This is a genomic window from Bartonella tribocorum (assembly GCF_002778015.1).
GTDB classification, from domain to species: Bacteria; Pseudomonadota; Alphaproteobacteria; order Rhizobiales; family Rhizobiaceae; genus Bartonella; species Bartonella tribocorum_B.
In genome coordinates this window covers 57,672-151,825 of the sequence record NZ_NJPP01000003.1, presented here as the reverse complement: position 1 = coordinate 151,825, position 94,154 = coordinate 57,672, and the positions used below count along the sequence as shown (strand labels likewise).

General features: G+C 37.5%; 70 protein-coding genes and 1 other RNA gene (1 of these 71 only partly in view). 36 read left to right on the top strand and 35 right to left on the bottom strand.

Annotated features, from left to right (window positions below):
- Positions 1–375: 375 nt before the first annotated feature.
- Positions 376–1,527 (bottom strand): FMN-dependent L-lactate dehydrogenase LldD, encoded by a 1,152-nt coding sequence (gene lldD, locus CEV08_RS02445; RefSeq protein WP_100130202.1) that lies wholly within the window; start codon positions 1,525–1,527, stop codon positions 376–378.
- A 1,155-nt stretch (positions 1,528–2,682) separates the two neighbouring features.
- Positions 2,683–3,777 carry a 2'-deoxycytidine 5'-triphosphate deaminase gene (locus CEV08_RS02440; RefSeq protein ID WP_100130201.1) on the bottom strand — a complete coding sequence of 365 codons (1,095 nt, stop codon included), beginning with the start codon at positions 3,775–3,777 and terminating at the stop codon, positions 2,683–2,685.
- Positions 3,778–4,050: 273 nt separating this feature from the next.
- On the opposite strand from CEV08_RS02440, the gene mutL reads away from it, so the two are divergent.
- Positions 4,051–5,904 (top strand): DNA mismatch repair endonuclease MutL, encoded by a 1,854-nt coding sequence (gene mutL / locus CEV08_RS02435; RefSeq protein WP_100130200.1) that lies wholly within the window; start codon positions 4,051–4,053, stop codon positions 5,902–5,904.
- Positions 5,905–6,022: 118 nt separating this feature from the next.
- Positions 6,023–6,259 carry a DUF2093 domain-containing protein gene (locus CEV08_RS02430; protein ID WP_100130199.1) on the top strand — a complete coding sequence of 79 codons (237 nt, stop codon included), beginning with the start codon at positions 6,023–6,025 and terminating at the stop codon, positions 6,257–6,259.
- 19 nt (positions 6,260–6,278) lie between these two features.
- Here CEV08_RS02430 and lpxK read toward each other — a convergent pair whose 3' ends face one another.
- The 8 genes from lpxK to CEV08_RS02390 all read right to left on the bottom strand — a co-directional run bounded on the left by lpxK (position 6,279) and on the right by CEV08_RS02390 (position 16,958).
- A complete protein-coding gene (gene lpxK / locus CEV08_RS02425; protein ID WP_100130198.1) occupies positions 6,279–7,319 on the bottom strand; it encodes a tetraacyldisaccharide 4'-kinase in 1,041 nt (346 codons plus the stop codon).
- Entirely contained in the window at positions 7,309–8,631 is a 1,323-nt protein-coding gene (gene waaA, locus CEV08_RS02420) for a lipid IV(A) 3-deoxy-D-manno-octulosonic acid transferase (protein ID WP_100130197.1), read from the bottom strand. Before waaA ends, lpxK begins: the two co-directional genes overlap by 11 nt.
- 1,204 nt (positions 8,632–9,835) lie before the next feature.
- The gene (locus CEV08_RS02415) at positions 9,836–10,081 is read right to left on the bottom strand and encodes a DUF4170 domain-containing protein (protein ID WP_100130196.1); all 246 of its coding nucleotides are present in this window, start codon (positions 10,079–10,081) and stop codon (positions 9,836–9,838) included.
- 46 nt (positions 10,082–10,127) lie between these two features.
- Positions 10,128–10,931, bottom strand: a complete 804-nt coding sequence (locus CEV08_RS02410; protein ID WP_100130195.1) for a 3'(2'),5'-bisphosphate nucleotidase CysQ — start codon at positions 10,929–10,931, stop codon at positions 10,128–10,130.
- Positions 10,918–12,249 carry a TldD/PmbA family protein gene (locus CEV08_RS02405; RefSeq protein ID WP_100130194.1) on the bottom strand — a complete coding sequence of 444 codons (1,332 nt, stop codon included), beginning with the start codon at positions 12,247–12,249 and terminating at the stop codon, positions 10,918–10,920. Before CEV08_RS02405 ends, CEV08_RS02410 begins: the two co-directional genes overlap by 14 nt.
- A 1,495-nt stretch (positions 12,250–13,744) precedes the next feature.
- Positions 13,745–14,191, bottom strand: coding sequence for a hypothetical protein (locus CEV08_RS02400; RefSeq protein WP_100130193.1), 447 nt, complete (start codon positions 14,189–14,191; stop codon positions 13,745–13,747).
- 798 nt (positions 14,192–14,989) lie between these two features.
- Positions 14,990–15,556: a 16S rRNA (guanine(966)-N(2))-methyltransferase RsmD gene (rsmD, locus tag CEV08_RS02395; protein ID WP_100130192.1), complete on the bottom strand. Its 567-nt coding sequence runs from the start codon at positions 15,554–15,556 to the stop codon at positions 14,990–14,992.
- The gene (locus CEV08_RS02390) at positions 15,537–16,958 is read right to left on the bottom strand and encodes a pseudouridine synthase (RefSeq protein WP_100130191.1); all 1,422 of its coding nucleotides are present in this window, start codon (positions 16,956–16,958) and stop codon (positions 15,537–15,539) included. Before CEV08_RS02390 ends, rsmD begins: the two co-directional genes overlap by 20 nt.
- 265 nt (positions 16,959–17,223) lie before the next feature.
- Between CEV08_RS02390 and CEV08_RS02385 the strand changes: the two genes are divergently transcribed.
- Complete coding sequence (locus CEV08_RS02385; protein ID WP_100130190.1) at positions 17,224–17,670, top strand: nucleoside deaminase; 447 nt, start codon at positions 17,224–17,226, stop codon at positions 17,668–17,670.
- Positions 17,671–18,327: 657 nt separating this feature from the next.
- Here the strand turns inward: CEV08_RS02385 and CEV08_RS02380 are convergent.
- The 18 genes from CEV08_RS02380 to gshB form a co-directional block, all read right to left on the bottom strand.
- The gene (locus tag CEV08_RS02380) at positions 18,328–18,822 is read right to left on the bottom strand and encodes a hypothetical protein (protein WP_100130189.1); all 495 of its coding nucleotides are present in this window, start codon (positions 18,820–18,822) and stop codon (positions 18,328–18,330) included.
- A gap of 177 nt (positions 18,823–18,999) precedes the next feature.
- A complete protein-coding gene (ileS, locus tag CEV08_RS02375; RefSeq protein WP_100130188.1) occupies positions 19,000–21,915 on the bottom strand; it encodes an isoleucine--tRNA ligase in 2,916 nt (971 codons plus the stop codon).
- A 248-nt stretch (positions 21,916–22,163) separates the two neighbouring features.
- Positions 22,164–23,435, bottom strand: a complete 1,272-nt coding sequence (locus tag CEV08_RS02370; protein ID WP_100130187.1) for an outer membrane protein — start codon at positions 23,433–23,435, stop codon at positions 22,164–22,166.
- A 2,051-nt stretch (positions 23,436–25,486) separates the two neighbouring features.
- Complete coding sequence (locus CEV08_RS02365) at positions 25,487–26,365, bottom strand: outer membrane protein (RefSeq protein WP_100130186.1); 879 nt, start codon at positions 26,363–26,365, stop codon at positions 25,487–25,489.
- 625 nt (positions 26,366–26,990) lie between these two features.
- On the bottom strand, positions 26,991–27,827 hold the full coding sequence (locus CEV08_RS02360; protein ID WP_100130185.1) for an outer membrane protein: 837 nt from the start codon (positions 27,825–27,827) through the stop codon (positions 26,991–26,993).
- A 335-nt stretch (positions 27,828–28,162) separates the two neighbouring features.
- On the bottom strand, positions 28,163–28,996 hold the full coding sequence (locus tag CEV08_RS02355) for an outer membrane protein (protein WP_100130184.1): 834 nt from the start codon (positions 28,994–28,996) through the stop codon (positions 28,163–28,165).
- A gap of 1,546 nt (positions 28,997–30,542) precedes the next feature.
- Positions 30,543–30,872 carry a hypothetical protein gene (locus tag CEV08_RS02350; RefSeq protein ID WP_100130183.1) on the bottom strand — a complete coding sequence of 110 codons (330 nt, stop codon included), beginning with the start codon at positions 30,870–30,872 and terminating at the stop codon, positions 30,543–30,545.
- A gap of 1,422 nt (positions 30,873–32,294) precedes the next feature.
- Entirely contained in the window at positions 32,295–32,915 is a 621-nt protein-coding gene (locus tag CEV08_RS02345; protein WP_100130182.1) for a ribonuclease D, read from the bottom strand.
- Entirely contained in the window at positions 32,908–34,302 is a 1,395-nt protein-coding gene (locus CEV08_RS02340) for a M20/M25/M40 family metallo-hydrolase (RefSeq protein ID WP_100130181.1), read from the bottom strand. The genes CEV08_RS02345 and CEV08_RS02340 overlap by 8 nt, the downstream gene beginning before the upstream one ends.
- Positions 34,303–34,388: 86 nt before the next feature.
- Positions 34,389–35,264 carry a bifunctional DNA-formamidopyrimidine glycosylase/DNA-(apurinic or apyrimidinic site) lyase gene (gene mutM, locus CEV08_RS02335; protein WP_100130180.1) on the bottom strand — a complete coding sequence of 292 codons (876 nt, stop codon included), beginning with the start codon at positions 35,262–35,264 and terminating at the stop codon, positions 34,389–34,391.
- 274 nt (positions 35,265–35,538) lie between these two features.
- On the bottom strand, positions 35,539–36,786 hold the full coding sequence (locus CEV08_RS02330; RefSeq protein WP_100130179.1) for an aminopeptidase: 1,248 nt from the start codon (positions 36,784–36,786) through the stop codon (positions 35,539–35,541).
- Positions 36,787–36,969: 183 nt separating this feature from the next.
- The gene (locus tag CEV08_RS02325) at positions 36,970–37,803 is read right to left on the bottom strand and encodes a cell wall hydrolase (protein WP_100130178.1); all 834 of its coding nucleotides are present in this window, start codon (positions 37,801–37,803) and stop codon (positions 36,970–36,972) included.
- A gap of 584 nt (positions 37,804–38,387) precedes the next feature.
- Positions 38,388–39,110: a phosphate signaling complex protein PhoU gene (phoU, locus tag CEV08_RS02320; RefSeq protein ID WP_100130177.1), complete on the bottom strand. Its 723-nt coding sequence runs from the start codon at positions 39,108–39,110 to the stop codon at positions 38,388–38,390.
- Between the two features lie 21 nt (positions 39,111–39,131).
- Positions 39,132–39,890, bottom strand: a complete 759-nt coding sequence (gene pstB / locus CEV08_RS02315; RefSeq protein WP_100130176.1) for a phosphate ABC transporter ATP-binding protein PstB — start codon at positions 39,888–39,890, stop codon at positions 39,132–39,134.
- 51 nt (positions 39,891–39,941) lie between these two features.
- The gene (gene pstA / locus CEV08_RS02310; RefSeq protein WP_100130175.1) at positions 39,942–41,231 is read right to left on the bottom strand and encodes a phosphate ABC transporter permease PstA; all 1,290 of its coding nucleotides are present in this window, start codon (positions 41,229–41,231) and stop codon (positions 39,942–39,944) included.
- Positions 41,228–42,688, bottom strand: a complete 1,461-nt coding sequence (gene pstC / locus CEV08_RS02305; RefSeq protein WP_100130174.1) for a phosphate ABC transporter permease subunit PstC — start codon at positions 42,686–42,688, stop codon at positions 41,228–41,230. The genes pstA and pstC overlap by 4 nt, the downstream gene beginning before the upstream one ends.
- Before the next feature lie 62 nt (positions 42,689–42,750).
- Positions 42,751–43,797, bottom strand: a complete 1,047-nt coding sequence (locus CEV08_RS02300; RefSeq protein WP_100130173.1) for a substrate-binding domain-containing protein — start codon at positions 43,795–43,797, stop codon at positions 42,751–42,753.
- A gap of 138 nt (positions 43,798–43,935) precedes the next feature.
- Positions 43,936–44,874, bottom strand: a complete 939-nt coding sequence (gene gshB / locus CEV08_RS02295) for a glutathione synthase (protein WP_100130172.1) — start codon at positions 44,872–44,874, stop codon at positions 43,936–43,938.
- 87 nt (positions 44,875–44,961) lie between these two features.
- Here gshB and CEV08_RS02290 point away from each other — a divergent pair, with 87 nt between their 5' ends.
- A complete protein-coding gene (locus tag CEV08_RS02290; RefSeq protein WP_100130171.1) occupies positions 44,962–45,738 on the top strand; it encodes a molybdopterin-synthase adenylyltransferase MoeB in 777 nt (258 codons plus the stop codon).
- A 933-nt stretch (positions 45,739–46,671) separates the two neighbouring features.
- On the opposite strand, the gene CEV08_RS02285 is transcribed toward CEV08_RS02290, so the two are convergent.
- Positions 46,672–47,235, bottom strand: a complete 564-nt coding sequence (locus tag CEV08_RS02285; RefSeq protein ID WP_100130170.1) for a c-type cytochrome — start codon at positions 47,233–47,235, stop codon at positions 46,672–46,674.
- Between the two features lie 104 nt (positions 47,236–47,339).
- Here CEV08_RS02285 and CEV08_RS02280 point away from each other — a divergent pair, with 104 nt between their 5' ends.
- From CEV08_RS02280 to truB, 24 genes are all read left to right on the top strand, one after another.
- Positions 47,340–48,071, top strand: a complete 732-nt coding sequence (locus tag CEV08_RS02280; RefSeq protein ID WP_100130169.1) for a 3-deoxy-manno-octulosonate cytidylyltransferase — start codon at positions 47,340–47,342, stop codon at positions 48,069–48,071.
- Positions 48,068–48,931 (top strand): prephenate dehydratase, encoded by an 864-nt coding sequence (locus CEV08_RS02275; RefSeq protein ID WP_100130168.1) that lies wholly within the window; start codon positions 48,068–48,070, stop codon positions 48,929–48,931. The genes CEV08_RS02280 and CEV08_RS02275 overlap by 4 nt, the downstream gene beginning before the upstream one ends.
- 546 nt (positions 48,932–49,477) lie before the next feature.
- Positions 49,478–49,885, top strand: a complete 408-nt coding sequence (locus CEV08_RS02270; protein WP_100130167.1) for a hypothetical protein — start codon at positions 49,478–49,480, stop codon at positions 49,883–49,885.
- Between the two features lie 1,380 nt (positions 49,886–51,265).
- An RNA gene (ffs, locus tag CEV08_RS02260) (signal recognition particle sRNA small type) lies at positions 51,266–51,364 on the top strand.
- A 221-nt stretch (positions 51,365–51,585) separates the two neighbouring features.
- On the top strand, positions 51,586–53,523 hold the full coding sequence (locus tag CEV08_RS02255) for a DNA polymerase III subunit gamma/tau (RefSeq protein WP_100130165.1): 1,938 nt from the start codon (positions 51,586–51,588) through the stop codon (positions 53,521–53,523).
- Between the two features lie 8 nt (positions 53,524–53,531).
- Positions 53,532–53,855, top strand: coding sequence for a YbaB/EbfC family nucleoid-associated protein (locus CEV08_RS02250; protein ID WP_100130164.1), 324 nt, complete (start codon positions 53,532–53,534; stop codon positions 53,853–53,855).
- 32 nt (positions 53,856–53,887) lie between these two features.
- The gene (gene recR, locus CEV08_RS02245; RefSeq protein WP_100130163.1) at positions 53,888–54,493 is read left to right on the top strand and encodes a recombination mediator RecR; all 606 of its coding nucleotides are present in this window, start codon (positions 53,888–53,890) and stop codon (positions 54,491–54,493) included.
- A gap of 49 nt (positions 54,494–54,542) precedes the next feature.
- On the top strand, positions 54,543–55,571 hold the full coding sequence (locus CEV08_RS02240; protein ID WP_100130162.1) for a YeiH family protein: 1,029 nt from the start codon (positions 54,543–54,545) through the stop codon (positions 55,569–55,571).
- 821 nt (positions 55,572–56,392) lie between these two features.
- Positions 56,393–57,085: a tRNA (adenosine(37)-N6)-threonylcarbamoyltransferase complex dimerization subunit type 1 TsaB gene (gene tsaB / locus CEV08_RS02235; protein WP_100130161.1), complete on the top strand. Its 693-nt coding sequence runs from the start codon at positions 56,393–56,395 to the stop codon at positions 57,083–57,085.
- Complete coding sequence (gene rimI / locus CEV08_RS02230; protein ID WP_100130160.1) at positions 57,078–57,569, top strand: ribosomal protein S18-alanine N-acetyltransferase; 492 nt, start codon at positions 57,078–57,080, stop codon at positions 57,567–57,569. Before tsaB ends, rimI begins: the two co-directional genes overlap by 8 nt.
- 31 nt (positions 57,570–57,600) lie before the next feature.
- The gene (gene miaB, locus CEV08_RS02225) at positions 57,601–58,977 is read left to right on the top strand and encodes a tRNA (N6-isopentenyl adenosine(37)-C2)-methylthiotransferase MiaB (RefSeq protein WP_100130159.1); all 1,377 of its coding nucleotides are present in this window, start codon (positions 57,601–57,603) and stop codon (positions 58,975–58,977) included.
- Positions 58,978–59,139: 162 nt separating this feature from the next.
- Positions 59,140–60,222 (top strand): PhoH family protein, encoded by a 1,083-nt coding sequence (locus CEV08_RS02220; protein ID WP_100130208.1) that lies wholly within the window; start codon positions 59,140–59,142, stop codon positions 60,220–60,222.
- A 34-nt stretch (positions 60,223–60,256) separates the two neighbouring features.
- Positions 60,257–60,748 carry an rRNA maturation RNase YbeY gene (gene ybeY / locus CEV08_RS02215; RefSeq protein WP_100130158.1) on the top strand — a complete coding sequence of 164 codons (492 nt, stop codon included), beginning with the start codon at positions 60,257–60,259 and terminating at the stop codon, positions 60,746–60,748.
- 84 nt (positions 60,749–60,832) lie between these two features.
- The gene (locus tag CEV08_RS02210) at positions 60,833–61,858 is read left to right on the top strand and encodes a hemolysin family protein (protein WP_100130157.1); all 1,026 of its coding nucleotides are present in this window, start codon (positions 60,833–60,835) and stop codon (positions 61,856–61,858) included.
- Positions 61,821–63,455, top strand: a complete 1,635-nt coding sequence (gene lnt, locus CEV08_RS02205) for an apolipoprotein N-acyltransferase (RefSeq protein WP_100130156.1) — start codon at positions 61,821–61,823, stop codon at positions 63,453–63,455. Before CEV08_RS02210 ends, lnt begins: the two co-directional genes overlap by 38 nt.
- A 149-nt stretch (positions 63,456–63,604) precedes the next feature.
- On the top strand, positions 63,605–64,018 hold the full coding sequence (locus CEV08_RS02200; RefSeq protein WP_100130155.1) for a helix-turn-helix domain-containing protein: 414 nt from the start codon (positions 63,605–63,607) through the stop codon (positions 64,016–64,018).
- A 130-nt stretch (positions 64,019–64,148) separates the two neighbouring features.
- On the top strand, positions 64,149–65,417 hold the full coding sequence (gene metK, locus CEV08_RS02195) for a methionine adenosyltransferase (protein WP_100130154.1): 1,269 nt from the start codon (positions 64,149–64,151) through the stop codon (positions 65,415–65,417).
- Entirely contained in the window at positions 65,414–66,115 is a 702-nt protein-coding gene (locus tag CEV08_RS02190; protein WP_100130153.1) for a tRNA (guanine(46)-N(7))-methyltransferase TrmB, read from the top strand. The genes metK and CEV08_RS02190 overlap by 4 nt, the downstream gene beginning before the upstream one ends.
- Positions 66,116–66,266: 151 nt before the next feature.
- Positions 66,267–66,893, top strand: a complete 627-nt coding sequence (rimP, locus tag CEV08_RS02185; protein WP_100130152.1) for a ribosome maturation factor RimP — start codon at positions 66,267–66,269, stop codon at positions 66,891–66,893.
- Positions 66,894–66,940: 47 nt separating this feature from the next.
- A complete protein-coding gene (gene nusA, locus CEV08_RS02180) occupies positions 66,941–68,572 on the top strand; it encodes a transcription termination factor NusA (RefSeq protein WP_100130151.1) in 1,632 nt (543 codons plus the stop codon).
- Positions 68,573–69,208: an RNA-binding protein gene (locus tag CEV08_RS02175; RefSeq protein ID WP_100130150.1), complete on the top strand. Its 636-nt coding sequence runs from the start codon at positions 68,573–68,575 to the stop codon at positions 69,206–69,208.
- Positions 69,205–71,733 (top strand): translation initiation factor IF-2, encoded by a 2,529-nt coding sequence (infB, locus tag CEV08_RS02170; RefSeq protein ID WP_100130149.1) that lies wholly within the window; start codon positions 69,205–69,207, stop codon positions 71,731–71,733. The genes CEV08_RS02175 and infB overlap by 4 nt, the downstream gene beginning before the upstream one ends.
- A gap of 123 nt (positions 71,734–71,856) precedes the next feature.
- Positions 71,857–72,261, top strand: a complete 405-nt coding sequence (rbfA, locus tag CEV08_RS02165) for a 30S ribosome-binding factor RbfA (protein ID WP_100130207.1) — start codon at positions 71,857–71,859, stop codon at positions 72,259–72,261.
- 4 nt (positions 72,262–72,265) lie between these two features.
- Entirely contained in the window at positions 72,266–73,228 is a 963-nt protein-coding gene (gene truB / locus CEV08_RS02160; RefSeq protein ID WP_100130148.1) for a tRNA pseudouridine(55) synthase TruB, read from the top strand.
- A gap of 1,583 nt (positions 73,229–74,811) precedes the next feature.
- Here truB and CEV08_RS02155 read toward each other — a convergent pair.
- Entirely contained in the window at positions 74,812–76,440 is a 1,629-nt protein-coding gene (locus tag CEV08_RS02155; RefSeq protein ID WP_100130147.1) for an MFS transporter, read from the bottom strand.
- A 309-nt stretch (positions 76,441–76,749) separates the two neighbouring features.
- Here CEV08_RS02155 and rpsO point away from each other — a divergent pair, with 309 nt between their 5' ends.
- From rpsO to CEV08_RS02140, 3 genes are all read left to right on the top strand, one after another.
- Positions 76,750–77,019, top strand: a complete 270-nt coding sequence (gene rpsO, locus CEV08_RS02150) for a 30S ribosomal protein S15 (RefSeq protein ID WP_100130146.1) — start codon at positions 76,750–76,752, stop codon at positions 77,017–77,019.
- Positions 77,020–77,280: 261 nt separating this feature from the next.
- Positions 77,281–79,476 carry a polyribonucleotide nucleotidyltransferase gene (gene pnp, locus CEV08_RS02145; RefSeq protein WP_100130145.1) on the top strand — a complete coding sequence of 732 codons (2,196 nt, stop codon included), beginning with the start codon at positions 77,281–77,283 and terminating at the stop codon, positions 79,474–79,476.
- 74 nt (positions 79,477–79,550) lie between these two features.
- Positions 79,551–80,546 (top strand): class I SAM-dependent methyltransferase, encoded by a 996-nt coding sequence (locus CEV08_RS02140; protein WP_100130206.1) that lies wholly within the window; start codon positions 79,551–79,553, stop codon positions 80,544–80,546.
- Positions 80,547–80,564: 18 nt separating this feature from the next.
- Here the strand turns inward: CEV08_RS02140 and hslU are convergent, their stop codons facing one another.
- The gene (hslU, locus tag CEV08_RS02135; RefSeq protein ID WP_100130144.1) at positions 80,565–81,875 is read right to left on the bottom strand and encodes an ATP-dependent protease ATPase subunit HslU; all 1,311 of its coding nucleotides are present in this window, start codon (positions 81,873–81,875) and stop codon (positions 80,565–80,567) included.
- Positions 81,876–82,457, bottom strand: coding sequence for an ATP-dependent protease subunit HslV (gene hslV / locus CEV08_RS02130; RefSeq protein ID WP_100130143.1), 582 nt, complete (start codon positions 82,455–82,457; stop codon positions 81,876–81,878).
- A gap of 200 nt (positions 82,458–82,657) precedes the next feature.
- Between hslV and CEV08_RS02125 the strand changes: the two genes are divergently transcribed.
- The 4 genes from CEV08_RS02125 (at position 82,658) to CEV08_RS02110 (ending at position 87,171) form a co-directional block, all read left to right on the top strand.
- Positions 82,658–83,647, top strand: a complete 990-nt coding sequence (locus tag CEV08_RS02125; RefSeq protein WP_100130142.1) for an asparaginase — start codon at positions 82,658–82,660, stop codon at positions 83,645–83,647.
- Between the two features lie 174 nt (positions 83,648–83,821).
- A complete protein-coding gene (gene coaA, locus CEV08_RS02120; protein ID WP_245407014.1) occupies positions 83,822–84,766 on the top strand; it encodes a type I pantothenate kinase in 945 nt (314 codons plus the stop codon).
- 13 nt (positions 84,767–84,779) lie between these two features.
- Positions 84,780–86,147, top strand: coding sequence for a leucyl aminopeptidase family protein (locus CEV08_RS02115; RefSeq protein ID WP_100130140.1), 1,368 nt, complete (start codon positions 84,780–84,782; stop codon positions 86,145–86,147).
- Between the two features lie 157 nt (positions 86,148–86,304).
- Positions 86,305–87,171, top strand: coding sequence for an NlpC/P60 family protein (locus tag CEV08_RS02110; RefSeq protein WP_100130139.1), 867 nt, complete (start codon positions 86,305–86,307; stop codon positions 87,169–87,171).
- 1,699 nt (positions 87,172–88,870) lie between these two features.
- Here CEV08_RS02110 and mutT read toward each other — a convergent pair.
- The 3 genes from mutT to CEV08_RS02095 all read right to left on the bottom strand — a co-directional run bounded on the left by mutT (position 88,871) and on the right by CEV08_RS02095 (position 91,723).
- Positions 88,871–89,284 carry an 8-oxo-dGTP diphosphatase MutT gene (mutT, locus tag CEV08_RS02105; protein WP_100130138.1) on the bottom strand — a complete coding sequence of 138 codons (414 nt, stop codon included), beginning with the start codon at positions 89,282–89,284 and terminating at the stop codon, positions 88,871–88,873.
- A 120-nt stretch (positions 89,285–89,404) separates the two neighbouring features.
- Positions 89,405–90,637: a bifunctional glutamate N-acetyltransferase/amino-acid acetyltransferase ArgJ gene (argJ, locus tag CEV08_RS02100; protein WP_100130137.1), complete on the bottom strand. Its 1,233-nt coding sequence runs from the start codon at positions 90,635–90,637 to the stop codon at positions 89,405–89,407.
- A 132-nt stretch (positions 90,638–90,769) separates the two neighbouring features.
- Positions 90,770–91,723, bottom strand: coding sequence for a peptidylprolyl isomerase (locus tag CEV08_RS02095; RefSeq protein WP_100130136.1), 954 nt, complete (start codon positions 91,721–91,723; stop codon positions 90,770–90,772).
- 422 nt (positions 91,724–92,145) lie between these two features.
- Here CEV08_RS02095 and secA point away from each other — a divergent pair, with 422 nt between their 5' ends.
- Positions 92,146–94,154, top strand: partial view of a preprotein translocase subunit SecA gene (secA, locus tag CEV08_RS02085; protein WP_100130134.1) — the 5' portion only. The gene runs 709 nt beyond the window's last position; the window shows 2,009 of its 2,718 coding nt (coding positions 1–2,009); the start codon lies at positions 92,146–92,148; its stop codon lies off the right edge, out of view.

Sequence of the window (94,154 nt, the reverse complement as noted above, 5' to 3'; positions counted from 1 at the left end):
GTATTTAATTGTGTATTATATTTATAAAGAGGAAAAAAAATGTTTACAGCATTCGCAATATTTCTTTTCACTGTAATACAATTTGTCGTTGTTATAGAGGTATTGTATGGTTTTAGAAATATAACTTTGGGATAAAATAACTTTTTGATAACGTCAAAAAAATATATGCCGCATTATTTGTGATTTTTCTACTTTGGTTTTTATTAAGATTTTTTTTAATATTATTCTTGTGATTGGATATTTTTTATCATTTTATAGAGGAGGTGTTTAACCTTCTCTATTTGATGTTAACAGTCAAAATATTTGCAAAGTGTACAATTATGCTCCTTTATAAAAAAGATTCTCTTTTTCTAAAAGCAGTATAAAATGCAATTTTCATTGTTTAAAGACATCTGTATTTACTAAACTCTTGCGCGTAATATTTCCGATTGTCTGAGCGCCAGTTAGTATCATAGCTACGTGCATTTCATGAGCAAAAAGATCAAGGAGGTGCATAACACCTTTCTCACCCGCTGCTGCAAGCGCATAAACAAAAGCACGACCAATCATAACAGCATCAGCACCTTGTGCGATCATGCGTACAACATCAAGGCCAGAACGAACACCAGAATCCACTAAAATCGTCAAATGATCCTTTACAGCATCTGCAATTGCAGGCAACGCTCGTGTTGTTGATAGCACACCATCAAGTTGGCGTCCTCCGTGATTGGAAACAACAATACCATCAGCACCAAATTGCACTGCTTCCCGCGCATCTTCTGGATCAAGAATACCTTTAAGAATTATTTTTCCCTTCCAAAAATCGCGAATCCATTGTAGATCATGCCAACCGATTGATGAATCAAAATTTGCACCAAGCCAACCAACATAATCATCCAATGCAATCTTTTTTTTGAGATAAGTGGAAATATTTCCAAGATCATGGGGACGTCCCATAACACCAACGTTCCAAGCCCAATGGGGATGCGTAAAAGCTTGTAAAAGACGGCGTAACCCAGCATAAGGACCAGACATTCCTGAATGCGCATCACGATACCTTGCCCCAGGAACTGGCATATCAACTGTAAAAACCAACGTGCGTACACCAGCTAACCAAGCTCGCTCTAGTACATCACGCATGAAACCACGATCTTTGAGAACATAAAGTTGAAACCAAAATGCACCTCCAACCGCTTGCTCTACTTCTGCAATAGAACAAACTGAAACAGAAGATAGCGTAAAAGGGATTCCTTTTGCTGCTGCAGCACGTGCTGCTTGCACCTCACCACGACGTGCATACATACCCGTTAGCCCAACAGGTGCGAGTACAATCGGTAAATCAAGGGACTGATCAAAAAGCTTAATTGAAAGATCAACGGCACCAACTTGCCTTAGAACCCTTTGACGCAGCGCAAGCGCTTGAAGATCTGTACAATTACGTCGCATCGTTTCTTCAGCATAAGCTCCACCATCAATATAATGAAAAAGAAAGGGAGGAAGACGATGCTTTGCTGCTTTACGATAATCAAATGTTGAAGAAATAATCATTGATGGCACCATTGTTCCTGAATAAAAAGGGAAGATACCCTAAAATACATAAGGACAAATCTACGTACCCCCATTATTCAACGTCCTCCCCAAATACTCTATTGAATAAATAGAAATAACAAAGATTGCAACTTTAAAAAAAACTAATTGATAAAAACAATGTCTTTATTTCTCTTTTCCAAATATAAAACCTTACAATATGGGACAGCATCAATAACATATCCACTCATAAATTGTCATGTGCAATTAAAATTGTTATACTCTTGAAATGGCGACCTCTTCAAGCACTCTTGTATTAAAACCTCGTTATTTGTAATGTAAATTAATTTTTCCTTTCAGAGAATCCTCATATTATCGTTTATAAGAATATAGAGTCTCTTGTTATTAAGTCTAAACCATAATCTCCCCAAAAAGAGGAAAAAAGCCTTTAATTAATAATGGACATAAAGCTGTCGCGCACAACTAGAAAACTTCTTATATCAATATTCAAAACCAAGGCATGTTACTTGTTCATGAAATTTTATAAAAATATACAATACTTCATTCAGATAAAGCATAAAAAACTTTTAATATTCATAACCATAGAAGATCTTCACCTTTAGTTGAATAATTTTATGGAAATATTATATCTTGAAGCTATAAATGAATTACCAAAATTAGAACGCTCTTCATTTAAAAATTGTTACTAAAATGTAGTGAAAAACTTATTTATTTTAATGATAATTTTTGTACGATATAAAATATACTGGTCATTTACGCTCTAAAAAATAGAGTTAATAGCAATATTTAGTTTTGCATATTTTCTTTAAAAAGAAAATAGCTTGCTGTTCCATCTAATTTTAGTAAGTTTTTGATTTATTATAATAATATATATGCATGACCTGTTGAATAAAAATTGAATATCGTCAATTTCTTTCATTTTAGATCTTCTCATGATGAAACAATCAAAACTATTCTTTGCGCATTATAAAAGAAGATTTGCCTGGAAAAAAATTCTTGAAAGAAGCAATTAAAATACCTTCCATATTCTCTTAAATGCAAGGGGAGCATAACTTTTAAAACTGAAAATAGAATGCACAGTACCCAATTTTGTGAAGAATAATTTTCTTGCTTAAAATACATTTCCTGCATACATTTTATCAAAATTCGTCGTTTTCAGCCCATTATAAAATGCTTAGACAGCTTTAAACCTTGGGCTTGATAATGTGATCCAACATCATGCCCATAAAGAGTTGATGGCCGATTAAGCATATGCTCATAAACCAAACGACCAATAATTTGACCATGCTCTAAGATAAAAGGAACTTCATGGCTGCGTACTTCTAAAACTGCTCTTGCCCCTTTACCCCCGGCCTCCCTATGCCCAAATCCTGGATCAAAAAAACCTGCATAATGCACCCTAAATTCACCAACTAAGGGATCAAAAGGAGTCATTTCTGCGGCATAAAATGGAGGCACATGAACAGACTGTCGTGAAACCAAGATATAAAATTCATCAGGATCAAGAACGAGCTCTCTTTGACCTCGATCAAAAAGAGGTTCCCAAAAATCTAAAACGTGAGCAACAGCACGTTTATCAATATCAATAACACTTGTATGATGTTTACCACGATAACCTATAAGCCCGTTTTTGTCTCCTTTTAAATTAATAGAAAGTCCAATACCACCAGCACTAATATTAGGAAGATCATCCGATATCAGCGTTTCTTGTCTTTGCAAAGCATATAGCTCAATTTCATTTAAATAGCTGTGCCCTTTTCTAAACCGAAGCTGTGATAAATGCGAGCCAGTACGTACCAAAATTGGAAATGTCCGTGGACTAATTTCTAGATAAAGTGGACCACGATAACCAGCACAAATTTTATCAAACTCCTGAGCATTATCTGTAATGACACGTGTAAAAATATCTAATCGCCCTGTAGAACTTTTTGGATTAGCAATAGCAGATAAAAATTCTGGTAAAGCTAAACTTTCCAAAAGAGGAACAATATAAACACACCCCGTTTCCAAAACAGCCCCGTCTTGTAAATCAAACTCATGCAACTTTAACCGTTCAAGCTTATCCAAAACTTTTGTATCAGAACCCGGCATAAAGGAAGCACGTATACGGTAAGCTTTCTCTCCTAAACGAAGATCAAAGCTTGCTGGTTGTATTTGAGATCTATCAAATGGATACTGAGCTTTCAAAAAGTTATGATCAATCAAAGCCTGTATATCACTATCTGCTAAAATACCGCTTATACGCGTCATATATACTGCCTTCCATTTTTTGCACTATTTCTTTTTTGACCTAGATGATAAATTGGTGCAAGTTATTTAAAGGTAATAAAAATTATTTTTTCTATTTTTTCCAACTGATTTGTTAATATTTCCAATCATGAAGAACACTTTTCTTCTCTTTAAAAGTCAACAAGGGGTGTTATAAAAAATAATACCTTTCATACCTTCTCATTCTTGAATGTTGCACAAATGATGCTATCATAATTTTCTATAAACCCCTTAAGAAGCCTGTTAGAATTTATTATGATTATACGCCATCTCAGCGAAAATATTATTAATCAAATTGCCGCTGGTGAAGTTATTGAACGACCAGCAAATGTTGTCAAAGAACTTGTTGAAAATTCGATTGATGCTGGTGCAACGCGCATTGAAATTATTACAGCCAATGGTGGAAAAAATTTTATCAAAGTCAGTGATAATGGTTATGGGATTCCTGCTGATCAGTTAACTTTAGCCGTTTCTCGCCATTGTACCTCAAAGATTACCGATGACGTGCACAATATCTGCTTCCTTGGATTTAGAGGAGAAGCCCTTCCCTCTATTGGTTCTGTTGCTAAACTTAAACTCATTTCACGAACAAAAGATTCTGAAAACGCTGCTGAAATTTCCGTTACAGCTGGAAAAATTGTAGGGCCCAAACCAGCTGCTGCAAATCTTGGGACAATTGTTGAAGTTCGTGATCTTTTTTTTGTCACGCCGGCACGATTAAAGTTTATGAAAACTGATCGAGCTGAAACAAATGCTATTAGCGATATGGTTAAGCGAATTGCTATCGCATTTCCACATATCCGCTTTTCTCTTTCAGGACTAGACAGAACATCTATGGAACTGCCTGCAACAGAAAATAATACGCAAGGACAGTTACAACGTCTTACGCAAATTATGGGAAAAGAATTCGCCCCTAACAGCATTGCATTGAATGCTGAACGCGAGGCGGTACGTTTAACGGGTTTTGCTTGTTTGCCATCTTTCAACCGGAATAATAGCCTTCATCAATTTGCTTATGTTAATGGGCGCCCTGTGCGTGATAAATTTCTATGGGGTGCAATTCGAGGTGCTTATGCTGATGTCATGACACGAGATCGTTATCCTGTCGCTATTCTTTTTATTGATCTCCCACCTGCTGAGGTAGATGTTAATGTTCACCCAGCCAAAGCGGATGTACGATTCCGTGATCCAGGATTAATTCGTGGTTTAATCGTTGGAGCAATTCGTGAAGCATTACAGCAATCTGGTATTCGCCCTACTTCAACTCGTTCTGAAGCAATGCTTGCAGCTTTTCAAACACAAAAACCATTGATACAACAACCTTTGGGTAGTTTTAAAAATGCTCACCAACCCTCTTCTTACAGTCCACAGCCTCATCATTTTGCCGCTGCTTCAATGCTTCACAAACCATTGGATATTACCAGCTCTTTTGGTTTAAAAGAAGATGCCACTCCTATTATGGAGGGCTTAAATGCACCAAGTGGAGCTACCTACATTCCAAGCGCTATATCTTCATCAGAAGAATTATCTTATCCTCTGGGTGCGGCCAAAGCACAAATCCATCAAAACTATATTATAGCCCAAACTCAAGATAGTTTGATCATTGTTGATCAGCATGCAGCTCACGAACGATTGGTTTATGAAGCACTCAAAAATGCACTTTATGCCAAACCTCTTCCTTCACAATTATTGCTCATTCCTGAAATTGTAGAACTCTGTGAAGAGGATGCAACATGCCTTTTAACACACAAAGATGCTTTGCAAAGATTTGGATTAGGAATAGAACCATTTGGACCTGGTGCAATTCTTGTGCGCGAAACGCCTTCCATGTTAGGAGAGATCAACATACAAGCCCTTATTAAAGATCTCGCAGATGAGGCGGCTGAGTATGATACAACAAACAATTTAAAAGCGACGCTTGATTATGTCGCGGCAACGATGGCTTGTCACGGCTCCATACGGTCAGGACGCCTTTTACACCCAGAAGAAATGAACACACTGTTACGACAAATAGAGGCAACACCCAATACAAGTACATGTAATCATGGCCGTCCTACTTATATTGAACTTAAATTAGCAGATATAGAACGGCTTTTTGGCAGAAAATAAACGCTTAATCATTTTGATACGAAAAATCTTTTTAAATTAATTCTCGACTTTATAAGATATCTTATGGCATCTTTTGAATAATTATTGAATAATAACGTCAAATAAATAAGGAACTAAAATGTTTTCCAATGGTGAACGCGAAGCAAAAGTCCGTTATTCTAATAACGGATATGACATTGTGGAATATGGAACCTACACCATTTGTGCCGTTAGCGGTCAAAAAATCCCTATAGATGATTTAAAATATTGGAACCATCACCGCCAAGAAGCATATGCTAGTTGTGAAATTTCCTATCGCCGTGAACTTGAATGCAATCCATATCTCAAGCAATTGTTAAAAACACAAGAAAAATAAACTCTTGAAAGCTATAAATTTAGCCTTTGCCGTTCAGGCAAGAAAACTCACAGGAACGTTTTCTAAAGCGGGTTACAACCTCCTCAAGAAGCATACGACAAAAGTCTTTTTGAACAAAATCGACATCTACATCAAAGACAATAAGATTTTTCAAATCTTTTTGCGTATGAATTGTTTGTATACGGATATAATCTTTAGCCGTTGTCGCGAGCCATAAATTGTGCCTTTGAGCCTTTTGTACAAGATTTGTTAAATTTTTATCGGTGAAAAAATAGTGATCTGGATACATATAAGTTTGCACCACATGACCAGATAATTCTTTAATAGATTGAAAAAATTTATCTGGATTGCCAATACCTGCAAATGCCAAAAATGATTTTCCTGCAACCTCATCAGAGGCATTTGCCTTAAGATAAGCACGATGTAAAGGCTTTCCACTACGCGCAACAAGAACAGCAACATTATCACACGCATCTGAGTGACCAATCAATAAAACACTATCCATAAAAGAAAATTGCGTTTTTAATGGTACGCGCAAAGGTCCTGCTGGAAAGACAGCTCCATTACCAAAACCACGCATCGCATCAACAACAAGTAACGCATAGTCCATATAAAGGCGGCGGCTTTGAAAGCCATCATCCATTAAAATAAGATTACACCCCTTTTTTTTCAGCCGTTGTGCTGCTGCATAACGATTAGCAGATACAGCGACAAACGCATGCCGTGCTAGTAAAAGAGCCTCATCTCCAACATCGCATACAGTGTCATATTTCTCATTTACAAGACGCACTCCTTTAACTGTGCCACCATAACCCCGTGATACAACACCAGGGATAAACCCTAGCTCTTTAGCCGCTTTGGCAAAAGCAATAACAACCGGCGTTTTACCGGTACCACCACATGTAAAATTTCCAATACATAAAACCGGAAGATCAATCGCAGGGGGGTGTCTTGCCATAAAACGACGTGAAAAATAACCATATCCCCATGAAACTGGCGCTAATAAAAAACGCAAAAAACTTTTATTTTTCCACCAAAAACGGGGGGCACTAATATGCATATCCACCCTGACGCTGACGTAAACCTGTTTGTATGACAAGGGGTTGTAAAAATGGATCTAAAATCTTTAATGTGCGCTCAAGTGCCCCTGCCATACCTGTTGCGACTTCATGGGCTTTATCAACCATTTCTTGTCGCAGTGTTTCATTTGTTAAAAGCTCATACACCTGAATTGCAAGCTGTTTTGTATCTTGAACCATACATGCTGCATCACGCGTTAAAAATTGTTCGAACATCTCTTGAAAATTTGAAAAATGAGGCCCCGTTAAAATAGCAGAGCCAAGCAAAGCTAATTCCAATGGATTATGTCCCCCCTTTCCACATAACGACTTACCAACGAAAGAGACTTTTGATAAACGAAGAAAAAGTCCCATTTCTCCAATCGTATCTCCCCATAAAATGTCGGTATTCATATCTGGAAGAGCATTTCTACTTCTCCGAATAAAACGCAAACTCTGATTGTCACATTTTTTGATAAGATCTTCTAAACGTTCAGGATGACGAGGCACAATAATTGTCAATAAATCTGGCAAATAATTTTTAACAATCTTATGCACCTCAAAAGCTATCTCCTCTTCCCCTTCATGCGTTGAAATAGCGGCCCAAACTGGGCGATTGCCGATAGCATTACGATAACGTGCAAGCAAGGCTTGATCTTCAACTAAAAAAACATCAGCCTTGAGATTACCAGAAAACGTAACAGATTTTACACCAAGTGTATGGTAATACATGACATCTCTTTCGTTCTGGCTAATCACCAAATCAATATCCTTAAAAATATGTTTGGCAAGAACGCGCCGTTTTTGCCAAGCTTTAAAAGAACGTTCAGACATATGGGCATTAACAAAAATCTGCGGAATACGCATTTTGGCAAGCTCTTTAATACGAAGAGGCCAAATTTCCGATTCACAAATCAAAACGAGATCAGGCTTCCAACGATGAATAAAACGGCGCATTACAAAATCTAAATCCAAAGGAGCATATTGATGAATCAACCGATTCCCAAAATGTTTTTTCACAAGAGAAGAAGATGTCACAGTCCCCGTTGTCAACAACACATTGATTTTTAATGATAAAATATGATTAATAAGTGGAACAAGCGCAAGTGTTTCTCCCACACTTGCGGCATGCAACCAAACTAATGAACCTTGAGGACGTCGAAGAGAGCTTTTGCCTAAACGCTCTTTTTTTCGACGCCACTCTTCTTTTCCACGGATAGCACGAAAAAACAAATAAAAAGGGATAACAGGACATAAGCAAAAGCCAATCATCCGATAGGTTAAAAGAGCAGCACGTGCCTTTAATTCTACCATTTAAAATCACCTCATCCAGCTGTTCTGAGATATCTATAACCTTATTTTGTTTAAAAATTCATCAATACTATTTGGTTGCATCCAGATTTTTTTAATATCATCCATCTCTTGGAGAAAAAACATTTCTCTCATGAGAAAATTGAAGACAAAAAAGGAAAAGAAATACATTTTATCCCTACCTTTTTTAATTTTCCTATAAGAACAGCATATATACAAAATACAATGGAAGAGATAAATTATTGACTATACAATGTTTCTTTTCAAGCTTTCTCTACTGCTCCATATGAAATATCCACATTCATAATACTTAGATTTTTTATGAACGTGATATGCTGTACATTATTTTATTACAATCATCATAATGTTACGCTTACACTGTTTTGTAAACTCCATATTTAGCTTTGCACAACCAAGAAAAATAGAGCAACAACTTCATCACTTTGAGGACCAAGAAAATTTCAATACAATATTCCTTATGCAAAAAAGCAATAATAAATGAATGATAAGCATCTTCATGTCATTGCAATTGTCATCTAAATTTAGCTTATAAATAAAGGGATATACCCGATTGCTCTTACAATAAAAACTTGCGCAAACCACCTTGTCATCAGTAAATGCTTCATTTTACCAAAAGCGCTTTAAAATATATCGCCTCTTTTTTTAAACTCTTTTACTCACTCTGATATCAAATCTAGAAACTTAAGCGCATTATATTCGCATAATTAAGCAATATATTGATGTATTATCATTTACCATGGCGCAGCCTGCCTATGAATATCGTAAAATTCTTCTATTTCAAGCCAACTCATGTTGAAGTAATCAAAACTTTTTTCTTACGCACGACAGGTAGATAGGACGTGGATAAAAAAATACTGAAAAAAGAAGTAACTATGCCTCTTATACCCTATCTCAAGTACTAAAAGTTTATTCTAATATTTTAAGTTCGCAAAGTATACGATGGTGCGATTATCAATATTCTAAGCGTAAAGATGGCGATACAATAATGGATTTTATAACCTTGCGCGAACACCATTATGAAATAAATTTGACGCCTTGAGAAATATTTTTTTAAGATAGCATATGAATCTACGATAATAATAGTATTTTGTTCTACGACATTTTGTTTTTCTTAAAGGACAGACCCCATGAGAGAGCACGATAAACAAGCGTGAGATAGCGGATATAATGACCAAATATTCAAGCTTTACTCTGCATCATCTGTTTCAGTATCAAGCAATTGATGCAAATCGATGATGTAATAACGTTGTAATGCATTATCTACACTGCTTTGCGCTTTTGCCTGCCATGCTTCTTGAGCGGATTGATAATTTGAGAAAATACCAACCACATCTAAATCATCAGGATTCTTAAACTGATTGCTCTTAAGATTTTTTAATTCACCACCAAATACAAGATGTAAATATTGTTTTTTTTCGTTGGCTTCAGCCATATGTGCCTCCATATCACTCAGATAATTCTAGCGCGCTTTTATGTGATTAAACTAACTTTGCTTGACGAACAACATCTATCATATCTTCACAGCAATTATTTTTACCAGCAATTAAAAGTCCATATTGATAAGGTTCAATTCCGTAAGATAGTAAAGGTGTATCAAGCGATAAAAAACGCCCCCCACATTCCTGCAAAATAAGATCAGCCGCAGCAATATCCCATTCATGACAATTTGGACGAACCAATACGAGGTCGATCTCATCTTGAGCAACAAGAACAATACGATAAGCAAGAGAAGGAAGATAATGGTAAAGACTGACTCGATTTCGAAAATCATCTGGTAATTTTTGTGCGAGCGATTTATCAAGCGAAATTTTATATTTTCGATGAACCTGAAAGGCTAAACGAGGAAGTTTTATCCCATTTCGTGTTGCCCCTCCACCCGTGACCGCTGCATAAACATCTCCTCGAGCCGGACATTGTAAAACACCCACAATAGGACGCCCATTCTTAATAATGGCAACCGAAATACACCAATAAGGACTGCCAGAAAGAAAACCTCGTGTCCCATCAATAGGATCAACCACAAAGAAGCGTTCATAATCTTGTTGTTCTCGATTATCTTTTGTTTCTTCTGAAATCCATCCATAATCTGGACGCGCACTAAGAAGCTTCTCTTTCAAAAAATGGTCAACAGCAAAATCTGCCTCACTGACTGGTGAATCACCCTCTTTCATCCAAACATCCAACGTGCTTCCAAAATATTGCATTGCTAAATCTCCTGCCTCTCGACAAACGTCACACAAAAGATTTAAATCAGAAGAGTGATGCGTGTTATGTTCCTGCAAGTGTCATTCCTTCAATTAACAATGTTGGAGCCGCTGTTCCATAACGCCGATCAATATCATTGGCCGGTGTTAAATGTGCTAACATATGAAGCAAATCAGAACCTAGCGTTACTTCACTCACCGGATAAGAAATTTCACCATTTTCAATCCAAAAACCGGAAGCCCCCCGACTATATTGACCCGTAATAAAATCAATGCCATGGCCAAATAATTCTGTCACATAAAATCCACTTCGTAAATTTTTTATCATATCGCAAGGCGATATTAAACCCGGTTCAATAGCAAAATTTGTACTTGTCGGTTGCACCAATGACCCCGAACGCACACCGTGTCCATTTGTTTTAAAGCCCAATTCACGTGCTGTAGATGATGAAAGAAACCAATTTTTTAAAATACCATTTTCAATAATATTGAGTGGTTGCCCTTCTACCCCTTCTCCATCAAAAGGATGAGAAGCATTTCCACGCAAGCGCAAAGGGTGATCGGTCACATTAACATCAAGCTTCATCACTGCCTTGCCTAAAAAATCCTGTAAAAGACTCGTTTTACGTGCCACAGAAGCTCCATTGACCATAGATGCGATATGCCCTGCAATTGTGCGAGCAGTACGCGGATTAAAAATAACATCAACACCCCCTGTTGCTGCACGAACTGCCCCCAAACGTCGAACAGCACCAAGCCCTGCATTCTTTCCCACAGTTTCTGCGGCCTCTAAATCAGAAAAATGTAAGGCTGTTGTATAATCATAATCCCGCTCCATTTGTGTCCCTTCCCCCGCAAGAGCACTGCAAGAACGTGAAAAGTAACTGGAGCGATAAGCTCCACAAAAACCATCGCTGGTCACAAGAATAAACCCACTACGACCATAAACTGTTGCAGCGCCACCAGAATTGCTTACACCTTTAACTTCAAGAGCTGCTGCTTCTGTTTTTAAAGCATCCTCTGTTAAAAAATGACTGCTTGGTACAAAATCATCAAAAAGATCAAGATCTTTAGGATTCTTAACCAAACACTCTTTATCTGCCAAACCTTCAAATAAACTATCGGGAGAAGCTTTAGCCATTGCAACAGCACGTTCTGCGAGTTCTTGTGGATAAGATGCTAAATTAGCAGAGACACTTGCTACTTTCTTTCCAACAAAAACCCTTAGAGTAAAATCGTCACTCTCAGCTGCTTGTGTCGACTCGACTTTCCCAAAACGGACAGATACACTGGTGGAATGTCCATGAACAATAACAGCATCAGCAGCATCCGCCCCAGAACGCCTTGCCGCTTCAACTAATGAAACCGCTTTCTCAATCTGGTTTTTGTCAGTCATTATAGACTCCCTAAAATATTATATTATTTACATTGATAAGCACTCTGACAAATTTAAATCAGAATATAATTCTTGTTTGTTCACTCATAAATTACGCACGTCTCATGCATTCTTTTTTTAATGCATTAAATCACTTCCCTTTTAGCTTCTTTATGAAAAGGTGCAATATGTCGTAAAATCTCTTTAGTTTCAAGATTTCTCATGAGCCCTTATCATTTTAAAAGCCAAATCTGCCCTGCAATCAGATCAATAGAAACCCTCGTAAATCAATAGAAGGCTTAGCAATAACTCTTAGATTTAAACCAAAATACTCAAAAATTCAAAAAGCATAAAATGCCCTACCACACACCTTTTGTCCTCTGGTATCAAATAACGTTTCTCATTACTATAGCATTCTTTAATATCCACGCAAAAATAAAGAAACAACTTATCTTTTTGGCTACTTCTTTACTTCTGTAAGCTCTTTCATAAGAAAACATCAACAGCGTAGAAAATATTTCCTTTCATTCAATGATTTCAACAAAATGAACTGTCATAAACTTCTTTATCCCCATAATCAGTAATGTTACGGAGAACGCTTTTTTATATTTGTCAAAATAAGTTATAATCGTAGCATTTTTTCTAAAGTTTAGTGCGTCTAGACGAGAATTTCTCATCTTTTTATGCATCATTCTTAATCGGTTACTTTGCTATTAAGCTGGCATAAGTTGATGGAATTCTTCTTTCCTGAAACAAAAATCTCAAAATACGGGATAGATTTTTATTTAATATTTTCCCTCTCATCTCTCCATTAAAAGATGAAGAGACATGATATCGTCATAAAATGATAATCAATAAACTCAACATTGTATCTATTTCTCAATTCAGTTTGCAATAAACAAATTCGTCCAACTCATTTTGGCAATCTTATCACTCACAATTGTTTTAACAGATACAAAAACATTTGTAGAAGCCGACCATCTCTATACATTTTAAAAATTCAATTTTAAAAAACATTTAAACTAAATATATAGATACGAAATTCATTTTTGTGAGAATGAAGTGTATGCTTATTTTATCTTCTAGAGTCTTTTAGCGCTATACTCTCTAGAAAAGTGATCAAAAAAATTCTCTTGTAATTTTTCAATCAATACTTTGATTTATAATCACAATTTATTGTTTTGTCATTTGCATAAAAAAGCTATCGCAATATTAGAAATCAGAAAATATCTTGGTAATATCGGTCTACACCTTCATACAAGCAACATAAACTTCTGCAATTTTCTTATTTTCAGTGAAAAAAGTACCTTTTAAGTTTTCATATAAAAATAAAATTCAATAAATTTCATAAGATCTTTAGAGAAAAATTAAGCCCGTAAGATGATTGTCACGATCTCAACAACTAAAAAAATGCTCCGTAGCTCATCGACTTGTCACATACTCACAACTGATTTTGTTCTCATATGAGTTATAATTTCTGCAGCTTTTAAAAGATCAACTTCTTTATGAAGACATATCAGATAGTTTTATTTCCAGTAAGAGCACGTCTGCTCATTTCAATCATTACATCGCGAAGATGTAATTTAATTTTTGATCCAATAATCATTCCAAAGAAAGGAGAAAGTAAACCAGACATCGTTACAGTATGACGAATTTTATTCTTTGAAGAACCAGATTTTTTTGAACAAATATATTCATGATCAAAACGTATGCGTGTAAGAGGAAGTTTAGCATAATCAGAAAAACAAACGTTTTTTATCACTTTATCAAGTGTAAAAGTTACTGTTGGTCCTTTTTTAGGTTTCATGCGTCCTATAGCACCTTCTTTGAAAGCACCAGAAAGTTCTACCCATTCAAGTTCATGATCCCAGCAATGCCATGTTGCTACGTCTTCCCACATAGACAAAACCTGCTCTGCACTTGCTTCTGTGCTAATTTCTTCGCTATGTGTCCATTTAAACATGATACTCTCCCCTCTTTATATAAAATCGCGTATCTTTAGTGACAAAGAGTAATATATTAAATGCCCCTAAAAGCCGCACAACGATAAGATATTTAATATTTTCAAATGTATTTAATAGGTTATAATTTAATAAACAAGCAATATTAATAAGATAAACAAACAAATATTCAGTATAAATGAACACTATTGTCTAGCTTAAATAAAAATATCTGTTTTTTAAGTTCATACATCACAAAGATAGAATTTACGCACCATTTAAGATATAAATGTAGGCTATATAGCTTAAAGCTTTCAACTGTTGATAAAATGTTGATGATTAATATTTCTCCGAAAGAGATGAGATAAAAAGGTATCATTGTCGTAAAATATATATTCTATCGAAAAAGAAATATTCATCGATAATCAAGCTTAATAATACCCTAAAGCTTTGACAATCCGTTTCATTTTTAATGTCTCTGAAATTAACAAATCAGGCCATAACTTACAAAAACTAGCAGCAACACATACTTCTAACTTAAGGACAATACTCTTAAACCTCAAAGTAATTTGGGGCGGGACAAAAAATTAGAGAACATCTCTCGATATTATAAAGAGCATATATCGTAAAAAGTTCGCTCTTGAAGCTATAAAAAAGCTTCATAAAATAGAGAGATTGAGAGAAAAAACATAATGAAATTAAAATGCATTCAATTTCTTTAATGTGAAAAGCTTTTATTGATTGTCTGCTCAACCTTTAAAGAAACCATATATCCGTAAAGAAGTGTTTTTTCATCCTACCAAGTAAATAAAAGAATTTTCTCAAGATGTACGTGATCGTAATTTATAAAGACGTATTGCTGTCTCACCATAAAAACGCTCATCATCTAGATAAAACACGTCAGGTAAATGAATGATTGTATCTTTCTTTTCTTCAAGTATAAAGAGTGTATCAGCTTTTGCCCACCCTCCTCGCAAAGCTTCTACAAAAGCACGTTCTCCTAAACAACAGCTATAGGGAGGATCAGCACAGATAACATCAAATGGAAGCATTGTTCCAATATTGCCAAGTTTGGTTGCATCACGACGCAAAATGCGCCCAATAGACTGTAATTCAAAGGCTTCGATATTTTTTTGAAGCAACCCACGCCCCTCAACCGAGTTTTCAACAAAAACAGCTGCCTTTGCGCCACGTGAAAGTGCTTCAATGCCTAATGCCCCAGTACCAGCAAATAGATCAAGAATGCGTTTATTGATCCAAAATTGTTCTTCACGGCTAGAAAGAATATTAAAAAGGCTTTCGCGTGTACGATCACTCGTTGGCCGAATCGACTGATCAACAGGCGAAAACAAAACACGCCCAGCAAATTTACCGCCGATGATCCGCACGCCGCCCCCCAAATCGCTTCGAAGTTTTTGTACCATCACCATGTGATTTCAATTTTTTCATAGCACCACTAAATGATTTTACCTTGTTCTTTCTCTCAAAAGAACGCTCATCAGGACCACCTTTTATCATTTTCTCTTTATCCTTTAAAAAGCGATCTTTCTTACCAAAGGTACGTGCCTCATCATAAGATGTTTTTCCATGTTTTTGAACAAAACTTCCCCCCGTCCTTTTCTGCAAGTGCCCCTTTTCTTTCTGCAAGTAATTATCTTTTCGTTTTTCCTTGCCCCGATGAAAGGTTTTTTTATCAGCTAAAGCGCCCTTATGATCATGTGATTTCTCCTCACTATAAGAAGACTTCCTCCGTGCACTCTGCGGACGTGCACCAGGAGCCATCCAAACATTAGCACGGCGAGAGCGCGGTAGAAAACGCTCTGCTTTTCCTTCCTCACTGTTTCCCTTACTCACATTCTCATGAGACTTTGCTCTTAATCGTGCGCGATCATGCTCAACAGTCCCATCTTTTGATCTGCGCCGTATCACTCTTTCGCTTGAGAAAACCCAATCATCATTTGCTGTAGAAACATCCTTCTGGCTTTGATTTTCCGCAACAACTGGAGAATTTGAAAAGGGTTTTAAAATAGGAGCATCAAAATCTGCATTGGCTTGCATAATCAAACGCTCCCCTAACTGATCGCGTAACATCCGACCTTTTAATTCTTGCACAGCTCCTTCTTTTAAATCAGAAAGATGAAATGGACCATAAGATACACGTATTAACCGATTAACTGATAATCCCAATGCCCCTAAAACATTCTTTATTTCACGATTTTTTCCTTCTCGCAAAGCGACAGAAAGCCATATATTCGCCCCTTGTTCACGCTCAATTGATGCTTCAATTGAGCCATAGAAAATACCATTAATCGCAATACCATTTTTAAGGTTATCCAGTGCGCTCTGCTTTACTCTTCCATGGGCACGAACGCGATATTTGCGGACCCACCCCGTTACAGGAAGCTCTAATACGCGCGCTAAACCACCATCATTGGTTAAGAGCAAAAGACCTTCCGTATTAATGTCAAGCCTTCCAACAGAAAGAACTCGCGGCATACCTTTTGGTAAATTACTAAATACTGTAGGTCTACCTTCAGGATCACGGTTCGTGGTGACAAGCCCTGCTGGCTTGTGGTAAAGCCATAAACGCGTTCGTTCTATAGGCGATAAAGGTTTGCCATCAACTTTAATAACATCAGAGCGGATAACATTAAAAGCAGGCGTTTTCACAACCGTACCATTCACAGAAACACGACCTGCAACAATCATCATTTCTGCCTCTCGACGCGAGGCAACACCAGCACGTGCTAATCTTTTAGCAATCCGTTCACTCTTATTATTTTCATTCATTTGCGTTTCAAACCATTCTTTGCCAGTATGTTCAGAAAATTATTCACACACACCATACCGCTTATCCTGAAAGAGGAGGTAGCACAATCATTTATCATTTTCTATCTTTTAACAACAGTAATGTATTTATTGATTTGCACGTTTGTTTTAAATACTTGTAAAATAGAGATATTCCTTGCATTATAAAAGAATAATAAATCATTTATTCCATAGCATTCCTTATCAAAAAAATTTAAACTCTCTATACTCTCGTAGAAAGAACATTATGACTTTGACACCCATGGAAATAGCCCTGTTAGAAGCGCAATGGGCCGCAAAAAAAGATGAAGTTCCCGTAGGTGCTGTCATTACACGCGGAAAAGCTATCATTGCACGCGCTGGCAATTTTATAAAATCTGCCTATGACCCTACAGGACACGCAGAAATACGCGTAATCCGTATGGCCTGCGAAACATTGCAAAGTGAAAGGCTTCCTGATTGCGATCTTTATGTAACACTGGAGCCTTGTGCTATGTGTGCTGCTGCCATTTCATTTGCACGTATACGACGTCTCTATTACGCAACAAATGATCCCAAAGGGGGGGGGATAGAAAATGGCCCACGTTTTTACCAGCAACCAACCTGTCATCACAAACCTGAGATTTATTCTGGTTTTAAAGAAAAAGAAGCTGCTCAATTACTTAAAGATTTTTTTATCCAAAAGCGATCTTAAAAAATAATCCTTCATCCATAACTTTCATTCTTTAGAATCTATCTTATTTCTTAAAAAAGACTCTTAATCCTGCTGATATAGCGAAAGCTATTTTGAAGCACCTTTCCTCTAACACTCTTTTAACACTGCATATGGCTTCGTTTAGATAACATATTCGTTTATAAGAATAATTCATTGTTTTATATATAAAATATAAATTCCCAAATATCGTAGATATACTCTCATTTCAAATCTGTTTATAATGAATCAATAAAAATCTCTTTCTTGCACATCACAAGGTGGATTACCGTTTGGATAAAAAACAATTCAGAAAAGACTAAAAATATCTCTTATGCAAGCGCAAAAGCTATAGCAACATTAGAGGTGAAAAAATACAATGATGATACCAGACTCCACCTTTATAAGTATAAAGATGGTCGTGCATAATAGATCTTACGTTATACTATCCAAAAAAGCGACATTGTGAAATTGGTCCGCGAAACTTGAGAGATATTTCTTGTAAGAAGACGCAAAATAACTCTCTCAATGCTATTAGCATATTGCTATTTCACGGAAATAATGACCCTCTTACTGAAAAAGTAAAGCTTTGCGTGCACGAGAACTTGATATGATAAGTATTGTAAGAACATCTCACACACTTTAATACTTTCCTTTTTCCTAGCGAGCAGTAGGTGCGATCTTTGCTGGTTGGCGATAACTTAAAGGCGGTTCCGTGAGATAGCGACGGTATTTTGAACTTCCAACTTGTGCTCTTTGACGACGTAAATATTCTTGTCGTTGTTTTGCATTCAACTGAGAAGGATTTTGTGAACCAACACCATTAACTGAAGACCCTTTGTGAGGAAAAGAAGGTCTTTCTTGATTCTTCTTCGATGCTGCGATTTTATTGGCAGATTTCTCTTGTTGTGGCGGTGGTAAAAACCTGCGTGCGCTAGGACTTGGTATCACAAGTTCTGGGCGGGGTTTCATAACAATCTGGCTGCTATTATTTACTGGTGTTAATGAGGCAATATTAGCAACATCTTCAAAAAACTGTATCGAAACCGGTTTATTTGTCCCATAGGTAGGAGCAGATAAACTGCACCCCGTTAAAACAAAGCATATACTTAAAATTCCTATTGGAAATATTTTTTTTACTTCACGTTTTCTCACTGCTTATTCCATTCCCTAAGTATATGGCTGACTCATCTTCCCGCTATTTATGAGAGAACGGTCCATATACAAATTTCCCCCCTGCAGATAAAATAACGGAATTTACTTTGTAGCACAAAAAACTATATTCATCAATATCAGAAATCTACTTGCATTTCTTTCCTTTGAGTTAAAATTTTAAATCTTGCCAAGAATTTTTAATTCTCTTAAAGCAGCCGCATCACGAGCAGAGACATCCGGATAAGCTGGATCGCTCCCAACATCTTGCGTATAACGCCATGATCGTGCACATTTTTTTCCTAACGCCTTCTCTGGATATACACCAACACCTTCAACATCATTCAAAGTAAAAGTATCGGAAGGCATTGTATCCTGCGTAATTGTGAGAGCACTGGTGATACAGATCTCCGCCATATCCACATTTTCTAATGCCTCTCGTAAAACCGGATTGGAAATAAAAACAATAGGAGCCGCTTCTAACGAGGATCCAATACGCTTATCAGCGCGTTCAAGCTCTAAAGCACCTGTCACAACTTTACGGACTTGGCGAATTTTTTTCCAACGCTCAGCCAAAGATTGGTTTTGCCACTCTTCTGGTACAGAGCGGAATTGTTCCAAATGCACCGATTGGCTTTCTGGATAACGTTCTAACCAAGCTTCTTCCATCGTAAAAGGCAACATTGGAGCAAGCCATGTCACTATTCGCTCAAAAATCTCACGAACAACCTGCAAAGAAGCTTTACGCTTTTGTGATGAAGGCGCATCACAATAAAGAGAATCCTTACGGATATCAAAATAAAATGCCGATAACTCAATGATTGAAAAATCTAATAATGCACGCATAATTTTTTTAAAATCAAATTCATCGTAAGCGCGATTAATCAACTGATCCAGTTCAAAAAGCCGATGTAATATAAATTTTTCAAGATCTGGCAGTGCGTCATAAGATATTTCTTCTCCTTCATCATACGCTAAAGTTCCAAGCATCCAACGAATTGCATTACGCAATTTACGATATGAATCCACATTGGTTTGAAGAATTTTTTTGCCTAAACGTTGATCTTCCCAATAATCAGTTGTCATGACCCAGAGACGAAAAATATCAGCACCAGATGTTTTAATGACCTCCTGTGGAACAACCGTATTGCCTAAAGACTTAGACATTTTCTTACCATTCTCATCTAAAGTAAAACCGTGTGTGATCACTGTCTTATAGGGAGAACAAGCTCGCGTACCACAGCTTTCCAAAAGAGAAGATTGGAACCATCCACGATGTTGATCAGAACCTTCAAAATAAACATCTGCCGGCCATTTTAAATCAGCCCGATCTTCTAACACAAAACTATGACTTGCTCCAGAATCAAACCAAACATCCAGAATATCATAAACCTGCTTCCAAGGCTCATGCGCACGCTCACCTAAAAAACGCTCACGCGCTCCTTCAGCAAACCATGCATCTGCCCCATCTGCTTCAAAAGCCTGTAAAATACGCTCGTTTACGCTTTCATCTTTCAAAACAATACCATCATCATTGGCAAAAATACAAATAGGAACCCCCCAAGAACGTTGACGCGAAAGAACCCAATCAGGACGATCTTCTATCATAGAAGCAAGGCGGTTTTGTCCAGAAGATGGCACAAAACGCGTTTTTGAAACAGCTTCCAAAGCCCGACTGCGTAAAGTTGAACCATCCCCAAAATCTTTATCCATTGAAATAAACCATTGCGGTGTATTGCGAAAAATAACGGGTTTTTTCGAACGCCAACTATGGGGATAGGAATGTTTTAAACGCCCCCGTGCAAACAATCGATCTGCTTTAATTAAAGCGTTAATGACCTCTTTATTGGCATCACCCATTTTTCCATTATCATCAATAACACGGGCAGCTCCTCCTTCGCGATCTGGTCCCAAACCCGGAACATCTTTCGTATAGAAACCTGCATCATCAACAGGAAATGGTATTGATGAATCAATCCCTGCTTGCTCAAGTAAGGACTTATAATCATTCCAAATTTCAAAATCCTCACGCCCATGGCTTGGTGCTGTATGGACAAAACCTGTCCCCGCACTTTCTGTCACATGGGCGCCCTCAAGCAGCGCAATCTTATAATTATATCCTCCAGCCAAACCTTTGAGTGGATGAGAAAGAATAAGCGCTTTCAATTCGTCAGCAGAAATAACACGCAAACGCTTTAAAACAAGTTTGGCTTTTTCTGCACAACTCATCGCTAGAGCATCTGCAAAGAGAAGCCTTTCTCCCGCTTGAGGACCAAAATCATTTTCAGCACTTTCAACTTCGTAAAGACCATAAGAAATCTGCGAAGAATAACTTACTGCACGATTAGCAGGAATCGTCCATGGTGTTGTTGTCCAAATAACGACATAAGCACCATACAGATCATCAGAATTTGCTTCAAAAATAGGAAACTTAACCCAAATCACCTCTGATTCATGATCATGATATTCAATCTCTGCCTCTGCCAAAGCTGTCCGCTCCACAACAGACCACATCACCGGCTTAGAACCACGATAAATCTGATCTGACATAGCAAATTTTATCAACTCACTCGCAATGCGTGCTTCTGCACGAAAAGCCATTGTAGTGTAAGGCGTCTTAAAATCTCCCACAACACCAAGACGTTTGAATTCTTCACTTTGAACCGTTACCCAATGCTGTGCAAATTCACGACATTCTTGACGAAATTCATTAAGAGGGACTTCGTCCTTATTTTTTCCTTGTGCGCGATATTTTTCTTCAATTTTCCATTCAATTGGAAGCCCATGGCAATCCCAACCAGGCACATAATTTGCATTAAAACCGCGCATTTGAAATGAACGAACAATCACATCCTTTAAAACTTTGTTTAAAGCATGCCCGATATGAATATGACCATTTGCATAAGGTGGACCATCATGAAGCACATAAAATGGACGATCTTGTGCTTGTTGGCGCAATTGCGCATAAAGCCCCATATTTTCCCAACGCGCCATTAACTCAAGCTCTTTTTGCGGAAGCCCTGCACGCATAGGAAAATTTGTCTGTGGGAGATAAAGAGTTTTTGAATAATCTATTGTTTCATTTTTCACAGTCATTGTGAAATATCCCTGTCCACTTTTACGATTTCATTTTTGCATAACTTCCCTGAACCCTGCAACTCTGGTTTTTATCTATAGGGAAAGCCGAGCCTATCATTCGTATTAAGCAGCGATCAAGAAAATATATCATCACACCCTATTGGCTTTATCATGAAATTCACAAGAAAATAAACCAAAAAATGATCTAAAAAAAATAAAGGCTCCACCGATAGTGGAGCCTCTTAGAAATTTACTCTTAAAAAAGATTAGAATTTATAAGCTACACCAACACGAAAATCATTGGTTTTGTAGTTAACTTCAAGTTTTTCCTTGGCAAATTCCTTTTTACCAAAATCGGAATAACGATATTCTGCACGCACAATCACATTATCCAACACCGAGAAATCAACGCCACCACCAATAGTGTAACCAATCATGGTTTTGGTTTCATCGCTTAAGTTCTTAGAAGACACAACTCCCCCATCCTCATCCTTAACGGATATTGATATAGTATCTTGGAACTGCCCATAAGCAATACCACCAGCAAGATAAGGCATAAAGCGATCAGCAGCAAAACCAATACGTACTCGCGTAGCACCACCCCAAGTTTGTTTGAAAGTATGATCTAAAGCTTCCACTTCATCCTCTTGATCAAGACCAAGTTCAGAAGCCATCTTTTTCATTTGTTCTATACCATATACACTGGAATCGCTCTTATCCGCTGATTGTGTACTTTGTGTTCCATGAGGATTAGCGCCATGGTAATTAGTACCATGCAAATTAGAATGTCCACCGCCATGAGCACTATGATATCCCCCATGCTGAGTTCCATTTGTTCCATTGGATGATCCTGATCTCGCTGGTGATGATTGTACCGATGTAGCCAGCGTTTCGCTTGATCTTCCCAATATAAGCCGTTGTGAACTTCCGGATGTACCCGCCCCTGGATTGGAGGAAGATGCAGATGGGGCTTTTGCTAATGCTGATGAAGTTCCTCCCTGAACCGTTTTTCCTGTTGTTGCAGAATTAGCGCCACTATTTGTGTTGGATTGCGTTGCTGCAGGTACTGCATTTGCGGATTCTCCTGAGGAGCCTGATGTTGTTGGTTCGGATCTACGGGATCGTTCTACTGCGTTTTCTACTGTAGTGTTATCAGCCGCACCTATAGTAATAGTCTTTGTGTGTTTTTTCCAAGACACCATTAAATCTGTATCGACACCAAAAATGAAGCCGTCACCGAGATCAATATTAGACCCTGCATAAAAACCACCTACAAAACCTGAAAGCTTAGGAGAAAACTCTTCATCCAATGGAAAACTCTTTTCTTGACCAGCAACAGCCATATCCGCTTTGCTCGAAAAGCCACCAGCCTTGATACCTAAATAAAGACCCGTCCATGAAAAAGTAGGTGCAACAATGGTCGCAGCAGAAGAAGGCGATGATGCTGGCTGATGAGGAACCAGAACATCAGCAGCAAGCGCTGTAGACGCTGAAATTAAAGAAAAAATAGATGCTGTTATTAAACGTTTTGTGTTCATAAAATATCTCCAAATATCCAAAATGAGGTGTATATAGGACATCTTTTTTGAAAGATCTGTAGCAAAAATGACACACTCACAAAAAAATAAAGAATTTTTGAAAATAAAGCTTCTGAATCATTCAGTTTTGTATCCAATAAGAATAATCACTCTAGAATAAGAGTCGTAAAGTTGGATATATTTTCATTAAATTTTCGCATGACTGTAAATAGTAACATTCTTTACAAATTTCTTTTTACTGAAATCTCAATAACGATATTCTACACACAACGGAATATTGCTTGTCATTGAGAAATTAATGCCAGTACAAGCCATAAAGCTTTACTTTTTTAAAACTAAGAATCCTCAGAGTTTCATCAAATCAAACATTCGCAAAAAAACTTTTAGATTCTTTGCATAATATCTTTATCCTTCTTCCATCTCACTTTGATATATAAGGATATTGTTTTGTATGTTTAATAAAAAACGAATAGCGTGGGATTATCTCATTTAAAATCTGTTCCATGTTGAAGCAATCAAAACCATGCCTTTTGTATGCCACAAATGGAATGAGCGTGTGAATAAAAACATTAAAGAAAGGATTAAAATGCCTCTTATGAATGTTTTTAAGTGCCAAGGTATCTGTCTACTACATTGATGGCTAGTAAAAGTATATACTGTTGCCAACTTACTCTTTTTATTAAGCATAAAAGTAAAAGTGCTCAATAGATTTTATATTGTTCAAATTTTATATTATTTCATAGGAAATTTGCCGTTACACCATACACAAACGCAGTCGCAAAATGGGATAGGAATAAAAACATTAAAGATAAGATTAAAAATACTTATTATAAACGTTCTTAACAGCTAAAGTCCATCTGCGATATTGTAGCTAACAAAATATATGATGGTGCCACCCTGCTTTTTTTATGAAACGTAAAGTCTAGTGCTACGCTATAGATTTTTAATATATTGGGGGCTTTATCACTTTATACCATTAACGGTTTTTGATATGAAACGGATGAATATGCCCTGAAAAATATTTTTTAAAACAAGTTTGTGAATATGTAACAACAAATATACTCTGTTTGGGGTATTTTATTTTGTATAAGGGGTGCGATCCCCATTAGAAACGCAATAAATAAAACTATGAAATAATGCGTTATCTTCATTCTTTAAACAACATTATTCTATTTAAAGAAAATATTCCCCTCAATGGTTTTGAAAATCATAAAGCTCAACTAAAAGGGGATGATAAAATTGGGAACTAGTTCTTCTCTTTTTAACTTCATACGCTTTCCCCATGAGACTGTATTCCCGTTTTAGAGATTACTTCAACGGATATACGTAATATGCTCACTCTAACCTGACCTATAAAAACAAACTAAAGTTAATCATTGATTATGACTTTTTCCTATTTCTGAGATTAATTAAATGCTTTTCTCTTGTTCGTAGAATAAACGTAGCGATATAAAATTTCACAGTCGTTATAAAACCGATTATACGATCCATTCGCCTTTTATAATATAAATTTTTTAAAAATCTTATAACACAAAGTGATACAATGAAATAAAATAGAGTCGGCGTTCAACAAGGCCTTAGTATTTTTGTGCTTACAATTTTATTTTACGAAATTAGAATTTGTACGCGATACCTACACAGAAATCATTGATTTTGTAGCCTAGTTTAAGATACTCCTTTGCAAATTGCTTCTTACCAAAGTCTGAGTGACGGCATTACGTGTGCAAAAGAACGCTATCTGTTATGGCTAAGTCAAAACCACTACCATCCGTAACAAACTATCATCGTCGTTTCAGTGGTTTATATTCCGCCTTAAAGAATAGTATAGGCTAATCCTGTTTAAAAATATTCCTATGACTCAAGTCAAGGCACCTCCTATATCGAGGTGACTCTAAAGGCAAGCTCTGTTCAATAATATTCATCTCACATAAAAACCTCATGTGGGAAGTTTTACATGCGCTTATCGACCTCAATGATAGGGCTTTTAAAATAAAGGCCCCGTTAAACGAAGCCTTAGTATTTTTTGTGCTTATAATTTCATTTTTATGAAATTAGAATTTGTAAGCAACACCTACACGGAAATCATTGGTTTTGTAGTTGAATTCACGTGTGTCGTTTGCGAATTTCTTTTTACCAAAATCAGAGTAACGGTATTCTGCACGTAAAAGAACGTTGTCTGTCATTGCAAAGTCAACACCACCACCAATAGTGAAACCAACCATTGTTTTGGTGTCATCAGCCCAAGTGCCACCAGTCAAATCTATTGTTTGCTTATTTCCTGGATTTTCAACCCCTTCAGCTTTCTGTTCAACTTTCGCTCTCTTTCCTTTTCCTGCAACGGATTGAGTACCTTGAACCTGAGCATAGGCAATACCACCAGCAACATAAGGCATAATACGATCAACAGCGGCAAAACCGATACGAACGCGTGTCGCACCAGACCATTTTTCTTTATAATTGTGCGTTTCTGTTACGTTATCATCCTCTTCAAATTGTTGTGAACCTTTTAATTCAACCTTAGCTTTTTTAAGGGCATCATTAAAATTTTCCGCTTGAGTACTCGTAAGAACCAAGTCACGGGCTTTTTTTGCTTCTTCACGGCCTGCCCAAACTGCATCGGTTTCAACACCGAGAATGAGGCCATTGCCAAGATCTACGTTAGAACCTGCATAAATACCCCCCATGAAACCAGAAGGACTAGGTGTGTTATCTTTTGTGAAAAGTTTTTTTTCTACGCCTGGAATAGTTACTTTAGTTTTACTTGAAAAGTTACCAACTTGACCACCGATATAAAAACCTGTCCAAGAAAATGAAGGGGCTGCGATAACTGCTGGGGCTGTTTCATGAGGAATGATAACATCAGCAGCTTGTGCCGCAGAAGCGGAAATTAAAGCGACAACAGAAGTCGTTATTAATGATTTTGTATTCATAATTTTGCTCCTAAATTAACTGTAAATGATCTTATAAAATTACAGAGTAAAAAGATGTAGTAAAAATGTCACAACTACAAATAAAAAGCCTAGAAAAAAGCGGTTTTGTCAAAGATAAAACTTCTTGACAATTTAATTTTTTATTAATATTTTGTATTCATAATCGTGCTTTTGACGAAATTAGAGCTTTTAAGAAATACCAACAAAAAACTCGTTGATTTTATAGCCTAGTTTAAGATACTCCTTTGTAAATTTCTTTTTACCAAAGTCTGAGTGATGGTATTACGTATGCAACAAAATATTATCTGTCATTGCAAAATCAAAACCATAGTGTAACAAACTATCGTCGTCGTTTCAGTGGTTCATATTCCGCCTTAAAGAACAGTATAGACTAATCCTGCCTAAAAATATTCCTGTGACTCATGTGAAAGTATCTCCTATGTCTCGAGACAACTCTAGAGGCAAGCTCTGTTCAAGAATATTCATCTCACATAAAACCTCATGTGGGAAGTTTTACATGCGCTTATCGACCTCAATGATAGGGCTTTTAAGAATATAATAAGATAAAGGCCTCGTTAAACGAGGCCTTAGTATTTTTTGTGCTTATAATTTCATTTCTATGAAATTAGAATTTGTATGCAACACCAACACGGAAATCATTGGTTTTGTAGTTAAATTCATGTACATCGTTCATAAATTTCTTTTTACCATAATCTGAGTAACGGTATTCTGCACGCAATAGGACATTATCAGTCATAGCGAAATCAACACCACCGCCAACGGTAAAACCAACCATTGTTTTTGTACTATCATACAAATTACCACCAGCTAAAACTGTTGTTTTGTTGTTATTATCAGTTCTAGTTCCTGAAACTGATTGGATACCTTGTACCTGTGCATAAGCAATACCACCCGCAACATAAGGCATTACGCGATCAACCGCTGCAAAACCAATACGAACGCGTGTAGCACCAGACCATTTTTCTTTATAGGTATAGCTATCATGCACTTTGTCACCATTTTCAAACGATTCTTTTAGCTCAACTTTAGCCGCCGTAAATTTATCGTTAAGAGCTGTAACTTCAGGCGCGCCAAGAGTTATTTCTTTCATCGCTTTTGTTTCTTCACGACCAGCCCAAACAGCATCGGTTTCAACACCTAAAACCAGACCACTTCCAAGATCTACGTTGGAACCTACATAAATACCACCCATAAAACCGGAAGGCTTAGGTGTGTTGTCTTTAGGAAAAATTTGTGCATCTGTTCCTGGAACAGTTATTTTTGTTGTACTTGAAAAGTTTCCAACTTGACCACCGACATAAAAACCTGTCCAAGAAAATGAAGGGGCTGCAGCGATAACTGCTGGGGCTGTTTCACGAGGGATGATAACATCGGCTGCTTGTGCAGCAGAAGCTGCTGCTATGGCAATAACAGAAGTTGTTACTAAAGATTTTATATTCATAAACTTTGCTCCTAATTTATTTATGAGACAGTGCTACAAAATTATAGAAAGAAAAGCTGTAGTAAAAATGATACAGTCACAGAAAATGGAGAGTTTGCCGAAGATAAAATTACTTCATCGCTTCGTTTTGCACGAAAAATTATAAGCTATATATAAATAATTTATTGATTTTAAATGTAATTATTATATTTCATTTATGAAAATATTTTTAAGAAGATCTGAATAATATTCCTTTCATATCCACAACAAATACGGGATATGTGATAATATAGCAACAAAAAATAACAGAGGTCCTGTCAAAGACAGGGCCCCTTCGTTATTTAACTTACCTTCTATTAAAATTTGTAAGCAACACCAACACGGAAATCGTTGGTTTTGTAAGAAATCTCATATTTATCATTTGAGAATTTCTTTTTACCAAAATCTGAGTAACGATATTCTGCACGCACAATAATATTATTGGTCATTGCTAAATCAACACCCGCACCAAGAGTATAGCCGACAAGGGTCTTTGTTTCATCAGACAGAGTACCAGAAGCGATTACTTTGTCTGAATCTTTTCCTGTTATTGAAATCGATGCAGTATCTTGAAGCTGTGTATAGGCAATACCGCCAGCAATATAAGGCATAATGCGTTCAGCAGCAAAACCAATACGTACACGCGTTGCACCAGCCCACTTTTCTTTAAAAGTGAAACTGTGGGTTCGTTTAGCACCATCTTTAAGTGCATCTTTCCCAATATTAATTGAAGCATCTTTTAATAGCTTGTTAATATAATTGATGTGATCTGGAGTAATGACATATGTCTTTCCTGTCTTTGTGTCATCTTTATTAGACCACATGATATCTGTATCAACACCTAAAATAAGGCCGTTACCGAGATCAATATTGGAACCTGCGTACAGACCACCTATGAAACCAGATAATTTAGACAAATAATTATCACTTACCGGAATTTTTTGTCCTTTAGCGAGAATATCCGTCTTCGTTTTACCCGAAAAACCACCAACCTGGCCACCGAAGTAGAAACCTGTCCAAGAAAAAGTTGGAGCAACAATAACGGGAGCAACAGGTGTTGGACTGGGGGGAACAATAACATCTGCTGCCTGCGCCGCTGAAACTGAAACAAAAGCGAAAGCAGAAGCTGTTATTAACCATTTCATATTCATATTTTCTCTCCATAGCTGAAATATTTATTTGAACACCTCATGTCATATAGAGCCACAACTCCAGATATCTGTAGCAAAAATGATACACTCATAAAAAAAACAAAAATCCAATCAAAACACCCTTAATTGCTTGATCTGTAGTACATGAGAATTAAACGATGCTCATGCATAAATGAGTTCCACTCCTCATATTTTCTCTTCATTTATAAATTTTGCAAAAAACTGCAACATTCCCCCGTGTAAAGCATGCGCTATTGGCTATGGAAAGATGGCATATTGATTATAATGCGAAAATTATCTTTTCGTCTGTAATATTGAAAATGCTCTCATCTTAAATCATTTTATTTAAAGTCAATAAAATCACCCGCCTACACGTTCCAAACGAGCAAATAAATGAAACCATTTTAAGAAAAGCTAAAAATGCCGCTTATGAAAGCTCTCGATATCAAAAACAGAGAGAATTATTACAATATTGAGAACAAACCAAATGCAACCACTCCATTTAAATTTATACAAACAATGTTTGTCGCTTCATTATTCGCAAAACCGAATGCGCACAGCTCTTTGAGAGTTTTATACTCTAAAGGATATGTATTGCACATAAACAAAGTTTCGAATACTGTATCGATTGCAACAAGATCACATTCAACTTAACTGCTCTTTATTTTTACTTTATGCACTTATTGTTGTTGAAAGATTGACCACTCTTTATCTCAACCTTATAGAATTTTCAAAACTTCGGTCTTCTTTGTAGGCACTCTATTTCATATTCTTTGTATAAAATAAATTGAAAAAACCGTACAAATAACTGATATGATACACATTGAAACTTATATAGAAACTCTCCCTAAAGCTAAAAAAATGAGAAATCTTTCTTAACATTTTCAAACAAAACTTTGCTTTAAAAATCATCAATTTGGAAGAAAAAATATTTGATATCTTAAATCATCGACAAATAAAGAATATTTCATTTTATCTATAGCCAAAACATGCCAACAAAGATCAAAAGTTTAACATTAAAATAAAACTTTTTTATACGCGACCACAGGCCTCCTCTTTGATTTTGAGAAAGGGTCTTAATCAAATCTTGTATGCAAATACCCCCAATTATTGTCTAACGGGCTTGTCTTTATTTCCCGCTCATGTGGTTTACTTAACTGAAAGCTTTATGGATCAAGCCCTTCCCTTAATCCACCCCATATCCTAAAAACACTTAGATTAAGGGGGATCTCTATGCTTATATAAATATAGCCATACCTTAAATAAGAGAATTTACGATATATGCGATATAATAGAGTAATCTAAAATCTACATGTTCATATAATTTCATAAAGTTTGTAACGAGCAACCGCCACTATACAGTGTATTCCTTTATCAAATCTCCTGCCCTTCTCTTTTCCAAACAGTATCATTCAATGACCCCGCGCATAAATCGTAATACCCCTTCGCAAACAAATAGCTCCCCCTCTTTTCAAATGATACAAAATATCTCCTTTCTTCAATTCCCGATCATATATTAGACCTCTTTATGTTGTCTTCTTACTTTTTAATAACTCATTGGACCTCGTCTAATGAAGTGTGATCGTCTTCCTTTCCCCGATCCTTTTTTAGGCTTTTGAAATATTTTTTTACCAGAATGTGATACAGGTATTAACTTAGCAGCTGTTATGCATTGGCTGTTATTTGTGCAAGAAAGTTCCATTTGGGCAACTTCAGATAAAATCTTGCTCAACTGTTCACTAGAAAAAATATCTTTAGGAGGAACAACAGCAGATATTCCCTCTATTAATTTTTGAGAAGACAAAAAAGAAGCACTCTGAGCTACAGAGATTGAAGCAAAAGTAGCAAAAGCTGTAATAAAATATTTTATGTTCATAAATTTAACCTCGCACAATATCCATAATGGATTCTATTTAGTGTCTTCATTGCAAGTTTCCAGAAAAAAGAGCATGTTTATAGAAAAAAGTAAAAATTATTAAAAAACAAAGCTTTGAGCATTTTAATTTTAAAATAAATGCACATTGCCCTGCTCTACCAACGTAGAAATCACTTATTTAACAATGAATAAAAGCTCAAAGTATCGTCTGGAGACAATAAACTACACAAATATCATATTAACATATTGATTTATATAATTTATCCTATTGAATGCGTGCTCTTAGTATCATAAGATCATTTCAAACGTGTTTATGATACATTAAGCAGAATTATTCGCTTACATGTCACAAATGAAGTTGATATATGGATAAAACTCTTGAAAAAAGGAGGATTTTCTTATGAATTCATTTAAACACAAAAGTTATTATAACATTTTTTAATTGGCAAAAAGCGTTCTCCTGCTAACTTGTTTCTAGATCACTTTCCAGGAGTCATGCTTTGCATTGTTCAGTGTAATCGCGGTCGGCCTCTATATATTAAGCCTACAACATTTTGATTTATAATGATAATAGTGCTATTCATATTAAATTTGCACCCCGAATACCATAAAATTTTTTCATGTTGAATCAAGCAACACTATTTGTTTGCACATTACAAGTGGGGATATGCCCCGAGTGGAATAAAACTGTACAATAAAAATGCCTCTTATGAATCGTGTCAAAGGCTGTCAAAAAATAGGACTGTCACAAAATTGAATATTGGCAAAAAATTGGGGGTTGGTAAAGTATGGTAGCTGCTTGTTATTGCATAAACATAAAGATAGTGCTGTTCAATGATTTTATATTGGTATTGGAGACTTTATCGTTATATCATTCATGAGCGCCGCCGTGAAAATGGGCTTCGACTCTTTCAGAAAGGTTTCTTAGAAAAGCGCGTAAATAAGCAATCCAAATATACTTCCATTTAGAACGTTTTGTTTTACATGAGGGGCATGACTCCGCCAAAGAATGTAAAAACAAAAGCGTGAAGCAGTGCGTAATCTGCATTACTCAATAGATATTATTTGAGATCCTTTTTAAAGGCGTAAAGTGGAATTGAAAATGTTCGTAAGGGCGGGAATTGTTTTTTACATTGATGCCTTCATATTCTCCCCCCATTAAGCCGTTGTAGTTTTTAGAGATTTAAGCTTCTCACCGTATGTTTCTGGCCTTTCCTCAAAATCTCTTTTTTTTCAAATAAAGACTATTACAAACATAAAAAGAATATGAATTCATAAACGGATTTTTATTGCCTAAACTACAAATCAAAAAGCACTTATGTATAATCTTATCTGAAAAGATGAGAGGAAAAAATACCTATAATATAGGTATTTTGTCCTCTTACATCCATAATTTAGGATATTACACGCCAATTTTTAAAGTTAGCTATGCGCAAAAATATCGACTTCCCCCCATCCTAAAAGATCAAGCCTAGCTCTCATAGGCAAAAATTGAAAGCATGCCTCGGCAACACTTTCTCGCTCTTCGCGCCTTAAACGTTCTTCAAATATGACTTTTAAACGATGCAAATATAACACATCTGACGCAGCATATTCAATTTGTGCTTGCGATAACGTTTCTGCCGCCCAATCCGAAGATTGTTGCTGTTTAGAAATATTCACATTCAGCAATTCACTACAAATTTCCTTCAAGCCATGACGATCCGTATAGGTGCGTGTAAGTTTCGAAGCGATCTTTGTACAAAAAACAGCCTCTGGCATAACACCAAATGTATGCGCTAAAATAGCAAGATCAAAACGCCCAAAATGGAATATTTTAGTGACGGCGTTATCTTTAAGAAGCTTGACCAAATTAGGAGCACTCTTTTGTCCTTTAGCAATCTGTATAATATCAGCAGTCCCATCTCCAGAAGAAATCTGAACAACACATAAACGATCACGATGTGGTTGTAATCCTAAAGTCTCAGTATCAATCGCAATGGCACCCGTTTGATAATTGTCTAGGTTTGGCAAATCACCTTGATGAACGCGAATTTCAGCCATTCACCCTCCTATTTGCTAAAGCGAAAAGAATACGCGCCCAAGACCGCTGCCCCTTATGAAACGATTTTAGATTATATTTTTCATTAGGCGAATGAATACGATCATCAGCCAGTCCAAAACCAACCAAAAGCGTTTCCATACCAAGAATTGAACGAAAGTCTGCTACAATTGGAATCGAGCCTCCCATAGCTGTCAATACAGCAGGAACTTCCCACTCTTGTGATAAAGCATCCTTTGCCGCCTTGGTAAAAGATGAATCATCAGAAAGCTGAAGTGCCGGAGAAGAACCATGATTCTTAAATTCAACCGTACAGTCAGCAGGAATTGAGCTGCGTACATAATCACGCAACGCTTGGCGTATTTTTTCTGGATCTTGCTTATGGACGAGACGACATGATACTTTTGCACTCGCTTGAGACGCAATAACCGTTTTCATCCCTTCCCCTTCATAGCCCCCACTAATACCATTAATTTCCATGGTAGGACGTGCCCACACAAGCTCCAAAATGTTCCGCCCTTTTTCCCCAGATGGAACGGACAGACCTATAGGACCAAGAAACTTTTCAGCCGTACAATTAAGTGCATTCCATGATTGTAAAATATGTGGAGATGTTTCTTCTACGCCATCATAAAAACCAGGAAGTGTCACCTTATTATTTTCATCGTGAAGTCCTGCCAAAACTTTAGCTAAAATACGAATGGGATTAGCCGCTATTCCTCCAAAATAACCAGAATGCAAATCACGATTCGCTGCTGTGATAAAGATCTCTTCCGCCATAATTCCCCGAAGAGAAAGAGCAATAGATGGTGTATTCTCGTCCCACATCGACGTATCACACACCAATGCGTAATCAGCCTTAAGTTCATCTTTATTTGCTTTTAAAAAAGGAACAAGAGAAGGAGAAGCACATTCTTCCTCACCCTCACATAAAATAGTCACTTTAACAGGAAGCTGTCCTGTTTCTTTTTTATATGCACGACATGCTTCAATAAAAGTCATAAGCTGCCCTTTGTCATCTGAAGCACCACGAGCACAAATAACTTTCTTTCCATCTTTCTCCTTTAAAGAAGGTGTAAATGGATCATCCTCCCATAGACTCAACGGATCAACAGGTTGAACATCATAATGCCCGTAAAACAACACGTGCAAACAATCATCTGAAGGTCCTGGGTGATGCCCAACAACCATCGGGTGGCCCGGTGTATCACGGCGAGAAGCCTCAAAACCAATGCTTTTTAAATCTTCTACTAACCAATCAGCTGCTTGACGACATGCATCCTTATAAGCCGAGTCTGTAGAAATCGATTGAAAACGTAAAAGAGAAAAAAGGCGTTCAAGGCTCTTTTCTATATTATTATCAAGATGTGTTAGTACTTTATTCAGCATAAAAAAAAACCTCTCAAGCCTCATATATTCATATATTGTAAAAACCTGACTTTAAGCCTCTTGTAGGATTTTGCAAGACATCTTATTCATTTTTGACACTGTGAGCAGTAAAAACTTGAACGCCCAGCCTGTAAAATACGTATAATAGGCATTCCACATTGCAAACATTCCTTGCCTTCTCGCCCATAAACCGAAAAAGCATGTTGAAAATAACCAAGTGAACCATCTATATGCATATAATCACGTAAAGAAGAGCCACCAGATAAAATAGCCTCAGAAATTACATTGCATATATTCTGTGCTAAAGAATCTGAAAGTTCACGTGCATATACCGTTTTTGATGCCAATGTAAATGCACCACGCTGTGGAGATAAACGACTCCGCCAAAGCGCCTCGCAAACATAAATATTCCCAAGACCCGCAACAATAGACTGATCAAGTAAAACAGCCTTGAGAGACATTTTTTTATTAACAAAAGCCTTTTGTAAATAACGACCAGAAAACCCTTGACTCATAGGTTCAAGCCCTAGCTTATTTAAAAGTGGATGTGTATAAAGCTTGTCCGTATCAACTAACAGCATAAACCCAAAGCGACGCACATCATTATAAATAAGATGATAAACTTCACCATTCCTTGTCTGAATATCCATGACAAAATGGTCATGCTTAACCAATTTATTGGTCGTTGAACAAGATTTTCTTAAAAGATTATTCTCTATACGCCATGATCCAGACATTCCTAAATGGCTTAAAATCGTTTCATTCTGAGAAAGATGAAATAATAAATATTTCGCACGTCGACCAAGTTTTAGAATTTTTCTGCCAATAAGCCGTTCAGAAAAAGCCTCAGGAAAAGGAAAACGCAAATCTCTACGATTAAGTTTTACAGATACTATCTTTGCATCAGTAGCAACAAACTCGAGTCCACGACGAACCGTTTCTACTTCAGGAAGCTCAGGCATCACTCCTCTTTAAATAATTATGCACTTTTCTAGCCGTGTCACGACTAAATCGACCCCTTCCTCGTCCTCTAAGAACGAAAATTTCACCCCACCTCGTCTGCAAACAACCGCAATTCTTGTCGCGTGGACTTCACTTGGCTTCATACTCATGTGATTCTAACAAAAGGTTCCACGATCAAGCACTGTCTTGAATACATTCACGTACTCTAAAAATGCTTCCCATGTCAAGAAGACTCGACCTACCTCAAATGGCGTCTTTTACGACATAACAGAATTAAGCCCATTCACCCTTACGAAAGACAGGAACTCTTACACCTGCCTGCGTAATACCATCTATGTCAATTTCACCAGAGCCAATCATCCAATCAATATGAATAACACTTTTATTACCACCACGTGCTGCAATCTCTTCTGGTGTTAATGACGCTCCATCTAAAAAGCATTTGGAATAACACTGCCCTAAAGCAATATGGCAGGCGGCATTTTCATCAAATAAGGTATTATAAAAAAGAAGGTCACTCTTAGAAATTGGTGAAGAATGAGGCACAAGGGCAACTTCGCCCAATCGGCTTGCACCCTCATCACTTTGTAAAACCTGCTGTAAAACTGCCTCACCTGTTGAGGCGCGGGCCTCAACAATACGCCCTGCTTCAAAACGCACTTCAATATCATCAATCAGTGTTCCTTGATAGGAAAGAGGTTTTGTTGAGCGAACAAAGCCTTCAACCTTATGAGCATGAGGCGTTGTGAAAACTTCTTCTGTCGGAATATTAGGATTGCAAACAACACCATTTTGAGCCACCGATGCACCACCATGCCATTCATGATCATCTGCCAAACCAACTGTTAAATCAGTCCCTGGTCCTGTGAAGTGCAAGGCAGAAAAACGCTGCTCATTCAGCCAAAATGATCGTTTCTTCAAATTTGTATTATGGACAGTCCACGCCTGCACTGGATCTTCTCCTGTAACACGTGAAGCAGAAAAAATTGCATCAGCTAATTTTTTAATCGCCTCATTAAGCGGTAAGGAAGGAAACATCGCCTCAGCCCACCCTGCTGTTGGATATGCAACAATCGACCAATTGATAGCAAAATTTGATATTTTCTTGAGTGCCGGCTGATAAGCCATTGAAGTGGCTTTATTTAAACGTGAAACCTTATCAAAATCTTGATTGGAAAGGAGTAAAGGATTATCCCCAACAATTGCTAAACGTGCAGCCCCATTTTCAAAAGCCTTCGCCATTCCCTCATAGAGCCAAGAAGGAGCACAATCAAAACTAGCCGTATGGGCATTTTCAAAACGTGTAAGCGATAACATATCATCACTAAAAATTGGTGTAATGACACCAGCACCAACCTTATAGGCATGATATGCAATACGCCGAACAAAAGGAAGAGCTGAAACTGGAGCAGTCAAAACAAGATCCTGCCCCTCTTGTAAATTTAACCCCACTTTTACTGTAATTTCTGCAAGACGATTAAGCATCTCAGGCGAAATTATCTCATGAATATCAAAGTACATTACCCATACCCTTCTTTAAATAAAATGCGTATCTTTACGCCGTCATACTCTAAATTGTTTTTCAAGATCCTTTAAGTGCACTCTCTCTACCTATATTCGTAGGTGCTCTTAGTGCTAAAGGATCCACTTAATTCATAAACTTCGATGGGGTGTAAAACCCTTCTTTGGTCGCACAAAAACTTATCAGTTTCTGTGTCGTTTTTCTAACATTGCAACAATTGCATTTAACTGATCTGATGAAGGCAACGCCATAATTGTTTTATTATCCTCTTTCCTAACGAGATGTTGAGGCGCATAAGTGGGAATAGGAACTTTATCAAGCTGTACCATAGCAAAAGACGTAGGTTGTACCGCCTTGGACCGTGCGACTTCTGTTGGAGAAGATGCACTTTTCTCTGCTTTTATTCCCTTACCTTCTAAGCCTTCATCGATAAAGCTTGGCGCATGACCAGAACGTTCTTGGGCAAAAGCATAAGCAACATCATAAGGGCGATTATCCGTGGGAACTTGAAGTGATCCATCGCGTGATCGCTTTTCATAAAAAGCATTGCCCCCTGCAACATGAACATAGTGCATGTTTTTATAAGGAAAAGACAAACCAGCGGTGTGAAAAAACTTAGCGTGTTTAACTTTCTTATCTCGTTCACCTCGTAAAACAGCATCAGCAGCCTCTTTTACACGAGCAACAGATGCTTTTTCCGTCATAGGACGCGTTAAAACACCAGGAGCAAATTGCTTATATTGACCAACAACACCACAAATTGTCTTGGGATAGGCCGTTGAATTAACACGATTCATAACAACTGTTCCAACGGCAATCATTCCTTCACGACTAGAGCGATTTGATTCAAAATACATTGCACGCATAAGACATTGGCGCTCTGTCAACGGATACGTAACTGTTTTTGTATTCTTATTATTGACTTTTCCAGCATCTAAATGGTTTGCAGCACACCCCACAACAAACAACGGCGCTACGCAAAAGGTAACAAAAACATTCCAACAATTTTTTTTCATCTTATGCAACACATTCCTATAATCTCTGAGCTATTCAAATTTTGAAATGAGCTTTAAATGTATCTCTCAATAAAGTACACAACTAATCGTTACCACTCAGTAAAATTTTAATACAAGTGGTAATCAAAAACTATCTATGCGGAATAAAAAATAAAAAACTCTTAATTTATCAATCAATATTGCCACTCCTCATGGCACAATATAGACCTATAACAACCAACACGTTTCAATCACAATAAAATAACACTATCCATTTATTCTACATATTACATACAAAAAACTAGCAAAAAAGATCTGGATACCAAAACTCTTTGCATCAATATTGAAAAAAATAATACAGATATCCCCTTTAATATAAAAGTTTTAGCAAAATGACCAGAAAGAAAATCCCCCTCCGACCATAGTATGAGTGATGCTATCACCCAATATACAATGATGTCAAATCAAGAGTTAACAATCTTGCCATGCTACCCTTTGTTGCTTCTTTGTGTTTTTCCATAAGACGGTTATCATATTCTTTCTATAGCTGTACTTCTAAAAAATGCTCAATGTATCTACCAACCTATTTTAATATCTAAGAAAATTTAATCTATTTTCTTTTCATCTACGCCAACTTTATACGTAAGATCATCGCGAGGACGATCAGAAGACATATGAGAACCCGTTATAATATAATGCAACATTTCAGCAATATTGGTAACATGATCACCAATTCGTTCAATATTTTTTAAACAAAATAGTAAGTGTGTACAAACTGTAATATTGCGCATATCTTCCATCATATATGTTAAAAGCTCACGAAAAAGAGAAGTATACAACGTATCAATCTTCTCATCACGCTCACGCACAGCATCAACACGCTCTAATCGGCGACTCGTATAAGCATTTAAAACTTCTTTTAACTGATTAAGTGCTAAAGCTGTAATTGTTTCAAGCCCATGATAAAAGGACGCGGATTGACGTATTTCCGAAAGAGCAACAGCCCTCTTAGCAATATTTTTGGCCATATCCCCAATCCGCTCAAGATCAGAAGAAATACGAATGGCTCCAATAATTTCACGCAAATCTACAGCCATCGGTTGGCGCTTGCAAATAATAGCAACCGCTTTTTCATCAATATCACGTTCTGTCTCATCTAAAAACACATCATCGGCAATCACTTCCGTTGCAAGTTGAAGATCACTCCATACAACCGATGCAACAGAACGTTCTATCATTCTTTCTGCATGGCTTCCCATTTCTGTAATTCTTGCTTTTAGATATTTTAGCTCTGCATCATAAGAACGAACAGTATGGTTCATAGACATCTCTTATACTCCTCAATTCACCTATCCAAAACGCCCTGTAATATAATCTTGCGTCCGTTGTTCTTTTGGTGAGGTGAAGATCATTTCAGTTGCACCAACTTCGACCAAATGTCCTAAATGAAACATGGCTGTATATTGAGAAACACGTGCCGCTTGTTGCATGGAATGTGTTACGATAACAATTGTATAATTTTGCCGTAACGAATCGATAAGCTCTTCAATCCGAGCCGTTGCAATGGGGTCAAGAGCTGAACAAGGCTCATCCATCAAAATAACTTCGGGACTAACCGCAATGGCACGCGCAATACACAAACGCTGTTGTTGTCCTCCCGATAAACTTGTTCCAAGATCATGAAGACGGTCTTTTACTTCTTCAAACAAACCAGCCTGCCTCAAACTCCTTTCAACCACATCATGTAATTCGGCGCGCGTTTTCACTAAACCGTGAATGCGCGGCCCATAGGCAACATTTTCAAATATAGATTTTGGAAAAGGACTAGGCTTTTGGAAAACCATCCCAACACGAGCGCGTAATTCTACAATATCAATTTTCTGGTCATAAATATTCTCCCCGTCTAAAGTAATAAGACCCGTTATTTTAGCCCCTTCAATCGTATCATTCATACGGTTAAAACAACGCAAAAAAGTCGACTTCCCACATCCTGATGGACCAATTAAAGCAATCACTTGGTGTTCAGGAATATCAAGTGTAATACCATGAAGTGCTTCTTTGTCTCCATAAGAAACCTTCACATCTTGACCACGCATTTTAATCTTCATTACAAAAACTCACCTTACGAAAATCCTATCGAAGTTGTTATTTTCTTAAAATTACTGGCGGCGTTCAAATCGTCGACGTAAAAAAACTGCAGAAATATTCATGATCGCAAGAAAAATCATTAATACAATAATGGCCCCTGACGTTTTTTCAATAAAAGCGCGCTCTGCTTCACCCGCCCACATAAAAATTTGAACAGGTAAAGCTGTTGCTGGATCCATGGGAGTCGTAGGAATATTAACAACAAAGGCAACCATGCCTATCAAAAGTAAAGGTGCTGTTTCACCTAGAGCCTGAGCTACTCCAATAATCGTACCTGTTAAAATACCAGGCGCTGCTAAAGGAACAACATGATGAAAAATCATTTGTGTTTTTGATGCCCCCAACCCTAAAGCAGCCGAACGAATAGAAAGAGGAACAGCCCGCAAAGCAGAACGGGTCGCAATAATGATCGTGGGAAGAGTCATGAGTGCTAAAACAAGACCACCAACAAAAGAGGCTGAACGTGGTAATCCTAAAAAATTAACAAAAACAGAAAGTCCTAAAAGACCAAACACAATCGAAGGAACAGCGGCAAGGTTATTGATATTAACCTCAATAAAATCTGTAAATTTATTTTTACGTGCATATTCTTCCAAATAAAGAGCCGTTGCTATGCCTATCGGGAGTGAAACCAATAAAACAATGCCTATCATATAAAGAGAACCGATTATCGCAACACCTAATCCCGCAGTCTCAGGACGACTTGAAGCGCCAAATGTAAAAAAACCAATATTAAATGTTTTATAAAGCGTGCCATCACGGGCTAAACGCTTGATCCATTCTATTTGCCGATTAGAAACCTTACGATTTTTTTCTGCTACCTGCAAATCAATCTGCCCCTTATAAGCAGAATCGATATCCGCAGCAGTTAAAACTTTGATCTTTTGCATTGTGCCAATCAGCTTTGGATTCTTTGTCACCATTTCACGCAGTTGAACACGGACACCTTTTGAAAACATACGGTTAATGTCCCGCAGAGAAGCTCGATCCTTTTGATCAATACCAAGTTTCTTCGCTAATGCATTGCGTACAAGAAGCGGATAATTCGCTGTTATGAGGACTTGTGGTTTTGTTTGACGTTGACCACTTGGATCAATAATCTTTTCATCCAAATAAATCGATAATATCATTTCACTTTGAAAAAAAGCTGTATAGCCTTGACTAATGATAGACCATAAAAGCGCAAATAAAAAAAACAAACCAATAAAAATAGCAATTAAACCATAGGCACGAAAACGACGCTCAGCCCAATAGCGACGCTTAAGGCTAATATTGCGACGAGGAAAAAAATCTTCATTCATTCATATTGTTCCCGATATTTACGCACAATATAAAGAGCGAGAATATTCATCAAGAGTGTCATCACAAAGAGTGTCATCCCCAAGGCAAAAGCCACCAGAGTTTGTGGAGAGTTAAACTCAAAATCACCGGTCAATTGATTAACAATCTTAACAGTCATTGTGGTCATTGCTTCAAAAGGATTGAGTGTTAAGTTTGCTGCAACGCCTGCTGCCAAAACGACAATCATTGTTTCCCCAATGGCACGCGATGCCGTCAACAAAATGGCCCCCATAATCCCTGGAAGTGCTGCTGGTATAATAACTTTCTTAATTGTTTCAGATTGCGTTGCCCCTAAACCATAAGAACCTTCACGTAAAATACGTGGAACAGCCATAATAACATCATCCGACAAAGAGGAAACAAAAGGAATCAACATAATTCCCATCACAACGCCAGCAGTCAAAACACTTTGTGCCATAATAAAACTAACTCCATCTGAGAGAGAAACAGACAGATCACGTAAAAACGGTCCTACAACCTTTAAAGCAAAAAAACCGTAAACAATGGTTGGGATTCCTGCAAGAACTTCTAACAATGGCTTTACAATTGCACGCAATCGCCCAGAAGCATACTCGGCCATATAAAGAGCTGAAAATAATCCTATAGGTACAGAAAAAAGCATAGCGACAAATGCAATATAAAGCGTACCAGCAAGGAGCGGTATTAAACCAAATTGTCCCACTTCATCGCTTGAACCGCTCGCGGAAAAACGCGGATCCCAAACTGTTCCTAAAAAGAAATTTGAAAAGGATACAGACTGGAAAAAACTTATTGTCTGAAAGAATAGAGAAAGTGCAATGGCTATTGTCGTCAAAACAGCAACGATAGAAGCACAAGCCAAGCCAACAATAATTAAAGATTCAACCTTATTGCGCGCACGTTGATGAGGCGCAATTTGTATTATTCCACAGATAAAACCAAAGGAGGCAATAGCAAAAAGGAAACCATAACCAACAAACTGAAGCTTTTTAGAAGAAAACACCCATGACCGTGCTATTTTGAATACATCATCCGATACTTCATGAGATAAAATCAATCCTTTTGCCAGTAATTGTGCCTGCACTTCCTTATAGGAAGCGGTAGAAAGATCCCCTTCAAAGCGGTGAATCATTTTGACGATACTTCGAAGAGTCTCCCAAAGTAGATCATGATTGACAGATTCTGTGGTATGCGCACTATATGCCAAAAGCTCTCGAGAGGCATTATATTCTAAATAAATTATACTCCCAGCATCCCAAAAAATTAAAAAAATAGAAGCTGGAATAACCGTAATCAAAAATGTCCACCAGCCATAATAATACGCACGAGAATGCATTTTATGTTGTCTGTACTCAAGACTGCGTGCTCGCATATAGGAAATACAAAAACCACAAAATCCAAGAAGCAATAACAAAAAAACGATGAAGGAAATGCGCATTTTATCTTTCAGTTTTTACAAAAAAATAGCACCAAAAATGCCTACTCCGGCAATCCTATAAATTATTTCAACATCATTATCTGACCAGCAGAAAAATTAGACCGCTGTGCTTGGCGCTCTGTTTCGGGAGAAACAATCAAACCATATTCAGCCAAAGGCCCCTCTGGACCAATCATTTGATCAGAAAGAAAAAAATCAACATATTCTCGCAAACCTGGAACAATATCTAAATGTGCTTTCTTAATATAGAAAAAAAGTGGACGAGAAACCGGATATTGTCCACTCGAAATTGTCTCAACTGTTGGCGCAAAACCATTAATATTAGCAACCTTTAGCCTATCGGCATTATTTTGATAAAAAGACAAACCCAAAATACCAACCCCTGTTTTATTCGAAGTTAGACGCGCAAGTGTTTCAGAATAATCACCATCAATATCAATCGCTTTTCCATCCTTACGCACAGCAATACAAGCTGCGTATATCTCTTTATCATCCATTCCTAAAGACTTCATCGCCTCAACTGCTCCACTCTCTTTACACCCCATAGCAAGTAATTTTTCTTCAAAAACTTCACGCGTTCCGTGCTTCTCCCCAGGAATATAGGCGGCTATCATCCAATCAGGAAGAGCACTATTGACGGCATTCCATTTCGAAACATTATTAGGCTGCAACTTGCCGTCTATGATAATTCGAGCCGCAAGGGCTTTATAAACATCTACCGGCTGTAATTTCCAATCAGGCCCCTTAATGTCTGTTGCAAAAACAATGCCATCATACCCAATGCGTATTTCCTCAATATCTTTTACACCAGCATTAAAACAAGACTGTAATTCACTCGATTTCATTGTTCGCGAAGCATTAACAATATCAACGGTGTTTTCTCCAATACCACGACAAAATTCCTTAATCCCCGCTCCTGTTCCACCCGATTCGATAACAGGAACCTTAAAATGAGGATAAATTTCTCCAAATGTCTCAGCAACAATCTTTTGATAAGGTAAAACTGTAGATGAGCCAGTAACTTGGATTTGATCGCGTGCGCTGCCTATATTTACAGAAAGCAGTAACGCAAAAATCAATACCACTCCAATTGATAAGACTCTGCTCATCTATAAACTCCCTAAAAATTGAGGATAAAGCCTCTTAATTTATATCATACGGCCATTTTAGTTCACATTTGCCACATAACAAATATAAAAAAACAACATGGACCATTTTTACAATACCATGGTTGAGCCTTGTGTAAATTAATTTGAACGTTTGAGCTCAATCGCCTCCCAAAACAGATGCGCAACATCTGTACCACAAAAGCGCTTAATTTCACGAATTCCTGTAGGAGATGTGACATTGATTTCTGTTATATAATCTCCAATGACATCAATTCCCACAAAAAGAAGACCACGCTCCTTTAAGGCTGGACCAATACGTTCACAAATTTCATAATCACGTTTTGTCAACTCAACATTTTCTGCACGACCTCCAACATGCATGTTAGAACGTACATCTGTTTTTGTCGGAACTCGATTAATGGCTCCAACAGGCCTACCATCAAGCAAAATAATCCGTTTATCTCCTTGTCGTACTGCCTCTAAATAGCGCTGAACAATAAAAGGTTCGCGATAAATATCTGCAAATATTTCCAGAAGCGATGCTAAATTGCGATCATCTTGTTTTAAATAAAAAACACCTGCCCCCCCATTCCCATAAAGCGGTTTAACAATAATATCGCCAAATGTCTCTCTAAAAGCTGTTATTTCTTCAATATCTTTAGTAATTAATGTTTCTGGCATTAAATCAGAAAATTCAGTCACAAAAATTTTTTCTGGACTGTTGCGTACCCATGCCGGATCATTCACAACAAGTGTTTTAGGATGAATACGTTCTAATAAATGAGTCGTAGTGATGTAATTGAGATCAAAAGGCGGATCTTGGCGCAAAAGAACTACATCCATATCTGTTAACTCCGTACGAACAGGTTTTCCTAATTGATAATGGTTCCCCTCTTCATCATGGACAGTCAATGATTCTAGTCGTGCAATCACACAACCATCGCACAGAGATAAACGATCTGGTGTATAATGAAAAAGAGAGTGTCTACGTTCTTGTGCTGCTAAAGCCAGTGCAAATGTCGTATCTCCTTGAATCCGAACTGTTGAAATATGATCCATCTGAATGGCAATTTTCATAAATAAATCCTCCCTATCCTAAATACAGACTGGTTTATGCACCATAAACTTAGTAAACAATAAAATAACGATGACAAGAGAAAATTCATGACACAAGAAACAGATACAAAATTCAATAATGAAGAAATCGAACGCTATGCACGTCACATCATTTTGCCTGAGATTGGCGGAGCGGGGCAACAAAAGCTCAAAAAAGCGCGTGTTCTTGTTGTGGGTGCTGGTGGACTTGGAGCACCTGTCTTAACTTATTTGGCTGCCGCAGGTGTTGGAACCCTTGGAATTGTCGATAACGATACTGTTTCACTTTCCAATTTACAACGCCAAGTTATTCATAAGACAAATGCAATCAACCAAAGCAAAACAGACAGTGCTGAAACCACTATAAAAGCAATAAATCCCCATGTTATAGTTGAAAAACACACCCTACGCTTAAATAAAAGTAATGTGGATAAACTGATCAATGCCTACCATATCATTGTTGATGGAAGTGATAATTTTACCACACGCTATCTTCTTGCTGATCACGCTGCCCAATGCAAAAAGCCTTTAATAAGTGGCGCTGTAGAACGTTTTAATGGCTCATTAACCGTCCTTATGCCGTATAAAGACAATAACCCTCACTATCGCGATTTATTCCCCACCCCTCCTGCTCCCGATACTATTCCAACATGTGCTGAAGCTGGAATCATCGGTGTTTTACCCGGCGTTATTGGAACCCTACAAGCCATGGAAGCGATTAAAATGATCACAAATATCGGAGATCCATTAGTAGGAAAGCTCCTTCTCTATAATGGATTACTAGCGCAATTTAATGTTGTTACCTATAAACGATCAAATTCCAAAGAAAAAACCTTAAGCTGTTAAGGAATAAGCTTAGAGAATCATGATTTTGTTCCTACTCATTTTCAAAACTCTCGCGATATGGATTGAAACTAAAACACTGATGTTTTACCAAAAATCATTAAAATGCTGTAAACAATAAGAATGATTAAACTTAGCATAAAAATTGAAGACCTTTTGTGAAAAAATACCTATAATGGATTATCAGCCTCATTTCATGTCACCTTTTATAAATGATGAGATACTCGTGCAAACGAAGCTGCTATCAATATTCTTGTGTAAAGAATTTTCGAAGTGGGTAAAAATATAATCCGCAGAACCCTATTCAACTATTTTTCTCTTCACGCATAAAATTTTTCCTCATGAAAGTGCGTCCTTCAGACCATAACCCATTAATAAATAATCTAAATCGTATTTTAATTATCGATACTATACAAGGTCAATGATCTGTAGCTACACCTCTAACCTCAAGAGAAAACACTATTCATCAAACATCATACAATGCAGCTTAGGATTATTGCACGTATAAGAACAATCAATTGTCTCTGTCCATAAGAAAAATACATGGAGATTGATGTGTATAGAAGAATTAAGATAAACCTCATGTAGAGCTTTAATGACACAATTATTGCATTCAAAAGCAAAAAGCTATCACTCATGAAGAGATAATCCTTCAGAAATAATTTCACAGACAAGCATATGTAGAAAAGGCATATGTGGAAAAAGTGAAGTAAACAGGTCTTGAAAACCAATCTGCAGATGACAGGGTAAAGCGTGCATTTTTTTTAAAAAATCTCTTTAAAACAAATAGAAATATGCAACGCTTAAGTGTATTCTGTTTTATATGGGAGGCATTGCCCCTATCAAAACACCCATAAAAGCTCTTTAGATAAAACCTTGAAATTAAAATTACCAAAAACCATCCTTCTGTCTAAAATAAGCCATCTATGGTATAAGTTAGTTTGGCTCGTTCGCTTTATTATCATCCATTGGTATGGCAACAGGATGATCGGATAGACTGCGTAAATAAAGCAGAAGGTCGGCACGATCTTGGTCATTTTTAATTCCACGGAAAGACATCGTGGTCCCTGGAAATGTTTCACGTGGAGAACGCAGATAACGATCTAACGTTACAAAATCCCATTTTTGATCAGAATGAGCGCGCAGCACTCGTGAATACGCAAAACCCGTTGTTGATGCCAAAGGACGATCAACAATCTCCCAAAGAACTGGACCAACGCGCCCTGCTTGATTGCGTCCAGAAGTATGGCATATGGCACATTGACGAAAAATTTTACGCCCATTTTCAAAATCGCCTTGTTGAAGGCGGCTATTGAGTGATATAGAAACGTTAGATTCTTTTTGTTTTTCTTTAAATATATCATTCTTGTTGGCTGTGTGGTAACTTTGGACTAATGTAGAATGATCGTAAACTATATCGCTGAGTGTTGAAATCCCCATAATAATAACCAGCACACATAAACAAGCGCCAATGAAATAGATAGCTTTCCAGAGATTCATAAAAACTCAAATGTTCACGGTTTCATTACCATTTTTAGTTTAAGCTTTTTCTTTATAACACACAACATCATAAATACAGCACAGACGACGTTTGGAATCTTGCAATGACTCTTAAACCGATTATTCTTATTCCTGCCCGTATGGGATCAACCCGCCTTCCTCAAAAAGCTCTTGCTGGAATCGGTGGAAAGCCGATGATTGTTCATGTCGCAGAACAAGCCAAAAAAGCAGCAATAGGGCGCACAATCGTTGCAACAGATCACAATGATATCGCCAAAGCTGTTGCAGAGTATGGGCACGAATATATCGTAACACGAGGTGATCATAAGTCTGGTTCTGATCGCATTTATGAAGCTTTGATGCGTATTGATCCTGAACAACGCTACAATGCTATTTTAAATATACAAGGTGACCTCCCAACAATCACGCCTCGTGAAATCATTCATGCGCTACGTCCTTTAGAAAATAGTTTTACCGATATTGCAACCTTGGGTTCTCAAATCATTGAAGAAAGTGAAAAAAGAGATCCCAATGTTGTCAAAATCATTGGGACACCGCTTTCTCAAAATCGCCTTCGTGCTCTTTATTTCACTCGTGCCACAGCTCCCTATGGAGATGGTCCTCTTTATCATCATATTGGAATATACGCCTATCGACGCGAAGCACTTGAAAAATTTGTATTATTCAAACCTTCTACACTCGAGATGCGTGAAAAACTTGAACAATTACGTGCATTAGAACATAATATGCGCATCGATGTGGAAATAGTCGATACGATTCCTTTAGGTGTAGATACACAACGTGATCTGGATAAAGTACGTAAGATTTTAGCATGAAAACACTCAAAAAAACTAATAAGATCTCTTTCCAAGGGGAATATGGTGCTAATTCCCATATTGCTTGCTCTAATATGTTCCCCGATATGGATGCTGTACCTTCCGCTACTTTTGAAGACGCCCTTAATTTGGTGGAAAATGGGAAAGCTGATCTTGCTATGATCCCGATTGAAAATACTCTTGCTGGACGCGTTGCAGACATTCATCATCTTTTACCACAATCGTCACTTTATATTATTGATGAATATTTTTTACCTATCCATTTTCAATTAATGGTGTTGCCCGGCGTTACCCATGACGAAATTAAAACCGTCCATAGTCATACACATGCCCTTGCACAATGCCGAAAAATCATACGAAACAACGGTTGGAAACCTGTTGTTTTTGCGGATACAGCTGGAGCTGCGAGATTTATTAAAAAAAGTGCTCAACGTTCACAAGCAGCCTTAGCACCTCTGATCGCAGCAGAACTCTACGGGCTTGATATTCTTGAAAGAGATGTTGAAGATAACCCTCATAATATTACCCGTTTTGTCATCCTTTCACGATCCAAACGACATGTCCCAAAACCTATAAATGGTGAAAAAATTATCACTAGTCTTCTTTTTCGAGTGCGCAATGTCCCTGCTGCTCTCTATAAGGCTATGGGAGGATTTGCAACAAATGGTATCAATATGACAAAATTAGAAAGCTATCAAATCGGTGGAAATTTCAATGCAACACAATTCTTTGTTGACATTGAGGGACATCCTGAAGATCCCATGATGAAACTTGCCTTAGAAGAATTATCTTTCTTTTCTGCGGAATTGCGTATTATCGGTACTTATCCAGCACAAAACGATCGAACAACGCATATATAAAATATAAAAGAAATAAAACCACCAGCATTTTTCGCTGATATCGAAGAAAATCCTATGATGCAATGTGTCTTAGAAAAACTCGTTTTTTATACTAAACGCGCCTCATCATGAAGCTAAAGCAGAAAAAGAGGAATAGCGTCTGATAACGGAATATATCAATTGCTTTGATAATGTTTTTTGACAAATTACATTATAGCAATTCAACGTGTACAAAGATCTATGTAAAGAAAAAATAACCAAAAATGAAAGTACTTGGACCCTCCATTTTCCTTCATATAAAAGAAAGATTCTTAAGAAAAGATATTATTTCTTATAGCAGTTTATCCCAATAAAAATAACGAACGTCTCAATTAGCCCTAAAAACAATTTAACTTATCATCAGAGTATATTCGAGATAACAAAATCTCTTGAGTTTAAGTAACTTTCAAAATGTTTTTATCAAACTATAAGATATCGTTTAACCATATTTTTGTCTTCCCTTTAAACTTTCCTATCTATAAAAATTGATTTATGATTCATCCTACTTTAAGAAAAAAGGAGAGGATAATGAAAAAAATCTTCACGCAAGGGTTATTGGCTGCAAATATTCTCGCCTGCTCTAGTGTTGCGTTTGCTGGATTTGGTGAGAACAAATGGGTTTTTGCACCAGATGAAAGTGTTACAATTATTCCCTCCGATATAGTCCGTCAGGGAGCTGAATATTTTTGCGAGTTCTTTAAACCAAAGAAGGTATCCTTTACTTTATCGTACTCTTCTCTTTCTGATTTAGACAAATTAAAAATTGTTGTTGATGAGGAAAAGAAAATAATCCACGATAAAGAAAAGAAGATCTTTACATTGAAAAATATAAAATCTCTTCATATTAGCTTTCCTTCATCAGGAAATTATATTTTCAAAAATATTACGAAGAAAAAAGTTATTGGAACAAATTGTGATACAGGAGATTATGATTAATAATATTTCTCATCAACATCTAAGTTTCAGTAAGATTGCCCTTTTTTTAGTTTTTTCAAAAAAATCTGGCATGATGAATTATTAAAGCTGGATTTGTGGAAGTTTTTTGCTGATAGAGAAAATAAATATTTAAAGAACTTTTGCAGCCATTTAAATGGCTCTGTATTCTCTACCATCAGGCTGTTTTTTCAATCAGGAAAACAAGTTCTGCCTTTGGTAATAGATTCAGCTTAAAGCGTTATAAAATGCATTTACACAAATCACTTAAATTAAGAAGAGAAGTAACATTTTTCAGATCCATAGGCGTGTTTCTCATTTTTCTCAATAATAATAAATCAAAAAAACGAAAAGAGCTATTCCACTATATAACTGCATCTCCTACGATCCATACAAACAACCCGCATCACATTTTTTAGGGCTATGAGTGCTATAAACTCAATTCTATTTTAAATCATATTCATTCAAACTTATGAAACAGTTTATCTCGCTTTTCTCTCCTTAATAAAGTGGTATTCATATATGTTAAAAGAAAAAATATTACGTATTTGATATTCTTATTCATTATAGAAATGAGAGAAGTATTATAAAATATCGACTTATCATAATAAGTTTTTGATTTTCACATTAAACCCATTAAATTTGTCTCCTTGAAAGTTATAAGGAGGAATGGTGTGTGGATAAAGGCGATTGCAAAAAAGAATAAAATTCCTCTTATACATTCTCTTATATACAAGGGCTCTTATATGCAAGGGATCACAACATTGGGGGTTGTTAATAGTATGAAGATGCCGGATATCCTTTACATGAACTATAAAGATGGTAGTGCACAATGTCTTTACACTTCAGGGAGTACGTATATTCTTTACGTGCAATGTTGTGAAATAGCGTTCGGAGCATAGAAAAATATTTCTCTAAAGCCATGTGAATGGATAACATTAATTTATTCTGTTTGGGGTGGGGTGTTTTGCACAAGGAGAGTAACACCATTTAATCAATATTTATAATGATTCATAAAGAGTACTCTTCCTCTAACTTCCCTCTTTCAACTCATGTAAGATCTCTGTGCTTTATTGGCCTTTTTTACTGTTGCAAATTTTCTATGATTTAATTTCATCGTTTTAGAACAGACATATCTATCCTAAAATCTTACAGGTTTGAGCGAATAAGCGTATCCTAACAACTCACCATTATCTTAAACGAAGMAAATATTTTAAACAAAATAAATATGAATAGCGACCGCCATAAAAACGAATAAATCCTCAATCTCTTTGTTGTTTATATCTTAATAAATTAAACGTAAAAGAAAAATTCTTTCTCATTCTTATGATATTTTTCATTTCTGAGCTTGATTTTTCGTTCCAAATCGACAATATGAACTTGGGAGGCTGGTGGTGGACGAACTGCTCGCCAACTGGGTCAGGTCTGGAAAGAAGCAGCCCTAACGGGTTTTTAGTACGGGTCATCGTACCAGCCTCCTATCTTGCTGAAGAGATTATTTTTATGCTAGGTCTTAGCAAGGTATTTAATCTTCAGAACAGCATTTGTATGCAGCAAGTCAAGGGATTTGGTTTTTTTAGCAAATGATCCCGTAAAAATAATTTGATTGAGAAAAAATCCTTTTATATGAGAGTACAGTATTGACCTATGCTTTGTGTATGATCAAAATATGCGCATAAAGAACTTCGAAGTTGGAAACATTCATGGAAAATGTACCGGTAGAAACAGCCTATCGTGTTCTTGCTCGTAAATATCGACCTCAAAACTTTTCTGACCTCATTGGTCAGGAAGCTATGGTGCGTACTCTCACCAACGCCTTTGAAAAAGGTCGTATCGCACAAGCGTGGATGTTAACAGGGATTCGTGGTGTAGGTAAAACCACAACAGCGCGTATTTTGGCGCGTGCACTCAATTATAAAACAAAAGATATTGATCAACCAACAACTGTATTGGACTCTCTTGGCGAACATTGCACACAAATTATCGAAGGATGCCATATTGATGTTATAGAAATGGATGCCGCTTCTCATACAGGCATTGACGATATTCGTGAAATTATTGAACAAATACGCTATCGTCCTGTTTCCGCGCGCTATAAGGTTTATATTATTGATGAAGTCCATATGCTCTCAACGCAAGCCTTTAATGGTTTGTTGAAAACTCTTGAAGAACCACCATCCCATGTAAAATTTATTTTTGCTACAACAGAAATTCGCAAAGTTCCCATTACAATTCTTTCGCGTTGCCAACGTTTTGATTTGCGACGGATTGAATCAAAAACTTTGAGTGCGCATTTACGCCAAATTGCGAAATATGAAAAGGTCGAAGTAGAAGATCAAGCTCTCTCTATGATTGCTCGTGCTGCAGAAGGCTCTGCACGTGATGCATTATCTATTTTTGATCAAGCGATTGCCCATAGCAATGGCAATGTCAATGCCGACGCAGTGCGTCCAATGTTAGGATTGGCGGATCAAGCACGTATTATTGATCTCTTTGAATTTATCATGAAGGGCGATGTTGTCCATGCATTACATGAATTACGCAGTCAATATGATGCAGGCGCTGATCCCCTTACTATATTAACAGAATTAGCCGATTTTAATCATCTGGTCACACGTTTACGTTTTACACCAGAAATAGTGGAAGATTTTTCACTCACTGAAGAACAACGTTTAAGAAGTTTAGACTTTTCAAAAAAACTTTCCGTTCCTGTTTTATCCCGAAATTGGCAAATGTTGCTCAAAGGTTTACAAGAAGTTAACCAAACTGCACGTCCACTGCAAGCAACTGAAATGCTTTTAATTCGTCTTGCACACACAGCTGATCTCCCAACTCTTGATGAAGCTTTAAAAAAACTTACGCAAGAAAAAAAACCTCTCACGTTCGTTGCAAACTCTTCTCATGACGCTAGAGATACCAATAATATAACACAAAAAACAACTATTGATGTCCATGATTCCTCAAGCGTTTCAAGTACATTACCAAATCAATCAGACCTTAAAATATCCTTGCAAGACCAATTAGACCGCTCCTTAAAACCAGAGAATTTTGTGAAAAGTCAAACACATGATAATGCCAAAGCTCAAGAAGTAACGGAAACTCTTGAAACTTCTCAATCTACTGATTGTTCTGAAAATATTACAAATTTATCACCTTGTGTCACGCAACCAGTCGAAGAGATTAGTGAACCTAAAACTCTCGTAATTAATTCTTTGCACGATATTGTTAAATTAGCCGAACAGCATAATGACGTGCCTTTCAAGCTCCTTGTTAAAGAATTTGTTCATCCTGTTTCTTTTGAAACTGAACATATTACTTTAAGACTTTCCGAAAATACCCCACAATTTCTTGCTCACGATATCGAAAAAAAAATCTCTCAATGGGCTAAAAAACGCTATGTGATAACTTTTGTTAATGAAGGAGGCGGTCCAACCTTACAAGAAGAAAGTGTAGCGATTCAAAAGACTCTTTTTTCCCATGCTGAAACAGATCCTGATATCGCAAAAATCCTCAACCATTTCCCAGAAGCAAAAATTGTCGATATTCGACTTAATAGAGAAGAAAATGGTCTTGATTTACCCCCCGATACCTTTAAAAATACTAATCTCTTTATAAATAAAAATGATAGCAATGATGAATAAGGATACCTATGCGTGAAATGATGAGCATGATGAAAAAAGCCAAAGAAATGCAAGAGAAAATGCAGAAAATTCAGGTAGAAGTGGCTAATCTGCAAGATACCGGCGCTGCAGGGGGTGATCTTGTCAATATCACTTTAAATGGCAGAAATATTATAACAGCAATTCAAATTGATCCCTCACTACTCAAGCCTGAGGAAGCTGAAATTCTTGAGGATCTTATTATAACAGCTTATAATGAAGCAAGAACAAAAATCGAAATCGCAATAGAAGAGAAAACCAAAAGTATAACAGCAGGTCTACCCCTTCCATCAAATTTCAAGTTGCCATTTTAATGAAACGGGGGGTTCCCCATGGTGCAAAATATATGTCTAAATACATTGCAGGACCTGAGATTGAACGTCTCATTCAAATCTTAGCACGGTTGCCAGGTCTTGGTCCGCGTTCAGCGCGTCGTGCGGCACTTCATCTTATTAAAAAAAAGGAAACATTGCTGGAGCCTTTAGGAGCAGCAATACAAGTAGCTATAGAAAAAGTCGGCATTTGTTCTGTTTGTGGAAATGTCGATACTGTTGATCCTTGTTCAATTTGTACAGATTCGCGACGTGATGATACAACAATCATTGTTGTTGAAGATATTGCTGATCTATGGGCTCTTGAGCGCGCAAAAACTTTAGCCGCACGTTATCATGTATTGGGTGGACGACTTTCTCCCTTAGATGGAATAGGTCCTGACGAACTCAACATAGCTTCCTTAATACAACGCGTTGTACAAAATCCAATTACGGAGATTATTCTTGCTGTTAATGCGACTGTCGAAGGACAAACAACTGCCCACTACATCACCGATCAACTTTCTAATTTTTCAGTTAAAATTACGAGACTTGCTCATGGTGTTCCTGTAGGAGGCGAGCTCGATTATCTTGATGATGGAACTTTAGCAGCAGCCGTACAAGCACGAACAAATCTTTAAAACTTTTTCCTCTTAGCCTTTAGCTCTTTAATGACGAGGAAATATTTAAATGCTAAAGAAAAATCTCTCACTTTTACACAACTTTGGCCCTGGTATTTTAGCATGTTTACTCATATCAGCTTTAGCATATGGTTTAGAAGTAGTAGAAAAGCAGCTTTTTGGGCAAGCATGGCTTGAAAGTCTTGTTTTGGCAATTCTCTTAGGTTCTATTACCCGCAGTTGTTTTACTTTGCCAACATACTTTCAAAAAGGTATCACCTTTTGTGCCAAAACACTTCTCGAAATTGCTATTGTTCTTCTAGGAGCAAGCATTCGTATTCATGCTGTTCTTTCCGCTGGTTGGAGTTTACTTGCAAGCATTGTATTTGTTATATTTGTAGCAATTATTCTCAGCTTTATTATCGGTCGAATTTTTGGGCTTTCTACGCATTTAGCTATGCTCGTTGCATGCGGAAATGCTATTTGTGGGAACTCCGCTATCATTGCCGTTGCACCCGTCATTAAAGCAAAACACGAAGAGATTGCTGCATCAATTGCTTTTACTGCTCTTTTAGGAGTTGTTATCATTTTACTCCTTCCTTTTGCACATCCATTTCTGAATTTATCATTTAACCAATATGGTGTGCTTGCCGGTATGGTTGTTTATGCTGTACCACAAGTTTTAGCAGCAACCGCATCTGTTTCTTTTGCCAGTGTTCAAATTGCAACTGTTGTTAAATTGGTACGCGTTCTCATGTTAGGCCCTGTTATTTTTGCTCTCTCAATCATCTATCGCCGCTCAGCAGAAACACGCTTTCGTTTACATACTCTTGTTCCATGGTTTATTATTGGTTTTATTATGATGATGTTAATGCGCTCGAGTAAGCTTATTCCTGACACAACTCTTAATCCTATCAAATTGATTGCTCAATTGTTCACAGTCATTTCAATGGCCGCATTAGGACTAAGCGTCGATATCCGCTCATTAAAAAAAGCAGGACGGCGCGTTATCTTGGCTTCAACCTGTTCCATAATTATTCTCGGTATTTGTAGCCTTATCATGATACAATTGAATGATTTAAATCATATTTCATTTTAAAATGTTGTTGTTTCTTTGTTTAATGGAGCATGCAATCAATCCTAAGACTTGCCAATATAAAATCAGCTCTTTCATAAAACTATCAAAAGAGCTCTCTCAATTGGCTTTTCAGTTCATAATGATTTGCAATGGAAGAGTATCAAAATAATACTATTTCTTTCATCTCTGCTCTCATAAAGCTAAAGTTTTTATAAAAATTGATAAAATATATTCTTTAATGAGAGCAAAAATGAAATCGTACCTCTTAAGAAGAAAAGAACGACAAAAACAAAAATATATTTATGTTGTACATTCATGTATGTATTTAAAATACCTCTCAAACGCTATCCCCCCTTTCACGATGGTGTCCGTGAATAATATAATGAAAATCGCCATGACGTATATAAAATCTATTGTGTAGCCCCATCTTTATGCTTGTAAAACAACAAGTCGGTAGCATCATACTTCTAGCTTCCCATGTTGAATATCTCTTGTAGTTACATGATCCTTTCTTAAATAATTTTATCCACACACCAACTCTGCTTATGATATGTAAGAAAATGGTTTTTATTGATGAGTTTAAAATGAAAAAATCTTATAATATCCAATGATTTAGTGTTTAAGAGTTTTGTTAAACACGGAAACAATAAATTATCATTATAAATCAATTCATTAACAGCAAAAATAAATAAAGATCCAATCAACGTCTCCTCTTATTCCATAAAAAGATATTGTTGCCTATTGGCACTAGAAACTTTCTTACAAATGAACTATACGACAATAAAAAGATTAAAAATATATTAGGTCTTTTGTCTATCGTCTTATTCAATTAAAATGTTTTTATGCTTATTCTTACTATCGATACTGCTTCAATTTATTGTGCTGTTGCGCTCATTCGTCATAAGTCTGTTATGGCACGTATCGATGAGCGCATGAATAAAGGACATGCTGAAAGGCTTATTGGGCAGATTACACAAATAATGACACAAGCCAATATGACGCTTGATCACGTTGAACGTATTGCTGTCAATGTTGGACCTGGATCGTTCACTGGTGTGCGCGTTGGTGTTGCTACAGCACGCGCTTTGGCATTAGCACTTGAGATACCAGCTGTTGGAGTGAATGCACTTGAAGCTTTAGCAGCACAAGTCACAACCCATGAAAATACTGCATCAGCAATTACTGTTGTCATTGAAGCAGGCAAAGAGATGTTCTACCATCAAAATTTTCATAAGGATCTCACTCCTTTGGGAGAACCAGGATTAAAAACAATTGAAAATATCCTCGAAGAATTGCCCCCCAAAGCCCAACTGACTGGCCCAGCGGCTGATATCGTTATGCAGCATATTGAAAACCATAAAATAAACGAAAAAATTATCCTAGAAAAAATCCCTTGTGAAGCAGCAGATATTGTGAACTATGCTTATCTTGCTGAAAACAAACAGTCACAAAATTCGCCTTGCCCTCTCTATCTACGCAGCGCTGATGCAAAACAACAAACCCATTTTGCTTTACCACGAAAAAATAATGTTTAAATTTTCATCGACAAAAAAGCATTTTGGAATTGCTCCACTACACATTAACGATAGTGCTGCTCTTTACCAAATTCATCAACATTGTTTTACTCCCGCTTGGGGAAAACAAGCTTTTGATACCTTTTTAACAGATCACTCTATCTTTGGATACAAAGCCTTTCTCATTGAGAAATCTGATCAAATTTTAGGCTTTTGCCTATGCCGCCTCATTCTTGATGAAGCAGAAATTATCACAATTGCTGTCCATCCTCATTATCGTCAACAAGGAATTGGTACCTTACTTATCGATCGTATAATTCACCATCTTCACGATAAGCGCGCTATAAAATTATTCTTGGAAGTAGAATCCTCAAATCTTTCTGCTTTAAACCTTTATCAACGCTTTGAATTTCAAAAAATTTCTGAACGTCTGGCCTACTATCCATCTCAAAATGGTCGCGGTGACGCAATTATCATGCAAAAAACTTTTAAGCAAATAGATTGAGATTTATGTAAAAAACATTTAGACAAGCACTATGAATAAAGTAACGCCTAAAAATACATCTCCTGTGGCACCTAAAAAGGTTTTTATTAAAACCTATGGATGTCAAATGAACGTTTATGATAGCCAACGAATGAATGATAGTCTCAGTTCACAAGGCTATGTGACAACACAAACGCCAAATGATGCCGATCTTATTCTTGTTAACACCTGTCATATTCGTGAAAAAGCAGCAGAAAAACTTTATTCTGATCTGGGTCGTTTGCGCGTTATGCGTCAAGAGCGAACACCTGATAAACCCTTGACAGTTGGTGTAACGGGTTGTGTTGCACAAGCTGAGGGAAGTGAAATCTTACGTCGTGCTCCAATAGTGGATCTTGTCATTGGTCCGCAAATGTATCATCGTTTGCCAGAGTTATTAGAAAAAGCCAAACAAGGCAAAAAAATTATCGAAACGGATTATGCTGTTGAAGATAAATTTGCTCATTTGCCGCCCCATAATAAACGTGCCGTGAGAAAACGAGGTGTTAGTGCATTTTTAACAGTACAAGAAGGCTGCGATAAATTTTGCACTTTTTGTGTTGTTCCCTATACACGGGGTGCTGAGATATCGCGCTCCGTCGAGCAAATTACCGAGGAAGCCCGTCAACTCATTGAAGCCGGTGTTAAAGAAATTACGCTGCTTGGACAAAATGTCAATGGCTGGCATGGGCAAAGTGCTGATGGTAAAACTTGGCGTCTTGGTGATCTTCTTTATCATCTTGCAAAACTCGATGGTTTAAAGCGTTTGCGTTACACAACCAGCCACCCGCGTGACATGGATGATAGCCTTATCGCAGCACATCGAGATCTTGATATGTTAATGCCTTATCTTCATCTGCCTGTTCAATCAGGTTCAGATCGTATCTTAAAAGCGATGAACCGCCAACATAAAAGCTCTTATTATCTTCATCTTATCGAAAAAATTCGCGCTGCGCGGCCAGATATTGCATTTTCAGGTGATTTTATTGTAGGGTTTCCAGGAGAAACAGATGAAGACTTTGAAGAAACCATTAAGCTCATTAAACAAGTACAATACAGTTCAGCTTATTCTTTTAAATATTCCCCCCGTCCTGGAACAGTGGGAGCCACAATGAAAAATCATGTTGATGAATCTGTAAAAGATGCCCGACTTCAACATTTACAAGTTCTTCTCCTTGAACAGCAAAATACATTTTTACGTTCTAAAGTTGGTCAAAAAACGGATGTTCTTATCGAAAAACCTGGACGTCACTCAGGGCAAATGGTGGGGCGTTCCCCTTGGCTTTTACCTGTTGTCGTCGATACAGAATCCTCTACAGGTAGTGTGATAGAAATTCATATTAAAAATGCAAGCTCAAATAGTTTTGTTGGTGAAGTGGCCAATAGATAAATATACCCCTACAACATTGTTTATAATAAATATTTTTGAAAACTCTTTTATTTTGAAAGAAAATAATTACATTTAAAGTATGAATTTTTATAAAAAGCGATTTGTCTTTTATAAAGTTTCTTCAAAAAAATGTTTAATATTTATGTCGATATGGAGAATAGACTGAAAGCTTCAACTAAAAAAATAAAGCGCGTTAAAGAAAAAATAAGTTCCAACATTGAAAAAATTACCCCCTTGGAACAAGAAAGCGCTTCAGATACGAGTCAAGTTGTTTTGATTTTCGAAAATAATAAATATGCAAAAGCAGTTTTTGGTAAATTTGACGAAAATCTTGCTTATATCGAAAAAAAACTCAAACTTAGTATTCACCCACGTGGTAATGAGATCTTAATCCATGGCAATATTTCTGTTATAAAGCGTGCGCGATATGTATTGCAGCAGCTTTATGAACGTGCAAAAACACATCAAGAGCTCACTTTATCAGATATAAAAGGAGCGATTGCTATGGCAACTATGCCACAGAAGCAGAAAGAGGACACCATAACACAAAAATCTGCAAAACGTATACCAGCACAGTTGAGTATCCATAAAAAAATAATTCATGCAAGGACTCCAACACAAGATGCTTATATACGCGCTATGGAGCATACTGAACTTGTGTTTGGTGTAGGGCCAGCAGGAACAGGAAAAACGTATCTTGCTGTTGCTCATGCTGCAATACTTCTAGAACGTGGTATCGTTGAGCGAATTATTCTCTCACGTCCTGCTGTTGAAGCTGGAGAACATCTGGGGTTTCTTCCTGGTGATCTCAAGGAAAAAGTTGACCCCTATTTACGCCCCCTTTATGATGCTCTTTATGATATGATACCCGCTGAAAAAATAGAACGCATTTTAGCTTCTGGTGTCATCGAAATTGCTCCTCTTGCCTTTATGCGTGGGCGAACACTTGCCCATGCCGCTGTTATTCTTGATGAGGCACAAAATACGACCCCCATGCAAATGAAAATGTTCCTCACACGTCTTGGAGAAGGAACACGTATGATCGTTACTGGTGATGTAAGCCAAATTGATTTGCCTATAGGACAAAAATCAGGACTCATTGAAGCAATCCGCATTCTTTCAAATGTAAAAAATATTGCAATTGTGCACTTTGATGAAAAAGATGTTGTACGCCACCCGCTTGTTGCTGCTATCGTTCATGCTTATGATTATGATTCTGCAATGCAAAATAAAAAAAATCACTAGCGTGCGATACATTAAAAAATGAATTTGATTGATCATGATTATTATTGATATAATGATTAAAAGCGCAGGGTGGAATGATGAGAAAACGCTTTATAATATCACCGAGAAAGCATTAATGGTAACAATGCATCATGTTTCATTGGAGAATATTGTAAGTGAGATTAGCCTGCTTTTTACAGATGATGAACATATGGCACAAATCAATGCACAATGGCGTGGTAAAAACAAACCCACCAATGTATTATCCTTTCCTGCTGTTCACCTCAAAGCAGGAAATTCTCCTGGTCCCATACTAGGTGATATTGTCATTGCGCGAGAAACTGTTATTCTCGAAGCAGAAAAACAAGGAAAAACATTTCAAGACCATTTAACGCATATGATTGTTCATGGTACCTTGCATCTGCTTGGTTATGACCATGAAACTGATGATGAAGCACACCAAATGGAAAAGCTTGAAAGAGAAATTCTTCAAAAGCTTTCCATAAAAGATCCTTACGCTGAATTGTCTATAAATGATAAAATTTAACTTTTAAAATCAATATTACGAGCATACCATTTAAAGCCTCTTATTTATCTATTATAAAAAGAAAGTTTAGAAGATTTCAAAACCATGGCAAACAAAATAAATGCACAAAATAATAATCAAACGTCTTCTAATAATGAAAAAAATCCCTCTCAACAGATGAAGCATACAGAAAAATATTCTCTGATGAATCATTTTTTTTCATTTTTACGGGGTCGTAGTTGTGCGTCTACGTCACTGCGCGACGATCTTACCGTTGCACTCACGACTGAAAATGAAAAAGATACCACCCTCTTCTCACCCGAAGAACGTAGGATGCTGCATAATATTTTACGCTTACGTGAAGCACGCGTGGATGATATTATGATACCTCGTTCTGAAATAGAAGCATTAGAAATAAACACCTCACTTGGAGAAGCCCTTAAATGTTTTGCAAAAATTGGTCATTCTCGCATACCAGTTTATGCTGAAACTTTAGATGATCCGCGCGGCATGATCCATATCCGCGATATTCTTAATTATATGACTCGCGTTATTATCAACCCTACGAAAACCGAACAAAAGTCCGATTTTCTTCAATTAAACCATACAGATTTACATACCCCAATCGGTGAATTGGATTTGATCCGGACCGTTCTCTTTGTTCCAAGTTCTATGCTTGCAAGCCAATTATTAACACGGATGCAAACCACACGAACACAAATGGCTTTAGTTATTGATGAACATGGGGGAACAGATGGTCTCGTTTCAATGGAAGATATTGTTGAATTAGTCGTTGGGGATATCGAAGATGAACATGATCATGTCGACAACGCTATCGTACGCGAACCCAACGGTAAATGGCTCGTTGATGCAAGAACTGAACTAGAAGATGTGGAAAAAGCTCTTGGCCCTGATTTTATTGTAGGGGAATATGGTGATGAAGTTGATACTATTGGTGGTCTAATTGTCTCCATTCTCGATCGTATTCCTGCAAAAGGTGAAATTGTCGAAGCTGTCCCTGGCTATAGATTTCGTATTCTAGAAGCTGATAAACGTAGGATTAAGCGGTTGCGCATTTTTCGTATTCCAGAAAATGAAAATTTTGAAAACAATGCCATCCCTAAAGAATAATCAAGCGTTTTTAAACAATTTCATCGTTTTTTTGTTTGCTGTTACTGGATGGAAACGGCAAACATTGATATTGCTATGTGGGGCTTTTACTTCCTTTGCACTTCCCCCCTTTTATTTGACACCTCTTTGCTTTTTAACTTTTCCAATCTTTATTGTTTTACTTGACTCAATACGAGACACTCAAAACAATAAAAAACATTTTTTGACTTACGCTCTAAGCTGTGGAACCTTTGGTTTTAGTTATTTTATTTGCGGACTTTGGTGGCTCTGCAATGCTTTGTTAACAGATCCAGATTCTTTTGGTTGGGCAGTCCCACTCGCCATTTTTTTTCCTCCTTTCTATCTTTCTCTTTATTGGTTTTTTTCTGGTTTCATTGTCGGCTTATTATGGACAAAGGGAATAACACGCTTTTTTATTTTAGCCTTTGCCTTAGGATTAGCAGAGTGGTTGCGTGCATTCTTATTCACAGGATTTCCATGGAATTCTCTTGGCTATACAGCCATGCCAACCCCGATGTTCATGCAATCTGATGCCATCGTGGGACTTTACGGAATGAATATTCTTGCTGTCTTAACCTACAGTTTGCCAACTGTTTTACTCACAGATGAAAAAAAGAAAGCTGCACTTTCTCTTTGCTTATCGCTTATACTCATTCATAGTGGTTTTGGATTTTATCGTCTCCATACGATAGAAAACACAGCTGAAGATCAAAAAAGAAATTATTGGGTGCGCATTGTTCAACCTTCTATCCAACAAAATATAAAATTGCGCGACAATACACGCTATGCTATGTTGGAAGCGCATATGCAGCTGAGTGCAACACCAATCACTGGTAAAAATCCAGAACCCGATTTTATCGTATGGCCCGAAGCTTCTGTTTCTTACCTTCTCTATGATAACTCATCTATCACAATGCACATTGCTTCTCTTTTAAAACCTAAACAATGGGCTATTATCGGAGCGGTACGTGCCAGCGATGATCTTTCTCATTCCCAAATACAATATTTTAATACAATTGCAGTCATTAACGCTCAAGGCAATATTTTACACACTTCCGATAAACTTCATTTGGTTCCTTTTGGTGAGTATCTTCCCTATCAGAATTTATTAAAAAAAATTGGATTGCGTATTCTCGCTGATAATATTGGTGGATATAGTGCTGCAAGTGTGCGCAAAACTGTCACAATGCCAAACGGATTTTCTTATCTGCCCCTGATTTGTTATGAGGCAATATTTCCCCATGAAATGACTTTTAAAGGTTCTCGTCCTCAAGCAATCATCAATGTTACAAATGATGCATGGTTTGGTGTAACACCAGGCCCCTATCAACATCTTCAACAAGCACAGCTTCGTGCCATTGAACTGGGAATCCCCCTCATACGCGCTGCCAATAATGGAATATCAGCTGTTATTGATTCTTATGGACGAATCGTTGTAGCTCTTCAACAGAATGCTGTGGGCATTATTGATTCGAAAATTCCATCATCCATTACCCCGATAGGAAGCAATGAATACAGAACTTTCTCTACTTTTATCTTATTCATTCTTATGCTACTGTGTGGTATTGGTTTTGGTTCTACAAAACAGCTTAAATGATTCAAGTGCTTCTTGTACGGCATTATGTTGCGTGTACCAGTAATATTGGGAAAAAATATTACATATTATTTTAATTATATGATAAACCAGCTTCTCATAAATCTGATGTTGGTTTAAAAGAAAAGTGCTGGAAATTAAAGGGTTGCATTATGACCGAAACTAGAAAAAAACCTGACCCTATAGATATCTATGTTGGAACTCGTATCCGTTTACGTCGTAATATTTTAGGGCTTACTCAAGAAAAACTAGGGGGAAAATTAGGCATCACTTTTCAGCAAATCCAAAAATATGAAAAAGGAACAAACCGTATCGGTGCCAGTCGTCTTCAAGCGATAGCAGAAATTATGGATGTCCCTGTTTCTTACTTTTTTGATAAAGGACTTACCTCTCAACAAGTAGAAGGTTTTGCTGAAAGTGATCACAATTTTATGGACTTTTGTTCTAGCAGCGAAGGTATCCAGCTCATGCGGGCATTTACGAATATCTCTGATGCTAAAGTGCGTCGAAAAATCATTGACTTGGCAAAAGCACTTTCTGAGGAAGATTTGACAAATAAGCTATAAAATTAAAATTATATTTTTCTCTTCTGTTCATATAAATTCGCATTGACGATTTGCTGTGGAATTGGCAAATCGGAGAAGCTTTAGTAAGCAATTAATTGAATTGTTGGTTTTCTTTCTTGAAGGAGTTTCCATGCCGCATCAAGATTATCTTTTTACGAGCGAATCGGTATCGGAAGGGCATCCTGATAAAATTTGTGATCGTATTTCCGATGAAATCGTTGATATGATCTATAAAGAAGCGCAAAAGACTGGTACTGATCCGTGGTTGGTGCGCGTTGCTTGTGAAACTCTCGTTAGTGTCAACCGTGTTGTTATCGCCGGTGAAGTCCGTGTTCCCGATACGCTCTTAAAAAGAGATAAAAATAAAGAATTTATCTATGATGAAACTGGCTTTCCTCTCATTAATCCTACGCGTTTTCGTACAGCAGCGCGCCGTGCTATTCGCGCCATTGGCTATGAACAAGCAGGTTTCCATTGGAAAACTGCTAAAATTGATATTCTTTTGCGCCCTCAATCTGCTGACATTGCAAGAGGCGTTGATAATGCGACGGATCGGAATGGTGAAGAAGGAGCAGGTGATCAAGGTATCATGTTTGGATATGCTTGCCGTGAAACACCTGACCTTATGCCTGCGCCAATCTATTATGCGCATAAGATTCTCAAACTTCTTGCCGCAGCCCGCCATAAAAGGGAAGGAGAAACAGGGAAATTAGGACCAGATGCTAAAACCCAAATCACCATACGCTATAAAAATGGAAAACCTATAGAGGTCACATCCATCGTTCTTTCAACCCAGCATCTTGACGAAAGTTGGGATTCCAATAAAGTCCGCACAGTCGTTGAGCCTTATATTCGTCAAGCTTTACATGATATTCCCATTGCTGCTCAATGCAGGTGGTATATTAACCCAACAGGAAAATTTGTCATTGGGGGCCCTCAAAGCGATGCTGGATTAACAGGACGCAAAATTATCGTGGATACATACGGAGGTGCAGCCCCCCATGGAGGCGGTGCTTTTTCAGGAAAAGATACAACAAAAGTTGATCGTTCTGCTGCTTATGCGGCACGTTATCTGGCTAAGAATATTGTTGCTGCTCACTTAGCAGAACGATGCACAATTCAACTCTCTTATGCAATTGGTATTGCACAACCTTTGTCGATTTATCTTAATCTTCATGGAACAGGAAAAATCGAAGAGAAGGTTATCGAAGCAGCCATTCGCAAAATAATGGACCTTTCCCCCACTGGAATTCGCAAACATCTTGACCTTAATAAACCGATCTACACAAAAACAGCTGCTTACGGTCATTTTGGGCGAAAACCAAAGCATGATGGTTCATTTTCATGGGAAAAAACTGATCTCGTGAAAACACTTCAAACAATGATCAAAATCCCATGATTAAATATAATACACGCAAGAGTGAAGCCTTTTTTGGACGTCGAAAAGGAAAGAGATTACGAAACAGTCAGCTTGCACGTATAAAAATGCTGCTCCCCAATTTTAATATTGATTTAAATGTTCCTCCTCCCTCAAACCTTACCTCCTTATTTTCGAGCAAATTAAAAGAAATTCGACTTGAAATCGGCTTTGGTGGTGGTGAACATTTACTCCATGAAATGGAACAGTTTCCACAAACCGGTTTTATCGGCATCGAGCCCTTTATCAATGGCATGGCAAAAATATTATTGTCCCTTGAACAGCTTACACATCATCAAAATCATCTTCGTCTCTATAATGATGATGCTACACGCCTTCTTGATTGGCTTCCTGATAATTCGCTTGATGGAATAGACCTCTTCTATCCTGACCCTTGGCCAAAAAAGAAACACTGGAAACGACGTTTCATCAACATAAAAAATCTTAACCGTTTTGCTCGCGTTCTTAAAACGGGGAAAAAATTCCGCTTTGCTAGCGATATAGACAGTTATGTAAACTGGACTCTCTGTCATTGTGTACACCATGATCATTTTGAGTGGAAAGCAGAAAAACCTCAAGATTGGAAAAATCCTTATCCACTATGGAGAGGAACCCGCTATGAAGCAAAAGCTTTACGCGAAGGACGAACGCCTGCCTACCTTACCTTTATCAAGAAATAAATGATCAAGTGCTTTTCTCATAAACAACTTGAAAAATTTTGAATTTGAGAGTATTAATAGCTAAGTTCTTGGTCTTATGATGGAGAGTGGGTCGTTGGACCTGCTCTTTTTTAATATCATAAAACTAACGAAAATGACTTGGATAAAATGTATGAACGAAGCTGAAAAAATAAGCAATCTTGACGAACCACGCCTGTTTGAAGAAGATGGTATCGAGGCACGGGTTGCTGCTCTTGTCATACCACTGCTTAAACCTTTAGGTTTTCGTTTGGTTCGTGTGAAGCTTCTTGGACAAAATGGTTTAACACTTCAAATTATGGTCGAACGCGCTGATGGTTCTTTGACCGTAAAAGATTGTGAAACTGTTAGTCGGACTGTTTCCCCCCTCCTTGATGTGGAAAATGTTATTGAACGCAAATATCATTTAGAAATCTCATCCCCTGGAATTGATCGTCCATTGGTAAGAAAATCTGATTTTTTTCATTGGCAAGGACATCTTGCAAAAATTGAAACCAAAATAACCATTGATGAGCGCCGAAAATTTCGTGGAATACTTACCAATATTACGCAAGATGGATTTATTTTAAGTACTGATAAAGCTGCTTACGGAGAAGCCATGTATACCTCTATTTCCTTTTGTGATATCATAAATGCACATTTAGTGCTTACCGATGAGCTTATTCGCAATGCATTAAAAAAAGATAAAGATTTAAGTCAACAATTCATTCCCGAAGATAATCCTACCGATTCAATACAGACGCTTAATTTCAAAAAATAATATCACTGGGAAATACCCATCGTGTGGCACAAAGAAGGAGAAAATTGATGGCTACAAGCGCTAACAGGCTTGAGATTCTGCAAATTGCAGATGCTGTTGCACGTGAAAAGTCAATCGACCGTGAAATTGTCATTTCTGCGATGGCTGATGCTATTCAGAAAGCAGCACGTTCTCGTTATGGTCAAGAAACCAATATCCGTGCTGAAATAAATTCCAAAACAGGTGAAATTAAATTACAACGCCTGCTTAAAATCGTTGATGTTGTCGAAGACTATACAACGGAAATTACTTTGTCCGATGCACTCAAACGTCAAGCAGATGCAAAAATTGGTGATTTTTTTGCTGATCTTTTACCTCCTATGGATTTTGGACGTATCGCAGCACAATCTGCTAAACAAGTTATTGTACAAAAAGTACGCGATGCAGAGCGTGATCAGCAATATGAAGAATTCAAAAATAAAGTTGGTGAAATTATTTCTGGGACAGTCAAGCGTGTGGAATATGGCAATGTCATCGTTGATTTAGGACGCGGTGAAGCTATCGTGCGCCGTGATGAATTAATTCCTCGTGAATCCTTCCGCTATGGAGACCGTATTCGTGCTTTTGTCAATGATGTACACCGTGAAACACGTGGACCACAAATTTTCCTTTCACGCACACATCCTCAATTTATGGTAAAACTTTTTACTATGGAAGTTCCAGAAATTTATGATGGTATTATAGAAATAAAATCGGTCGCCCGTGATCCAGGTTCAAGAGCAAAAATCGCCGTTGTTTCACGCGATGGCTCCATTGATCCGGTTGGAGCGTGTGTGGGAATGCGAGGTAGCCGTGTACAAGCTGTTGTTGCAGAGTTACAAGGCGAAAAAATTGATATTATTCCTTGGTCACCGGATGCTGCAACATTTGTCGTTAATGCATTGCAACCTGCTGAAGTTTCTAAAATTATCCTTGATGAAGATGCTGAACGTATCGAAGTTATTGTGCCAGATGACCAACTCAGCCTTGCTATTGGACGACGTGGACAAAATGTTCGCTTAGCTTCGCAACTAACAGGATGGAACATTGATATTTTAACGGAAAAAGAAGAATCTGAAAATCGTCAAAAAGAATTTACTGAACGAAGTAAATTGTTTATGGAAACCTTAGAGGTTGACGAAATGATCGGACAGGTTATGGCATCAGAGGGTTTTTCTTCTATTGAAGACATCGCCTACATTGATCTTGAAGAAATCGCTTCTATTGATGGTTTTGACCATGATACCGCCACTGAAATTCAAAGTCGGGCCCGTGAATATCTCGATCATCAAGAAAAAAAACTTGATGAGAAACGCAAAAAGCTTGGAGTTTCTGATGAATTGCGAACACTTCCTGGAATGACAAGTGCTATGCTGGTTGCTGTGGGTGAAGATGGTATAAAAACAATAGAAGATTTTGCTGGCTATGCTGTTGATGATTTAGCTGGTTGGAGAGAACGCAAAGAAGGCCAAACAAAGAATTTTTCTGGTATTTTAACCCCTTTTGACATTACGCGCGAGGATGCAGAAGCTATGGTTTTAGCTGCACGTGTACAAGCAGGTTGGATAGACCAAGCCGATCTTATTACAGAAAGTCCTGTAGAAGATGAAAATTCTGCAGAAAATGAAAAAACTGATGATTTGGATGTGGATACACTTTAAATGAATGAACGAACTTGCATTGTGACCCGACAAAATGCTTCAGCACAAACGCTGATCCGTTTTGTTATTGGTCCCAATAACCAAATTGTTCCTGATCTTAAAGCAAATTTACCAGGGCGCGGCGTTTGGATTTCTGCTCATCACGCTGTTATTGAGAAAGCGATCAAACAGAAAGCTTTTCATAAAAATTTTAAAACAGATGTTGAGGTTGCACCAAATCTTGTGCATATTGTTGATACGCTTTTGCTCAAAGCTGCTCTTTCAAGCCTTTCCATGGCAAGAAAAGCGGGAGCTATTGTCATGGGAGCAACGAAGGTTGACGCTGCTATCCGCTCTGGTCAAGTTATTCTTGTACTTCATGCTAGAGAAACAACAGAAGATGGAAAACGAAAAATTGCACAGGCTATCCATACAATACAACAACAAACAAATCGGATAATAAAAACCATATCTTTATTTACAAGTGATGAAATGCGCGTGGCTTTTGGCTCTAATCCTGTCATGCACGCAGCCTTGTTGGACACAAAGGCAGCTGAAGGATTTCTCAAAACGACATATAAATTGATCAGCTATCGTGATGACAAGCATAGTAAGCACGGTGAGATGACGGCACAAGCCGTGAAGGAAGTACAATGAGTGAAAATAACAACGACAAAACAATAGGCAAGAAGACACTAACTCTCAAGCGGTCTGTCTTGGAAACGAGCACGGTCAAACAAAATTTTAGCCATGGTCGTACGAAAGCTGTCGTTGTCGAAACCAAACGACGTAAAATTACACGACCTGATGAAAAAGCCGAAACCTTGCAGCCTATTACAAAGCCGCATGTCGCCCCTCAGCGCTCTAAACCGCGTTTTGAGGAAAAAAAATCTCAAGAATCTGTGGCCAAAAGCAATCTTTCATCGGCTGAAATGGAAGCAAGACTTCGCGCGTTAGAAGAAGCACATATCCAAGAAAAAATAACGCGAGAACAAGCCGAAAAGGAAGCAAAACTTGCGAAAGAGCGTGAAGAAATTTTAAAGCAAGAAATTCAAGAACAAGAAAGGCTTCAAAAACAAGAAGAAGAAAAATCAGCGGTACAGATTCCACCTGTTCTCTCTGAACCCTCCCTCATCGAAAAGACAGATATTCCTATTGCGCCTAAAAGTACAACAGTGATTGAAAAACGTAAAATAGATGAAAGTAAAGAGGAAGAACGGCATGGCCGACGTTCTAACTCTACTAAATCAGAAATACGTGCGCCAAAAGTTGTCAAAGGAGCTGATGAGCGACGTCGTGGAAAACTCACTCTTAATAGCGCACTGGACGAAGAAGGGAGTGCACGAGGACGATCAATGGCTGCAATGCGGCGCAGGCAGGAAAAGTTTAAGCGTGCGCAAAACCAAGAACCAAGAGAAAAAATTTCTCGCGAAGTTGTTCTTCCTGAAACGATTACTATTCAAGAACTCGCACAACGTATGACTGAGCGTTCTGTTGATGTCATTAAATTTTTAATGAAACAAGGACAAATGATGAAACCTGGTGATGTTATTGATGCAGACGTTGCCGAACTCATCGCTGTTGAATTTGGGCATACTGTTAAACGTGTTTTAGAATCTGACGTAGAGGAAGGTATCTTTAATATAACAGATAATCCTCAAAATATGCAGTCGCGTCCCCCTGTTGTAACCATTATGGGCCACGTTGACCACGGAAAAACTTCTCTTCTGGATGCTATTCGCAAAGCAAATGTTGTTTCTGGTGAAGCAGGTGGTATTACGCAACATATTGGAGCCTATCAAGTAGAACAAAACGGTCAAAAAATTACCTTTATTGATACACCAGGGCATGCTGCATTTACCGCTATGCGTGCCCGGGGAGCTCGTGTTACTGATATTGCCGTTCTTGTTGTCGCTGCTGATGATAGTGTTATGCCGCAGACGATTGAGTCAATCAATCACGCCAAAGCTGCTGGTGTCCCTATTATTGTTGCTATCAACAAAATTGATAAACCCGCTGCGAATACACAAAAAGTGCGGACAGAACTTTTACAACATGAAGTGTTTGTTGAAACGATGGGTGGAGAGACTTTGGACGTTGAAGTTTCTGCTAAAACCGGTCAAAATCTTGATAAACTTCTCGAAGCTATCCTTCTTCAAGCTGAAATGCTTGATCTGAAAGCAGATCCTCAGCGAACTGCAGAGGGTGTTGTCATTGAAGCCAAATTGGATCGTGGGCGCGGATCTGTTGCAACTGTTCTTGTTCAAAAAGGTACATTACATCCTTCTGATATTATTGTTGCTGGAAATGAATGGGGGCGTGTGCGTGCTTTGATTGACGATCATGGTCGCCATACAAAAGAAGCCGTTCCCTCTACACCAATTGAAATTTTAGGCATGCAAGGAACACCTCAAGCTGGAGACCGTTTTGCTGTTGTCACGCATGAAGCAAAAGCACGCGAAATTTCTGAATACCGTCAACGATTAGCACGTGATAAAGCTGTTGCTCGACAAACCGGTTCGCGTGGTTCTCTCGAACAGATGATGACAAAACTGCAAACGACTGGTGTTAAAGAATTTTCTCTTATTATCAAAGGGGATGTGCAAGGATCAATTGAAGCAATCGCTTCAGCATTGGAAAAATTAGGAAATGATGAGGTTCGTGCGCGTGTTGTACATTCTGGTGCTGGAGGAATTACAGAAAGTGATATTTCTCTTGCTGAAGCTTCTAACTCAGCTGTGATTGGTTTTAATGTTCGGGCCAATAAACAGGCGCGTGATTTTGCTAAAACACAAGGAATTGAAATTCGTTATTATAACATCATTTATGATCTTGTTGATGATATCAAAGCAGCCATGTCTGGATTACTCTCACCAGAACAGCGTGAAACTTTCTTGGGTAATGCTGAAATTCTAGAGGTCTTTAATATTACAAAAATCGGAAAAGTTGCTGGGTGTCGTGTTACAGAAGGTAAAATAGAACGAGGAGCCGGCGTTCGCCTTATCCGCGATAATATCGTTATTCACGAAGGAAAACTGAAAACACTCAAACGCTTTAAAGATGAAGTCAATGAAGTGCAAAATGGTCAAGAATGTGGAATAGCCTTTGAAAACTATGAAGACATGCGTGCAGGAGACATCATTGAGACCTTCCGTATCGAACATATTAATCGTACATTATAAAATAACCCCATAACTTTTCTCATTTTAAAATAGAGTAAAGTTATGGGAATTTTATACACAATGTCTCTTTTTTCTTTATCTGGATGGTCAAAAAAGAGGTTTTTGAGCAAGGATAAAACTTTGATGAAAAATACAGGGCCATCACAACGGCAACTTAGAGTAGCAGAGCAAGTGCGTCACGCAGTCGCGCATATACTACAACGTGGTATTTTGCTTGATGATGTCTTGAAAGATATTGTCATTTCTGTCTCTGAAGTACGCATATCACCAGATTTAAAAATTGCTACTTGCTTTGTATCACCTCTCAGTACGCTTAAAAATGCTTCCCATACCAATATCGTTGATACTCTCAATAAACATTGTCGTTTTCTCCGTGGAGAAATCAGTCATGCATTGCGACAAATGAAATATATACCAGAACTGCGTTTCCGACTTGATAATAGTTTTGATAATTTTTCAAAAATTGATGCTCTCCTTCGTTCCCCTAAGGTTGCGCGCGATCTTCATAGTCATAAAGATGAGGATTGAAAATATGGCACGGCAACGCAAAAAAAAAGGGCGTCCTGTTTCTGGCTGGGTCATATTTGATAAACCAAAAGGAATGAAATCAACAGAAGCTGTCTCACACATAAAATGGCTCTTTCATGCACAAAAAGCAGGACATGCGGGTACGCTTGACCCTCTTGCTTCTGGTCTCCTCCCCATTGCATTGGGTGAAGCAACCAAAACCGTTCCTTACGTGATGCAAGGCAAAAAAACTTATCGTTTTCATATCGCTTGGGGGCAAGAGCGCTCAACAGATGATCTAGAGGGAGAAATCACCAAAACATCTTTCAAGCGTCCAACACAAGAAGAAATACTTGCTCTTCTTCCTCAATATACAGGTATTATTTTGCAAACACCTCCACAATTTTCAGCAATTAAAATTGCTGGAAATCGCGCCTATGATCTAGCGCGTGAAGGAGAAATCGTTGAAATTGCGCCGCGTGAAGTGGAAATAGAAACTTTCGAGTTAATAGAAACACCAACCAAAGAATACTCTGTCTTTGAAATAACCTGCGGAAAAGGAACTTATGTGCGCTCGCTCGCACGCGATATGGGACGTGATTTGGGGTGCTATGGGCATATTGCTGACTTAAGACGTATTGCCGTCGCACCTTTTGATGAAGAGGATCTCATTACATGGGATGAACTAAAAGCAGCAATATCGCCAAATAAAAACACTACAGATAAAAATGAGAGTTCTTTTGAAAAAGACTTCAGAGCGCTCGATGAACTATTAATTGAAACGGAAGCGGCATTAGATTGCCTTCCTCATTATTCGCTTACTGAAACCCAAGCGCAGAGAGTTATGAGAGGGCATTCTATTCCTTTATATACTCAAAAAACACTTCTTGATGAAGAAGAGATTTTTGTCCTTTATAAAGAACAACTTCTTGCGATTGGCATTTTCGACAAAGGTCTATTTAAACCAAAGCGAATTTTCACAGTTTAAGCGATTCTTTCTTATAACTATCTCTCATTAAAAATATTGTTCTCGATCAAATTAAGAGAAATATATTGCTTTTCATTTCTTTACACTTACCTTATTCATATAAAAACTTAAAGATAATGCTATAAGCCGACACCTTCATACACTTTGCTATCCCCTAATGTTAAACCCTTATATTTGAAAAGCTTCATAAAGAGATTTTTTATTCCCTAATCGTTTTGCCCACACGCTATCCCCCGTTTGTAATGTACAAGAAAATGATTTAGATTGATTCAACCTAAACAGATTTGAAATGAGATAACCCTATGATATTGTAGATATCTTACATTCAACGTGAAAAACAACAATTTATTCTTATAATTAATTGCATTGCAATCGCCCGTTGAATCTAATCTTAAAAGCTCGAAAATTGATATCATTCTAAATCACTGTTTTTGTCAGTATAAAATATACTTATACAATCTATTTTTTGCTAAGAGACTTATTTAGAACAAGAAAACTCAAATCTTAGACTTTAAACAACAAAGATGATACATTCCAACTGTCTATCTCATAAAAATCGATCGTTGCCCCCTACAAATGGTATAATTATGCTTACAATCAGCCATTATTCTAATCATCATGGATATTATACAAAAAACCTGTAAACACATCTGTAAAGAACAAGAAATTTTAAAGATCGGTATCTTATTGTTGTTTTTTGTATCAAATAAAAAACTGATATATCTCTCCAGTTTATTGTTAGTATATTTTTTGTTTTATGATCTTTTTTACCTGATAAAATTGTACTTTCGCTCTTGCTTATAAAGCAATATTCAATCACGCTATCGCAGCATATTTGAAACAAAGATTAAAAGAGTTTAGTCTTTTGTAAACAGTTCCAACTTTCTATACCAAATATGATTAGACGTATATCTATTTGAGTAATATCAAAAAAGTAAGACAGCTTCATTTGGGAAAAATATGAAACTATAAATGGAGCAAGCTACTTTTACCAATGCGGCTTTACCTTTTAAATAATGGAGATTATGCATTATCTCCCTCGCTCCTTTATTTCTCTCTGTCTTGGAATATAGTGATCCTTCACTCAAAATAGAGCGCACAAAACACAAAATTATTGTATGGCTTATCCACTTGCTTTTTTAAGAAACATTTCTCAATATACTCGAGCCTATTTCACGACAGCGTTTGTAAAGTATACAAAATCCATTGCGCATAACCCCATTTTTTACGCTTGATAAAAGTACAGGCTGGTATCACAATCCTGTTTTTCGATTTAAAATGTCGCAATAAACCTTGGCAATTAATATCGTTCATCAAAAATTCCTCTTTTTCTATCGTCTTTCTCATATTTACTTCACTAGTAACGTACAAAAAATAGTTTTTATTGACTTAATATTAAAGTGAGATAAACAGATTTAAAATGAGAGAAGCTTAAGGATTTTTAGGGCTATTACTCAACATTAAAATTATAAAATATCATTATAAATCAAATAATTAAGTCATTCATTTTTTTGTGCTTATGTTAACCAATTGATCAAAAGAATATGGCCATATTTAATATTTTACAAAAAACTTCTCTAACCTTAAGGAAGATGATCAGAAGGGACTTTTAAAAGCATCTCATTGGCTTGAGGGATTGTCTGTCGTTCAATCATGCGGTGCACTCTTATACCGTTAGGAGTACAATTTAAATGACGCAAACGCTTATTGACTTCAGCATCTGCTTTTGTACGACGATGGTTATGGCGTAAGTAATCAACCCATGTTGGCATATGATAAGCCTCTGTCCAATATTCAGGTCTTTCAAGGTCTCGTAAAAGGACCCATTGACGCGCTCCATCACGTAAACGAATATGGCGTCGTCGCGTCATCACTTTGAGAAACTCTTCCAGATCATTTTCATGAATTTGATAATCGATCATTATCATGATTGGGCCACTTCTTGCTTTTAGGTCGAGTAAGAGTTCTGGCTCTCTAAAATGATCAAGAGGATTCAAATCTATTTGAGGGATTTCTTGAATTCTAAATTTTACCCCCGCAAGAGCCCCAACAATCAAGAATAGAGAACAAATACTCAAAGCAATTGTTGGAGAATAACCATCAGCCCAAATTCCCCAGATTGCACTACCAAGAGCCATCCCCCCATAAGATGCCGTTTGATAAAGTGCTAAAGAACGTGCAACAACCCAGCGTGGTGTCGAGAGTTGTACAGATGTATTAAACAATGATAATGCCAAAACCCAACATAAACCTGCAGGAAATAAAGCAATATGGCTTATAATCAGTGAGCGGCTTATTCCCAATAAAAAGCAAGAAAAAGCGAAACCAATAAATGCACTTGCAATAATTGTTTCTGAACGAAAATGATGCCGTACAAATGCATTAATAATCCCTGCTGTCATGGCTCCTAACCCAAAACAACCAAGCAATGTCCCATAAAGAAGGGCACTTCCTCCCAGAACTTGATGCGCAACAATTGGCAAAAGGGCTAAAATCGAAATTGCTCCTATACCAAAAAGGAACGCTCGAACCATAATATTCAGAAGATTAGGTGACATCGCAACATAACGCAGACCATCAGAGACAGCCCCTAACAGTCTTTCTCGTGGCAAGGGGTTGTTTTCATAATTCAATTTCCAGAAAAATAATGCACCAATAAGAGGGATATAGCTTATAGCATTAAACAAAAAAGCAGCAGATGCCCCCAAAGTTGCAATGATGGCCCCCCCAATAGCAGGACCAACACTCCGCATTAAATTAAAGCCGACACTATTCAAACTAACAGCAGCAGGAATATTTTCCCTGCTCACAATATCTCCTATCGTTGCTTGCCAAGAAGGATTATAAAAGGCTGTGCCACATCCAATCAAAAACGTGAAACATAATAAAAGCCAAGGTGTTAAAAATCCCATATAGGCTAAAACAGATAAACTCATGGATATGACCATCATCATAATCTGTGCGCACAACATAATTTGACGCCGATTAAAATTGTCCGCTAATGCCCCTGCCATCAAAGAAAACATAACAAGTGGTAATGTTGTCGCACTCTGAACAAGCCCAACCATAGAATGCGAAGAACTAATTAACGCCATTAACCACCCTGCTCCAACAGCCTGTATCAGCCCCCCTAAATTAGAAATAAGCGTAGATAACCATAAATTTCGAAATACCGAATTACGAAAAAGTTTTAATGTTGACATGCTCTGCATCTTTTTCCTCCAAATCGATATTTATCACTTTGTTACCACACACTCATAATCTTTGTCTCAAAAGGATGCGTAAATCTTTAAAAAACTTCTCATAACACCCTATTTAAATCAATATTTCAAAACAAAAGCTTTTATTTAAAGAAAGACTTCAAAATACTTATCAGGACTAGTATTTTAACCTTCTTTCCTATATAAGAGCGAAAATAAGTGAGAGTCTTCGACTCTTCTTATTTCCTCGCAGACCCTAGCTGAACGACATCTCGGCTATGGGTGACTTTGTTTTTCTTCGTTTTTTGAAAGGATGATACGATGTCGATTACAGCTGAACGTAAACAAGCTCTTGTCGCAGAATACGCCAATAAAGTTGGTGATACAGGATCACCAGAAGTGCAGATTGCTGTACTTTCTGAACGTATTTCTAATTTAACAAATCACTTTAAATCGCACAAAAAAGATAACCATTCTCGTTGTGGTCTTTTAAAGATGGTGTCTCAACGCCGGCGCCTTCTTGATTATCTTAAAGGAGTTGACCAAAATCGTTATCAGACACTTATCAAAAAGTTAGGTTTGCGTCGCTAGTTGCTAAAAGAAAAATGGGGGGGATGTAAAAAACCACCCATTTTTTCAACATGTTACTTTTAGTTAAAAATTTTAAAAAACTAACAAGTTATTATGGGATAGGATTGCTTATCATTTTTCATTTAAGGCGATTTATCTCTCTTTTCTCGCAAAAAAAAAGATGGAAATAACTTGTTGTCCACCTCAGAGCTTGAAAATATGCTACGCAAAGCCAGAATGTGAGCAATCAAAGATTTAAACACTGGTCATTAAGGATAAAAAATGTTCAAAACGCACAAGATAGAAATTGAATGGGCAGGGCGTCCGCTCACCCTTGAAACAGGGAAAATAGCGCGTCAAGCTGATGGTTCTGTGATTGCTACCTATGGAGAAATGATTGTTTTAGCAACCGTTGTATCTGCCAAAAGCCCGAAACCAGACCAAGACTTTTTTCCACTCACCGTTAATTATCAAGAAAAATCCTATGCCGTTGGTAGAATACCTGGAGGCTATTTAAAGCGTGAAAGTCGACCAAGTGAAAATGAAACGTTAGTCTCACGTTTAATTGATCGTCCTATTCGCCCTCTTTTCGTTGAGGGTTATAAAAATGATACACAAGTTATTGTTTCCGTTCTACAGCATGATCTTGAAAATAATCCTGATATCCTTGCGATGATTGCTGCCTCTGCCGCATTAACCCTCTCAGGCGTTCCTTTTATGGGGCCTATAGCAGGTGCGCGCGTTGGCTATTGTAACGGACAATATGTTCTCAATCCTCATATTGATGAAATGCCTGAATCAAAACTTGATCTTGTGGTAGCTGGAACAGAAAGTGCTGTATTGATGGTTGAATCAGAAGCACAAGAATTGCCAGAAGATATCATGTTGGGTGCTGTAATGTTCGGTCATAAAGGCCTTCAACCTGTCCTTGATGCCATCATCAAGCTTGCTGAAGTTGCTGCAAAAGATCCTCGTGATTTTGTTCCTGAAGATCTTTCTGTCCTTGAAAAAGCGATGCAGGAAATGGCCGAAAAGGATATACGAAAGGCCTACACAATTACTGATAAGCAAGAACGTTATGCCGCAATTGATGCACTAAAAACAGAAATCATCAATAAATTTATGCCAGAAACAGAAGAAGACTGTCAATTTAGTACAGATCAAATTGCAACCGTATTTAAACAGCTACAAGCAAAAATTGTTCGCGGAAACATTCTTGATACCCAAAAGCGTATTGATGGACGTAATCTTTCTACTGTGCGCCCTATCCAATCAGAAGTGAGTATTTTGCCCCGCACACATGGATCAGCACTCTTTACCCGCGGAGAAACACAAGCAATTGTCGTTGCAACCTTGGGAACTGGTGAAGATGAACAATATGTTGATGCCTTAACCGGGATGTATAAGGAAACATTCCTCCTCCATTACAATTTTCCACCATTTTCAGTAGGTGAAACAGGACGGCTTGGTTCTCCTGGTCGTCGTGAAATTGGACATGGAAAATTAGCATGGCGAGCAATTCACCCCATGTTGCCAACAAAAGAATCTTTTCCTTATACCATTCGCGCTGTCTCAGAAATTACTGAATCCAATGGATCGTCTTCCATGGCAACGGTTTGTGGAACTTCGCTTGCTCTCATGGATGCTGGTGTTCCGCTCGCGCGCCCCGTTGCAGGTATTGCCATGGGCTTGATTAAAGAAGGAGAACGCTTTGCTGTTCTGTCTGATATCTTAGGAGACGAAGATCATCTTGGCGATATGGATTTTAAAGTGGCAGGAACAGAAAATGGTATTACTGCTTTGCAAATGGATATCAAAATTGACGGTATTACCGAAAAAATTATGAAAATCGCCCTTGAACAAGCCAAAGGTGGACGAATCCATATCCTTAACGAAATGGCGAAAGCTTTAACCAGCGCACGAGCTGAATTGAGTGAATTTTCTCCACGTATCGAAGTGATGAATATTGCTGTTGATAAAATCCGTGATGTTATCGGCTCTGGTGGTAAAGTTATTCGAGAAATTGTGGAACAAACTGGAGCAAAAATTAATATTGAAGATGATGGTACCATTAAAATTGCTTCTGCTGAGGCTAAAACCATTGAAGCAGCAAAACGCTGGATCCATTCTATTGTCGATGAGCCTGAAGTTGGTGCTATCTACCAAGGTACAGTTGTAAAAACTGCGGACTTTGGTGCCTTTATAAACTTCTTTGGTTCTCGTGATGGGCTCGTGCATATCTCTCAGCTTGCATCAGAGCGCGTCACCAAAACAACTGATATTGTTAAGGAAGGTGATAAAGTTTGGGTTAAACTCATGGGCTTTGATGAACGTGGAAAAGTTCGCTTATCAATGAAGGTCGTTGATCAAGAAACCGGAAAGGAAATTACTGATGATAAATCAGTAAAAGAAGAAAAGTGCATGAATGAAAAAAAACAACCTGAGAATAAGCGCCGCCGGAAGAAAAAAGAAGCGTAATCTTTTCTTCTTATCGTAATCGTGAAATGCCATCCCAACATTGGAGTGGCATTTTTTCTTTGAAAGAAACACATGTGTTATCGTTTTTACCTTTTGAAAATCATGCGCTCCCTTATCCAGATGCAAATCAATGCTGGCTAAGTTTTGGTTTAACGGACGTTCCTTCTCCAAAATGGGCGCAAAATTTAAAAGTTATTACACCTTGGCGACCAGATTTTTTAAAATTTGTTGATACTCAATTTCACTGCTCTCCTCAAATAGATAAAACTTTCATCTATGACGGAGCATTTTTATGTTTGAGCAAATATCGTGGTTTTAACCAAAATTGTTTTCTTGATTTATTAGAATGCGTTAAACCCTGTGGATGGATTGTGATCAGTGGAGATAAAACGGCTGGTGCTGCTTCAATGATGAAATGGGTCAAAAAAATTGTGCCCATCACCGATAAACTCTCTAAAAATCATGGTCTTGTGTTTTGGCTTCAAGTGCCCCCACAAATAGAAAGAAAAAATATTGCACAATTGCGCTCACAACCGCTTTCTTTTGATAAATTTCAAACCACTTCTGGTATGTTCTCACATGGTCGTATTGATCCAGGATCTGCAGCGCTTGCTTCTTATATGCTCAAAGTTATTTCTGGGAAAACAGCTGATTTTGGGGCTGGCTGGGGCTATCTTTCTCACGTTGCACTTGAAAGCAATGTAAAACTTACATCCCTTGATCTCTATGAAGCAGACTACAACGCTTTGAAAGCAGCAAAACAGCACCTTAAATCCATAACAGCTCCTTTTCCAGTTCATTTTCATTGGCATGATCTTGTGCATGAGCCTATCACAAATCTATATGACACAATCATTTCTAATCCACCGTTTCACACACAACAAACGACAGATGTCTCCTTAGGGAAACATTTTATTATCAATGCTGCAAAATGCCTAAGACCAGGTGGCAGTCTACTTCTTGTTGCAAACCGCCACCTCCCTTATGAAACATTGTTAAAAGATATTTTCCGCACAGTATTGATACATAAACAAGCTTATGGTTTTAAAATTATCGAAGCACGCAGATAAACAAAACAAGCAATACCTCTAAAGAATAAAACGTGAAAGATCGATATCAGCAGCAAGTTCACCAATAGATTTTCTTACATAAGCCGCATCAATTTTAAATGATGTTCCAGCTTTATCTGGTGCCGTGAAAGAAATCTCATCCAAAACGCGCTCCATAACGGTTTGCAAACGACGTGCCCCTATGTTTTCAATCCTTGCATTTAAATCTACAGCAATATCTGCTAAAGCATCGATCGCATCATCGGTAATTTCCAAATGAACCTCTTCCGTTGCCATAAGAGCAATATATTGCTTAATCAAACTCGCTTCTGGTTCTGTTAGAATGCGACGTAAATCTTCCCTTGTTAAAGGATTGAGCTCTACGCGGATAGGTAAACGTCCTTGAAGTTCTGGTAATAGATCAGATGGCTTGGAAACATGAAATGCACCAGAGGCAATAAAAAGAATATGATCTGTTTTGATTTGCCCATATTTTGTAGCAATTGTTGTCCCTTCTACTAAAGGCAAAAGATCGCGTTGGACGCCCTCACGCGAAACCGCAGCACTGGCTCCACCATCTTTTGTTGCAATTTTATCAATCTCGTCGATAAAAACAATACCGTCATTTTCAGCAACACGAAGCGCTTCTTGAATAATTTGTTCCTGATCAAGAAGTTTTTCAGATTCATCATCAATGAGCGGTTTAAAAGCATCTCTTACTGTCGTTTTACGGACTTTTGTACGACTGCCCATTTTGCCCAAAATATCAGATAAATTCATAATCCCCATTTGTGCTCCAGGCATACCAGGAATATCAAAGGTTGAAGCACTATTGCTATTATGATCGGCTACTTCAATTTCAATCTCTTTCTCATCCAATTCACCTTCACGCAATTTTTTGCGAAAACTGTCACGGGTAGCGGGACTTGCTGTTTTACCAACAAGGGCGTCTAGAACGCGCTCTTCGGCATTCACATGAGCCTTTTCTTTTATTTCATCCCGTTTCTTTTCACGCACAAGAGAAATAGCAATTTCAACAAGGTCTCGAATAATTTGCTCAACGTCACGCCCCACATAACCAACTTCAGTAAATTTAGTCGCTTCTACTTTCACAAAAGGGGCACCAGACAGTTTTGCTAATCGACGTGCGATCCCTGTTTTACCAACACCTGTTGGCCCTATCATTAAAATATTTTTTGGCATCACTTCTTCACGCATCGGCTCATCAAGCTGTTGTCTACGCCACCGATTACGCAGTGCAATAGCTACAGAACGTTTGGCATCATTTTGGCCAATAATAAAACGATCAAGTTCAGAAACAGTTTCACGAGGGGAAAATACAACACACATTTAAATAGCTTTCTCTAAAGAAGATAATTCTGCATCCAATGTTTCAATTGTAAAATGATCATTGGTGTAAACACAAATTTTAGCAGCAATAGCCATAGCTTTACGGGCAATGGTTTCTGCATCCAGATCCAAGTCCATCAGTGCCCGCGCTGCTGAAAGAGCAAAATTTCCTCCAGAGCCAATGGCCATAACCCCATCTTCTGGTTCTAAGACATCACCAAGCCCTGTTAGAGCCAAAGTTACTTTCTTATCAGCCACCAGCATCATTGCTTCAAGGCGACGCAAATAGCGATCTGTTCGCCAATCTTTTGCAAGTTCTACACATGCACGCATAAGCTGGTCAGGATATTGCTCAAGCTTTGTTTCCAATCTTTCCAGTAATGTGAACGCATCTGCCGTAGCACCTGCAAAACCAGCAATAACCGCTCCACTCTTCCCAAGACGACGGACTTTACGCGCATTGCCTTTCATAATTGTCTGTCCAAGAGAGACTTGACCGTCGCCAGCCATCACGACTTTGCCACCTTTTCGTACTGTAATAATCGTTGTGCCATACATTATGTCTGGCTTATGTTCTGTCATAAGGAAACTCCTTAAATATTATTTTTTCATACAATGTAAAACTCAATTATTATTGTCATATTTAAGAACATATATAACAAAACACAATGATTCAGCTTCAATCAATTTGTTGAAATTGAAAAAATGATATCATTGTTGTCAATGTAATTTACTGTTAAATAGCTTTATGTAAACAGTTTGTGCCTTTATAGAGGAAAATTATGAAAAAAATAGTTATAGGAACCTTAGGTGGAACAATTGCAATGACTGCTGATCGTTTTGGTCACATGCAACCAACTTTAACCTCAGATCACCTCATAAAAAGTGTTCCTGATTTAAATAAAGTTGCTGATATTCATGCACAAACATTAATGCAAATACCAAGTGGTTCTTTATCTTTTAAAATTCTCTTTGAAATAATCGAGTGGGCAAAACAACAAATAAACGCCGGCGCAGAAGGGATTGTTTTAACGCAAGGGACTGATACTCTAGAAGAAACAGCTTTTTTTCTTTCTCTTTATTGGAAGGCAGCCGAACCACTCATCATAACCGGCGCTATGCGTACCCCTTACGAAGCAGGCGCTGACGGACCCGCTAACATTTTAGCAGCAACGCGCGTCGCAGCCGCCCCACAAAGTCGTAATAGAGGTGTTCTTGTTGTTATCAATGATACGATTCACTCACCTTATTGGCTCTATAAAAGCCATACCATCAAAGTTGAAACATTTCAATCAGGGCTCGTAGGTATTTTAGGAACTATTTTAGAAGGAAAACTTATTTATTTCAATGATCAAAAGTTTTTCCCGACAACGTTTGATCTTCCCCAAAACCACAATCATCAAATTGCACTCCTCTATTCCTCTTTATCGTCTGATGCACAATTAATGAAACTCTGCCTTGAAAGTGGATATTATGCTGGACTTGTTATCGCTGGTTTTGGTGCAGGACACTGTAGTTTTCAAGAAGCAGACCTTGTACAACAATATGCAACAAAAATACCAATCATTATTGCTAGTCGTTGTTGTAATGGCTCAACAACTCGTATAACTTATGGCTATAAAGGCTCAGAAATCGACATGATTGCTTCGGGTGCTCTCATGTCGGGTTATTTATCAGCTGTAAAAGCGCGTCTACTTTTATGGGCCTTTTTGGCACAAGGACATTCATTGGCACAAATCCGTTTACACTGGAATGACTGGACGATAAGTTAATAAAAATGGTCTACTATCTTAAAGACAAAGGGTATGCAAAACAAAATTTATTTAAAGACAAAGCAGTTTACTGTCCACTCTTACTCAATTGATGCGGCAAAAAAATCTCGATAAATACAAATGATTGATACAATTATACAAAAAATTAATCAGGACGATAATTTGGTCAAATCCATTTCTGACCGATATTCACCCTATCGCGTCTTTACCGCTCAAGAATGGTCAGAGTTTCGTGCCGACACACCTCTCACTTTGACTTTTGATGAAATTAAACGTTTACGCTCTATCGATGATCCTATCGATCTTAAGGAAGTAGAACGCATTTATCTTTCTTTATCGCGCCTCTTATCATGTCATGTTGAAGCCGTACAGGAACTTTTTCACAAACGTCAGCAGTTTCTCCATCAAGAAGAGACTAAAAAAACGCCCTTTATTATTGGAATTGCTGGTTCTGTAGCAGTAGGAAAATCAACCACTGCTCGCATCCTGCAAGAACTATTGAAACGCTGGACATCTAGTCTTAAAGTTAATCTAATCACAACGGATGGTTTTCTCTATCCTAACGCAATCTTACAGCAAAAAAATCGTCTGAATCGTAAAGGATTTCCTGATTCCTACGACATTAAAAAATTGCTGTGCTTTCTTTCAGCTATAAAAGCAGGTATCGGAAATGTCCCTGCTCCTCTTTATTCGCATATGACTTATGATGTGCTAGAAAACCAAACAATTATCATTGACCGTCCTGATATTTTAATTGTTGAAGGCATTAATGTATTACAGGTTAGTGATCTTCCTAAAGATGGCAAAGTCATTCCTTTCGTGTCAGATTTTTTTGATTTTTCAATCTATGTCGATGCTGAAACAGAAGTTATTCGTCACTGGTATTTGGAGCGCTTTAAGCGTTTACGTAAAACAGCTTTTCAAAACCCTGAATCCTATTTTCACCGTTATGCCCTTCTCAATGAAAAAGAAGCCTCAAAAATTGCTGAGGATATTTGGCAAACGATTAATTTAAAAAATTTACAAGAAAATATATTGCCAACACGACCACGGTCCAATCTCATTCTACGAAAGGGAAAAAATCATTTGGTCGAGTATGTCGCACTTAGACGACTATAAGGATCTCATAACGATGCACCAGCACTCCATTCATTTTAGCTCAATACGTATCGACAACAGTTGCCCTATCATCTTGGTAAACCAAAGAAATCTTGCCAACTTATCATTTGATGCCTCGACGGCAGCATGGATAAAAGTTAATGATTTTACTGGAAAAGCAGGACAAATACTCTTTGTTCCTCACGAAATGGGACACTTAAAAAAAGTTCTATTTGGAATTGGTAAGGGTAACGATCCCTTTATCACAGGGCTTCTTGCTCAAAAACTTCCTTCTGGTCAATGGCATTTAGAAGGTGAAACCTCTGATGAAATAAATACCTATCTTGGATTGGCGCTGGGAAGTTATCAATTTAATCGCTATCGTCAAAATTCTTCTCTCAAATCATTATCCGTCCATGTCAATGAAGCTGTTGATTTTAATGAACTCCAACGCATTTATGAAACTGTCTTCTTCGTCCGTGATCTCATCAATATTCCAGCCAATGATATGACCCCTGATACTCTTGAAAAAGAAGCACGACAATTGGGAAAAACATACGGTGCTCATGTCCAAAGTATTTGTGGAGATGATCTCTTAACCCATAACTTTCCGATGATTCATGCCGTAGGACGAGCAGGCAGCGCTGCACCACGACTGATTGAGTTACACTGGGGACAAGAAGATCATCCTAAAATAACGTTGGTAGGCAAAGGCGTAACTTTTGATACAGGGGGACTGGATATTAAATCAGCCAATAACATGTTGCTTATGAAAAAAGACATGGGGGGTGGAGCAAACGTTTTGGGATTGGCTAAACTGATCATGGATGCAAAATTGCCTTTCCGTCTACGTATTTTGATTCCAGCTGTGGAAAATGCAATTTCTGCAAATGCTTACCGACCAGGTGATATTCTCAAAAGTCGGAAAGGTTTAAGTGTTGAAGTAGGGAATACAGATGCTGAAGGGCGCCTTGTCCTTGCTGATGCACTCGCCTATGGTGATGAAGAAAGCCCACAATTCATGGTTTGCATGGCTACTTTAACGGGGGCGGCACGTATAGCATTAGGACCAGATCTTCCTGCATTTTATTGTAATGATTCAATATGGGCACAACAAATTTCTGAATCGGCTCACGCTGTTTTCGATCCTCTTTGGCAAATGCCCCTTTGGAAACCTTACCAAGAGATGCTATCATCGCCAATTGCTGACCTTAACAATGTAACTGGAAATAGCTTTGCTGGTTCTATAACCGCTGCTTTATTTCTTAATTCTTTTGTTGAAAAAGCTGAGCATTTTGCGCATTTCGACCTTTATGGATGGGTTCCAAAAGAAAAACCGGGGTACCCTATTGGGGGATCAGCACAAACTATTCGCGCCCTTTATAATATTTTTAAAAAATGAAGTTTTGACACAAAATATCCATATTTATGGATATTTTGTGTCTTAAGAGGAATTAACTTATCACCTTAAATTATGCTTTGTGCTTTATTTAAAGATGAGGGGTTTTGTTTGTGCAGTCGTCATAAAGCTATTTAAAGATACAATGAAAGGTAAATAAATGTTCTCTAAAGATCCGAGGTTAAATGCATTCAGAGAAGATCTAGCAGACCAACGTCTTGAAACAGAAATTACAGCGCAGCGCTTTGTGCAAGGTGAAAAAAGACGTGTTAATGTACCTGTTGCTGGACTGTTTAAAGAAAACAATAAAAATAGCGAAATGCAGACAGAGTGCTTATTCGGGGAAGAGCTTCTTATCTTTGAACACGGAGAAACGATGTCATGGGGACAATCTCTTAAAGATAATTATGTTGGCTATATTGATACAACAGCGCTTTGTATATCAACTGTCAAACAAACACATGTCGTTTCAATCCCACGTACTTTCCAATATTTTCAAGCTGATTTGCGTGGATCAATGGAATATCCCTTATCTATGGGAAGTAAGGTTACTGTTGTTGATGAAGTTGAAGTCCGTAAAACTATGTATTCTGTACTTGAAAACGGAAAAGCAATCATTAGTAATCATCTTAGTCCTATTGAACACGTGTACAAAGATTATGTTAGCGTTGCTGAAATGTTTATCCGCACACCTTACCTTTGGGGTGGAGTTAGTGGCTTTGGAATTGATTGCTCAGGGCTCGTCCAGCTTTCTATGATAATGACCGGTCAAAGGGTTTTACGCGATACTGATATGCAGCAGAAAACCATAGGAAATCCTCTTACAGATAATGATAAACTTCAACGAGGTGATTTGATTTTTTGGCAAGATCATGTGGCCATTATGGTTGATCATGAAAATGTCATTCACGCAAATGGCTTTTCTATGGACGTTATGATCGAACCGCTAGAGGACGTCATTAAACGTGTTGCTCAAACATATCAACATCATCCTATTGCAAAACGCCGTCCAATTCGAGAAACTTAATACAGCCCCCTATAAAAAATAATTTATTGTATGTTTTTGTTATATCGTAAATTGATTTGTAAGGATAATTATCTATCATTTTTATTTGGAGAAAATTTTTAAATATCGTAAAATTTTCTCATTTCAAATTTGTTTTATGTTGAATTGATCAAAATCATCTGCTTGTGCGTTACAAGTAGGGGGGGGAGTGTGAGTAAAAATGATTACGAAAAGAATATCTTTTATAAATGCTCTCGAATGCCAAAGGCTTTTGTAAAATTGGAGCTAACAAAATATATGAGAGTGCCTCGTTTTCTCTTTTATTAAGCGTAAAGAGGATACTGTTCAATAGATTATATATTATTTCCATGAGGGCTTCAACGTTCTACTCTTTATAAGCCCCAATGCGAAGGGGGCTTGCATGCGTTTGAGAGATGTATCTCTTAAACAAGTCCTTGTATTAGCAATACAATGGCCTTCTATATTATGTAAAGGCCTTCTATATTATATAAGGAACCAGCCTCTTTGATCAAAAGGAATATCTTTTGATCTTTTCCTAAAGCTCATATTCAATATTCATTTAGAAGCCTTTATTAATCCTCGCCTATCTTCAAATAGTGTGAAGATTTATCAACAGACTCACTGAATAATTTTCATCAAAATATCAGACCATTAATTAGCCGAATTACACAATTTGAACCAGAGTCTTTGATGTTATCATATTTCACTGTTTCAAACAGCTTTATTACAAAACAATAGAAAAATAAGCATATTATTTTGAACAAGGCACTGAAGGTAGAAATTATGACATCGCTTTATCATTTCTTTTCCATTCAGCCTTATAGTTTTCAAAAATATACAAAGACAATATCTTTAAAAACATGAAAATTGCATAATTTCTTATATTTTTACCTCTTAGATTCTATATGAAATCTAAAAACTTCATAAAATGCTCTCACGTTATTTGTATTTTTTATTCATATATTGACTCAGAAAGCTTTTGCTCATTTCTCATATGAGAAAATGCAATACCACCTCCCCTCATTAGTCCTTTCTTCATGTTTTTTAATATTTAATCGTTCATTATTTGTACATTTTATACATTTTAAAATTGTTTTTCAAATTACACATCATTCTTTGTACGCTATTGAATTTTTTTGAATGAAAAATTGTAGAGTATCGAGAAAAAAGATAATTTATGATTATAAAATAATATTATTATACAAAATATATTACGATGGCGCTTAAATTATTGGTTATGTAAAATAATCTCTCATAACGCGCTCAAAATATTGTCTTCTAAAAAATCTTTTGAAATTTTCCCTATTATTGATATCTCATGAAATAAATGCCCCTGATATCTCTCAGCGCTCTCAAGCCGAACTCATAATGATACGCATAAAAAATATAAATCCATTATCCAGCACCATTTTATACTTATGAACCATGCAAAGTCCCCCTTATAAATTTTGCCAATTCTCAATGTTGTGATAACCTCTTGGCTGTTGGAGAGTATTATTTCAGCACAGATTTCGTGTCTTTCTTAAATCATTTTATCCACGTGCTTCTCTGTGCTTAGAACGTGCAAGAAACATGATTTTGATTGATTGAGGATAAATAGATTTTAAATGAGAAAGTTTTACGAGACTGAGCTTTCCTATTTTACATAAAAAATATAATAAATACCTAAATTTCAACAATGTTTTCTTCTTATAATACATTAGAGAAGATGATTTTTTAACACCTGAACCAATGGTTTGTCAGCATCAGGCATAGGATATTTATCAAGATCATTAATAAAAACCCATTCTAAATTTTGCCCCTCCCGTCCTTGCGCAACGCCCTCATAATGGTCACAAAGATACAACGGCATTAAGAGGTGAAATGTTGCATAGCTATGGCTTGCAAATGTTAAAGGGTGTAAACTATCTGCCTGAACATACACACCAAGCTCTTCTTCTAGTTCACGAATCAATGAGATTTCCGGAGTTTCACCTTGCTCAACCTTTCCACCAGGAAATTCCCATAAACCAGCCAGCGATTTTCCTTCAGGACGCTTGGTAAGCAAAACACGATTATTTTGATCTAACAATGCGCAGGCAACAACAAGAAGAAGGGAACTTTTTACACACATATCGTTTTCCAATGAGAATATATCTGTCTGTTTATCATATTCCCTTACCTCAAAAAGAATTCACATATCTCACTCTCTTGTTAAAAAAGAATAGATCTTTAAATATAGAAAGTGAATCCGTTAACTTCTATAATCGCTATTAATCATAACGTACTCTTTTGTTAAGTCGCAAGACCAAACTGTTGCCGTACCAACGCCTAAACCGATATCAACACGAATTGTGATGTGTTTGCTTTGCATATAAGAGCCTATTGTCTCTTCACAATAGGCAGGATCTCGTTCGCCATTCACTGCCACACGATGTTCACCAAACCAAATCGTCAACAAATCACGATCGACTTCAACTCCGGCCTTCCCAACCGCCATAACAACGCGCCCCCAATTTGCATCTTCACCGGCAATAGCCGTTTTTACAAGCGGTGAATTTGCAATTGATAAAGCAATCGTTTTCGCTGCACTGTTTGTTGTAGCACCACTCACATTTACCTCAATTAAATGGTGCGCCCCTTCACCATCACACACAACTTGGAGTGCAAGTTCATGTAGAAGTGCACTCAATTGTTTAACAAAAACGCTATAACGTGGATCAGATTGACTTGTAAGGCATGGAAAATGTTCTTTTCCCGTCGCAAACAACATAAGCGTATCTGAAGTTGAAGTATCACTATCGACAGTAATCGAATTGAAAGACCCCTCAACGGCCTCTGATAACATGGATTGAAGTATATCCGAAGAAATAGTCGCATCACTAACCACAAACGAGAGCATTGTCGCCATATCGGGTGCAATCATACCAGCACCTTTTGCAATTCCATGAATGGTAACATTCTCCCCCCCACAATCAAAAGTACGCGTAGCAAGTTTTGGAAACGTATCCGTTGTCATTATCGCTTTTGCTGCTTCCAACCAATTTCCCTCTTCTGCTGTCTTTGCCATACTTGGTAAAAGATTTACAATACCCGATGCATCCATTGGCTCACCAATAACACCGGTAGAGGCTATAAAAATTTCATTTTCTTTAACCTTTAAAGTGTTCGCTGCTGCACATATGATTTCATTGGTTGTGTTCTTTCCTTTTCTTCCTGTAAAAGCATTGGAATTTCCAGAATTTACAACAACACCCCTCGCAACTCCATGAAGAAGCGATGCACGACAATGCTCTACAGGGGCAGAGGGACATTTTGAACGTGTAAAAACACCTGCCACACTCACTGGTTTATCGAATACAATAAAAAGAAGATCTGTACGATCTTTATATTTAATCCCAGCTTTAGCTGTTGCTATCCGTACACCCGATAATGGGGAAAGTTCTTGGATGTTTTGGGGCGTCAAAGGAGATATTTTAAAAACCACAATATGCTTTCTATAAAAACAAATAAAATGATCGCAGATTAATAACCTCTCATAGAAGCCTGCTAGTTTTTTTTGAAAAAAATAAACCTAGCAAACGATCTATTAAAGAGGCTATCTACTTATTTTTCCTTGTTATTCCGTATCTTCTTCATCGGATGTCTCATCGGGAAGCAGCGTCCCATTTTGATTAAGCGATTCCATGATTTTTGTAACATTAGGATCAGGATATTTCACATCTATCTTGCTGCGCAAATCGACAATTAGTTCTTGATAGCGCTTTTTTATCAACTGTGTACGCAACATCTCTTTAACATCATCAAATGCAGGAGGTTGTTTTACACGACGATCTTCTAACTTAATAATATGCCAACCAAAAGGACTTTCAACGGGTTGTTTCGTATATTCGCCAACTTTCAAACCAAATGCTGCATCTTCAAAAGGCTTGACCATTTGGCCATGGCTAAAATAACCAAGATCACCCCCAACAGCAGCTGAACCATCTGTTGAACTTTTCTTTGCAATCTCTTCAAAGTTTTCGCCTTTATTTAAATGCTTAATGATAGCTTCTGCTTCTTTTCTGGTTTTGACCAAAATATGACGGGCTTTAACTTCATCCTCTTTAGGTAAAGCAGCAATTTCTTTTTTGTAAAGAGCTTCCAAATCAGTATCCGATATTTTGTCAACAATCGTCTGTTTAAAATAAAGTTGTTGAAGCACATTGTCACGCATAACTGCCATACGTTTATCGTAAGCTTCTGTCTTATCAAGACCTTTGCTTCTTGCTGCTTTTGAAAGTGCCTGCATATCCAAATAAGCTTTTAAGACCATAATGCGGCGTTGTTCATCAGGAAAACGTGCCAAATTAGGATTTATTTCAAGCGCTAAATCATCCAATTGGCCTGCTGTAATATTCTTCCCATCAATAACGGCCATAACATGAGAAGGAGAAACGGCTTTTTCAGAAGCTTTCTCCAAAGTCTTTAAATCATTCGACGGTGAATTCATCCCCTCTTGGGCCCTCACCCCTAAACTTGTACTTGCCAATAACGTTGATGCTAAAAACAGCGTGATAAAGTTAAATTTCATAAATATACTCCTTAAAAATGAAGGCAGGTTCAAGATTCCAATTCTTTTTACCATAACACTTTAATCTTTAAACATAGAGAAATAAATTGGTAATTTTATTTTAAAAGTATAAAATCATTCTTTTATCTCAGTTTCTCCAACCCTATCTAATGCATATAAAAAACATGATAATAGAGAAAAATGGCATATTGTATCTTAAATTACTTTGTATTGTATCAGCTAAACAGCGTCCCTAAAGTTGACATCGTACACTTAGCCTCTTATCTCTACTTTACAATTAAAGTGGAAAATTGCGCACCAACAAGTATAATGGTACCATCTGCATTTCATGATATCAGAAAACTTAAAGAAAATATTAGAGTATGGGGAGATCATATGAATTGCCCAACAAGAGTGACAACAATTAAAAGAAAGGGCCAGAGATGGTCAGTTTAGGTGTTTTTGCACGTAAATTTTTTGGTTCAGCTCATGAGAAACGCCTCAAAGCGCTCCGCCCAAAAGTTGCACAAATTAATGCTTTAAAAGAACAATTCGTAAAATTAAGTGATGAGCAACTTTGCCAAAAAACAGATGCTTTTCGTAAACGTCTTAGTGAAGGTGAAAGCATTGATTTACTCTTACCGGAAGCATTCGCAACGGTTCGTGAGGCCGCAAAACGTGTTTATGATATGCGTCCTTTTGATGTACAACTTATTGGTGGAATGGTTCTTCACGACTGTGGCATCGCTGAAATGCGTACTGGTGAAGGTAAAACATTAATGGCAACCCTACCAATTTATCTCAATGCATTGGAAGGTAAAGGCGTTCATGTTGTGACAGTAAACGATTATCTCGCCAGTCGTGATGCTGAAACAATGGGAAAAATTTTTAGTTTTCTAGGTCTTACAACGGGTGTCATTCTTCATGATCTTGATAGCGATGCCCGCAGAGCAGCCTATGCATGTGACATTACCTATGCGACAAATAATGAACTAGGTTTTGATTATTTGCGTGATAATATGGCTTTCGATCATAGTCAAATGGTTCAACGGGGACATCATTACGCAATTGTCGATGAAGTGGATTCTATCCTCATTGATGAAGCGCGGACGCCCCTTATTATTTCTGGTCCTCTAGAAGATCGTACTGACTTTTATAACCTTATTGATACATTTATTCCTGCCTTAATTCCAGAAGACTATGAAATAGATGAAAAACAAAAAACAACGACCTTTACTGAAATTGGTACTGAAAAAATTGAAAAAATGCTCGAACAAGCTGGATATCTTAAAGGTGAAAGTCTTTATGACATAGAAAATGTCGCTATCGTTCATCATGTTAATAATGCTCTAAAAGCCCATAAACTGTTTGTTCGCGATAAAGATTACATTGTGCGCAATGATGAAATTGTTATCATTGACGAATTTACAGGCCGAATGATGCCTGGACGGCGTTATTCTGAAGGGCTTCATCAAGCGTTAGAAGCAAAAGAGCATGTTGCTATTCAACCAGAAAATCAGACACTTGCTTCCATCACTTTCCAAAATTATTTCCGTATGTATAGAAAATTATCTGGAATGACTGGAACTGCAACAACAGAAGCCGAAGAATTCAGAAATATTTATGGCCTTGACGTTGTCGAAATCCCTACCAATTTACCCGTACAACGTCTTGACGAAGATGATGAAATTTATCGAACAGCAGAAGAAAAATATCGGGCCATTGTGCGTGATATCCGTCAAGCGCACGAAAAAAAACAGCCTATTCTTGTTGGAACAACCTCTATTGAGAAGTCAGAACAATTGGCAGAGCGTTTGCGAAAAGAGGGTATTACCGATTTTAGAGTCTTAAATGCTCGTTATCACGAGCAAGAAGCATACATCATTGCGCAAGCAGGCGTTCCTGGAGCTCTCACCATCGCAACCAACATGGCAGGACGCGGTACGGATATACAACTTGGTGGGAATGTTGAAATGCGCATCCGCCAAGAATTACAGGATATCCCTGAAGGACCAAAGCGAACAGCTAAAATTGAAGAAATCAAAAAAGATGTCAAACAACTTAAAGAAAAAGCTTTAGCAGCTGGGGGACTTTACGTTATCGCGACTGAACGTCATGAAAGCCGTCGTATTGATAACCAGCTTCGTGGACGTTCGGGTCGCCAAGGAGATCCTGGCCGTTCAAAATTTTTTCTCTCTCTTCAAGACGATCTTATGCGTATCTTCGGCTCCAACCGTATGGATGGTATGTTGCAAAAACTTGGATTGAAAGAAAATGAAGCCATTATCCATCCATGGATTAATAAAGCCCTTGAAAAAGCACAAAAAAAGGTCGAAGCACGGAACTTTGAAATTCGTAAAAACCTGCTAAAATATGATGATGTCATGAATGATCAACGCAAGGTTATTTTTGAACAGCGTATGGAGGTCTTGAACGCAGATGATTTATCAGA

What these genes read in the sequence shown, in the direction of transcription:
- lldD (WP_100130202.1), bottom strand. Translation starts at nt 1,527, where the DNA reads ATGATTATTTCTTCAACATTTGATTATCGTAAAGCAGCAAAGCATCGT.
- CEV08_RS02440 (WP_100130201.1), bottom strand. Translation starts at nt 3,777, where the DNA reads ATGACGCGTATAAGCGGTATTTTAGCAGATAGTGATATACAGGCTTTG.
- mutL (WP_100130200.1), top strand. Translation starts at nt 4,051, where the DNA reads ATGATTATACGCCATCTCAGCGAAAATATTATTAATCAAATTGCCGCT.
- CEV08_RS02430 (WP_100130199.1), top strand. Translation starts at nt 6,023, where the DNA reads ATGTTTTCCAATGGTGAACGCGAAGCAAAAGTCCGTTATTCTAATAAC.
- lpxK (WP_100130198.1), bottom strand. Translation starts at nt 7,319, where the DNA reads ATGCATATTAGTGCCCCCCGTTTTTGGTGGAAAAATAAAAGTTTTTTG.
- waaA (WP_100130197.1), bottom strand. Translation starts at nt 8,631, where the DNA reads ATGGTAGAATTAAAGGCACGTGCTGCTCTTTTAACCTATCGGATGATT.
- CEV08_RS02415 (WP_100130196.1), bottom strand. Translation starts at nt 10,081, where the DNA reads ATGGCTGAAGCCAACGAAAAAAAACAATATTTACATCTTGTATTTGGT.
- CEV08_RS02405 (WP_100130194.1), bottom strand. Translation starts at nt 12,249, where the DNA reads ATGACTGACAAAAACCAGATTGAGAAAGCGGTTTCATTAGTTGAAGCG.
- CEV08_RS02400 (WP_100130193.1), bottom strand. Translation starts at nt 14,191, where the DNA reads ATGTTTAAATGGACACATAGCGAAGAAATTAGCACAGAAGCAAGTGCA.
- CEV08_RS02390 (WP_100130191.1), bottom strand. Translation starts at nt 16,958, where the DNA reads ATGAATGAAAATAATAAGAGTGAACGGATTGCTAAAAGATTAGCACGT.
- CEV08_RS02385 (WP_100130190.1), top strand. Translation starts at nt 17,224, where the DNA reads ATGACTTTGACACCCATGGAAATAGCCCTGTTAGAAGCGCAATGGGCC.
- ileS (WP_100130188.1), bottom strand. Translation starts at nt 21,915, where the DNA reads ATGACTGTGAAAAATGAAACAATAGATTATTCAAAAACTCTTTATCTC.
- CEV08_RS02370 (WP_100130187.1), bottom strand. Translation starts at nt 23,435, where the DNA reads ATGAACACAAAACGTTTAATAACAGCATCTATTTTTTCTTTAATTTCA.
- CEV08_RS02365 (WP_100130186.1), bottom strand. Translation starts at nt 26,365, where the DNA reads ATGAATACAAAATCATTAATAACGACTTCTGTTGTCGCTTTAATTTCC.
- CEV08_RS02360 (WP_100130185.1), bottom strand. Translation starts at nt 27,827, where the DNA reads ATGAATATAAAATCTTTAGTAACAACTTCTGTTATTGCCATAGCAGCA.
- CEV08_RS02355 (WP_100130184.1), bottom strand. Translation starts at nt 28,996, where the DNA reads ATGAATATGAAATGGTTAATAACAGCTTCTGCTTTCGCTTTTGTTTCA.
- CEV08_RS02350 (WP_100130183.1), bottom strand. Translation starts at nt 30,872, where the DNA reads ATGAACATAAAATATTTTATTACAGCTTTTGCTACTTTTGCTTCAATC.
- CEV08_RS02345 (WP_100130182.1), bottom strand. Translation starts at nt 32,915, where the DNA reads ATGGCTGAAATTCGCGTTCATCAAGGTGATTTGCCAAACCTAGACAAT.
- CEV08_RS02340 (WP_100130181.1), bottom strand. Translation starts at nt 34,302, where the DNA reads ATGCTGAATAAAGTACTAACACATCTTGATAATAATATAGAAAAGAGC.
- mutM (WP_100130180.1), bottom strand. Translation starts at nt 35,264, where the DNA reads ATGCCTGAGCTTCCTGAAGTAGAAACGGTTCGTCGTGGACTCGAGTTT.
- CEV08_RS02330 (WP_100130179.1), bottom strand. Translation starts at nt 36,786, where the DNA reads ATGTACTTTGATATTCATGAGATAATTTCGCCTGAGATGCTTAATCGT.
- CEV08_RS02325 (WP_100130178.1), bottom strand. Translation starts at nt 37,803, where the DNA reads ATGAAAAAAAATTGTTGGAATGTTTTTGTTACCTTTTGCGTAGCGCCG.
- phoU (WP_100130177.1), bottom strand. Translation starts at nt 39,110, where the DNA reads ATGTCTATGAACCATACTGTTCGTTCTTATGATGCAGAGCTAAAATAT.
- pstB (WP_100130176.1), bottom strand. Translation starts at nt 39,890, where the DNA reads ATGAAGATTAAAATGCGTGGTCAAGATGTGAAGGTTTCTTATGGAGAC.
- pstA (WP_100130175.1), bottom strand. Translation starts at nt 41,231, where the DNA reads ATGAATGAAGATTTTTTTCCTCGTCGCAATATTAGCCTTAAGCGTCGC.
- pstC (WP_100130174.1), bottom strand. Translation starts at nt 42,688, where the DNA reads ATGCGCATTTCCTTCATCGTTTTTTTGTTATTGCTTCTTGGATTTTGT.
- CEV08_RS02300 (WP_100130173.1), bottom strand. Translation starts at nt 43,797, where the DNA reads ATGAGCAGAGTCTTATCAATTGGAGTGGTATTGATTTTTGCGTTACTG.
- gshB (WP_100130172.1), bottom strand. Translation starts at nt 44,874, where the DNA reads ATGAAAATTGCCATTCAGATGGATCATATTTCAACAGTTCGGATTCAA.
- CEV08_RS02290 (WP_100130171.1), top strand. Translation starts at nt 44,962, where the DNA reads ATGACACAAGAAACAGATACAAAATTCAATAATGAAGAAATCGAACGC.
- CEV08_RS02285 (WP_100130170.1), bottom strand. Translation starts at nt 47,235, where the DNA reads ATGAATCTCTGGAAAGCTATCTATTTCATTGGCGCTTGTTTATGTGTG.
- CEV08_RS02280 (WP_100130169.1), top strand. Translation starts at nt 47,340, where the DNA reads ATGACTCTTAAACCGATTATTCTTATTCCTGCCCGTATGGGATCAACC.
- CEV08_RS02275 (WP_100130168.1), top strand. Translation starts at nt 48,068, where the DNA reads ATGAAAACACTCAAAAAAACTAATAAGATCTCTTTCCAAGGGGAATAT.
- CEV08_RS02270 (WP_100130167.1), top strand. Translation starts at nt 49,478, where the DNA reads ATGAAAAAAATCTTCACGCAAGGGTTATTGGCTGCAAATATTCTCGCC.
- CEV08_RS02255 (WP_100130165.1), top strand. Translation starts at nt 51,586, where the DNA reads ATGGAAAATGTACCGGTAGAAACAGCCTATCGTGTTCTTGCTCGTAAA.
- CEV08_RS02250 (WP_100130164.1), top strand. Translation starts at nt 53,532, where the DNA reads ATGCGTGAAATGATGAGCATGATGAAAAAAGCCAAAGAAATGCAAGAG.
- recR (WP_100130163.1), top strand. Translation starts at nt 53,888, where the DNA reads ATGTCTAAATACATTGCAGGACCTGAGATTGAACGTCTCATTCAAATC.
- CEV08_RS02240 (WP_100130162.1), top strand. Translation starts at nt 54,543, where the DNA reads ATGCTAAAGAAAAATCTCTCACTTTTACACAACTTTGGCCCTGGTATT.
- tsaB (WP_100130161.1), top strand. Translation starts at nt 56,393, where the DNA reads ATGCTTATTCTTACTATCGATACTGCTTCAATTTATTGTGCTGTTGCG.
- rimI (WP_100130160.1), top strand. Translation starts at nt 57,078, where the DNA reads ATGTTTAAATTTTCATCGACAAAAAAGCATTTTGGAATTGCTCCACTA.
- miaB (WP_100130159.1), top strand. Translation starts at nt 57,601, where the DNA reads ATGAATAAAGTAACGCCTAAAAATACATCTCCTGTGGCACCTAAAAAG.
- ybeY (WP_100130158.1), top strand. Translation starts at nt 60,257, where the DNA reads ATGATTATTATTGATATAATGATTAAAAGCGCAGGGTGGAATGATGAG.
- CEV08_RS02210 (WP_100130157.1), top strand. Translation starts at nt 60,833, where the DNA reads ATGGCAAACAAAATAAATGCACAAAATAATAATCAAACGTCTTCTAAT.
- lnt (WP_100130156.1), top strand. Translation starts at nt 61,821, where the DNA reads ATGAAAATTTTGAAAACAATGCCATCCCTAAAGAATAATCAAGCGTTT.
- CEV08_RS02200 (WP_100130155.1), top strand. Translation starts at nt 63,605, where the DNA reads ATGACCGAAACTAGAAAAAAACCTGACCCTATAGATATCTATGTTGGA.
- metK (WP_100130154.1), top strand. Translation starts at nt 64,149, where the DNA reads ATGCCGCATCAAGATTATCTTTTTACGAGCGAATCGGTATCGGAAGGG.
- CEV08_RS02190 (WP_100130153.1), top strand. Translation starts at nt 65,414, where the DNA reads ATGATTAAATATAATACACGCAAGAGTGAAGCCTTTTTTGGACGTCGA.
- rimP (WP_100130152.1), top strand. Translation starts at nt 66,267, where the DNA reads ATGAACGAAGCTGAAAAAATAAGCAATCTTGACGAACCACGCCTGTTT.
- nusA (WP_100130151.1), top strand. Translation starts at nt 66,941, where the DNA reads ATGGCTACAAGCGCTAACAGGCTTGAGATTCTGCAAATTGCAGATGCT.
- CEV08_RS02175 (WP_100130150.1), top strand. Translation starts at nt 68,573, where the DNA reads ATGAATGAACGAACTTGCATTGTGACCCGACAAAATGCTTCAGCACAA.
- infB (WP_100130149.1), top strand. Translation starts at nt 69,205, where the DNA reads ATGAGTGAAAATAACAACGACAAAACAATAGGCAAGAAGACACTAACT.
- rbfA (WP_100130207.1), top strand. Translation starts at nt 71,857, where the DNA reads ATGAAAAATACAGGGCCATCACAACGGCAACTTAGAGTAGCAGAGCAA.
- truB (WP_100130148.1), top strand. Translation starts at nt 72,266, where the DNA reads ATGGCACGGCAACGCAAAAAAAAAGGGCGTCCTGTTTCTGGCTGGGTC.
- CEV08_RS02155 (WP_100130147.1), bottom strand. Translation starts at nt 76,440, where the DNA reads ATGCAGAGCATGTCAACATTAAAACTTTTTCGTAATTCGGTATTTCGA.
- rpsO (WP_100130146.1), top strand. Translation starts at nt 76,750, where the DNA reads ATGTCGATTACAGCTGAACGTAAACAAGCTCTTGTCGCAGAATACGCC.
- pnp (WP_100130145.1), top strand. Translation starts at nt 77,281, where the DNA reads ATGTTCAAAACGCACAAGATAGAAATTGAATGGGCAGGGCGTCCGCTC.
- hslU (WP_100130144.1), bottom strand. Translation starts at nt 81,875, where the DNA reads ATGTGTGTTGTATTTTCCCCTCGTGAAACTGTTTCTGAACTTGATCGT.
- hslV (WP_100130143.1), bottom strand. Translation starts at nt 82,457, where the DNA reads ATGACAGAACATAAGCCAGACATAATGTATGGCACAACGATTATTACA.
- CEV08_RS02125 (WP_100130142.1), top strand. Translation starts at nt 82,658, where the DNA reads ATGAAAAAAATAGTTATAGGAACCTTAGGTGGAACAATTGCAATGACT.
- CEV08_RS02115 (WP_100130140.1), top strand. Translation starts at nt 84,780, where the DNA reads ATGCACCAGCACTCCATTCATTTTAGCTCAATACGTATCGACAACAGT.
- CEV08_RS02110 (WP_100130139.1), top strand. Translation starts at nt 86,305, where the DNA reads ATGTTCTCTAAAGATCCGAGGTTAAATGCATTCAGAGAAGATCTAGCA.
- mutT (WP_100130138.1), bottom strand. Translation starts at nt 89,284, where the DNA reads ATGTGTGTAAAAAGTTCCCTTCTTCTTGTTGTTGCCTGCGCATTGTTA.
- CEV08_RS02095 (WP_100130136.1), bottom strand. Translation starts at nt 91,723, where the DNA reads ATGAAATTTAACTTTATCACGCTGTTTTTAGCATCAACGTTATTGGCA.